Origin of the sequence: Marinisporobacter balticus (assembly GCF_004345705.1) — a bacterium.
Taxonomy (GTDB): domain Bacteria; phylum Bacillota; class Clostridia; order Peptostreptococcales; family Thermotaleaceae; genus Marinisporobacter; species Marinisporobacter balticus.
The window spans coordinates 1-115343 of record NZ_SLWV01000007.1; the positions used below are offsets into that span (position 1 = coordinate 1).

At 32.6% G+C, this 115343-nt stretch carries 98 protein-coding genes and 2 riboswitches (1 of these 100 running past the window's edge); of the genes, 5 read left to right on the forward strand and 93 right to left on the reverse strand.

Annotation, left to right across the window (positions count from 1 at the left end; genetic code table 11):
• Window positions 1–228: 228 nt before the first annotated feature.
• Entirely contained in the window at window positions 229–1632 is a 1404-nt protein-coding gene (locus EV214_RS06885; protein ID WP_132244091.1) for a sodium:solute symporter family protein, read from the reverse strand.
• Window positions 1633–2473: 841 nt separating this feature from the next.
• Between EV214_RS06885 and EV214_RS06890 the strand changes: the two genes are divergently transcribed.
• Window positions 2474–2680, forward strand: a complete 207-nt coding sequence (locus tag EV214_RS06890; RefSeq protein WP_132244093.1) for a hypothetical protein — start codon at window positions 2474–2476, stop codon at window positions 2678–2680.
• Between the two features lie 302 nt (window positions 2681–2982).
• Entirely contained in the window at window positions 2983–4137 is a 1155-nt protein-coding gene (locus EV214_RS06895) for a double-cubane-cluster-containing anaerobic reductase (RefSeq protein WP_132244095.1), read from the forward strand.
• Between the two features lie 16 nt (window positions 4138–4153).
• Here EV214_RS06895 and EV214_RS19355 read toward each other — a convergent pair whose 3' ends face one another.
• Window positions 4154–4282, reverse strand: coding sequence for a hypothetical protein (locus tag EV214_RS19355; protein ID WP_279233109.1), 129 nt, complete (start codon window positions 4280–4282; stop codon window positions 4154–4156).
• Between the two features lie 350 nt (window positions 4283–4632).
• Here EV214_RS19355 and EV214_RS06900 point away from each other — a divergent pair, with 350 nt between their 5' ends.
• Window positions 4633–4806 carry an aspartyl-phosphate phosphatase Spo0E family protein gene (locus tag EV214_RS06900; protein ID WP_132244097.1) on the forward strand — a complete coding sequence of 58 codons (174 nt, stop codon included), beginning with the start codon at window positions 4633–4635 and terminating at the stop codon, window positions 4804–4806.
• Window positions 4807–5165: 359 nt separating this feature from the next.
• Here the strand turns inward: EV214_RS06900 and EV214_RS06905 are convergent, their stop codons facing one another.
• On the reverse strand, window positions 5166–5711 hold the full coding sequence (locus EV214_RS06905; protein WP_132244099.1) for a hypothetical protein: 546 nt from the start codon (window positions 5709–5711) through the stop codon (window positions 5166–5168).
• A gap of 521 nt (window positions 5712–6232) precedes the next feature.
• On the opposite strand from EV214_RS06905, the gene EV214_RS06910 reads away from it, so the two are divergent.
• Window positions 6233–8275 carry a methyl-accepting chemotaxis protein gene (locus EV214_RS06910; RefSeq protein ID WP_132244101.1) on the forward strand — a complete coding sequence of 681 codons (2043 nt, stop codon included), beginning with the start codon at window positions 6233–6235 and terminating at the stop codon, window positions 8273–8275.
• Between the two features lie 180 nt (window positions 8276–8455).
• Here the strand turns inward: EV214_RS06910 and EV214_RS06915 are convergent, their stop codons facing one another.
• The 36 genes from EV214_RS06915 to EV214_RS07090 all read right to left on the reverse strand — a co-directional run bounded on the left by EV214_RS06915 (window position 8456) and on the right by EV214_RS07090 (window position 49563).
• Entirely contained in the window at window positions 8456–9229 is a 774-nt protein-coding gene (locus EV214_RS06915) for a methyl-accepting chemotaxis protein (RefSeq protein WP_207669641.1), read from the reverse strand.
• 196 nt (window positions 9230–9425) lie between these two features.
• Window positions 9426–11168, reverse strand: coding sequence for an ABC transporter ATP-binding protein (locus EV214_RS06920; protein ID WP_132244105.1), 1743 nt, complete (start codon window positions 11166–11168; stop codon window positions 9426–9428).
• A gap of 208 nt (window positions 11169–11376) precedes the next feature.
• A complete protein-coding gene (locus EV214_RS06925) occupies window positions 11377–13092 on the reverse strand; it encodes a methyl-accepting chemotaxis protein (RefSeq protein WP_132244107.1) in 1716 nt (571 codons plus the stop codon).
• Between the two features lie 236 nt (window positions 13093–13328).
• Complete coding sequence (locus tag EV214_RS06930) at window positions 13329–13868, reverse strand: DUF5698 domain-containing protein (protein WP_132244109.1); 540 nt, start codon at window positions 13866–13868, stop codon at window positions 13329–13331.
• 787 nt (window positions 13869–14655) lie between these two features.
• A complete protein-coding gene (locus EV214_RS06935; protein ID WP_132244111.1) occupies window positions 14656–14988 on the reverse strand; it encodes a hypothetical protein in 333 nt (110 codons plus the stop codon).
• A 39-nt stretch (window positions 14989–15027) separates the two neighbouring features.
• On the reverse strand, window positions 15028–15156 hold the full coding sequence (locus EV214_RS19360) for a hypothetical protein (protein WP_279233110.1): 129 nt from the start codon (window positions 15154–15156) through the stop codon (window positions 15028–15030).
• Between the two features lie 357 nt (window positions 15157–15513).
• Window positions 15514–15768, reverse strand: a complete 255-nt coding sequence (locus tag EV214_RS06940; RefSeq protein WP_132244113.1) for a hypothetical protein — start codon at window positions 15766–15768, stop codon at window positions 15514–15516.
• 137 nt (window positions 15769–15905) lie between these two features.
• Complete coding sequence (ybaK, locus tag EV214_RS06945; RefSeq protein WP_132244115.1) at window positions 15906–16382, reverse strand: Cys-tRNA(Pro) deacylase; 477 nt, start codon at window positions 16380–16382, stop codon at window positions 15906–15908.
• Window positions 16383–16465: 83 nt separating this feature from the next.
• Window positions 16466–17080 carry a ribonuclease H1 domain-containing protein gene (locus EV214_RS06950; protein ID WP_132244117.1) on the reverse strand — a complete coding sequence of 205 codons (615 nt, stop codon included), beginning with the start codon at window positions 17078–17080 and terminating at the stop codon, window positions 16466–16468.
• Between the two features lie 205 nt (window positions 17081–17285).
• Window positions 17286–17912, reverse strand: coding sequence for a PHP domain-containing protein (locus EV214_RS06955; protein ID WP_132244119.1), 627 nt, complete (start codon window positions 17910–17912; stop codon window positions 17286–17288).
• Between the two features lie 33 nt (window positions 17913–17945).
• Window positions 17946–18986, reverse strand: a complete 1041-nt coding sequence (locus EV214_RS06960; RefSeq protein ID WP_132244121.1) for an ABC transporter ATP-binding protein — start codon at window positions 18984–18986, stop codon at window positions 17946–17948.
• A complete protein-coding gene (locus tag EV214_RS06965) occupies window positions 18971–20656 on the reverse strand; it encodes an ABC transporter permease (protein ID WP_132244123.1) in 1686 nt (561 codons plus the stop codon). The genes EV214_RS06960 and EV214_RS06965 overlap by 16 nt, the downstream gene beginning before the upstream one ends.
• Before the next feature lie 91 nt (window positions 20657–20747).
• Window positions 20748–21848, reverse strand: coding sequence for an ABC transporter substrate-binding protein (locus EV214_RS06970; RefSeq protein ID WP_132244125.1), 1101 nt, complete (start codon window positions 21846–21848; stop codon window positions 20748–20750).
• A gap of 438 nt (window positions 21849–22286) precedes the next feature.
• Entirely contained in the window at window positions 22287–23096 is an 810-nt protein-coding gene (locus EV214_RS06975) for an ABC transporter ATP-binding protein (RefSeq protein WP_132244127.1), read from the reverse strand.
• A gap of 2 nt (window positions 23097–23098) precedes the next feature.
• Window positions 23099–23884 carry an ABC transporter ATP-binding protein gene (locus EV214_RS06980; protein ID WP_132244129.1) on the reverse strand — a complete coding sequence of 262 codons (786 nt, stop codon included), beginning with the start codon at window positions 23882–23884 and terminating at the stop codon, window positions 23099–23101.
• Window positions 23885–23922: 38 nt separating this feature from the next.
• Window positions 23923–25494 carry an ABC transporter substrate-binding protein gene (locus tag EV214_RS06985; RefSeq protein ID WP_132244131.1) on the reverse strand — a complete coding sequence of 524 codons (1572 nt, stop codon included), beginning with the start codon at window positions 25492–25494 and terminating at the stop codon, window positions 23923–23925.
• A 24-nt stretch (window positions 25495–25518) separates the two neighbouring features.
• Window positions 25519–26337 carry a nickel transporter permease gene (gene nikC, locus EV214_RS06990; protein ID WP_207669642.1) on the reverse strand — a complete coding sequence of 273 codons (819 nt, stop codon included), beginning with the start codon at window positions 26335–26337 and terminating at the stop codon, window positions 25519–25521.
• On the reverse strand, window positions 26327–27277 hold the full coding sequence (gene nikB / locus EV214_RS06995) for a nickel ABC transporter permease (protein ID WP_207669643.1): 951 nt from the start codon (window positions 27275–27277) through the stop codon (window positions 26327–26329). The genes nikC and nikB overlap by 11 nt, the downstream gene beginning before the upstream one ends.
• Before the next feature lie 593 nt (window positions 27278–27870).
• A riboswitch (cobalamin riboswitch) is annotated at window positions 27871–28045 on the reverse strand.
• Between the two features lie 276 nt (window positions 28046–28321).
• On the reverse strand, window positions 28322–29233 hold the full coding sequence (locus tag EV214_RS07005) for a DnaJ C-terminal domain-containing protein (RefSeq protein WP_132244137.1): 912 nt from the start codon (window positions 29231–29233) through the stop codon (window positions 28322–28324).
• A gap of 276 nt (window positions 29234–29509) precedes the next feature.
• Window positions 29510–29974, reverse strand: a complete 465-nt coding sequence (locus EV214_RS07010) for a YhcH/YjgK/YiaL family protein (RefSeq protein ID WP_132244139.1) — start codon at window positions 29972–29974, stop codon at window positions 29510–29512.
• A gap of 19 nt (window positions 29975–29993) precedes the next feature.
• Window positions 29994–30887: a 4-hydroxy-tetrahydrodipicolinate synthase gene (gene dapA, locus EV214_RS07015; protein WP_330571275.1), complete on the reverse strand. Its 894-nt coding sequence runs from the start codon at window positions 30885–30887 to the stop codon at window positions 29994–29996.
• 71 nt (window positions 30888–30958) lie between these two features.
• Window positions 30959–32890, reverse strand: coding sequence for a TRAP transporter permease (locus EV214_RS07020; RefSeq protein WP_132244143.1), 1932 nt, complete (start codon window positions 32888–32890; stop codon window positions 30959–30961).
• Window positions 32891–32996: 106 nt separating this feature from the next.
• A complete protein-coding gene (locus tag EV214_RS07025; RefSeq protein ID WP_243116582.1) occupies window positions 32997–34052 on the reverse strand; it encodes a TAXI family TRAP transporter solute-binding subunit in 1056 nt (351 codons plus the stop codon).
• Between the two features lie 22 nt (window positions 34053–34074).
• Entirely contained in the window at window positions 34075–35109 is a 1035-nt protein-coding gene (pdxA, locus tag EV214_RS07030; RefSeq protein WP_207669644.1) for a 4-hydroxythreonine-4-phosphate dehydrogenase PdxA, read from the reverse strand.
• Between the two features lie 21 nt (window positions 35110–35130).
• On the reverse strand, window positions 35131–36285 hold the full coding sequence (locus EV214_RS07035) for an iron-containing alcohol dehydrogenase (protein WP_132244147.1): 1155 nt from the start codon (window positions 36283–36285) through the stop codon (window positions 35131–35133).
• On the reverse strand, window positions 36286–37554 hold the full coding sequence (locus EV214_RS07040; protein ID WP_132244149.1) for a four-carbon acid sugar kinase family protein: 1269 nt from the start codon (window positions 37552–37554) through the stop codon (window positions 36286–36288).
• Window positions 37555–37954: 400 nt separating this feature from the next.
• Window positions 37955–39853: a sigma 54-interacting transcriptional regulator gene (locus EV214_RS07045; protein WP_132244151.1), complete on the reverse strand. Its 1899-nt coding sequence runs from the start codon at window positions 39851–39853 to the stop codon at window positions 37955–37957.
• Window positions 39854–40402: 549 nt separating this feature from the next.
• Window positions 40403–41143 carry an ABC transporter permease gene (locus EV214_RS07050; RefSeq protein ID WP_165916289.1) on the reverse strand — a complete coding sequence of 247 codons (741 nt, stop codon included), beginning with the start codon at window positions 41141–41143 and terminating at the stop codon, window positions 40403–40405.
• The gene (locus EV214_RS07055; protein ID WP_132244154.1) at window positions 41136–42056 is read right to left on the reverse strand and encodes an ABC transporter ATP-binding protein; all 921 of its coding nucleotides are present in this window, start codon (window positions 42054–42056) and stop codon (window positions 41136–41138) included. Before EV214_RS07055 ends, EV214_RS07050 begins: the two co-directional genes overlap by 8 nt.
• A 52-nt stretch (window positions 42057–42108) precedes the next feature.
• Complete coding sequence (locus tag EV214_RS07060; protein ID WP_132244156.1) at window positions 42109–43050, reverse strand: sensor histidine kinase; 942 nt, start codon at window positions 43048–43050, stop codon at window positions 42109–42111.
• Window positions 43043–43750 carry a response regulator transcription factor gene (locus EV214_RS07065; protein ID WP_132244158.1) on the reverse strand — a complete coding sequence of 236 codons (708 nt, stop codon included), beginning with the start codon at window positions 43748–43750 and terminating at the stop codon, window positions 43043–43045. Before EV214_RS07065 ends, EV214_RS07060 begins: the two co-directional genes overlap by 8 nt.
• A 208-nt stretch (window positions 43751–43958) precedes the next feature.
• Window positions 43959–44816, reverse strand: a complete 858-nt coding sequence (locus EV214_RS07070) for a diguanylate cyclase domain-containing protein (protein WP_132244160.1) — start codon at window positions 44814–44816, stop codon at window positions 43959–43961.
• The gene (locus tag EV214_RS07075) at window positions 44813–45163 is read right to left on the reverse strand and encodes a hypothetical protein (protein WP_132244162.1); all 351 of its coding nucleotides are present in this window, start codon (window positions 45161–45163) and stop codon (window positions 44813–44815) included. Before EV214_RS07075 ends, EV214_RS07070 begins: the two co-directional genes overlap by 4 nt.
• A 516-nt stretch (window positions 45164–45679) precedes the next feature.
• Complete coding sequence (locus EV214_RS07080; protein WP_132244164.1) at window positions 45680–46993, reverse strand: hypothetical protein; 1314 nt, start codon at window positions 46991–46993, stop codon at window positions 45680–45682.
• Window positions 46994–47174: 181 nt separating this feature from the next.
• Window positions 47175–48344 (reverse strand): M20 family metallopeptidase, encoded by a 1170-nt coding sequence (locus EV214_RS07085; RefSeq protein ID WP_132244166.1) that lies wholly within the window; start codon window positions 48342–48344, stop codon window positions 47175–47177.
• Window positions 48345–48378: 34 nt separating this feature from the next.
• Window positions 48379–49563 (reverse strand): hypothetical protein, encoded by a 1185-nt coding sequence (locus EV214_RS07090; protein ID WP_132244168.1) that lies wholly within the window; start codon window positions 49561–49563, stop codon window positions 48379–48381.
• 392 nt (window positions 49564–49955) lie between these two features.
• On the opposite strand from EV214_RS07090, the gene EV214_RS07095 reads away from it, so the two are divergent.
• Entirely contained in the window at window positions 49956–51956 is a 2001-nt protein-coding gene (locus EV214_RS07095; protein WP_207669645.1) for a peptidase G2 autoproteolytic cleavage domain-containing protein, read from the forward strand.
• 87 nt (window positions 51957–52043) lie between these two features.
• On the opposite strand, the gene EV214_RS19365 is transcribed toward EV214_RS07095, so the two are convergent.
• The 54 genes from EV214_RS19365 to chbG form a co-directional block, all read right to left on the reverse strand.
• Window positions 52044–52169 (reverse strand): hypothetical protein, encoded by a 126-nt coding sequence (locus tag EV214_RS19365; RefSeq protein WP_279233111.1) that lies wholly within the window; start codon window positions 52167–52169, stop codon window positions 52044–52046.
• A gap of 422 nt (window positions 52170–52591) precedes the next feature.
• Entirely contained in the window at window positions 52592–53896 is a 1305-nt protein-coding gene (locus EV214_RS07105) for a DUF4179 domain-containing protein (RefSeq protein ID WP_132244173.1), read from the reverse strand.
• Window positions 53893–54411 (reverse strand): sigma-70 family RNA polymerase sigma factor, encoded by a 519-nt coding sequence (locus tag EV214_RS07110; RefSeq protein WP_132244175.1) that lies wholly within the window; start codon window positions 54409–54411, stop codon window positions 53893–53895. The genes EV214_RS07105 and EV214_RS07110 overlap by 4 nt, the downstream gene beginning before the upstream one ends.
• A 361-nt stretch (window positions 54412–54772) precedes the next feature.
• Complete coding sequence (locus tag EV214_RS07115; protein WP_132244177.1) at window positions 54773–55240, reverse strand: chemotaxis protein CheX; 468 nt, start codon at window positions 55238–55240, stop codon at window positions 54773–54775.
• On the reverse strand, window positions 55231–56094 hold the full coding sequence (locus EV214_RS07120) for a response regulator (RefSeq protein ID WP_132244179.1): 864 nt from the start codon (window positions 56092–56094) through the stop codon (window positions 55231–55233). Before EV214_RS07120 ends, EV214_RS07115 begins: the two co-directional genes overlap by 10 nt.
• 352 nt (window positions 56095–56446) lie before the next feature.
• Entirely contained in the window at window positions 56447–56665 is a 219-nt protein-coding gene (locus EV214_RS07125) for a DUF5698 domain-containing protein (protein ID WP_132244181.1), read from the reverse strand.
• The gene (locus EV214_RS07130) at window positions 56637–57734 is read right to left on the reverse strand and encodes an efflux RND transporter periplasmic adaptor subunit (protein WP_132244183.1); all 1098 of its coding nucleotides are present in this window, start codon (window positions 57732–57734) and stop codon (window positions 56637–56639) included. The genes EV214_RS07125 and EV214_RS07130 overlap by 29 nt, the downstream gene beginning before the upstream one ends.
• On the reverse strand, window positions 57688–59169 hold the full coding sequence (locus EV214_RS07135; RefSeq protein WP_132244185.1) for a HAMP domain-containing sensor histidine kinase: 1482 nt from the start codon (window positions 59167–59169) through the stop codon (window positions 57688–57690). Before EV214_RS07135 ends, EV214_RS07130 begins: the two co-directional genes overlap by 47 nt.
• Window positions 59159–59863, reverse strand: a complete 705-nt coding sequence (locus EV214_RS07140) for a response regulator transcription factor (RefSeq protein WP_132244187.1) — start codon at window positions 59861–59863, stop codon at window positions 59159–59161. The genes EV214_RS07135 and EV214_RS07140 overlap by 11 nt, the downstream gene beginning before the upstream one ends.
• A 53-nt stretch (window positions 59864–59916) precedes the next feature.
• A complete protein-coding gene (locus EV214_RS07145) occupies window positions 59917–63234 on the reverse strand; it encodes an efflux RND transporter permease subunit (protein WP_132244189.1) in 3318 nt (1105 codons plus the stop codon).
• Between the two features lie 372 nt (window positions 63235–63606).
• On the reverse strand, window positions 63607–64242 hold the full coding sequence (locus tag EV214_RS07150; RefSeq protein WP_132244191.1) for a hypothetical protein: 636 nt from the start codon (window positions 64240–64242) through the stop codon (window positions 63607–63609).
• Window positions 64242–64469: a helix-turn-helix transcriptional regulator gene (locus tag EV214_RS07155; RefSeq protein WP_132244193.1), complete on the reverse strand. Its 228-nt coding sequence runs from the start codon at window positions 64467–64469 to the stop codon at window positions 64242–64244. Before EV214_RS07155 ends, EV214_RS07150 begins: the two co-directional genes overlap by 1 nt.
• Before the next feature lie 269 nt (window positions 64470–64738).
• Window positions 64739–64894 (reverse strand): hypothetical protein, encoded by a 156-nt coding sequence (locus EV214_RS18705; RefSeq protein ID WP_165916290.1) that lies wholly within the window; start codon window positions 64892–64894, stop codon window positions 64739–64741.
• Between the two features lie 106 nt (window positions 64895–65000).
• Complete coding sequence (locus EV214_RS07160; RefSeq protein WP_132244195.1) at window positions 65001–67310, reverse strand: PAS domain-containing sensor histidine kinase; 2310 nt, start codon at window positions 67308–67310, stop codon at window positions 65001–65003.
• A gap of 297 nt (window positions 67311–67607) precedes the next feature.
• Complete coding sequence (gene nagA / locus EV214_RS07165; RefSeq protein ID WP_132244197.1) at window positions 67608–68777, reverse strand: N-acetylglucosamine-6-phosphate deacetylase; 1170 nt, start codon at window positions 68775–68777, stop codon at window positions 67608–67610.
• A gap of 288 nt (window positions 68778–69065) precedes the next feature.
• Window positions 69066–70460, reverse strand: coding sequence for an N-acetylglucosamine-specific PTS transporter subunit IIBC (nagE, locus tag EV214_RS07170; protein WP_132244199.1), 1395 nt, complete (start codon window positions 70458–70460; stop codon window positions 69066–69068).
• A gap of 341 nt (window positions 70461–70801) precedes the next feature.
• Complete coding sequence (locus EV214_RS07175; protein WP_132244201.1) at window positions 70802–71062, reverse strand: HPr family phosphocarrier protein; 261 nt, start codon at window positions 71060–71062, stop codon at window positions 70802–70804.
• A 264-nt stretch (window positions 71063–71326) separates the two neighbouring features.
• Entirely contained in the window at window positions 71327–72289 is a 963-nt protein-coding gene (locus EV214_RS07180; protein WP_132244203.1) for a threonine ammonia-lyase, read from the reverse strand.
• Between the two features lie 212 nt (window positions 72290–72501).
• Window positions 72502–73986, reverse strand: coding sequence for a DUF4153 domain-containing protein (locus EV214_RS07185; protein ID WP_132244205.1), 1485 nt, complete (start codon window positions 73984–73986; stop codon window positions 72502–72504).
• A gap of 36 nt (window positions 73987–74022) precedes the next feature.
• Entirely contained in the window at window positions 74023–74241 is a 219-nt protein-coding gene (locus EV214_RS07190) for a helix-turn-helix domain-containing protein (protein WP_132244207.1), read from the reverse strand.
• Window positions 74242–74253: 12 nt separating this feature from the next.
• Window positions 74254–74748, reverse strand: a complete 495-nt coding sequence (locus tag EV214_RS07195) for a DUF2975 domain-containing protein (RefSeq protein ID WP_132244209.1) — start codon at window positions 74746–74748, stop codon at window positions 74254–74256.
• A gap of 261 nt (window positions 74749–75009) precedes the next feature.
• Window positions 75010–75720 (reverse strand): GntR family transcriptional regulator, encoded by a 711-nt coding sequence (locus EV214_RS07200; RefSeq protein ID WP_243116583.1) that lies wholly within the window; start codon window positions 75718–75720, stop codon window positions 75010–75012.
• A 261-nt stretch (window positions 75721–75981) separates the two neighbouring features.
• A complete protein-coding gene (locus tag EV214_RS07205; protein WP_243116584.1) occupies window positions 75982–76827 on the reverse strand; it encodes an SDR family oxidoreductase in 846 nt (281 codons plus the stop codon).
• A 2-nt stretch (window positions 76828–76829) separates the two neighbouring features.
• A complete protein-coding gene (gene uxuA, locus EV214_RS07210; protein WP_132244213.1) occupies window positions 76830–77909 on the reverse strand; it encodes a mannonate dehydratase in 1080 nt (359 codons plus the stop codon).
• 16 nt (window positions 77910–77925) lie between these two features.
• Window positions 77926–78945 carry a zinc-binding alcohol dehydrogenase family protein gene (locus tag EV214_RS07215; protein ID WP_132244215.1) on the reverse strand — a complete coding sequence of 340 codons (1020 nt, stop codon included), beginning with the start codon at window positions 78943–78945 and terminating at the stop codon, window positions 77926–77928.
• A gap of 55 nt (window positions 78946–79000) precedes the next feature.
• Complete coding sequence (locus EV214_RS07220) at window positions 79001–80278, reverse strand: TRAP transporter large permease (protein ID WP_132244217.1); 1278 nt, start codon at window positions 80276–80278, stop codon at window positions 79001–79003.
• Between the two features lie 182 nt (window positions 80279–80460).
• A complete protein-coding gene (locus tag EV214_RS07225) occupies window positions 80461–80931 on the reverse strand; it encodes a TRAP transporter small permease (RefSeq protein WP_165916291.1) in 471 nt (156 codons plus the stop codon).
• Between the two features lie 75 nt (window positions 80932–81006).
• Complete coding sequence (locus EV214_RS07230) at window positions 81007–82023, reverse strand: TRAP transporter substrate-binding protein (protein ID WP_207669646.1); 1017 nt, start codon at window positions 82021–82023, stop codon at window positions 81007–81009.
• 665 nt (window positions 82024–82688) lie between these two features.
• Window positions 82689–83645 (reverse strand): lysine exporter LysO family protein, encoded by a 957-nt coding sequence (locus EV214_RS07235; protein WP_132244221.1) that lies wholly within the window; start codon window positions 83643–83645, stop codon window positions 82689–82691.
• An 18-nt stretch (window positions 83646–83663) separates the two neighbouring features.
• Window positions 83664–84914: a hypothetical protein gene (locus EV214_RS07240; protein ID WP_132244223.1), complete on the reverse strand. Its 1251-nt coding sequence runs from the start codon at window positions 84912–84914 to the stop codon at window positions 83664–83666.
• 2 nt (window positions 84915–84916) lie between these two features.
• Window positions 84917–87409, reverse strand: a complete 2493-nt coding sequence (locus EV214_RS07245; RefSeq protein WP_132244225.1) for a DUF2339 domain-containing protein — start codon at window positions 87407–87409, stop codon at window positions 84917–84919.
• 63 nt (window positions 87410–87472) lie between these two features.
• On the reverse strand, window positions 87473–88579 hold the full coding sequence (locus EV214_RS07250) for an AI-2E family transporter (RefSeq protein ID WP_243116585.1): 1107 nt from the start codon (window positions 88577–88579) through the stop codon (window positions 87473–87475).
• Window positions 88580–88795: 216 nt separating this feature from the next.
• On the reverse strand, window positions 88796–89374 hold the full coding sequence (locus tag EV214_RS07255) for a GDYXXLXY domain-containing protein (RefSeq protein ID WP_132244227.1): 579 nt from the start codon (window positions 89372–89374) through the stop codon (window positions 88796–88798).
• Window positions 89358–90440 carry a DUF2157 domain-containing protein gene (locus tag EV214_RS07260; RefSeq protein WP_132244229.1) on the reverse strand — a complete coding sequence of 361 codons (1083 nt, stop codon included), beginning with the start codon at window positions 90438–90440 and terminating at the stop codon, window positions 89358–89360. Before EV214_RS07260 ends, EV214_RS07255 begins: the two co-directional genes overlap by 17 nt.
• Window positions 90421–90909 carry a helix-turn-helix transcriptional regulator gene (locus tag EV214_RS07265; protein WP_132244231.1) on the reverse strand — a complete coding sequence of 163 codons (489 nt, stop codon included), beginning with the start codon at window positions 90907–90909 and terminating at the stop codon, window positions 90421–90423. The genes EV214_RS07260 and EV214_RS07265 overlap by 20 nt, the downstream gene beginning before the upstream one ends.
• Window positions 90910–90958: 49 nt before the next feature.
• Window positions 90959–91126: a hypothetical protein gene (locus EV214_RS07270; protein ID WP_165916292.1), complete on the reverse strand. Its 168-nt coding sequence runs from the start codon at window positions 91124–91126 to the stop codon at window positions 90959–90961.
• Window positions 91127–91223: 97 nt separating this feature from the next.
• Window positions 91224–95834 (reverse strand): cobaltochelatase subunit CobN, encoded by a 4611-nt coding sequence (locus EV214_RS07275; RefSeq protein ID WP_132244235.1) that lies wholly within the window; start codon window positions 95832–95834, stop codon window positions 91224–91226.
• A gap of 13 nt (window positions 95835–95847) precedes the next feature.
• Entirely contained in the window at window positions 95848–96198 is a 351-nt protein-coding gene (locus EV214_RS07280) for a DUF2149 domain-containing protein (RefSeq protein WP_243116586.1), read from the reverse strand.
• A complete protein-coding gene (locus tag EV214_RS07285; protein WP_132244239.1) occupies window positions 96155–96838 on the reverse strand; it encodes a MotA/TolQ/ExbB proton channel family protein in 684 nt (227 codons plus the stop codon). Before EV214_RS07285 ends, EV214_RS07280 begins: the two co-directional genes overlap by 44 nt.
• A 14-nt stretch (window positions 96839–96852) precedes the next feature.
• Entirely contained in the window at window positions 96853–97524 is a 672-nt protein-coding gene (locus tag EV214_RS07290; RefSeq protein WP_132244241.1) for a DUF2162 family putative transporter, read from the reverse strand.
• 119 nt (window positions 97525–97643) lie between these two features.
• Window positions 97644–97822, reverse strand: a riboswitch (cobalamin riboswitch).
• A gap of 101 nt (window positions 97823–97923) precedes the next feature.
• The gene (locus EV214_RS07295) at window positions 97924–98682 is read right to left on the reverse strand and encodes an MBL fold metallo-hydrolase (protein ID WP_132244243.1); all 759 of its coding nucleotides are present in this window, start codon (window positions 98680–98682) and stop codon (window positions 97924–97926) included.
• Window positions 98683–98748: 66 nt separating this feature from the next.
• Complete coding sequence (locus EV214_RS07300; protein WP_132244245.1) at window positions 98749–103002, reverse strand: 2-hydroxyacyl-CoA dehydratase; 4254 nt, start codon at window positions 103000–103002, stop codon at window positions 98749–98751.
• 25 nt (window positions 103003–103027) lie between these two features.
• The gene (locus tag EV214_RS07305; protein ID WP_132244247.1) at window positions 103028–103639 is read right to left on the reverse strand and encodes a TetR/AcrR family transcriptional regulator; all 612 of its coding nucleotides are present in this window, start codon (window positions 103637–103639) and stop codon (window positions 103028–103030) included.
• 400 nt (window positions 103640–104039) lie between these two features.
• Window positions 104040–104999 carry a 6-phosphofructokinase gene (pfkA, locus tag EV214_RS07310; RefSeq protein WP_132244249.1) on the reverse strand — a complete coding sequence of 320 codons (960 nt, stop codon included), beginning with the start codon at window positions 104997–104999 and terminating at the stop codon, window positions 104040–104042.
• 21 nt (window positions 105000–105020) lie between these two features.
• Window positions 105021–105878, reverse strand: a complete 858-nt coding sequence (locus EV214_RS07315) for a class II fructose-1,6-bisphosphate aldolase (protein ID WP_132244251.1) — start codon at window positions 105876–105878, stop codon at window positions 105021–105023.
• Window positions 105879–105943: 65 nt separating this feature from the next.
• Window positions 105944–107272, reverse strand: a complete 1329-nt coding sequence (locus EV214_RS07320; RefSeq protein WP_132244253.1) for a glucose-6-phosphate isomerase — start codon at window positions 107270–107272, stop codon at window positions 105944–105946.
• 10 nt (window positions 107273–107282) lie between these two features.
• Window positions 107283–108989, reverse strand: a complete 1707-nt coding sequence (gene ptsP / locus EV214_RS07325; RefSeq protein ID WP_132244255.1) for a phosphoenolpyruvate--protein phosphotransferase — start codon at window positions 108987–108989, stop codon at window positions 107283–107285.
• A gap of 18 nt (window positions 108990–109007) precedes the next feature.
• Window positions 109008–109268, reverse strand: coding sequence for an HPr family phosphocarrier protein (locus tag EV214_RS07330; protein ID WP_132244257.1), 261 nt, complete (start codon window positions 109266–109268; stop codon window positions 109008–109010).
• Window positions 109269–109445: 177 nt separating this feature from the next.
• Entirely contained in the window at window positions 109446–111461 is a 2016-nt protein-coding gene (ptsG, locus tag EV214_RS07335; protein WP_132244259.1) for a glucose-specific PTS transporter subunit IIBC, read from the reverse strand.
• A gap of 252 nt (window positions 111462–111713) precedes the next feature.
• Window positions 111714–112553: a BglG family transcription antiterminator gene (locus EV214_RS07340; RefSeq protein ID WP_132244261.1), complete on the reverse strand. Its 840-nt coding sequence runs from the start codon at window positions 112551–112553 to the stop codon at window positions 111714–111716.
• Window positions 112554–112752: 199 nt separating this feature from the next.
• On the reverse strand, window positions 112753–113478 hold the full coding sequence (gene nagB, locus EV214_RS07345; protein ID WP_132244263.1) for a glucosamine-6-phosphate deaminase: 726 nt from the start codon (window positions 113476–113478) through the stop codon (window positions 112753–112755).
• A 193-nt stretch (window positions 113479–113671) separates the two neighbouring features.
• Window positions 113672–114988, reverse strand: a complete 1317-nt coding sequence (locus EV214_RS07350; protein WP_132244265.1) for a 6-phospho-beta-glucosidase — start codon at window positions 114986–114988, stop codon at window positions 113672–113674.
• 19 nt (window positions 114989–115007) lie between these two features.
• Window positions 115008–115313: a PTS lactose/cellobiose transporter subunit IIA gene (locus EV214_RS07355; protein ID WP_132244267.1), complete on the reverse strand. Its 306-nt coding sequence runs from the start codon at window positions 115311–115313 to the stop codon at window positions 115008–115010.
• A 27-nt stretch (window positions 115314–115340) separates the two neighbouring features.
• Window positions 115341–115343 carry the 3' portion of a chitin disaccharide deacetylase gene (gene chbG / locus EV214_RS07360; RefSeq protein WP_132244269.1) on the reverse strand. It continues 744 nt past the right edge of the window, so the window shows 3 of its 747 coding nt (coding positions 745–747); its start codon lies off the right edge, out of view — the gene reads right to left on this strand; it ends in the stop codon at window positions 115341–115343.

Consider the following 115343-nt stretch of genomic DNA (forward strand, 5'->3'; position numbering starts at 1 on the left):
GAAATATGCACATTTGTATATCCTCTGTAATGAAGAAGTATCACCTGATATCTGATATGCATACGCTTATTATTAGTCGTTCGTAATAGCTTTTTTAAAACATTAATTTCTACTTGTTCATTATGATTTTCAGTATACATGCACAATCCCTCCCTTTATAGATTATGTTTACATAATATCATCAGAGAGGCGGAATATTTTATTGTAATTTTTCCCAGTGTTAAATCATTAATACGTTATATATAGATCAGGAATCTTTACTGAATCAAAAATAGCAACCAGTAAAAATGTTCCTACACAAACGATCCATTCTAAATAGATAACATGTGAAAATATTCTTATAGAAGGTACAAATGTCCATAAAACCAACACAAATATGCCTACCAATGTGGTATAAAATGCAGAATGCTTCCTGCATACACTCGGTGCAAATATTGTGAATAAGAAGGTTACAGTAAATGCTGTTGTTAGACTTAAGGCAACAAGTAATGTTTTAAGTATTCCTACGATGGTCAGTGCCAATATAAAGGTCATTACACCAAGTACTACTACAGTCATTTTGTTAATACGCATAAATTTTTTATCGTCAATATCTGGATTGATAAAACGCTTATAAATATCTTGTGAAAATAATGTTGCAGTACCTAAAAGTAAATTACATGCTGTTGAAACATCAGCTGCCCAAAGTGCTGCTAAAGTTATACCCGCCATTATCGGATTTAATGACATGATAATCTTAGGAAGTGCCATAGTTGCACTTATATCAGGATAAGTAGCCTTTGCAGCGATCCCCATAAGCGCTGCTAAAAAACCAATAGGAAGCATTAATAATCCCCCTAAAACAAATCCGCGTTTAGCATGTTTCTCATCCTTTGCACCACAAGCGATCTGAACAGTTGCTTGTAATGATAATGTTTGGGTCATCATAACAGCACACCATCCCATTATAACTGCTAACCCTAAACCATTTATAGGATGTAGATATGCAATATCGGATGGTATCTTTAATACAATATTTTCTAAACCGCCTTGTGATGAAATTGTAGCAACGGCAGAAAATATAATCCCTATATAGATTAAAGCTACGTTTAATATATTCGAAAGTCCTGCAGACCACATGCCACCTATAAATGTAATGCCTATAAAAACGACTGCACTCATAATCATTCCGGATTTTAAAGTAAATATATCAGGTAATAAGGATGTAAGTATGGCTCCTCCTGCAACATATTGTAAAGAAGTAATGACCAATAGTATTACGATTTGACTAAGTACACATATGACACGGCCCTTTGTGTCATAAAATTTTTCAAAAAGTTCTGGAACCGTAGAGACATTAAGCTTTCTATATTTTCCTGCTGCAACTAGTCCCATAACCACAGCTCCTGCTCCCCAGGCTACATTATACCACCCAGCAGCTAATCCAACATTATAAGCACTTTCTGCAACACCAATGGTTGATGCACCCCCGATAGCAAGACCCGTAACAGTAACAGCAATTAAAGGCGTAGTAAGCTTTCTACCCGCCAGTATAAAGCCCTCAGATCCACTTGTAGCTAGCTTTCTAGCATAAGCACTTATAGCAAATAAAGCAATTATATAGCATAAAACAATTATCAATGGTATATTCATTTTATTCACCTCTTAAAGTTTTTAGTTTTTTTAATAGGCTGTACACACCTATTTAGAATATTTGGGTAGCATGTCGTAAATAGAGATATCTTAATACTTTTATATATAAAAAAAGACCCATTCTAATGAGTCTCCTTTATAAAAAATAATCATGATCCTTTCAAAAATCATTTTTATGAAGGTTCTATCTGTATTCTAGAAAGACTCTTTAGAGAATTATACATATTATTTTTGTATGCAAAGAAACAAGCGCTAAAAAAGTAAAAGCCCCAGCTAAAGTAATCGTCAAAATAATCTATATGAATTTGGAATTTTTTTGTCATTTGCACGAACATTAAAATCACCTTCGTATTTGAAATTTATAAATTCTGTCAATAAATTAATATTTATGATATAGAAAAAAATAAGTACTGTCAATAAAAAACATGAAATTTTGCAATAAAGGCAATATTTTGTAATTGTTACAAAATTTTAGATTTCCTATGAATTTAATAAAGCAAACCATTTACACATGCTATCATTTGTATGATTGAATTTATTGAGCCTATTAAGGGCAGTGATACATAAGAAATATCCATCTAGAAGTAATACCAAAAGTATCTAACCGAAGCATAAAACTAACACCAATAGTGGCAAATCACTGATAAGTAGCATATCTAGAAAAATAAGCCTTAAAGTTCCCTAAAATTTTATAAATAAATCTTATCATTTTATAGTAAATCACCCTAAGAGTATGATAAACTACAAATAGTAAATATTCTATTGATTACCATTTCTACTCATATAAAATCTCCGTATCATGTAATTACATCTAAAAACATTGAAGATTTTGAGGAGAAAAATGGCTGGTTCAAGTAGCGAATCCATAAAAAAAATCGAGGGTGTATTAAAGAATATTGAAAATTCCGTTACCAACATTGCACAAAAAGTGAATGTAACAAGATCTTCAATAGAAAATCAGGCTTCTGCCCTTGAGGAGATCAATGCTTCAATTGATGAATTAACTTCAGCTGCACAGGTTTTAAAAGAACTTTCAAAAAAATTATAAATGCAAAGCGATATAGTATGGTTACTGTATCGCTTTTTTCAATAACATTAATCAATATACACTCGTTTACAAGTGAATTAAGCTACATCTTTACCATAAAGAAAAGATACATTATAAAGGAATAAATTCAATTTTTTTATAGGCACTTGATTATAGAAAATTTTAATCATTCATCATGTTGCTATAAAATTATTCGATTTGATTGTATTTAAAGCACATGTGATACTTGAATAGCATATGGATTAAATATTTATAAATGATTGATTAAAATTTGAGTTATTTCATAAAAGGGAGGAATTTTAGTGGAAATCAGAAAAGATCTACCAGCAATTTTCGAAGAATTTTCAGAAGCAAGAAGAAATGGGTTTATAGCAGCAAATGATTTTAAGAAACAAAACAAACCTATGATTGGTACATTTTGCACATTTATGCCACAGGAAATTCCGCTTGCAATGGGTGCAGCGACTGTATCTCTTTGTGCTACTTCTGATGAGACAATCAGTGAAGCCGAGAAGGAATTGCCAAGAAATCTTTGTCCTTTAATCAAATCCAGTTATGGCTTTGGAAAAACAGACAAATGTCCATATTTTTACTTTAGTGATATGATAATTGGTGAAACTACCTGTGATGGAAAAAAGAAAATGTTTGAACTGATGGGAGAATTTAAACCCGTTCATATTATGCAGCTTCCAAACAACCCGACTACAAAAGAATCTTTTGCTATGTGGAAAAATGAGATTATCCAGCTTAAGGAAGTTATGGAGGAACAGTTTAACACCAAGATCAATGAAGAAGATATTAGAAAGGCGATTAACCTAAAAAATAGAGAAAGACAAGCACTTAAGGATTTCTATTCCCTTGGTAAATTGAATCCCCCAGCTCTATCAGGTGAAGACATTCTTAAGGTTCTTTACGGTAGTACCTTTAAATTTGATAGAGAAGCGAATATAAATGATATCAATGCATTGACTGAAAAAGTAAAGGCTGAATATGCAGCAGGAAAAAAACTTGAAAGCAAACCTAGAATACTTATAACAGGTTGTCCAATTGGTGGTGTAACAGAAAAGGTCGTTAAAGCTATTGAAGAAAATGGCGCGCAAGTCGTGTTCTTTGAAAACTGTATGGGTGCTAAGGCTATTGAGGATATGGTGGATGAATCTAATCCAGACGTTTATGAGGCTTTAGCAGAAAAATACTTAAAAATTGGATGCTCCTGTATGTCTCCTAATCTAAATAGAGCAAAAATGTTAAACAAAGCGATTGATGCATACCAAGTTGATGCTGTGGTAGATGTGATCCTTCAGGCCTGTCATACCTATGCCATTGAAACAGTAAACATTAAGAAATTTGTAAATGGTGAAAAAGAGCTTCCTTATATAAGCATAGAAACGGATTATTCAACATCCGATATCGGTCAGCTCAACACAAGAATGGCTGCATTTATAGAGATGCTTTAGATTGAAGAACATATATTTAAACATTGCGCACAAAAACAAATAATAAGGGGACAGCAAATCTATCCCCACCAATTTCTATATTCTCTTTCCCATTGATTCTTTCTGCCCTATATGCACGCACTTCTTCATCGTATGTATCAATCATACCTTCCACACTCAACACTCAATATAAAATTTTATTTGCTATGATTAAAGAGGATGATTCTCTCATCCTCTTTTTATTTTTAAAGATATTTAAGTACTACTTTTATGATTCTATTTTAAATTTACCCATTTTTTCTTGCAACGCAAATACCCTATTGTCATCTAAACAACGGTTGATCTGGTCGTACTTATAGACATATTTTTTGATATCGCTTAAATATTTACTTTTATTGATGATTTGCTCCGTATTTTTACATTTTTCTCACTTTTTTTCATTATTATTTTAAATAGTGCAACAGGTTAAATCAATCCTTACAAATCAAAAATATTAGATGAAACGAGGTATACAAAATGGAAAATTATAATAATGAATTACAATTAATAAAAGCACAAATCGAAAACACGAGACGCAAATTAAATGAATTAATTAAACAAAGCGAAGGTAATCTTTTAAATTCAGAAGTAATTGAATTAAGCCAATTACTAGATAAATTTCTATCAAAATATGACCATATTAAAAAATAACAATTAATTATTTAAAAGTAACAAGGTAATACTATAAGCTAAGATCTATTTAACCTGTTGTGCTACTTAAAATTGTTTTCATCATCCGATGCATTGACTCAACTCCTTTTACTTCGGTTTTCGAACATTTCTATTTCGTACTTTTTTTGGATACCCGATTATGCATAATTTGTAAATATCTGTACATTCTAATAAAAAATTTTTAAAAAAGTCAGCCTTGAATAAGGATCCTATTCAAACCTGACGCTTTCATATTTTTTGTAATTTTTTCTAAATTTAGATAAAACGAGGATTTTTTACACAAATTTATATTATTGCTTTTGTTTGCTAGTATAAAATTAGGCATTGGATAAATTTTATTATTTACTCGTGAGTTTAAATGACTCAAAAAATTTATTAATATTTTCTTTATTCTCTTCTTCCTTGTCAGTAGCTATATTTAACTGATACATTCTGTTCCCTACAATATAGATTTTTTGGTGTATTTTAAACATATTTCCATCTTCTTCTCCTTCAAATATTAGATCTTTACCAGGATATTCTCCTAAAGTAATATCCGTGATCTTCTCATTTTTTCCATTGCTATTTGTTATTGCACCATTACACCCACTCATTAATAACTCATTTGTATCTGTTTTTTTTATAAACTCTTCAGGGTAATCATTATACGTACAAATATATGCTATATGCTCTTTCTCCACCATGTATGTATTCATAACTATATCACCAAGTGCTGTTTGAATAGTTTGTGGCGTATTCTCTGGCTTACCTGGAAAATCTACAGTAAACCCTCCATCTTCGCAATTTAATGTTTCAAATGTCTCTTCTACTTTTCCATCACCACAGCCCATCAGTGCGCTACTTAATAGGCATACTAGTACGAACATTGTTATTATTTTTTTCATAAAATAAACCTCCCATTTTTTATAATCATTTTATAGATACCCTACCTTTTGCCTAACATCCTAAACAAACATGATCTATTCAAAAAGGATATTTCCATATTTTATCACATATGAATAATATCACCTGTGACTTAAGTTCTAAAAACTTTCGTCACAGGCATCATTATTTTTGCCACAAATATCCCTATGAAACATGAATGCTTTATTTCTTTATCTCATACGAAAGGCCTTCCATTTGAAATAATCTGTAATTATATAAATTCATACAAATTCATACAAATTTATACAATAATTAACAACCTCAGCCAATTATATACATATATATATAATTTTTCAACATAAAAAGTGTAAAATAATCTAAAAGTACCAATTTCATCTACTCTTAATTTTTCCAATACAAAACCCCTTAAGAAAAAGTCTGTATCAATTTCCTCATTATTAGATATTTAATTTTCATAATTCTACAAAACATGGTATAATTTTCGTACAAAATATATTTACTATTACTGGAGGATCCCTTTATGAAACAAACAAAAAAAAAAGCAACAAAAATGTCTATGCGCTTTAAATTAGTTACGTTACCTTTAATACTCCTTTTCATTGCTATTTTAGGTATCGGTAGCATCTCATCCTATTCTACGAGGAAAAGTTTAATCCATCAAATGAAAAATGACGGATTAGAAATCGTTTCTCAAATTGCAAAGCAAATCGAACAAAATAATACTTCTTTACAAGTAATCACCGAAAAAATTGATTCTGATATAAAGCAAGTTGGACAATTTGTACGATCTAATCAAAATCAATTAAGTCCTGCACTTTTAAAACAGTTTTCAAAAGATTTAGAAATCGATGAGATCAATGTATTTGATAAAAACGGAGAGATTTTGTATTCAAATCTTGATGAAAATGTAGGTTTTATCGCTCCTAAAGATCACGTTTTGTTTACTTTTTTAAATAATCAAAAGGACTTTTTATCAGAAGAGAGCAGAAAAAGCACCGTATCAGAAAATTATTATAAATATGGTTATGTAAAAAATTTAAATGGTGGTGCTATTCAAATTGGTGTACTTGCGAATAAGTTGCAAGCATTGACTGAAAAATTCGATTATCAAACATTGGTCGAAAATTTAGTGCAAAATAAAAATATTGTTTATGCACTTTTTATCGATAAAAACTTAAAAGCAGTTGCCCATAGTAATAAAAATCGCATAGGCATAGATCTTACTGATACGGGTAGCAAAACAGCTGCAGTAGATGGCAAACCTTATTCTTCGGAGTTTTTCTATGAGGGAGAAAAGGTCAATGTATATGATATATTATATCCTGTTGTAATAAACGGAAAACATGTTGGGGCTATTAATGTAGGATTGTCCATGAAAGACGTATATGCTTCTGTTAAACAAAATATTCTCCTCGTCAGCGCTGTGGGTATTTTATTCTTCATTCTAATTGGAAGCGTATTATTTCTTATGTCTAACAACATCGTAAAGCTGTTAAATTCATTGAAAATACATTTGAATTTCATTGCAGATGGTGATTTTACAAAAGATATTTCTAAAAAAGAGCTTAATCGAAAAGATGAACTCGGCGAGATGGCGAACGCTTTAGTATGTATGGAGAATTCTGTTAAAAAAATCATCCAAAACATCACTGAAAAATCTACACAAACCACAACAAATTCTGATTCTTTAGCATCTATATCTGAAGAAATGTCAGCATCTTCGCAGGAACTCGCTATGACCATGTCTCAAGTAGCGGATGGCGCAACGAATCAATCACAAGATTTAAAGGATAGTGTCGATTCACTTTCTGAATTGAAAAACAATATTGAAAATATAGATCTAGAACTTCAAAATGTAAAAAAAGAAACAGAAAATGCAGCAAATAAAGCGACTATCGGTGAACAAGAGATGAATACGCTTGTAAAATCTATAGATGAAATGAAACAAGCCTTTGAACTTGTTGTTGGAAAGGTTAAAACACTGACGCATTCAATCCATGAAATAAGTGGTATCACCGAAATCATTTGCACAATATCCGAGCAAACAAATCTACTAGCACTCAATGCAGCCATTGAAGCAGCAAGAGCTGGGGAACATGGTAAAGGTTTTTCAGTAGTCGCTGAAGAAGTACGAAAATTAGCAGAAGAATCCAAACAATTTACAGAAAAAATCATAAACTTGGTATCTTCCATCACAAAAGATACGAATGAAATGATTTATACTTCAAAAAATGCTACACAATCTGTTGAAGAACAAACTACATCTCTTGAAAAAACATTAAAAGCATTCAAAGATATATTAGTATCTGTAGAAAACATTGTCCCTTTTATGGACAAAACGCATCATGCTATGCATAAGATCATACAATCAAAAGATACACTTATGGAAAAAGTATCCAAAGTAAGTAGCCTTACTGAAGAAAATTCAGCAGGAATACAACAAGTATCCGCATCTTCACAAGAATTAAGCGCATCTTCAGAAGAAGTGGCGAGCACTGCTCAAACTTTAAATGAAATTGCGATGCATTTAATGCACACCATTGAATGTTTTAAGATATCATAACTGCCATTCCCTTCCTTTTGACTTCTGCTGGTGCCCATTCACAATAACTACACTTATAACAATGATTTGGTTACGAAAAAAGTAAAGTCAACTAGAAGCCTAGTTGACTTATTACTGCTTAATTTTTTCCATACACGCTTCTAAGTACACTATTTTTTAGGCAATCCTATATCCTTGTCTTTATATTTTAAATCTATCTATTTCTACCTTTAATTTTTCTGCACTTTTCTTTGTTTTAGTAACTATTGTTCTTACTTCATTTGCTTTATCATTTGTATCACAGATTCTATTTGCGATATCCGTAGTACCTTCTGCGCCTTCGTTCGCTGCTAAAGCTACACCCTCAATGGCTGCAAGCACATTTTCTAATGATGCTAAAAGTTCTTCTGATGTTGCACTAAATTCAGTTACAAGTTCATCAACAAATAAAGAAACATCTCCTGAAAAAACACCTCTCTTCGTACCATCATAATGATCAATTTGAACAACAGCACCCACTACCATTTCTTTTGTAACTTTATCTAAAAAGGGTTTTGAAAAATTTATTTTATCCTTATTCATTCCCTCTTGATACCAAGGCCGCTGCCTTGGGTCATAGTCATCTGGAGGAATCCAACCTGCCCCATCAATCATTTGTCCATCCACAGTCCCTATATACAAATCTGAAACATTGTCGAATTTATTCACCATATGCTTCAAATAATCAAGCTCAGCATCTGGTGCTAATGCTGATTTTTCTACAGCTTCTTTCACACTATCAATCATTTCTAAATGCATCGTTAACCATCCATCAATTTTATTAGCATAAGCTTGTGAGGTTTGAATCAATATCTCATTTGCATTCTTTACAATAATATTTTTAGCAAAATAATAAGAAAAAATAGAAATTGATCCAATAGCTAGAATTACCATAGGAATAATAACTGCCATCATTTTAGATTTAAGGCTTTTCATAAAAATCATCCTCTCTGCAAAATTTCATTTGTTATGCAATTGATTTAGATAGCTGTATTTTTTTGTATTATTTTGTAACTTTTTGTATATTCTATGTGTAATACATATTATACCATATATTTTTAATATTTCCTATTAGGCAACCACTGAAATAAAAATAAATTTTAGTGCTTTTGAGCAAGATAGTAGCTTTCTATTACGTATACTTTTCATCAAACTGCATATTATAAAGATTCGCATAAATACCATTTTTCTCTATAAGCTGATGATGGGTTCCTTTTTCTTGGATCCCTTCATCTGTAAGGACAATGATTTCATCTGCATTTTTAATCGTGCTTAGTCTATGGGCAATCACTAAAGTGGTTCTATTCTTTGATAGTTCTTCTAAAGATTTTTGTATAAACCTTTCACTTTCATTATCAAGCGCCGATGTTGCTTCATCTAAAATAAGAATGGGCGGATTTTTTAGAAATACACGTGCAATCGAAAGTCGTTGCTTTTGTCCTCCTGATAATTTCACACCCCTTTCTCCAACGTAAGTATCATAACCCTGTTCAAGTGTCATGATAAAATCATGAATATTTGCTTTTTTCGCCGATTCAATGATTTCTTTATCAGATCCCTCAGGCTTTCCATAAGCGATATTTTCTTTTATAGTGCCTGAAAATATATAAACATCTTGCTGCACGATGCCTATATTGTTTCTTAAAGTTTTCAGTTTTATATTTCTTATATCCATCCCATCTATGGTGATTGCGCCATCATTGATTTCATAAAACCTAGGGATAAGGCTACAAAGTGTCGTTTTTCCGCCACCGGAAGGACCTACAAGCGCGACGGTTTTTCCAACCAAAATTTTTATATTGATATGCTTTAAAATATTATGCTTCTCATTATAACGAAAAGATACATTATCTAATAAAATATTTCCCTTAGGATTTATAAAATCTTGCGCATCTTCTTTGTCTTCTATATCTGGTTTAGTTTGGATGATTTCTAAAAATCTTTCAAAACCAGTAATGCCTCTTTGAAATTGTTCTGTGAAGTTAATGAGTTTTTCTAATGGTTTTAAGAAGATATTGATATATAAAATATAAACAATAAGATCAGAGGTTTGTAAAGTTCCTTTGGTTATAAATATTCCCGCTGAAAGAATTACACAAAGATATAACAATCCTTGAAAAAAATTATTGCCACTAAAAAATCTACCCATGATAAAATAACTATTTTCTTTTGTTTCTAAAAATGCCACATTTCCATTACTAAATTTAAAATTTTCTAGATCCTCATTGGCAAAGGATTTTACTACTCTTATTCCTGCGAGCGTATCTTGTATTTGGGCATTTACATTTGCGATCTTTTCTCTATTTTTTCTGAATACTTTTCTCATTCTTTTATTATAAAAGTACGAAAAATACAACATAACAAAAGTGAAAAACAAAAGAATCAAACTAATCTTTGTATGAATCGTCAATAGTATCACGAACGCTCCTGTTATTTTTATGATTGAAATAAATAGATCTTCCGGTCCGTGGTGGGCGAGCTCTGATATATCAAATAAATCTGTAATAATTCTTGACATAAGTTTTCCTGTGTTGTGTTCATCATAATAAGAAAAAGATAACTTTTGTAGATGATCAAAAATATCACGTCTCATATCCGCTTCCATTCTAGCCCCCATAATATGTCCCCACGAAGTAATGAAATACTGACAAAAATACCGAATGATATATAAAATAAACAATCCAATACCTATATAAGTTACAGTCTGAATAATTTTTTCTGAATCTTTCAGTATATATACATCATTGATCAGGTATCTCACCGCTAGTGGAAACACAAGGTCTATGCCCGATAATATCAATGCACAAAATAGATCTGCAAAAAATAAGTCTTTATATGGCTTATAGTAACTGATAAATTTTTTAATCTGTTCCATATCCTTCTCCTTCACATTCTCATATTTCTTATAATATAGCTTAGTTCTACGTCATCGTCAATAGTCTTTCTATGGTCTGATCTTCCTTATATGGCTATATATTTCTTGATATCATAAAAAACTACTTCTTGCATTATACTCAAAGTAGTTTTTATGTTTTTCCCAACGCATGACAAATATTCTATTCCCTATTTTTTTCAATGCTATCCTACATTTTAAATTTAGCAATCAATCCTTGTAGTTGTTGAGATAACTCGGATAATCCTTCACTCGCATTTGCAATCTCATCCATAGAAGCGGTTTGTTCTTCCATCGAAGCGCTCGCTTCTTGTGTTCCTGCTGCATTTTCTTGTGCTACTGCTGAAACCATTTCCATCGTATCTAGTACTTCTTCTTTCTTTTGTTGCATCTCTATTCCAGCCTCAGTGATTGTTTCTACAGCTTTTCTCGAACCTTTGAGTGCTTCTGTCATTTCTTTAAACTTGCTTTCTGTAAGATTCATCTTCTCCATCTGTTCTTTGATGATTAATCCAACCTCTTGCATAATTTCAACTGCCTTTTCTGAGTCTTGTTGTAAAGATTTGATCATATCATCAATAATCTTCGTTGAATCTGTAGATTGTTCTGCAAGTTTTCTAATTTCTTCTGCTACCACTGCAAATCCTTTTCCATGTTCTCCTGCTCTTGCTGCTTCAATCGCTGCATTGAGTGCAAGTAAATTTGTTTGTTCTGCAATAGATGCGATTAAATTACTCGCTTCGCTGATTTTCTCTGAACTTTCATTCGTCTTTTTAATGCTCTCATATACATCCCCTGTTGCATTGCTACTTTCTTTTGTTTTAATAGATAAGGCTTCAAGGATCTCTAACCCTTGTTGGATTAATGCATTTACCTTATTCGACGCTTTTTTTAAAGCACTTATATGTTCTTTATCTTCTTCTATAATATTTCCAAGCATCGTTAATTTTTCTGATCCTTCCATTGTACTCTGTGCCTGATCTGTAGCTCCTTTAGCCATTTCTTCTATTGTTTTTGCAACTTCTTGTGCTGCTGTTGCAGATTGTTGCGCTGTAGCTGTTAATTCCTCGGATGAAGCCGCAACTTGCTCTGAGGTACTGCCTATTTTTTGTAACACTTCCCTTAGATTTTCTTCAATCTTTTGTATAGCTCTTGCTAAATCACCCGTTTCATCTTTTCTATCCATAAAAACACTTGGTACATCTTTTGTAATATCATAGTTTGCCACTCCCATAATATGATTGATTCCTAAAACAATCGGTAAACTAATCGCTTTTGATATGAATAATGTAGCGATTATAGAAAGTAATAACGCGATTACAAATAAGCCTACAAAAAATTTCATTGTATTCCCATAGTCAACATCATTTTGATTCTTTAATGCTTCAGCTTCTTTCATATTATAATCCGCTAAATCTACTAAGTTTTGTTGAAAATCCTTTGCAACTTTTTCAATTTTATCATAAGCTTGATGTGCTTCTTCTCCATTTCCCTTCATAGCAATCGCTATAACCACTTCTCTACCCGCTTTATACTTTTCAAGATTAGCTTCTAACGTTTGAATCATATCGGTTTCAAATTGATCTAGATCAGTCGATTTAAATATTTTGAAATTTTTACCAAAATCATCTGCCCGATTATTGATATCTTCTACTCTAGATTTTTGTTCTTGCGGTTCATCTATATGTAGTATAATGCTGTAAAGATCTGCTTCAATCGCTCTTTGATGGGCCATGTTCTCATTAAGTAGTTTAATAGCAATCAGACTATCCTTATACATCGTCGTCATATCTTGATTTGCTTTTGTAATATTCTTATACCCAGCACCACCCATTAAAACAATAAACACCATCAATAGCATTGATAACATACCTATTTTCGTTCTGATTTTAAAATGACTAAACATTTTTCGCCTCCGTTTTTCAAGTTTTTTATTCTTATCTTACCATATTTTTAAATATTGTATATAATATTATTGTTGATTTTATTTATTTAAAATCTATCTATTCAATATATACCCATAGTACAAAAAACAAAACATCTGTAAAACTGAATTTCGGACTAAAACTTCATAGAAATGATCACATAAAAAGGGGATCGTCTTGAAGAAATAGATCCTTCAAGACAATCTCCCTCGCTAGTTTAAACAGTTTTTATTCTGGTAGTGGTAATTTTTCCCTCTACTTTGTTGAGGTTTTTGATTTTTAATGTGGGATGCTCCACACCACATCCATCCATAATGTCTTCTAGTATTTTGAATTCTTTTCTCTTAATTACCACTTCCACTTTGTATCTTCTGTCTCCGTTATTCCCTCTCGCTAGATAATTATTCACTGTATAGCCTGCTTCTCTAAGTTTTTCTGCAATTTCGATCATCTTATTTTTATCATTTAAAAATACATCGACCTCTAAAATACCGAGTGCCAAACGTTCTTCAATCTTTCCCCCAATAAAAACGCCCATCGTCTTTCCTAATGCATAAGCAATGGTAAAATGTAGTCCCTTTTCACTATTCATTTTGGCAACGACAGTTGCAAAAATCATAGCATCTACAAATACTAACATATAAACAGGATTCATAATTTTTTTAGATATCAATATGGTTTTTAAGGTTGCTAAAATATTAGTAAAGGCCGTTATTAAAAACAGACCTACCAGCGTAAATATTATACTTTGTATCATTTAAACATCTCCTTTAATTTTCTTTTTTGTTCATGTGTTATTTATCTTAAAACGCGATCTCATGCATCGTATCCTTAGCGTCATGTACCTGTTATTTGTTTATTTGGCATCTATTGCAAAACAAAAAAACTAACATCGTTGCTACAGGTTAGTAAATCATCCTTTATTTAAGTATCTTTCATCATTACAGTTTCGTTACTTTCCATAAAATATGTACATCTATTGCGCATGCGCGAATAAAACATATGCTAGAAAAGATCTGTATTTTAAAATAATGCAATGATTCATTTAAATACTTTTTATAGGGAATTTAAGCATAGAGTAAATCTACTTTTATTCAATCAAATATTTCTGCGGATTTGTGCGATAAAAGAAGAAAGATATCTAAGTTCTTGTGATTCTTAGATATTGGATGAAAAGCATCTTTATAATAATTTCGAAAATAACGATAAGATTATTGTAAAAAATTATTTGGTTATACGCTACTCCTATTCATCTAAATAACAAACTAACTTTTTTATTATATCATATGTAGTAAATATTTACAAATTTTATTGTATCATTCTTTAATATCTTTTATTTTGGAGATAAAAAAAGAATCAAATATCTCATCCTCCTTTCTTTCCTTTGTATTCTCCAATATCTTATACTTGTTCATAATTTTATCTACAGATATCTATAGACCCACTCTCTATTATAAATAAAGAAGCTTATATATTTTCTTCAATAATCGTCTTTTTAAAATACTATTCACGCTTAAGCATGACACTCATGATTACGTATTTCGTTAATATCTTCCTAATATGTTTTTCATGACTTGATCGAACGGAAGACTTCCTATTTGATCCATAATTTGTTCTAATTGTGTCTTCGCTTTTGGCCTTTTGAGTGATCCCACTAGAAGAATATTCACTTCTTGGCTTTTATCTATTGTAATAGAATCTACTTCTAATACGCCTCCTAGCAGTCCTAATATGATTAGTATTTGACCTGGCGTTAAATTAGCATTACCGCACTTTTTATTTCCACATGTTCTGTTTATATTTGCATATTCTTCTTTTACGCCAAGCTGTTCCATTACTGTTTTTAAAAGTAGATCCATTGGGTCTTTAGAAGCCACTCACCCCTCCTCCTTTTTTCATATTATTACATGCACGCTTTACGCTGGAATAATCTCTGGTTCAGCTGATATCTCACCAGTACCTGCACATCCTGTTACAAAAAGAATAAATAACATAGAAACGATTACTAGCAACAGATCATGTTTTACATTTTGGGGAAGGCTCAATCAAATTCCTCCTTTTTTATATCACAGGGATAACATATCCTCTGTTCGCTTTTATACTAGTCGTTGAATTAATATGCATTATAATCTTAAATTTTATAAACTTTGGAGAATAGTTAATCTTAAAAGGAATTTTAGATTCCTTTTATCTGATGATTATTTCATTAAATTTCTCTGTCCCTATAAAACCATTACTTGAAATATCTATAAAACTATCTGAATACAGAATAGATTTTAAATCCTTATTCAAAATATGCAAGAGGACTCCCTCTTACCACTTTTTTTAATATAGTATGATCCGTCTCGTATTACTGTTAATATATGAGGTAGAAAATCCAGAAAAATAAAAGGAATACTTGATTATCTTTTCAATTTACGTTCAAGCAACTCTATCTGTTTTTTTATCAACGCAACTTCTTCACACATTTGGGCATTATTATTCTGTGACTGTTGCAGTTGTTCCTGTGCAGCAATTGTTAAAATTGCCTGCCCAACCGCTTCAACAAAGTTACCTAAAGAGTTTTGTTCATCTGAGTCTAAATTTTGTGCTAGCAGTGCACCAACTAAATATGCTAATAGCGTAAATTGTTCTGGCGGCAGATTAAAAAATGACATTGTTTCTCCTCCTGCTTTATTCCTCTTTCTATTTTATTATACGCAAATAATTTGACCCTTGTGTCAAAAGATATGGACTGTAATTCAAACATAAAAGGGTCAGGTTTGAATAAGTGAATCATTCAAACCTAACCCTTTTAACAAATTACATCTCCAAATTCTCCTTCAACTGCTTCAATCAATTGATCTACCCCCATCTCAATCTGCATACCTATTTTCCCACCACTTACAATAATATCTTCTATCTCACAAGCAGTTTCATCTATAAAGGTTTTATACTGCTTTTTCATTCCTATTGGAGAACATCCGCCTCTAATGTATCCTGTGTACTTTAAAATATCCTTCATCGGTATCATCTCAATTTTCTTTTCGCCAGCCACCTTTGCAGCCTTTTTTAAATCTAATTCCTCTGATACAGGTATTACAAATACATAGATATTACTGTTTCCTTGTGTTACCAATGTTTTATAGACAAGTTTAGGATCTTTTGAAATTTTTTTTGCAACAGAAATACCATCAATTTTTCCATCCCGTTTATCATAAGTAATCATATTATAATTTATTTTTTTCTGTTCTAAAATCCGCATCGGATTTGTCTTTTTTACTTTAGCCATATTCCCAACTCCCTTATCAAGCATTACTATAATTCGTGTAGCGAATTGTACCTTTGACTTGTTATTTAAAAAAAATGGCCCATTTACTGTTTATATAAAGCATCTTTTGCTAATTGGTCTACTTCTTCATTATATTGATCTCCACTATGGGCTTTTACTTTTATAAATACGACCTCTAAATTTTGTGCAATTCCATCGTAATATTTCTTATAATCTTTTGTCCCTTCTTTACGTGCTTGCCAAGCAGAAGTTGCCCATTTTTCAATTCCTTCATAATCATAATATAGATAAAGGGTTTTTGCATTTTTACTAATTGCATATGCCATAGCCAGTCTAGCGCCTTTGATTTCTCCTGCTACATTTCTCATCTCTAAAAGTTTCAAATCCTTTTCTCTTCCTGAAAAAACATGTTTTTCCCCTTGAAAAAAAGTAATGCCCCCATAACTACAACTTTTCATTTGATCTTCATAGCTTCCATCCACGTACGCTATCATTTCGTCATCATTTAAATTCTCTATGGTTTTTGCTTCCTTTTCTTTTACTGCATTTTCCATATACCTTTGAGCATCTTCTAATTCTTTAAAGCTTTTGTATTCTGCTCCTGAATATCCCTGTATTTGCTTTTGACACGCTTCCCATGTATTAAATAGCCCTCTGTTTCTTCCTTTTCGAACTGCATAAACTTTGTTTTTTGCCATATACTTTTCACCTCAACTATTTTATTGAATAATCGTTTATTATAACATGCTATCTTTTTATTTTATAGTTTCTGCTATATTTTTTGAAGTGACTTTTTTGAAAATCCTATTTCAAATGATTTTGAGGACTCAATAGCTTCATTCTCACATTATTATACTGTAGCCACGCACGACAATATTTATGTCCTTTATACTTATAAATCTATCATCTTATTTGCCTAAATGCTTTTCTTTTATAATCATAGTATACAGGCATCATTCTTCTACTTTTCATAGCATCTATTAAGTCTTTTTCATTTTGAATACATTCAAAAAATTTTGTTGCATACATACCAATATTATTTAATTGATGTGCATCACTTGCTCCTACACATGGAATATTTCGTTTATTTGCAAGGGTATCTGCTTTTAGGTTATTCTCATAAGAAGTATTTCCATTGAAACTTTCTATAGCTGAGAGATTCTTTAAATTACTGATATGATCTCCTAGACCTCTACCATTATTTCTAAAAGGGTGGGCACTTATTGTTACCCCTCCTTTTAAGTTGACTAAATCAATTAACTGCTGGGCATGCATTTTATTTTCTGGTACCTTATTCATCCCAAAACAGAGGATATCTCCTTCATAAGTCAAGATCTCCATACCAACAATAACGATTATTCCATACTTTTTTTCGAATTCTTTAGCAAATCTATGTGCTTCATTACTGTCATGATCTGTAATACATATTCCATCTAAGCCTATATCTTTCGCATATTTTATTCCCTCTTCCATATCGATGTGACTACAAGATGAATACTGTCGTGTATGAAAATGCAAATCTATAATCATAAAACCCACTCTTTCTCATTAATAATTCATGTACTAATTATATAGCACATGTACTGATTTTTCATCAAAATCTAAATGGACGCAATCTCCAATATTCAATATTCTATTTCTTCTACGATTTAACACATCTACGATTATTTCATAGGTTTCAACTTTCACCTTATATCTATAGATGCTTCCTAAATTTTCGTGACCTATCACTTTTGCTTGGATCCCTTCATTTGTTAATTTTATTTCCTCTGGTCTTAATAGAGCTATAATATTTTTTATTTCTTCATCAAGTTTATCTATTTTAACTATTTTCCCAAATAGTTTAGCTATTTTTTCATTGTTTTCATCTTTTAGTACAGGGATCTCTATCAGATTTGCATGCCCTATAAAACTGGCTACAAATGTATTTGCTGGTTTATAATATAGTTCATCTGGTTTTACAATTTGTTGAATTTCACCTTTATTCATCACTACAATTCTATCCGCTATAGCCAGTGCTTCTTTCTGATCATGTGTTACATATATACTTGTTATACCTATGTCCTTCTGAATTTTTCTTATTTCTTGCCGCATGCTTACCCGTAATTTTTCATCCAAATTACTTAATGGTTCATCAAACAACAAAATATTTGGCTCCACAACGAGTGCCCTTGCAAGAGCTACCCGTTGCTTTTGTCCACCACTTAATTCTTGGATATCCCTTTTTTCAAGACCACTTAACGCAACACGTTCAAGTAGAGATCTAACACGTTTTTCAATTTCACTTTTTGATCGTTTTCTTACCTTTAATCCATAAGCAATATTTTGCTCTACATTTAAATATGGAAATAGTGCATAATTTTGAAAAACCATGGCTGCATTTCTCTGCTGTGATGACCATGTAGTAACATCTTTTCCGTCAAAGAAAATTTTTCCACTATCCAATGGAACCAATCCTGCAATAATACGTAGTAAAGTTGTTTTTCCACATCCAGAAGGCCCTAATAATGCAACCAATTCCCCTTGTTTCACTTCTAAAGATATATTCTTAACAGCAGCTACATCTCCATACTTCTTTATTATATTTTTTAATACGATTTCCAAACCCCTCTACCCTCTTTCATTTTATGCCATAATGAACCTCCATAAAAAAGCACATAGAAAAAACCTAACATTATCAAACATAATAAGGATAACAATAACGCCATTGCAGAGGCTTCTCCCATAGCACTGCTCGTTATTATTTGAAATATCTGCTGTACCGCTACTTTATTTTTTGGCAATAGTAAAAATATGATTGCCCCTAATGTAGTCATTGTAGTCGAAAAATTCTTAAAAAACGAAGCAAAGAATGCATCTTTTAGCAAAGGCATTATTACGGTAAAAAATGTTTTTGTCTCACTTGCGCCTAAGTTATATGCTGCTTTTTCTAAATCTGAATTCACATGTTTCAGTAATGCCGATCCTGCGCGTAGCCCTACATTCATATATCTAGCAATACATATAATATAGATAATGATTTCAGTTCCCAACAACACAAGTGGTTTTATATCTTTTAAGATCCACCTACCCATCCCAAGTACAGGATACTTAAAAGTAACCAAATAGCTAATTCCAAATAGTATTCCAGGAACAGCTGCTGGTAAAACTGCCATAAAGTCAACAAATGCTGCCATAGGTACTCTCTTATTGTGCAAAATATACGCGAGTACTACACCTATAAAAGATGATATAAATGCAACATAAGTAGCTAATTTGACACTATTTATAAAAGACGAAAAATCTCTTTTTAATATTGATTGGAAATGACTCAATGTAAACGTGTAATCATATCCCCATTGCTTTGTAAAAGCACCGATTATTATAAATGTGTATTTTAACAATACCAATCCAATAAAAAGAGAAGTAAAGAATATTAATAAATATTTTGCATAGGGTTTTATTTCTTTATATTCAATATCTTTCGCGCCTACTTCATCTGTAAAATACGTTCGTTTCTGAATATAATATCGCTGTAATACAAATGCAAATATACATGGAATTAATAAGAAAACCCCCGATATGGACGCCCCTTGCATATTATACATCCCTGTGATTTGAATATACATATCAGATGCTAATGTCTGAAAATCCCCTCCAATAATGAGTGGCGTACCAAAATCAGCCATGGATGCCAAAAACACTAATAGTGCTGTACTTGATATTTCAGGAATCATCATAGGTAATGTGACTGTAAAAAACACTTTTTTCTCTTGCGCCCCTAAATTTCGCGCCGCTTCTTCTAACGAAATATCCATTTTCTCTATAACACTTGAAATAAGTATATTTGCCAATGCGCCTAATCCTAAAACTTGTATAAATACAACACCTTTCCATCCATAGGGACTTATGTCTAAACCAAAGAATTGATGACTAATCAGACCACGTCTCCCAAATAGCATAATAAATGCAATACTTCCTACAAATGGTGGATGAATTAATGGCAATAATGAAAATATTCTCAGCATATTACGTCCTCTAAATTTTAGGCGTCTTAAAGTAAATGCTATGGTCATGCCACAACTTGTCGCAATGAATGTCACTACAAAAGAAATCACTAAGCTATTTTTTAAATAATATAATGCTCTTTCAATATATTTGTATATAATTTCTATCTTGCATCCTAAATTCATTCCATATACTATAACACTTATTACTGGAATAAATGCAAAATATACTATGAAAAATACCAATAAACAATATAATAATATAATAACCCCATTGTTCTTTTTCACTTTTATTCTCTCCTTAGCCAATATAACTAAAAGCTGGTGAATATACTTCACCAGCTTGATCAATATTATATCAATATATTAGGTATACGCCTTACTTCGCTACATGCTTTTCCCACTCAGCTAATATTTCCTCACGTTTTTGTGCATTGGCTTGGAAATCTGTCATAAATAGCTTAATATCACTTATATCTACGATTCCTTTAGGAACCTCTACATCTGTACGGGCAACAGCGGCATTACGTACTTTTGCTAAAGTTTCCATTCCTCTTTTTGAAAGAATCCAATCAACAAATACTTTCGATGCTTCTAAATTATTTGTTCCTTTTACAATTGCTACTGGTTGAGGCCACCAACCCGTTCCATCCTTTGGATAAATCAATTGAATATGCGCATTATTTTTCTCAAGCTCTCTATCTCCATTACTAGCATTAATACCAACAATCGCTTCTCCATTTACTACCATACGTGCAGGATCACTTCCCCTTGCCGTAAAAAATGGAACTTGCTCAATTAGTTTTTCGAGATATTTCCATCCCTCTTCATTTCCTTTTGTTTGTAAAATAGCACTGACAACATTGTATGCTGTTCCAGAAGATGCTGGATTTGGCATAGATACTTCACCTTTAAGTTCTTCTTGTAAAAGATCTTCCCATGTTTCAGGCATTTTTAAACCTTTTTCTTCAATTAATTGTTTATTTACAACCCAATTCACTAAGGTTAATGATGTTCCATGCCAATAACCATTTTTATCCTTCATAATTTCCTCTAAAGCATTGGCTTCTGGTGCCTGATACGCTACTAACAAGTCACTTTGAGCTGCATTAATAAATGTATCTGCACCTCCAGTAAACCAAATATCCGCAATATTCACGCCTGAATCTTTTTCATTTTTTAACCTTTGTAAAATTTCTCCATTTTTCATTGTTAAATTCTCAACTTTAATTCCTGTATCTTCTTGGAATTGATCTAAAACCAACCGAATCGTGTCCGTTACGCCATACATATTTAGCGTAACATCCTTCATCTTCTGCACATCATAATGACTTGAAGACCATCCCAAATCATTCTCTATCGTTTTATTTTGAACCATTTCTTCAGAATCTGTATTCGTTGAATTCACTTCTTGTTTTTTACATCCACTAAAAGAAAAAATCATTAATACTGCTATGAGTCCTGCAATAATTTTTTTCATATTCAAATCCCCTTTTTTTACAACTTATCTGATTTTATTTTATATTACGTAGTCCTTCGTGTCAATACATGAAGGTATTCTACAAAAATGTTCAAATATTGACATGCTAATCTATAGATAAATTCTATTTGACAAATCTCACACCATTTTTTTCAATATTTCTATCTTCGCGCTCCCTATGTGCACTCTTCTTTAATCTCTATGGATAGGGCTAGTTCTACTAAGCGATCGTATATGAGGTCGATCCCATCACAGGCCTTTTATAGCAAGTATCCCTTTAGATAAATCTATAAACATAGAACTCGCCCTTACTTGGAGAAAAGATAAATTCCTACCCAGGGTTTCACAAACATTTATAGAACGATTTTTTCAAAAATTTTAGTACGCTATTTTTTTTAAAAAATTACTTATTGAAGTTTGGTTTATTATTCTAAATAATCAGCCAATTCTCTGATTTCCTATATTTTCAAAGTTCTTCACTGAAAACACTGAACTTAAAAGTATTTTTGTATATGGATGTTTTGCTTCCTCTACAATATTTTGTCCTTCTATCATTTCAACGATTTCTCCTTGATACATAACATATATTCTGTCACATATACTTTCTGCCAATGCCAAGTCATGGGTTATAAATACGTTTGAAAAATCCGTTTTTTCCTTTAACGCTAGTAAGAGATTAATGATTTGCTTTTGTATAGAAACATCAAGAGCAGAAGTACACTCATCACATATAATAATATCCGGCTTAATCCCAATCGCTCTAGCAATTACAACTCTCTGTAGCTGACCCCCACTTAATTCATTTGGATATTTTTTTATATAATCTTTATCAAGCCCTACCATATCAAGTAGTTCTTGCGCATATTCATATGCCTTTTTTTTATTCATCAATTTAAAATTAACAAATGGTTCAATCAAATACCCACCGATTGTCATTCTTGGACTAAATGTATCTAAAGGACTCTGAAATATCATTTGCACATTTTTATAATGCGCTTTAAGCGCATCTCCTTGTAACTTTACTATATCTTTCCCTTTAAAAATGATTCTACCTTGAGATACCTCTGTTAAATGCGCGATGATTCTTGCAAGTGTACTCTTCCCACAACCACTTTCTCCAACAATTCCTATACATTCCCCTTTTGCTAAAGTGATACTTACATCCTCTACAGCCTTGAAAATATCACCATCATTATCTCTAAAATGTTTATTCACATCTTTTAACTCAAGAATTGTATTTTGTTTCATCGTTAAAATCCTTTCAGTTCTGGTATGGCAGCCAATAATTGCTTCGTGTATTCCATTTTAGGCTGTGTGATTACTTCTTTTTTAGTATCATTCTCTACTATTTCGCCCTGATTCATTACAATGATTCTATCTGACATATATGCAGCAACCCCTATATTATGTGTTACGATAATAATACTCGTATCAAAATTATTTCTAAGCGATATAAGTTCATTAACAATTTGTGCTTGCGTTTTTACATCAAGAGCACTCGTTGGTTCATCCGCTAGGATCAATTTTGGTTTCATCGCAAGCGCCATAGCAATCGCAACTCTTTGTTTCATCCCACCACTTAATTGAAATGGATAAGCGTTCATGATCCTATCACTATCATCTAGATGCATTTTTTCAAGTATTGCTTTTGCTTGTATGATTGCCTCAGCTTTAGAAATATCTCTATGATTTCTAATGCTTTCAACAAATTGTTTCCCTATTTTTATGATTGGATTAAGATATGCGCCTGGGTTTTGAAAAATCATAGCAATTTCATTGTTACGAAGCTTTCTCCACGCTTCTTTATTGTATTTTCTGATATTTTTATCCTCGAATATAATATCACCAGAAACCACTTCGGAGCTAGGCGCAAGGAGATTGATAATAGTTCTTATTAGCGTCGTCTTTCCACTCCCACTTTCTCCCACAATACCAATAATCTCTTTATATCCTACATCCATATTAATATTTTTAATAACATCTCCCTCACCGTCATATCTAACGGTGAGAGATTTAATTTCAAGTAGTTTACACATTATTTTTCAAACTCCATTCTGATTATAAAATCATATAACTACTTTATTTTTACTCTATCATCTATATAATAGATTTCTGATATAAATCTATAGATTCCATCTACATTCTTTCTTGTCACGACTGTACCTTCTTGATAATATAAAAATAATGTAGCTACATCTTTCATCAAAATATCTGCACCTTTAACACCAAGTTGATCTCTACGCTGTTTATCAAGCGAACTATCTAAATCATCACAAACACGATCAATCTCTAGATTACTGTATTTACCATAATTCCCCGTACTCCCTGTTTTATAGCTAGATTCTATAAAATACTGTGGATCTGCTGTTGGTGCAGAAGTCCATCTCTCCCACAACAAATCAAAATCACCGTTTTTTGCCATGTTCGCATAATTTTCAACTTGTACAATTTCTAATCCTAACCCGATTTCCTTATATTGAGATTGCATCGCTATTCCTATATTATTCGCATCCTTACCATGATTCGTTCTAGAAACATATTTAAGTACAATATTTTTTCCATCTATTTCTCTAATGCCATCTTCATCCGTATCAATAAATCCTGCTTGATCTAATAACTGATTTGCTTTATCAGGATCATATGAGTAATAATCATTCCCTTTGTATCCAAAAGGAAGCATATCATTAAAAGGACCTTTAGCAGGTATACCGTTAACAATCTGCGTTGCATAGGTTTCTTTATCTATCCCATAGCAAAGCGCTTTTCTAAATTCTAAATTCTTCATATATGGCTTATCCATATTGATTCTTAATAAAAACACACGTAGATTTGGTCCCTTTTGTACAACAAATTCATCATTGCCCTCAAATAAAGTTAAATCCTTTGCACCTATTTGCGCAGCAAAATCAATCTCACCAGATTGCAATGCCATCGTACGAGCAGAAGCATCTTGTATGTATTTTACATTAACAACATCTACGCCTATATCCCCACTCCAATGCTCTTTATGTTTTTCAAGTTTCATTCCTAAATCAGGATTAAACGCTACCACTTTAAATGCCCCAGTAGTAATCGGTTTAAACTTGAAATTCTCATCATCAGCTACAGATGTATCTACGATTATAAATACAGTATCCGCTAAATTGTTAATCAATGTCGCATAAGGCTTTGTCGTCTTAATCGTCAACTTTTGACCTTCTGCTATAATAGATTCTACAGGAAACTTTACATCATCTCTATCAGATATTTCTAAAGCTCTCTCTATTGATGCCTTACAGGCGGCAGCATCTACAATATTTCCATTGTGAAACTTTACACCTTCTCTTATATTAAAAACTGTAGTCGTTTCATCTATTTGCTCATAGGACTCTGCAATCACAGGCTTAAATTTTAAATTTTCATCAAGCTGTACAAGATTTTCTCCTATCCCACAACGCGTCAACGCCCAACCATTCCAACCTTCTGTAGGTTCAAGATTACTATCAAGCCAAAATATAGACATATTTAGCACTTTAGGATCTGCTTTTGTTTCTTCCGTTTGTTCTTCAGTCTCTTTAACATTTGAAGATTCTTCCTTTTTTTGTCCGCATCCAACAACTAAAAAACATAATAATATTACCATTACCATCGCTATAGTTTTTTTCATTTTTACGCTCCTTTTGTAATATATTTATACATGTTTTGGATCAAGCAAATCTCTTACTGTATCCCCTAGTATATTAAATATTGATACTACAATAAATATTGCTACTCCTGGATATATTAATAACCAAGGGGCAGTTTGCATATAGGATCTACCTTCATTTAACATATTTCCCCATTCAGGTGTTGGAGACTGTACCCCTAACCCTAAAAATGACAAACCAGCAAGTGCTAACATCATCCCCCCAATATCCAAGGCTAATTGAACGATCAGCGGAGATATGATATTAGGAAGAATATAGTGCGTAATCAGCTTTAGTTTTCCTGCACCTACCATTACTGCTGCATCTACATATTCTCTGTTTTTAATTCCCATTACCAAAACCCTTGTTAATCTAGCATACTTTGTCCACCAAATCACAGATAATGCTAATATCGTATTTCTCATCCCTGGACCTAAAATCCCAACGATCGCAATAGCAAATACGATATCTGGAAAAGAAAGTACCGTATCTGCTATTCTCATTATGGTCGTATCTATTATTCCACCAGCCATACCTGCAACGATCCCAATAATTAATCCAAAGATAAATATAAGACTCAAAAGTAAAAATGTCATTCCAAGAGATACTTTCGCGCCATATAATATCCTTGAATATACACATCTTCCTACTTGATCCGTACCAAATAGATACTTTTCACTCGGTTTTTCAAGAATATGGACAAAGTCTGTTTGGAGTGGATCATTCGGCGCAAATACAGGTGCAATAATCGCAAATACAATAGATAAAATAGCAATGGATAATATGATTATAAAAAAAACTTTTATTCTTTTTCTACTTCTCATCCATATCACCACCTATTATACTGACCCTAGGATCAAGTGTTTGAATCGTTATATCCACAATAAAATTAATGCTAACATATATTAATGTCATAAAAATAACGTAAGATTGTAGCAATGGATAATCCCTGTATGTTATAGCAGTTAATGCCATAGAGCCAAGGCCTGGCCATGAAAAAATATTTTCTACTATAACCGTTCCTCCTAAAAGAACTGCTACAGATAATCCTAAAAGAGTCACGATTCCCATAAGTGCATTCGGCAAAATATGTTTGATAATGATTTTACTTTCTCTGATTCCTCTCGCTCTAGCACCTACTACATAATCTTGAGAATACTGTTCTAATATCGCTGCTCTTATCTGTCTTATATATCTTCCTATAAGTGGTATAGACAAAGTCAGTGCAGGTAAAATAACACTTTCTATCGCGTTAGGATCTGTTATCTTAAACCAATGGCATTTCACTACAAAAAGATAAATCAATATAAGCCCTAACCAAAAGGTTGGAATAGATATCCCTACAAAAGAAATCCCTCTGATCATAATATCTACTACCGTATTCTTTTTAATGGATGATAAAATCCCTAAGCTAAGTGAAAAAACAATTAAAAATAGTAATGAAACAAGTGCTAACCTTACAGTCATATATAATCTTTGCGCTAAAATATCTGCTACAGGCCCTCTCGTAGAATATGAATACCCGAAATCCCCAGACAACAAATTTTTAAGCCAATTTCCATACTGTACGATAAACGGATCATTCAGACCCATCTCTTCTCTAGTTTGTTCCAATAGTTCTTCGGTTGGAACGATATCATGAGATGTAAGTATCATTTCAGCTGGATCACTCGGACTAATATAGGTAAGACCAAAGGTTAAAAATGATGCTAAAATCATAACAATCATCAACTGTAGCATTCTTCTAAACAAATAATTTTTCATAATATATCCACCACTCAATCATTATTAGAAACAAATAATTTATTAAATAAATCTTTTCTATATAACCAAAGGATCATACTTCTACCAAAACTAAATATTATAAAAGCAAACCATAGACCATGGTTTTTGAACTTGGGTATTGCAATAAAGTATGCAGCTAAAAATACTATTAGTGATATAATCATTGAATTTTTAATAGGTAGCGTGTATGTCGCTCCTGTAAAAATCCCGTAATATACAAGTCCAATACCAATAACAAAAGGAAATACTACAAGCCAAATGATATACTGATTAGATAGCTCTATAATATTTTCTAAATTTGTAAAAATAGAAACAAGATTTCCCAACAAAAACACTAGAAGCATTCGTGAGATGATACCTATTCCTAAAATAAAACCATACAGCTAGGAAATTAGTGTAGCATATGCTACGCCTTCTACTGCTCCTAATTAGCACGGCTATTCTTTGAATCTTAAAAATCAAAAAAGCAAAGGCACGCTTCTACTGAAGCATGCCTTTGCTTTTTTGATATTTCATTCTATATCATATTGTAATAGAAATCAAAAAAGCCTACAACCATCCCTCCGAAGTCGTTTCTTAATCCATTTAAGGCAGGTTTCCTGGCTCACACTCATCCTACTTTTCACCTTCCCATCATCAAAGACAGTGGTATACGAATTTCGTCATGCTTACAGTAGCGGGGGCTGCAAAGGTCTTACACCTTTTTCCCTATTATCTCACTAGAGCACCTTAAATATCTTCTTAATTCAATTGTATTATTCATAAATACACATTTACATCCATAATACTATCAATCATTTCTTTATTTGTCAATATTTTTATGAAATGAAACTTTAAAGTATCAAGCTTGATTCTAATTTACAGGAAAATATATCAATAATTTTCCTGTATCGTATATATGGACAAGCCAGGTGCACTTTTTATCACAATAATTATTGATGAACCCTAAAAATAAAAAAAGTCGCCTAACACATAATCAACCTTTTTTATGATACTCCATACTGAAAGTACCTGAGATCTATTTTATTCATGTACTTCCATCAATTTTTTATATAAATCCATTTCTGCACTACTAAGTACAGTTGGATTCATTATACGCATACGAATATATAAATCTCCTACGTTTCCTTTCATATCCTTGTATCCCTTTTTTGCAATTTTTATTTTTCCATCTGTTTGGATTCCTGCTGGAATTTTTACTTTGATTTTACCTGTTAAGGTTTGAATAATCTTCTCTGTTCCAAAAGCAGCCTCCCACGGCATAAGATCTATATTTTGATTTAAGTGAATGTCCTCTATTATAAATATGTCATGGGGTTTGAATTTTACTTTTAGGTATAAGTCTCCGCCCATTTTCCCTTGTCCTGAAAGCTTTATTTTCTTTCCTTCTTCAATGCCAGATGGAATTTTTACAGATATTTTCTTCATATCATTTGCCGTTTTTAAAGATACTTTCTTTTGGATTCCCTCAAAACCTTCCTCAATTGTAATATGAATCTCTGTTTCTACATCTTGACCTCTTTGCGTTGACCCACATCCACCGCATCCACTTTGTTTTTTCCCAAAGCCTCCACCAAAGAGATCTCCCATATCAAAACCACCGTTTCCAAAGATTGAATTAAAAAAATCGCTATAATCACCATTCCCACTGGTACGATAACCTCCTCCTCCAAATCCAAATTGAGAAGGATCAAAATCTGCACCATTCGAGAAATCAGCACGACTGCCAAACTGATCATATTTTTTTCTCTTTTTTTCATCTCCTAATACTTCATAAGCCTCATTAATGGATTTAAATTTTTCTTCTGCATCCTTATTATTGGGGTTTGCATCAGGATGATATTTTTTAGCAAGCTTTCGATACGCCTTCTTTATTTCAGATTGATTCTCACTTTTATTTACACCTAAAATTTCATAATAGTCCTTATATTTCATAGTATTTCCTCCTCTAATTTCTATATCTCTTTCATCCTATATATAATACTATTTTTATCATATATATAAATAAAAATTTTAAATTTAATATTTAACCTGTTTATCTATAATATATAGTAAAAATCAATCCTTGAAAATATTTTTTTCTGCTGCAAATAAAGCAGCTACTTCTATGTAATTATAAGTATAAATATATTAAAATACAACCCATCTTTTACAATAGGTTGTATTTCTTATACACGTAGTACTCTTGATTTTAAATTTAAATTTTCTAAATTAATCTTCCATCTTTACTTTTACCAATAATTTACGCACCTCTTGTATTTTATTATGCACCTTACAGCACGCTTTATGTGCATCATTAGGATAAAATATTGCAGCCATACCAGGTTTCATATGAATAGAAACAGCTCCTAATTGATCCTTAAAATTTAATTTGTCATTTTTAGGATTATAATCACCTTCTCGTTCCATCTCATGTGCTTCATTGCAAAAAATAATTTCTTCTCCTTTAATAAGATATTGAATATCTATATAGTTATGATGGATTTCATATTTGCTTTCATCATGCTCCCTTGTAAAATAAGTACTCATCACAACAAAAATATCATCCCCTACAACAGGGTGTTTCCCATCGACCATAGATGTCATGTCAATTTCTTCTAGATATTCAATAGCAAGTTTCATATTGTTACTCATCGCTTTATAAGGAACTAAATTTTTCAAATCTCCGATAATCATTCTTAAAATCCCACCTTATTTATTTTGCATATTGTGCATAATACTCTTTAATCGTATCTATAATTGCAATATCTGTTTCCTTAGAAATAATACCAAAAGGTTTTCTACAAGGGCCTACAGGCTGTCCGATTAAGTTTGCTGCTCTCTTTACGATAGAGTTTGGATTTCCGAATTTAAAGCAATCTCTAATAGGACGAATAGCATCTTGTGCTTCCTTCGCTTTTTCAAAGTTACCTTCAGACCAGTATTTATAAATACTTACCATGATTTCTGGCAATATGTTTGCAACTGCAGTAATCCCACCCTTACCCCCTGCCATCAATGTCCATAAAATTAACGAATCATTCCCAGATAATACAGAAAACGTATCCTTCTCTGTATTTTCAATATATCTTAAAATATTATCAAAATTTCCACCGCTATCTTTAATCCCAGCAATATTTTTATAATTTTTTGCCAGTTTTGATACAGTTTTGTAGTCTAGGTTATTTCCAGTTCTTGCAGGCATATTATATAGTACAATTGGAAGATCTACAGAATCTGCTAATGATGCATAGTGTTCATAAATTTCGTCTTGATTAATTGCCGCAAAGTATGGAGAAATAACAGAAAGTGCATCTATCCCTATTTCTTTTGCTTTTTGTGAAAGTTCAATAGTATCTTTTGTTCCTACACATCCTGTGCCTGCATATACAGGTACACGCCCCTTTGTTTCCTCCACAAATAGTTCCATTACACGAATTTTTTCTTCCTTGCTTAATATATACGCTTCCCCATTTGTTCCGAGACAAAAAACTCCATTTGCACCTTTATTAATCTGTCTGTTTACTTGATTTCTTAACTCCACCTCATTAATAGATCCATCCTCAAACATGGGTGTGGCTATTGCAGGAATAATTCCACCTATATTCATAGTATTCACTCCTTCAATTATATAATATTTTTTTGCATCTCTTGTCTTTTCATTTCTATACAATGTTCTGTCTAAACCACGATTTTTTGATTGTCTTTACGAGACTTCATAAACAACATAAATGCAACTACTGCACCAATACTCATTCCTATAACAGAAGTAACGCTTTCTGGAACAATGATTAGAATTGCTATAGCAAATAACAATGCTCTTTCCCAAATCTGGTCAATCGCAACAAACATATATCCTGCAACGCCTCCAGCAAGGAAAAATATTCCAATAGTCATAATAATTGTTGTTGTCACTGTTTGCGTTGCTGTACCCATCAGCAAAATTTCAGGTTGAAATACAAATATATAGGGTGTAATGAATGAAACAAACGCATAGGTAAAAGCAAGCCATCCCGTTTTCCACGAGTTTGCCCCTGCGATCCCTGCGGCTGTAAAGGAAGCCAGACATACAGGCGGTGTAATCTGTGCAATAACCCCAAAGTAAAAAATAAACATATTTGCAGGTAATGCGGGAATTCCAAGTGCAATAATAGTAGGACAAAATAAAATGTTTGAAATCAAATATGCTGCCACAGTAGGTAGCGCCATACCAAGAAGCATACATCCAAGCATTGCAATTCCTAATGCAATAACAATGTTAGAACCACCAATAATTGTAATAATCTTTGTTAATTTATTTGCAACACCAGAACGTACAACGATACCAATCATGATTCCACAAGCTGAAGTTGGAATTGCAATTTGACCCGCTTGCCTAATACCATCTAATAATGCCTCCATAAAACGCCTACCATTCATACGGGTTTCAACAGAGAACATGCTCACAACAATGGCCAATGTTGTACCAAATAATGCAGAACGTGTTAGGGAAAATCCTTTGAAAATCATCCCCACAACTACAAAGATGGGTACTAATTGATATAATCTAGGAAGGATTGGTGCAGAAGTATATTTCACCTGCTCCTTCCCTCTATTCTCTAGCTTGCTCTTTTTCGCTAAAAAATGTACGAGTAAGAATATAGATCCATAATACGCAAGTGCTGGAATTATGGCAGCAGTAGCAATTTTTGCATAGCTAACACCAATCATTTCTGCCATGATAAAGGCCCCAACACCCATAATCGGTGGCATAATTTGTCCACCAGTAGAAGCAATGGCTTCTATCGCACCTGCCTGTTCACGCGTATATCCTGCTTTTTTCATAAGAGGTATGGTCATAACACCTGTAGTAGTTACGTTGGCAACTGCACTACCACTAATCATACCCATCAAGCCACTAGAAACTACAGAAGCCTTTGCAGGACCTCCTGCAGTCTTATCACTTAATTTCATACCAAGGTCAATCAACACCTGTCCTCCACCACATTTAGAAAAAAATGCCCCAAAAAGTAGAAAGTAGAAAAGTGAGTTAACAGATGTAATTAGAGGTGTGCCCATAATACCATCTGTAGATAATGTAAGCATTTCTGCGAATTGTTTCCAGTTCATCCCACTATAACGTAGTGGTCCTGTTAATTTTTGACCAAGGAACGCATATACAATAAATATAGAAATAAAGATAAACAAATTCATACCAATCGTCCTACGTACTGCTTCCATAATAATAACCAACATCCAAACAGAGCAAAGCAGATCGATCGAAAGCATTGGATCTACCATCATAACTCTGTATTGCAGACGCTCTAGGTTTGTAATAAAATAAATAGCTGTTACAGCTGTACCTGCTAGAAGAAATAGATCATAAAGCCACGTCCATTTTTTACCTGTTATTTGTGCCATAGGTTTATATAGGAATGTAATGGATAGTGCGAGACATAAATGCACTGGTGTTGAAACGATGGATGGTAAAGGCTTATACATACCAATATAGAGTTGAAAAAGTAAAAATGACACAGATAGGACTGTAATCGCACTAAGACGCGTTTTGGAGATCTTAGGGTTTATCTCTTTCGGCTCTTGAACCTCTTCGTTTTTCTCTTCTATTTTACTCATTTAAGCACCTCCTATCTTTATTATATAATAGAGACCTCTAAAAAGCTTTTCACATCAAAGGTCTCTATTAAAATTTAAATCCTCAATTAATTTATATCTATATTTTTCACTTCATATATCCCATTTCTTTGAAATATTTTTCTGCACCTGGGTGAAGCGGTACATTCCCAACCTTTTCAGGCTTCCAGCATGTTTCTGGATCGAAAGGCTCAATAGATGCATATTGAGAAACTAGATAGTCTCTACTTTCACACATTCCCTTCGCAAGTGCATATGCTACATCATCAGGCATGTCTTTAGAAACAAAGATACAATCTGGTGTACCTGCATTGACAATCTCTTCTGTTTGACCTTTCCAAGAATTTGCAGCAATTGTGATTCTCTCAAAGCCTTGTGTAGCGAACCAATCAAGTGTTTCGTCGCTCCATTGAGTAAAGTGTACATCGCAAGTCATAGTAATTTCAGCCATTGTAGAAGATTGTACAGAAGTATGGTCAAGCATCATGTCTAGCTTACCATCTCTTACTAAAGCAGATAGGTCACCACCTCCGCCATGAATAACGTCTCCACCCCAGGACTTGATATCATCATACGTAACACCTAAGTGATTTAGTAACATTTCAACAACTTTTTCATCCATAGAACCTTTTGGACTACATCCAATTCTAATAGGCAGTTTCTTTTCAATAACTTCTTCAATCGTATCAACCCCATACTTATCGATAAAATCTTTCGTAATAAAGTTAACTGCAGATACAGAAGTTAAGCTACCCACTAAAGCTCTATATTCTTGTGTTGGCTCTTTACCCAATGTACCTTCTTCATATGCCCACTTTGCAGGAGCACCATTGATAAAAGAAATATCTGCTAACCCATCTTTGAATAGATAAGGCGCACCCATACCACCTGGAGAGGTTGGTTGCACATCAACAAAAGATCCTTCTGGAAGAAAATCTACCCACAGTGTACCTAATCCAGCTGAAATCGTATAGTTAGATGTACCTACAGAATGCGTTGAGAATAATAAATCTACACCTTTTTGTGAATCCTTTGAAACTTCTGTACTAGAAGTAACATTTTCACTACTACAAGCTGTTGTAAAAACCATTAACAGTACTAACATTACAAGTACGATTGGTTTTGTTGCTTTAAATTTTCCCATAAAAATCCTCCTCATAAATTAATTATTTTTTATTTATTGCCAACTGAACACCATATTCAATGGCATTTAATAAACTTATTTCATTTGCATGTCCTTGCCCTGCATATTCAAAAGCAGTTCCATGATCTACAGAGCTTCTAATGATAGGTAGACCTAAAGTAACATTTATCCCACTTATTGACGCCCACTTTTTAGCTTTCTTATCATATACAAAACCTACAACCTTTAAGGGAATATGTCCTTGATCATGATACATAGCAACTACAATATCATACCATCCCCCCTGTGCTTTAGAAAAAATCGTATCTGGTGGAACAGGTCCATCTACATTGAGCCCTTCTTCTTGAGCCATTTTAATAGCAGGCTCAATTTCATTCTTCTCCTCTGTTCCGAAAATACCGTTTTCCCCTGAATGTGGATTTAATCCAGCTACACCTACCTTTGGATTTTCAATACCAAGACTTTTGCAAGCATCATGCGCAAGCTTAATCACATCATATACTCTTTGTTTTTTCACCCTATCACAAGCTTCTCTCAAAGATACATGGGTAGATACATGCACAACCCTCAAATCATCATGGGCAAGCATCATTGAATAATTACTTGTACCTGTTAACGCTGCATAAATTTCAGTATGTCCAGAATAATGGTGTCCTGCAAGGTTGATCGCTTCTTTGTTTAATGCATTCGTAACAGTCACATCAATTTTTTTCTCCATAGCAAGCTCGATTACCGTTTTGACACATTGAAAAGCTGCCTCTCCTGCCATAACTGATACCTTCCCATATTCATGTTTACTCATATCCACTAAATCAAGGTGATAAACATCAATTACGCCATATTGGAATTTTGCTTCTTTAACATCTGCAATCTTATGCAGTGTAATATCCTTTGCCCTTACTACTCTAATTGCATCCTCCATCATATTTATATCACCAACGACAATTGGATTGCATATTTCATATATATTTTTATTTTCCAGTGCTTTTATAGTCAGCTCAGGACCACAACCAGCAGGATCTCCCATTGTTATTCCTAAAACCGGTTTTTTCTTCACTTTCATGACCTCCTAGTATTTTTACATTACTTTTCTATAGATTTCTCTAATATCCTCAAGGCTTAATTCTTTCATGTTATTAACTAATAATCTTTGTTGCTCACTCCCTGCTTGCACAAGAAAATCAATATCCTCTCCCTTAACGCCAAACTGTTCTAATCTTGTAGGTATTTTCGTATATTTTACAATATCTGCAATCTGCTCAATAATGTATTGCGCCTTTTGATCTATTGTTTTCCCTGTTATTTCAGGATTAACTACATCACAAATCATGGCTAATTTATCTGCACAAGCATCCTTGTTAAATGCCATTACATGAGAAAATAATATGGCATTCGAAACACCATGTGCAATGTGATATTTTCCTCCTAAAGGATATGAAAGTGCATGTACTGCTGTTGTTCCTGATCCTGTAATTGCTACACCCCCATAAAATGCACCTAGTAACATATCTCCCTTTGCTTTTAAGTTATCCTCATCTTTATAAGCTTCTTTGATGCTTCCAAATATTAGTTTTGCTGATGCTAAAGCATATGTATCACTAAAAGGCGTGGCTTTTTTAGATGTGAAGCATTCCACAGCATGTGCTAAAGCATCTACACCTGTTGCTGCAACAATTTTTTTAGGTAACTTTGCAAGCAACGTAGCATCGAGTATTACATAATCTGGAATAAGCATATCATTGACAATACCTTTTTTAGAACTTTCTTCTGGTATTGCGACGATCGCATTACAAGTTGCCTCTGATCCAGTTCCACAAGTGGTTGGAATCATTACAGATTTTATTTTTTTCTTTGCTAAAGAAGGTTCCTTTACCAAATCAAATACCGTGTACTCAGCGCCCATTAATACGGTTGCCAGCTTTGCAACATCCATTACACTGCCGCCTCCGATTGCAATAACTAAATCACCCTTTACATCCATCGTTTTTTTTATCACATTGTCTACATCATATACAGATGGTTCAGGCTTTAAATTATCAAAAATCTCATAATCCACACCACAGTCTGTAAGCTTTTGTGTAGCCATATCACAAATTCCTGCTTCTCTTACACCCTTATCTGTAAAAACAATAACTTTTTTAGCATTTTCCTTCGTAATAACTTCCTTTAGTTTATCAATAGATCCCTCACCACCAAATATACAAGCAGGTATCTTAATTTGATAATTTTCCATTTATACCACTCCTAACTTGCTTTCTTTATAATTTATATTCTGCAGATATTCAATAATTTCAATCAATGCATCCCCTTCACCAAAGCCTCCCGACTTGGTTACAATAAGTGTATCATCCACCTGTTCGCTAACCATTTTACCAACAGGAATCCCTGGCATAATTTCATCTAACAGCTCAATTCCATACGTATCCAATATTCTACATATCTGAAGAGAAGTATCCCCCCCGGTGGAAACGATTGCATGTACGCAAGTTTTATCACACACGATCTTTGTGAGGTTGGCAAGTGTTTCTACAATGCATAATGCCTGTGCATATTCTTCATTGCTATTTTTTAATACCAATGAATAATCATCAAACAAACTGTCTACTGCTACCATAACTAGATTTTGTCCTTTTTCAATCTCATTTTCTATCTGCTTTATGCACTGTTTAATGACTGTCTGTTCTTCTCCTTTAATAATTTTTTTCGTATCTGCTTTAATAATAGGTACCTGCCATATTTCTGATGCACGCTTTACCTGTAGGGCTGTTTCTGGCGTACGTGATCCTACAACCACTAGCGTAATTCCCTTTTCTTTTTCCTTTAAATTTTTGTACCTTCTCTTTTTTTCTTCCGCAAGATCCATACTCAATTGCTTCGCTAGTCCTGCAGATCCACACAATACTTTTTTCTCATGGATTAGCTTAGATGTATCCTTTACTATTTTTAAATCTCCATCCGTATCCGCATCTAGTACAAATACCTCTATACCCTCGCGTTGCTTTAATGCAATATATTCCTTTAAACTTTTTGCTCCATTTCGTATGGTTTGTAGATAAACGCCCTGCACCTTACGTTTCATCCCTTTTCGAAAAACATCAACTACATTAATCTTTGTTTTTCCTACTGCTAACACACCATTCACAACATGTCGCCCATTTTCAGGAAAACTCGGTGCAACCAACGCAAGGTGACAATCCATTGCATCCATTACTGCATCTAATTCTGAGTCAGGATTTCCTCTCAAAACAGAATCTATTTTCTTATAGATATACCCATTGCCACTGTCACACACTTTCTTTGTTATTCTATATACTCTTTCATATGCCTGTTGCGTACTTAATGGTCTTGTATCTGCATTAATAGAGATAATGTCATAATCTTTGTAAAAATTATTTTCTTTGTTATCATCGTGTAAAACTTTTAAAATAGCAGAAAACCCAAATTTTTTATATTGTACTGCCGTATCATTTGCACCTGTTAAATCATCTGCAATAATAATCATTTAAAACAACTCCGTTTCTCTTTCCATAAAATTGTATCTTACAATACTTCCTCACCTCTTATGCAAAATAGAATATGGCTATCATACATAGGTCATATTTATTACTTATAATCAATTTTATAAATACGTAAATGTATTTACGTCCTAATATAAAAGCAATTTTTATGCCAACCAATCTATGATTTTTAGAAAACATATTTTTCCTTAGTATTGAAATATATTTATCATAGATCAACGACTTAAAACTCTAATCTTTAGAATTTTTAATCTATTCATATTTAAATCGTACATACCCTATCACGCGGAACACTTCTTTAAAAATTCACAAATGGTTGCATATAGCAACATTTTTACGTTGTAAAACGCAACTTCGTTGTAATATGCAACCACTTATTTCTTCTCACTTTTTCATTTTTCTCCATAAGGTGGTTCTATCTATTTTTAAAATCTCACAGGTTTTTGACGTAGATTTTTGATTCATGTTATATATACAAGAGATATACCGCTTCTCTATATCCTTTAAACTTGGTAGATCTTGCGCTATTTCTCCTAGCATACAATCCTGTGGTACTATCTGCTCTTGCTTTTTTATTTTATAATTTACATTATTTTCTAAATCATATTTCTTGATCATCGTATCCTCACAGATTATTACTGCACGTTCTATCATTCCTTGTAATTCTCGAATATTTCCTTCATAATCATAAATCATAAGATAGTCCATAGCACTCTTAGTAAATCCATCTATTTTCTTAGAATACTTATTACAGTACCGCTTTAAAAAATGGAGAACCATTACATCAATATCATCTTTTCTCTGACTTAAGGGTGGTATATAAAAAGATAGTGTGTTAATTCTATAAAGTAGGTCTCGTCGAAAGGTTCCCTGCTTCACCATTTCCTTTAGATTTCGATTGGTAGCACACACAATACGTACATCTAGCGGAATTACCTTATTATCTCCTAGTCGCATAATTTCACGTTCTTGTATTACACGAAGCAAACGCCCCTGTACATCTATTGGCAGTTCACTTATTTCATCTAAAAATATAATTCCTTTGTGGGCAAGCTCAAATACACCTGCTTTACCTTTCTTCTTGCTCCCAGTAAATGCCCCCTCAACATAACCAAAAAGTTCACTTTCAATAATAGAACGAGGTAAAGCAGCACAGTTTATAGCAACAAAAGGTCCTGTTCTTCTTCTACTTTCATTGTGTATACTTTGGGCAAAAAGTTCCTTACCTACCCCTGAACTTCCTTCAATTAATACACTCGAATCATATCTACTAAATTTTTTTGCTACAGTAATACAATGCTCCATTTCATTACTTTTGTGAATAATAGAAGAAAAAGTATGTTTTGCCACAAAACCCTTTTCTACCATCTTAATCCTTACCTCTTTTTCTAAGTTTTGAAGTTTCGTTATATCCTGAAATACAGTCACAGAACCTTTGTTTTCATCATTTACCATAATAGGAATGTTACTTATAGTCACCTGCGTATCCCCTAGCTTTCGCACCTCATCAATAAGCGTTTTACTCTGTAATATTTCTTCTAAAACACTTCCTATTTGGGTAAATTCCTGAATTTTTCGTCCAATAGCATATTCTTTAAGAATTCCTAAAATCTCCTGTGCTACAGAATTAAATAATAAAATCCTGTTTTTCTCATCTGTGGCAATTACCCCATCATGAACATAGTCAATAAGTGCCATATAGCGCTTTGATCTTTCTATTTCATACTTAGATACCATCAAAATACGGTTTGCTTCTTCTATTGCACTACGAATGGCATCTTGTCCACTTTCTAGCATATAACAAGTATATCCTAGCTCTTTGCAGATATTATTCACTACTGCATCTCCTATAAATACATGAACCCCCTCTGCCACACACCCTTTAATTTTTTGCGCTACACTCTCTCCACGCTCAATATCTACCTTCTTTACCTTTTTTACAATCTCTTTGATCAAATCATACCCATAGATAATATTATTATGGCCTATAATCGCTAACGGTTCATTCTGCCCTACTATATGTTTGATATTTGCAATTACATCATAAGCACTCGTTTGGATTTCCACTACTGGCACATTCAAAACATCTTTAATAAGTGTAAAGGTTCCTCCTCTAGAAATGACTACCTTGGCGCCACAATCTACCGCCTTATATGCAGCTCTTACCCCTTCTTGCAAATCACCTCTTACAACCTCTATATTTTTGTAATCATGTTGTGAAATAAGATCCACTGATAATTGATACATCTTTTCATAAGGTGCAATCAACACAACTTCCTTCATATATTCCCTCCATATGCTAAATTTAAATAAACTTATATACTCATTTTACTATTTTTTATCCTATATATTATTTACTTCCCTATGGGGTTAATGATAGTTTTTATGTTTCATTCACTCTATATTTCTATGAATTTTTCCATAATTCCTCTTTTCATGTTATTATTCGCTAATGTTATTTTTGTATATTCTATTTAACTTATCTATAAATACCACACAAAAAAGAGCCCCGCTTGAATAAATAAATTACTCAAACCTGACTCTTTAAAATATCTTATATTTTGTATTAAATACTTCTTTTACTTGCATATACAGGCTTTAATGCCTTAAAACCATCTATTTTTTCAATGCATTCTTAAAATGCATCATATCTTGCAATTTTCTCTTGCCAGTACATAATACAATATCCTTCACATAATTTCAATACAAAAATTCGCTTAAAATCCTTGCTATTTCTTATTTCTAAGATTGAAGAAGTAATATTTTTCAGCCTTTTCTTTTTTCTACTAATCCTTAAAAGAAAAGCCAACTAATCTATAGTCGACTTTGCGTTTATGCATGTACATCTGATTTTTTTAAGTATCCGATCAAGGCAACGAGTGAAATCATAAAGGTAGCCCCTAAAATGATCCAAGCCTTTACTGTAATCATCTTAGGATCATGTGCATTTGCTCTAAAAACATAATCCGTTGGAATACACCATGGAAATACATCTATATATTTTGAATTACATACTATAACATTTGTTATAACTGCACTTATTCCTAATACAATAGGCGGAATCACATTTTTACCGATTACTCCTAAAACTGCACTTACAGGGGATAATACAAAAAACATGCTACCTATCCATAATTGCTTTTTGATTTCTTCCATCAATAGATGGAAATTGAGGGACTCTTGAATTACAAACATGCCTCCAGCCAACATAAAACCAAAATTTATTGCTAATGTTGCAAAAATTATGATTAATATAACCATTAATTTTGCAAATACAAATTTCGATTTATCTACTGGATAGGTATATAAAGTATTGACCATATTTTCTGTGTATTCTCTTGAAAATACATATCCTGAAATGAGTGAAAATAAAGCAACTGCCATAATCAAACTCATAAATAAAATATTGTTTTCAAAAGCCAATTCCCAATTCCAATGTACTCCAGAAGTCTTTGAATTACCCATAATAATCAGTAATATTAATACACTTGGAAGTATTCCTCCAATCGGTAATAACCACAGAATCTTCGCTCTTTTTAACTTCAAAATTTCTGTATAGAGTACATTAAGCAATTCCCTCACCCCCAGTAGCCTTTATGAAATAATCTTCTAAGGTATCTTTCATTAAAATAATCTCTCCCACATCCACATGGTTTTCTACAAGCAAGCGATTGATCTTTGGACTATCAGAAAGCTTTTCATAAACTTGTAAGATATTTTTTTCACTGACCCTATAATCAAAAATACACAATTTTTCTTCTAGTAACATGGCTGCTTTTTTATCATCGCTTACCTTTATTTTTATGTAATGTCTATTTTTATTTTGAAGGGTTTCAAAGTCAATCTCCTCTACTAATTTCCCCTTATGGATAATGCCAATGGTGGTTGCCATCTGCTGTATTTCGCTTAAATTATGACTAGATATCAAAACAGTAATATTCTTTTTACTAGATAAATCTAATATAAGTTCTCTCATTTCTTTAATTCCAACAGGATCTAGCCCATTCGTAGGCTCATCCAAAACTAATATTTCAGGGTGATGAAGCAGTGCTCTAGCAACACCAAGACGCTGCTTCATGCCCAATGAAAATTCTTTTACCAATTTATTTTTTGTATCCTTCATGCCGGACATTTCTAAAGCTTCATCTATACATTTTTTCCCTTGTATCCCGATCAACCTTCTATGAATCTCTAGATTCTCCTTGGCTGTTAAATTCGGATAAAAACCTGGGAATTCTATAATAGATCCGATTCTTTCTAGATATTGATTTTTTTTTGAAGATATATTTTCTCCAAACATTTCAATACTTCCCTGTGTTGGTTTTATAAGTCCCATAATCATCCTTATTGTTGTTGTTTTTCCTGCCCCATTTTCTCCTAAAAATCCATAAATTTCTCCTTTTTTAATATGGATATTTAAGTTATCTACCGCATTTTTATCTTTATATTTTTTTGTTAAGTTTACAGTTTCTAATACATATTCCATCAATATCCCTTCCCTTCTGATAATAGAATACAATAAAAAACTTACATAGATTTTACTTAAATCTTACAAGTTTCTTAAATAAAGGAATCGTCAATGAAAATTCCGTTTTTTCATAAGGAATGCTCTCAACAAAAATGTCTCCACCATGCTTTTTTATAAGTTCTCTTACAATGGTTAAGCCTATACCACTTCCTTGAAGCTGATGATTTCTTGAATCTTCTAGGGTATATAATCGCTCAAATATATGCGGAATCTCTTTATTTGGAATGCCTTTTCCATGATCCCAAACAGATATACGCGCAAATTCCTTTTCTTTTTTTACCCCAATGCCTATTTCCCCTCCATCTTTTCCATATTTCAATGCGTTTGATAAAAGATTATTAAGAATTCTATGGATGCTCTTTTCATCTCCGAGTACATATAGCTTTTCATCTGGTACATGAATGACTGGTGTTATATTGATTTTTGTGAAATCTTCATAAAAGGTGAGGATACTCATTCTTGCTGCCTCACAAATATCTACTTTCTTAAAATTTAGCACAGCATCATTGGCCTCGATTTTAGATAATACAAAAAAATCTTCTAAAAGTACATGGAGAAGCTTTCCTTTTGCATAAACCACATCCATATATTTTTCTTTTTCTTCTTCTGTTATAGTAAGATCATTTTTCATCGCTTCTATATATCCTAATAGAGACGTCAAGGGTGTTCTTAAATCGTGTGAAATATTAGAAACCATTTTTTTTCTCGATTCTTCTGTTTTTTTATACTTCACAAGTATTTCTTGAAATTTATCGACCAATTCATTGATGTTTTCACATAATTTCTTCAGCTGTTTATGATTCGTATAGAGCCGCACTCTTTGATTTACATTTCCATTTTCTATTTGCATAAGTACTCCATTTATCTTTTTTATTTGTTTATTTTGACCTTTCATCATCCATAAAAGAAATATACACATGATTAAGAGTAAGAGCGTCATTGTTTTAAACATGCTTTATTTCCCCGAGCTTATAGCCTATTCCCCAAACAGTCGTAATCATTTTAGGCTTTGAAGGATCTTTTTCAATTTTCTTTCTAAGGCGTCTGATATGTACCATCAATGTATTTTCATCATGCATATATTCTTCTTCCCATACATATTTAAATATCTGTTCTTTTGTAAATACACGATTTGGATTTTTCAAAAAAAGCTTCAAGATTTCGAATTCTTTTTTTGTAAGTGAAATGTTTTCCTCATTCTTTACAACATAATAATTATTCAAATCCAAAAAAATATCCCCATAGGTTATATTTTCTTCTTTCAATGTTTCATTTTTATGAAAATGAAAGCTTCTTCTAATGGTTGCATCTACTCTTGCTAAAAGCTCTGCTGTGGAAAAAGGCTTTGTCATATAATCATCTGCCCCCATCCGAAGTCCGATGATTTTATCAATTTCTTCATCTTTTGCTGATAATATAATAATGGGTACGATACTTTCTCCTCTGATTCTTCTCATGACTTCTATCCCATCTATTTTAGGAATCATAATATCAAGTAAAATCATATGATACGCTCTTTCTTTATATTTTAATAAAGCTTCTTCTCCATCAAAGGCTGTATATACTATATATCCTGATTTTTTCAATGTACTTGCAATAAGATGATTGATGGCTTGGTCATCTTCAACAACCAAAATATTTATCGATTTCATAATACATTTCCCTCCTATACCGAGTCCTTAAAAATCATTGCATCATTATCCCATGTATTTCTAAATACAAAAAAATATAAACTTCCTCTTCTTTCATTTTATCAAATTAGAGAAAGTTTAGAAAATAATATTCTATTCTTTTTTAAACCATAAGCAATAGCCTTCAATTTAAAGTATATTACATTATTTAGATAAAAAATTCTACGCCTTAAGCACTTTCATCGATCTCTGTTTCATGCACTATACTAAGTTTACATTTACTCTTTTTCGCCTTCGTAGATGCTAAACTTGCGATATTGATTAGCTGAGAAACAGCCGCATATGGATTTGTTATTCTATTGTCATACTTTCTACCTTTAACAATCCCTGCTGAAATAGTAATATCAATTTCATCTTGAAACTTGTGTATTGCTACTGCGTTCATTATTTCTTTTACCATTGCTTTAGCTTGCTCAATCGTATAGGGTGTCACAATCATGAATTCATCCCCACCAAATCTACACAAATAGGTATCTGTATGTTTATACATATTGAGTAACATGCCAATATCCTTTAAAATATTATCTCCACAAATATGCCCATATGCTTTATCAACATGTCCGAAATTATCCACATCCATAAATATAATCGCTATTTCACTTCTATTTTTAATAAATTTTGCAGCATGATAATATACATAATCACTTTTATAAAGGCCTGTAAGCAAATCTATATGTTTCCCTAGTTCAATATCTAAAAGAGACGTTGTAATAAACCCAACTACTTTTTTATTCTCCTCCACTAAAAGAATTTCCATATTTTTTTCCAATAATTCTTTTGCTTTCCATATGGGGGTATCTACATTTATTTTTGTAAAATTTTGTATCATAGCGTCTGCTGCAATTCTATTAGGATGTGCTTCAATTAATTCTTTTGTTGTAATTACACCAAGAATTTCTCTGTGCTCCATTACAAAAAAATGGCTAATTCCTTTTTCTAGTGCACTATTCTTTATATTTCTAATCCCATCAATGGCATTCACAATCATAAAATCTTGATTCATAATATTTAAAACTTTTCTAATCATATTTCTATAGATTTGCTAACGTGAATTGTAATATTAATCTGGGCTTTGATAATCGTAGCTTCGTTAGCAATCCGTCCTCCTTCTTCCATGATTAATTCAATAAGCTTATCTTTGGGTAAAATATTTAATAGCCCTTTCCTAATTACAATGGCTTCAATAACAGCATCCTCAATCTTAACAATTTCATATTGATCTGGTGATAATATGTCTACCATTCTTCTTGCAGCTTCTGGCCCTATCGGTGCTCTTTTGCCAACTATCAATACATCCTGCATAGGAGGCATCTCAAATTCAGATAAACGTATCGTTATATCCGCTTTTTTTGTGCTTTCATTGTATGTTGCCATTCATATCCACCTTTCAGGTTATTTAACAATATTTTTATAAAAGCTGAGGTTTTTAAAGCACATAAAATCTATCGAAAAGTATAATATCTATTTTATTATTTGTAGAAGTACAACACACTCCGCATTCTCATAAGAAATGAATTCTCTGTTAACTGTATATTATATTGTATGTAAACACAAAAAATAATTATTCCTGTAAGTAAAATCAAAAACTATATAGTAAAATTTTCCTGTCTTTAATCATATCAGATTCTTATATAAAATCCTACTATTTAATGAGGATTTTTGAGATTTTTTCAAATAAAATAGGGTAAATAATCGATTGATTACTTACCGCATATAGGTTGATCGATAATTTTACCATATTTTTCTATACAGGCTTCTATATGGATTGTATCGTATTTTGTAATAATTTATAAAATAAAAAAAGCATGATCTATTTTGACTATAAAGATAAAAACTCCACGAGGGTTTCGTTGACTTCTTATCAGTTTCTTATTTGCTTTCAAAATTTTTCTATTTCAAATAATCATGTCGAATCTCTCGTCCATAATAACTAAGTGCCCCTGTATCTGCATCAAATACACTTTCATATAGGGTATTTTTATATTTTAAATGAAAGACGTATTGTGTTTTGCCTTCTATATTTCGAATCAGTAGATCATCTATGATTTTTGCTTCCTTGTCTATTTTTGATAAAATGGCTTCTTTCTTGATCACGGGCATAGTGATTGGTTCATGGTAAGGATACACCCTTTCAAATCCTGTGATTAATCCAGAAGATTGTATTTCTAGTTGCATTTTTTTTATTTCATCATATACCCCTTCGTTTTTTTCTATATAGGCGTAGGTAATCTCTTGGATCTTTTGTTGTTCATCATAGCTTATTTTTTTATCATAATTAAACCCTTGATCACTAAATTGAGTCATGATCTTCTCTGCCATATTGTCTAGTTCTTTTTCTGTATATTTTTTGCTATTCGGAGAGGTGCCATAGCTGCTGGCATATATGTCTATTTTCTTGGTTTTTTTATCATAGGTCAATCTGTACTCTGTATTTCCATTCATAAGATCTTTAGCAATATCTTTTGGATCATATTCTTTCAAATCCGTCTCAAATACATATTGATCTGCATTTTTTCCATCTTCTTTATTGTATTTTAAAGTTTTATTTTCTACTAATTTTGAAAAGATTTCTTGGCAATAGGCTTGAACATTTTCTAAACTTTCCGCTGTAAGCTCTCCTTTATAATCTTTTAATCCTCTGTATTTAGAGGTGTTTAGTAAATCCTCAGCTTCTTTTGAGTAATCATTATATATTTTAATAATTTTCTTCTCTAATTTTCTCATTTTATCAAAATCCAAACGCTCTGGCATATCCCCTACCACATTTCTATATTCTTTTAAGATTTCGTCATTGTATGCATATAATGTTTGTATATATTTTCTCTCAGATGGGCTAATCTTGTTATCAGATACAATATTTTCAATCACATGATTTACGTCTAAATACAGATCATCAATATAAGCAGGACACCACTTACCTTTTCCTAAATCTGCTGCATCATTGTTTGATCTCCAAAATTCTAACATTATCCTTCTATTGACAACCTTTTTTTCAGGATCAAAATCCTCCACCCCTAAAGTCAATAACTGTGATAAATGATCGTTTAATGATTCTATTTCCATCCCAAAATCCTCAAAATCATCATACATTCGATTTTTGTATGCATCATAAGTATTGTAATATTCACCAAAATAATGACCAACCACCGTAACAACAATATATAGTAAAATGATATAAAGTTTTTGTTTCGTTATTTTTATCATAATTCTCCTCTAGATTGTATTTTGACTTTTAAAAGATTTCTATTATTTTATCACTTTGATCTAATTTTTTATAAAATGTATTTATATAAACTTCGATATTTATTACATATTTCCTCCACTTTTACAAAAAATAAAAAAATCCTCCAAATTTCAGAGGATTGTGTTATTCTTAGCATAAATTTTACTTTTTTCCATTTAAAAAGTCAAATGCAAATTGTGCATACAAAGCTGCTGCTACCTCAAGTGCATCTTCATCAATATCAAATTTCGGATGATGGTGGGGGTAATTTTCAAGCTTATCTTCATTTTTGGTTCCAACAAAAGCAAAAACCCCTGGCGCTTTTTGTGTATAATATGGAAAATCTTCTCCACCTGTAGTCTTTTCATATATACCGATTGCATCTTTCCCACATATTTTTTCTACAGATCTTTGTGCAATAAAAGACATGTTAGGATCATTGATTGTAGGAATCACTACTTGTTTGTAACTAAAATCTACTTCTGCTCTGTAGCTTTTAGCCGTATTTTCTGCTACACGTTTTATTCTTTCTTCAAATGAGTTGTTTACTTCTGTATCAAAACAGCGTGTGGTTCCTTCCAAATATGCTTCTCCTGCAATCACATTGAATCTAGTGCCTGAATGAAATATTCCAACGCTGATTACAGCAGGGTGTAGCGGACTGATTTCTCTACTTACGATAGATTGTATATTCATAACCATTGCTGAACCTACGACTACTGCATCTACCCCTTGATTTGGCATAGATCCATGACCACCCTTGCCTCGGATGTTTATTTTAAATATTCCAGCAGATGCCATTCGTGGACCTGCCTCTACAGAAATTTTTCCAACATCCATATCATTCCATAGATGAATGCCAAGTATTCCATCTACAGTTTCCATGACGCCTTCTTCTATCATTTTTCTAGCACCCATTGCTATTTCTTCACCCGGTTGAAAAATCAATTTAACATTACCACGTAGTTCGTCTTTCATATCGTTTAATATTTGGGCTGCTGTAAGTAATGATGAAGTATGCCCATCATGACCACAAGCATGCATCATCCCATCTACTTTTGATTTGTAATCTTTTGTGGTTGCTTCTGTTAATTCTAAAGCATCCATATCAGCTCTTAGTGCTACAGTTTTGCCACTCATTTCACCTCTAATGATCCCAACGACACCTGTTTCCGCTACCTTTTTACATTCGATACCCATTTTTTCAAGTTCTTCTATCACGCGGTTTGATGTTCTAAATTCTTTCATGCTCGGCTCAGGATACATATGAAATTCTCTTCTTAAATCTACATTATATTGTTTATATTTTTGGGCTAATGCTTTAATATTCATGCTTTCACCTTCCTTTAATTAATGATGTGTATGATTATAATAGTTTGCTAAATATTCCCGCGATGATCACCGAAACAATGGTAACGGTTGTAAATCCTCCAACAAGCATTTTAGGAAGCATTTCATCCATCAAAAATTCTTTTTCTTCATCCGTTTTTGCAAGCACTTTTGATGCTTCCTCCGTAAGTATATAGTTTGGAGGGAATCCATAAAGTGCAGTAAGCGCTATTGCAAAAGACATTTCCTTCGTATATCCGAGTTTTTTCCCAAGAATCATAGAAAGGATTCCCATGCCTATCACACCTAAAATGATGATTCCTGCAAGTGGAATAGCTATTTTAGCAAGCATAGATGGTGTGGCTTTAGCAAGACCTGCAAATATAAATGCCATAAGCCCTGTCATTAAGAATCCAAATGAATTTGCAAGATTAAGCGGCTTTTGCTCAACAAAACCTAGTTCTTGTGCAATCACACCAAAGAATAGACACATCACAAATGGTGAAATATCCATGATAGGTTTGATTAGATTTGCAAATTGTACAGCAAGTAGTGAAGTGATTGCAAGTTTTGTAAGAATCACATATGTGGTTATATATTTTTCTGGAAGTGGTGGTATAAGTTTTTTTCTATTATTTACGTCACCACTCGTTTCATTCTGTTTGACATGTTTTAATACACCACTTCTAAACCCAGAGAGAAGTCTATTTCCTTCTTTCTTTAGCATTAAGGCTGTAAGCGGATAACCAACAAATCCTTGCATTACATAGGTGACGATTGCAAGCACTGCTAAATTTTCTCTTCCAATAGATGTAGCTGCCTCAGACATGATGATCGCAGCTACGATACCTCCTGTTAGTGGAGGGGTAGCTATTACAACTGTTTCCCAACCCCAAATTGCCTTACCGATTGTGAGTGTAAGCGCACAAATCCCTACAATCCCGATGAGTGCAATGGCAATAGTTTTCCATTGACGCAATAATTCTCGAACGGTCAACAACGTACCCATATGGGTTATTAATAAGTACATGGATAAGTAGATGATTGATTTTTCAAACCCTGCAAGTGCTACGATATCTTGTGGAAAAAAAGTCCAAAACCCAAATAAAAATAATAGTGCAGCAACAAACACAGAGGGAATAAATGCTTTTGTTTTAGTAGAAATAATATCTCCAATAGATAAAACGACTAAAACAATTGAAAACGCCATCAATAAAGACATTATAAAACCTCCTTTTAAGATATTTATAGTATTGTTACATACTCTATTCATATTCTGATTCATTGAATATAGAACTTTTTTCCTATTTGCATGCGATATACTTAAATTTCTTGCCATAAAAAAAAGCCTCTCTAGAGTTCATGCTACCTCTAAAAGCGCTTTTCTATTTAAAAACACGCCTTCTAATGAGGAATATATACACGCTAACCCCTACCAAGGAGTATGATAATTTTTATTTTTTCCCAAAACTATTATCAATACCAAACTATAAATATTCGTTTTCTGCAAAACTTCAAGAAATTATCACAAACTTTAGGACAATGCATATTATATAGCGAACATACAGATAGAAAAGTTGGACAAATTTATATAAATTAAAGGGGTGAATTCAATTGTCAAATGGATGCAATAGGCAAGCACCTGGATATTGCTCTGATGCTGAAGGCAACGGTACGAAAGCTATGGGTGGATGTACCCATGCAGAAGGTTTAAATACAACAGCAAATGGACAGATTTCTCATACAGAAGGTGTATTGACACAAGCAGATGGCGTTTTTTCTCATGCAGAAGGACTTCAGACAAAAGCTTGTCGTGATGCTTCCCATGCAGAAGGAATACAAACCACTGCATCTGGAGCTATCGCCCATGCAGAAGGTCTAAATACGATTGCTAGTGGAGATATTTCTCATGCTCAAGGCGAAAATACTCAAGCACAAGGAACTAATTCTCATGCAGAAGGAAATCAAACAACAGCTAGTGGAGACACTTCTCACGCTGAAGGTGAAGAAACAATAGCAAGCGGAAAAACATCTCATGCTGAAGGTCTTGGTACATCAGCGAGCGGAGAATATTCTCATTCAGAAGGTTTTGGTACAACAGCAAGTAATTTTAGTTGTCATTCTGAAGGTAGAAACACAACAGCAAGTGGAGAGTATTCTCATACTGAAGGTAGTGAAACAACAGCAAGTGGCAATATTTCTCATGCTGAAGGTAATTTAACAGAAGCAAGTGAAGAATCTTCACATGCGGAAGGTCAATTTACAAAAGCAGTAGGGCCTATTTCTCATGCTGAAGGAAATCAAACAACTGCAAATGGATATGCATCCCATGCTGAAGGCAGTGAAACAACAGCAAACTGTGATTATTCCCATGCGGAAGGTTATTTCACTATAGCAGGTGGCGTAGCATGGGTGCAGGCTGCTCATGCAGAAGGTATAGAAACAAAAGCAAACGGAAATGGTGCTCATGCTGAAGGTAGTAACACTGTAGCAGATGGAAATTACTCTCATGCTGAAGGTTTTAATACATTAGCAGGAAACACTGCTCATGCAGAAGGACACGTATCAATAGCAAGTGGTGAATATTCTCATGCAGAAGGATACGCCACAGAAGCAAGTGGATCTGCTTCCCATTCCGAAGGTGTTGATACAAAAGCTAGTGGAGATTGGTCCCATACTGAAGGCAATGGCTCAATAGCAACTAAAGATTATGCTCATGCTGAAGGCAGATTAGGAAAAGCAACTGGAGATTATTCTCATGCTGAAGGTAATGACACAGAAGCAAGTGGACTTTCTTCTCATTCTGAAGGTTCTGAAACACTAGCAAGTGGAAGTAGTTCTCACGCTGAAGGTTCTAGAACAACAGCTAGTGGTCACCAGTCACATGCAGAAGGTTTTTCCACAACAGCTAGTGGGAATTATTCTCATTCTGAAGGTTTTCGCACAAGTACAGACGTGTTTAGCCATTCCCACATTATGGGGTATAATGGCACTGCTAATGAATCTTATTCTTGGCATTTGGCTAATGATGGTTTAAAAGCAAAAATTTCAGGAATTACAGGTGTAGGCTGTTTTACTGGTGGAACTTCTACAGGTCCATGTGACTATGCTGAAATGTTTGAAACAGCAGATGGAAAACCAATTGATGTTGGGTACTTTGTAACTCTTAATGAAAATAAAATCGCAATAGCTACCTCAAAAGATAATTATATTCTAGGTGTTACCAGTGTCACGCCAGGTGTTTTAGGTGGAAGTGCAGATTTTGACTGGGATCAAAAACATTTGAGAGATGAATGGGGACGGATTCAATATGAGGAGGTTGTCATTCCAGCTGTGAAAGATCAAGATGGTAATGTTATTATTCCAGAGAGAACTGAATCTCAAGCCATCATAAATCCTGAGTGGGATCCTAATCAGGAATATATTCCAAGGTGTCAAAGACCCGAATGGGTTGCAGTAGGTTTATTAGGGCAATTACGTGTACGTGACGATGGAACCTGTAAAGTAAATGGCTACTGTATACCTAACGATGAGGGAATTGCAACAAAATCTGATAAAGGATACCGTATATTAAAGCGTACAGGTCCTAATCAAGTATTGATATTATTCCGTTAGTTATCTAAAACCTCCTAAACGAATCTAGGAGGTTTTGCCTGTAATATAATCCACTCCCCTTTTTTAAATCCTTTTCCATGATCAACATTACTGACTTCTACATAATTTAGTATTTGATTGGTCTTGGCATCTGGCAAATGGTCTCGCTGTCAGACCAACTTTAAATGCAGCTATCATCGATAATCTTGGGAATCTCTGGCTTGATAGTACCATCTTTTTCCCTGCTACAGACTATGCAGAAATGTTTGAAACAGTTGATGGTCACCCTATTGATGTTGGTTAACTTCGTTACCTTTAATAAATATAGCAAAAAATATATTTCACGTTTAAGAAGCCCTGAATGGGTTGCTGTTGATCTACTTGGAAAAATCCTTATTAAAGATCATGGAACATGTAATCCTGGTGGCTATTGTAAAACTAACAAGGATGGCGTATGCAAAGACTCTTATCCTAGAAAATGCACAAAAGAAATAAGCATACACCCTCCCCCCTAAAAAAGTAGCTCTTATTGCCAATTCCCATGGTTTCGATTGCAACCGTTCCATAAATGATTACAAATTTTAATGTACATATTCCTGCTAGGTGTCTAAATAACATTTCAAAGCCACTTTGAAAATATATAAAAGCCTAAAATCTTAATCTATAGATATATTGATGATTTTATTATAGATTTTGTCATATTTTATTCTTTTAATATGCAACGTCAAATCCTTTCCATCTCCCTTAAAGCGAAGGGTTCGCATATGATGAACCCTTCCATCTTTCTTTTTTTGATATGTATCTTTCGTAGTATCTTCTAATGCTATGGTTTTACCATCTATCTCTAAATTCACCAAAGACAAGCGTACACTTTCTTCAGTAGTAAGGGTAACATAAGTCTCTCCACTCGATGCATCTACTTGATTGATGGTTATATTTTGACCAAGGATTTTAAAATTTTGATTACTTCCATCATTTTTAAGCTTTATGACTTCATCTACATCATGATCTGCCCCAAAGCTTATGAGATGAACTTCTAGCTTATTCAAATCTTTTGGGAGTGCATCAAATTTTTCATCAAATTTCATGCCATTTATGTTTGTACGCATTCCGCCACCTTGGTAGACAATTTCTTTTCCATTGGCAAACAATTTTATATCTAATGTTTCTGGTCTAAAACGTTCCCCAAGGATTTGATCTTTGGCTAATTCTACTATATTTTGGATGGTTCCTTTGATTACTGTAGTCGTCGGTGTAGCCAAAATAGATTCAAAGCGTATTTCTGTTTCATCTACTTTAACCTTTTTGTTAAGGACTTTTTTCAATGTATGTCCCATTGCCTTATTTCGATCTAATATGAAAGTGATCTCTCCATGCTCACTTTGTTTTCCTTTGATTAGCATAAACGACCATTTTAATCTTTTTTCAAAGAAGTAAGGACTCTCAAAAGCCACTATCCATTTCATCTCCGTTTTTTCATCATTCATTTCTCCTTGTCCACTACCCATATGGTATTGTCCTACCATTCCTTCCATCGTAGTGCCACTAATGTCTACTTGATCCACATTGCCCGTTGGATCTTTCACAGTATAAAAAACAAGAAGCTGATTGTCATCTAGCATGATCCCATCTAATGTAAGTTTTACATTATTTTTAAATGTATAGCTTTTTTCAATCACTTGCCCTTTTTCTAATGTATTCAATTTTTTCAAAGTACTATTCATAATTTTTTCATATCCAATGTATTTTTTACTATAAAATGCCAAAGTATCCCCGTGATACCCAGTTAATACTCCAAAAATCAGTAAAGCTACCAACTTTCCTTTCCACTTGCTTCTTCCACCACTAGAAGATGTTCTACTTTTTAATGCACTACGCAATCTCATTTCCAATTCATCGGGTACTTGTAAATTCTCTATTTCTGCTTTCTTTTCACTGAATCTATTTTCAATGTTTCTCATATCCCTTCACCTCCGATTCTTTCTTTTAACTTTTTAAGTCCAATAGATATACGAGATTTTACGGTTCCAATAGGCACTTTTAATAGCTTTGCGATTGTTTTGTAGTCTAAATCTAAAAAATATCGAAGTTTAATGACCTCTTGATGCTTTTGATGCAATTGCGCTAAATATTCCTCAAGGACCAATGCTTCATCCTTTTGCTGAAACGTATCCTCATAAAATATTTCTTTTGTACGCTCTAATAAGATAATTTTCTTGTTTTTTCGCAAGCTATTTTTACAGCAATTGACCAAAATAGTCTTACTCCAGCTATAGAATGATTCTTCTTTTTTTAATTTATGAATACACTCATATAGGATCACAATCATATCTTCCATTGCATCTAATGCATCTTCACTGTTTTTCATATATATATATCCAAGCTTATAATAGTCTTGCTTCTTTGCCATAATCAGCTGAACAAGTGCCTCTTTGTCTCCTTGTTTTGCTTCTTTTACAAGCATTTTCGTATCCACATCCCCACCACCCTTTCCTATATAAGAGTATTATATCTTTTAAAAAGTTCATTTTAAAAATATTTTTTTTGCTCACTTTGCTACGATTTCTGTGCAAAAAAATAAGAGGTACCTCCTACCCCTTAAAAACATTCCATTTACAATAAGCTATTTGGTTTGATCATCAATTTTTACAACTTTTTTTAATGTATCATTACCAATTAAAATCACTTGATTGAGTACACTATTTCAAAAATTTTTTAGCACAAAAAATAAAAAGCCAACTAGAAACTAGTTGACTTATATCGCTTAAATTTTTTATACAACAGTCTAAAATGAAAGACTGTTTCAAAGTTACTATAAATTAGAGCTTTACTCTATATTATTCATAGTTATTAAAAGCAATATTCACCTCTATAGGAATCCCATCAGCCAATATTTCAATACATATGACTTTCTGTACATTCACTTGTACATTAAAATCTTTCCCATACATTAATGTAGGTGTTGAGATGTTTGTATTTATCTCCATATTTGAAAAATTGATACTCGCATTTGCAGTAAGCATATTCGATAGTTCAGAAAGCGCACTCTGTGCCATATCATCTAATGTTTCAACAGACATACCCATCATCATTTTCGAAGCAATTGTTTTTGCATTCTCTATGGTCATACCATAGAGAACATTTCCTTTAACATCACCTATTATTCCTAAATTAATCATCACGCCATCACTCTTAATATTTTTATCTTTTAAAGACATCTTTCCTTTTTTTATATCATTAAATCCAATCTGCGGCATTACAACAAGAAACGCCTCAATAAATGGATTGATTAATTTTACATCCATTCTTCTTCATCTCTTTCAAATCCTACATTTAAATACATTTCTCCAAAAGAAGTCTCCCCCAAAACAGAAGTTGTTCTTAGCATGGATTTAGATATCTTCAAAGATTCTCCATGAAATATTGTAGGAGGTGCTACACGTAGACCAAAAATTTTATTCTTTCTATTTAATATAGAACAAGCATTTCCACCAATAATATTTGTAAATTCACCAAGCATCGCTAAACATTCATCCATATTTTTTACTTCTCTTTTTAAAGCTGCCTCCGCTAATTTTTTAGCCGTTTCATGTGATAAATCAAGAATCATCCTGCCAGAACATTTCCCAATGATCCCTATGACTATGGAAATCCCTCTAGAATTTTCTGTATCATTTGATTGACCCATTTCACCATATGTAGGAATCGTCTTTGTGATTCGATTCAGGTTATTAGAAAAACTTTCTTTAAATACATCAAAATAGATTTCCTGTAGCTCTAGAAGCAAATCATCACCAGCCATTGCACGATTGATTACCGTTGCAATCTCATCTGGATCTACGGGTTTTTGCACATATCCTGCTACTTTATTGACTTTTGCTTTTTTAACAATTTCATCATCCTTCATAGAGCTTACAACAACAACTTTTATATTCGCATCGATTTTATGAATGGCTCTTGTACATTCTAAACCATCTGTTCCAGGAATCGTCATATCCATCGTCACCAAATCTGGCTTTGTTTCTTTTACCACCTTGATAGTTTCTTCTAATGAACTTGCTTGTCCAACCACTTCAAATTCTTTTTCCGCTAATATATCTCTCAGTATGCTTATAGAAAAAGGAGAATCATCTACAATCACAATTTTTACATTTTTCATCATGCCACCTCCAAATTAGATTATTTAAATTTTTATTTTCTTTAAAACAAAAACTGCTCCACAATACAAGATATACACTAAAGTCTATATATCCTCTATTGTAGAGCAGTTAAGGCTCATATAATATAAAATTATAGTCTTTATCTGCTTGCTACTAGTATGTTGTTAAATAATTTGACTTTAGAAACTATTTTTATCTTTCTTCCAAAGCTTGTTCAAATTATCGTGATTTAATTGTAAAATATTTGCGTATAAATGTCAAATTTTTTTGTAGAATTATGTGAATTTTTTATTCTAATATATTTTATGCCTCATTAATCTTATGCAAAACCTTTTTCTCTCAATATCTGAATCATTTCATCATTTTTTTTATTAAGTTTACAATTAAAGAGGTATATCTAATCGCCAATTTTTGTTCAATATCTCCACCTACTGAACTACCTAGTCCAAATCCTGCTGCATAAACAAACATGGACAATGTACTTTTTTCACCACTAAACACCAATGGTAACCCAAACACATAAATGAAACATTCTAAAAAACTATTCCTTTTCTTCCACCAAACTTCCATCCTCTAAATCTTCATTGCCAACCATAATGATCTGCTCCCCTTTTTCAACCCCTTCTAATATTTCATTATATGCATCACTTGAAAAACCTATCTTCACATATTTTTTAACAGCTTTTTTATCTTCCTTTACGAAAACATAGTATCTATCTTGTTCTTTTATAACTGATTTTTTAGGCACTGCCAAACCATCTTTATGCTTATCTAGTATAATTTCTACATTTGCAAACATGCCCGATTTCAAATTTCCTTTTTCGTTTTTAATCAATATCTTTACTGGGTAGGTTTTTGTTTCACTACTTGGTTCTGGTCCGATATTTGTTATTTTTCCCTTAAAGGAATTCGAAAACATATCTACATTTACACTACACACTTGCCCATTTTTTATAAAAGGCATATCTTTTTCCGAAACCCCTACTTCTACATATATTTGATCTATATTTACAAGCTTAAATAATTCAATGCCACTGGATACGGTTTGACCTATCAAAACTTTTTTATTGCTTATAATTCCTGATATAGGTGCTTTGATAAGCGTATCGTCTAGATTTTTTTTTGCCAATGCTACATCATTTTCTTTTATTACTAATTCTTCTTTTTGTTTTTCATAGTTTTTTTCTATTGTATCAAATTCTGATTTAGATTCTACATTGTTCTCATAAAGTGATTTTGTTCTTTCATAGTCTTTTGTTAAATTCTTAAATTCTATACTCCCTATCGAAAGGTCTTTCTTTTTATTTTCATATGTTAATAAATAGGTCGTATCTTCTAATTTACAAAGAGACTCCCCTTGGCTTACCTTCCTTCCCAAATCTGTATAAATTTGATTAACTTTTCCATTTACTTCTGCTGTAACGATTGCTTCTTCCTTTGGTTTTAAATTTCCAGGTAATAATAATGTATTTGTAAAATCCATACTTATAACAGGTTCTGTTTTTACATAGATCACCTCTTCTTTTTGTATGGATACATCTTTTCCATCTGCTTCTTTTGTCTCACTTTTGCCACAACCTACAAATAAAAAACTATTGATTAGAAGTATTCCTACTAGTATGCATAATCGCTTCTTCAAATTTTTCGCTCCTTTCTATTTCTTTTTTAAGATGAATCGTAAACACAGTGATTGCTTCTTCATTTGAGGAGAGGGTAATGGTTCCTTTATGCCGCTCTATAATCTTTTTCGTTATAGATAGCCCTAGTCCTGATCCATCCTGCGTACTCCTACTTCTATCCCCTCGTACAAAGGAATCAAAAATAACATTTCTTAGTTCTTCTCTTATGCCAACCCCATCATCTGAAATAATCAATTTCACATACTCATCTTCATCATAACAATGAATATATAGATTCGTTTTGGGTGGATTGTATTTTAGGGCATTAGATAATATATTGGTCACAGCTCTTGTCATTTGTTTTTTATCAAAATGAATTCGGATCGGTTTATGACTGATATCTATATTTAAATTGAAATTCTTCTTTTCAATTTCCGGATAAAATTCACCAACTATTTGTCTTAACCACTCTGCAAAGTCATCGGCTATATAGTTAAATTCAAAATTTTCATCCTCTAGCTTTGCATACTTAAAAAAATCATCAATGAGGTTCGATACGTGAAAAGCCTTATTGTAGATATACTTCAAATATTTTTTTACATCTTTTTTCGTTTTTGCTTCGCCATCATAAATCAATTTAGAAAACCCATAGATGGATGTGATAGGCGTTTTTAAATCATGAGATATATCTACGATAATGCGCTGTTTACTTTTTTCCAATTTCCTTTTTTCGATTTCTACCTTCTCAAGCTTACTGGCCATTTTATTAAAAGCATCTCTGATTTCTCCAAATTCCCTTTGGGCATGAAAATTTAATCGGGTACTATAATTTTGCTTTTCCATCTCTCTGATACCTTTTGTAAGATGTATCAAGGGTACTCTTATATATTTTCCTGTAAATCTACTATATAGCGTAAGGCTGATCAATAGAAAAAAGAAAAAAAAGATTAACAAAGTTCCATAGATCACATTCCCTATACTATTCCATTTTTCAGTATTCAACAATTCTGGCGTAACTGCAAAATGAAACTTATTTATTGGCCATTTAAATACATATAAATAAGGCTCTCCACCCGGTCCATCTACTGGAGAAATATTATACCAGTATGGATATTTTTTACGATCCGCGTGTATTGCAGCTTGATCATATAAAAATCGCTCATCATACTGATATATCTGGTCTAGCTTTTTCCCCTTCACATAGATAACCTTTTTATTTTCATCTAAAATTTCAATCCAACAATCCATCATTTCGATATATCTTGTATCCATTTCTTCAAAGGGAATCTTATAAATATCCTTCAATTCCTTATTATTCTCTATATTTCTATAGATTACTTTCTCTAAAATAAAATCTGTAACATAAACTGTTAGAATAAACGTCACAACGATAATTAAAAACATAATCATATAGTTTTTAAATAAAAAGCTATTGATGCTTTTTTTATCCTTCATTTTGGATATTCCCCTCAAATCGATAGCCAAGACCTCTTATTGTTTTCAAATAATCAGGCTTTTTTGAATCGTGCTCTATCTTCTCTCTTAATTTGCTGATATAAACCATGATGATGTTGTCATCCCCAATGAAATTTTGTTCCCATATGGATTCATAGAGTTGCTTTTTCGTAAACACTCTATTGGAATTTTTCATTAAAAATTGAAGGAGCTTGTATTCCATAGCCGTAAGATCAAGTATCTCTCCTTTCTTATATACTTGGGTGTTTTTTTCTTCCAGGCACAAATCGCCAATATGAATTTTTTCCATAACCCCTTCATCTTTGTTATAGTGATAAATTCTTCTGATTAAAGATTTTAAACGTGCAACCACTTCTAGGGGATTAAATGGCTTTGTCATATAATCATCCGCCCCTAGACCTAATCCATAGATTTTATCTATATCTTCATCTTTAGCAGATAAGAATATAACCGGAATATTTGATTTCCTTCTAATTTTTTTTATGAGTTCAATCCCATTCATTTTAGGCATCATAATATCTAATATCATAGCGTCTACCCTATTTTTCTCCAATAAGGAAAGGGCCTTTTCTCCATCATAAGCTTCTAATACATAAAAGTCGTGGTTTTCTAAATAAACCTTTAATAATTCTACGATTTCAGCTTCATCATCTACGATCAATATGTTTTTCATAGAACCCCCCCTCATGAATCTTAACCAGTTTCATCTGTTCATACGCATTTTCTTTAATGATCTTGCGCATTATTTAAACAGTTTATCTTTTTCTTATCCTTAAAATAAATCTTTATGTTCTCTACAAAAGAATATAATACAGGAACAATCACCAGTGTCAAAACTGTTGCAAAGCTTAGCCCAAATATGATCGCATAGCCCATCGGTGCATAAAAATCATTTTTAAGTGTAAGTGGAAGAATCCCCCCTACAGTAGTTATGGTCGTTGACATAACAGGTATAAACCGTGTCATTGCGGTTTCTTTTATTGCTTCATTCATCTCATATCCATTTTTCCTTAGATAATTGATGTAGTCAACCAATACAATCGCATCATTTACTGCAATTCCTACTAAAGATACCATCCCGATTAAGGATGTTAATCCTAAATAACTTCCAACTAGTGTAAGTCCTATGAATACGCCAATGACAGCCATTGGCACTGAAAATAATATCACAAATGGTTGCGACAATGAGTTAAATTGTATAGAGAGGACAAGATATACTAAAATCATAGCTATAAACATATTTTTCCCCATGTTTATAAAGTAATCATTAACCTCTTCTTGTTCTCGATCAAATCCTGTGGAATACCCCTTTGGCATAGGGTACTTTTCAATCATTTTCATGAATTTCTCTTGTATCACCATCTTCTCTTCTTGATTTTTTACATTTGCGCCAACCTTTGCGTATCTTTTTTCACTGTGATGAAATATTGCAGCACAGCCTTCTTCCTCTTTTGCAGTGGCTACATAGGAAAATGGGATGGGTTGATTATTTCTACCATAAAAATAGAGATTATTTAAATCCTCTTTATGGATTAATTTTTCTTCCGTTGTACGGATCATCACATCAATCTCATCTTGGTTGATTTTAAATGTTGTTGCCTTTAGTCCATGTACTGCATTTCTTATCCCCATAGAAATGCTTCGATGATCGAGTCCTACAGCAGCTGCCTTTTCTTTATTGATGATGATCTGCATTTCATTCAGACCATTTTCAAAATTATTCCCTGCGTCAAAGGTTCCATCTATCCCCTTTAATTGGTCCGTTAAGTCAATCGCTATTTTCTTTAATGTATCAAAGTTCTTTCCATAGATCATAACTTCTATATCTTTATTTCCAAAATCAATTCCTTCTTTCATTTCTCCTATAGTGATATCTGCGCCGGCAATATCTTTTATACGTTTTCTACAATCTTCTGCGATTTCCATGCTACTTCTTTTTCTTTGATCCTTTTCTACCAATTTCACTTCAATTCTTGCCTTTTCAGGGCTCATAATCCGCGTTGTAAAGTTCTTCATTTCAGGATAATCAAATAGTATTTTTTCAACTTGGGCTGCCATATCCGATGTAGTTTTTATTTCTGAACCTACTGGAGTTTTAATGTTTACATTAAATTCTTCTGCATCCGTAGCGCCAAAAGGTGTAATCTTTAATATTCCTGATACCGGAAGCATCACACTTCCTGCTAATAGTAGCAGAACAATGCCTAATACCGCGAATTTTTTCTTTTTACTGATGATAATATTATATAATATATTTCCATATGTTTTTATAAATGGATTGTCTAGTGGATTTCCCTTACCCTTTATTAGCTTATAGGAAATAGCACCTGTAAAGACAATCGCAAAGCTCCAAGCAAGTATATTTGTATTGATGATGCCTTCATGCTTATCCTTGAATGCAAGCATAGAAAGAACAAATACACAAAATACAGATATTCCTTTTATGATGATATCTACCACATGTTTATTTTTTCTATCCTTTTTTAGATGACTTTTTAAGAATATCGCACTTAATGCTGGTGTTACCGTAATTGCAATAAAAAATGATGAAGATAATGCTGCTATAACAGTTATAGGAATCCATTTAAGCCAATAACCATAGAGTCCTTTCGTTATTGCCATAGGCAAAAATGCCGCAAGGGTTGTAAGGGTTGCTGATAGTATTGCAGGTGCTACTTGATTTGTAGCAGCCTTTGCTGCATCCTTAGGATTTACACCCTTCATTTTAAGCCGATCTATATTCTCCATAACAACAATCCCATTATCAACAAGCATACCTACAGCTAAAATCATAGAGAAAAGAATCATCGTATTGATGGAAGCCCCCATATTTTTAAGAATCACTGTAGATGCTAAAAGAGCGAGTGGAATTACCACAGATACGACTAATGACTCTGATAGTCCGATAAATATATACAAAACAATAATCACTAAACACAAACCTGATTTAGCATTGTCAAAAACATCTCCAAGATTGGTTTCTATCATTTCTGCTAAATCCATCGTGATATGGGTTTCCATCTCTTTTGGATAAATACTGCCTTTTCCATTTTTCAGTATATCCCTTACTTCTTCACCTATTTTTATAGCATCTGATCCTTCTTTTCGTTTTACTATAATAGTTACTGATTTTTTTATATCCGTTTTATCTGTTCCTACACCTACAGACATTCTTGCATCAGACTCTATTTCTTTGTAACCATCTACCACTACCCCTATATCTCTTATATAGAGAGGTCCCCCTCCATTATAAGAAACCACCACTTCTTCCATATCTTCTACTGTTTTAAATTTTCCGATCGTCCTTACATTATATTTTTTATTATCTAGATAGATATTTCCTCCTGGTATAGTTGTATTGCTCGTTTTTAGCGCATTTCCTATCTGCTCTAAAGTCATGTTGTATACTACGAGTTTATGAGGGTCTATGATTACCTTGATCTCTCTCTCTAGTCCTCCATACACTTCTACATCAGATACACCCTGAATTTTTTCGATTGCATCCTTTATGCTATCTGCAGAATTTTTAAGCGCGATCAGATCATCTATTCCTGTTAGATTGAGTATCAATACGTATTTGTTTCCTGTTTCCATCTCACTGATATAAGGGTCATCTGCATCATCTGGAAGGGACGTTTTAGCTTCTGATACCTTATCCTTCACTTCATTCTTAACTTTTTCCATATCTGTACTCACATCAAAGCTTATATCAATACTTGAATACCCTAATGCGGATGTTGATTTTAAGCTTTTTATACCTTCCATCTCACTGATTTTGCTTTCTAATTCATCTGTAACTAATGTTTCTATTTCCTCTGGGGATGCCCCTGTATAAGTTGTCGTTACATTTATATAAGGGAGTCTGATTTCTGGATTGATTTCCTTTGCCATTTGAGAAAAAGAAACCCATCCTACATAAACAATCAAAATGATTAAAAGAATCATAATTCTTGGTCGATCTACAAACAAACATGCCCATTTACCAAGGACATTTTTCTCATCATGAAGTTCTGGTATATACCCATGTTCCTTTTGGTCTTTCATGCTTTCTCTCCTTTCTTATTATATATATCATGCTTTTGATGCTTCTACTTTTGTGAAAACCTCACTACGATTGTAGCTATTTATTTCACCAACGAAATTAAAAATAAAAACCATTCATTATCAGGATAATTTTACCACATTTCAATCATAAATATAGGCTATTATACTTTTTTAATGTTATATTAAGAAAAAAATCACCATGCTAACATAGTTTTTAGCGTATCCTTCCTATATTATTTTTTTCTCCCTATGTATTATTTTTTTTTATTTGGCAATACTTTTTATATAAAGAACCGGATGATTTGAACTGTGATATTTTAGTCCCCCTTTAATATCCACCATAATCATCCTGTTCTTTTATATTGTCCAAATCTATCCTATTCCTTTGTTATAAATACGATAAATAACATATATAATAAATACGATTATACAGATCCCATAGATTCTATAGATCTTATTAAAAGTTTTGTCTATTTCTTTTTCTCTTTTTTTATAATCTTCTCTACTCAAGTTTTTTCTGATATCAGGAAGCAATGGGGTTGTGATGCCAAGTAACATTACGTTTATAAACAAAAATAGCTCATCATACCTGATAAACCCTAAAGCATTATCGAAAAAATCAAATTTAAAAATGATACTGATTGTTGATAATCCACCCATTGCTGTTAAAACCCACATGAAGCTCTGAAGTATTTTTTTGTTTTTTATATATATAGAAAAACATACTCCCTTTAGTCCTATAAAATAACAAAGCAAAGTCAAACCACCTAAGCTTTCTATACTCAAAAAAATTGCTGTAAGCGAAATATTTTCATTTCCTATTACGGACATATAGAGACTATACCCCATCAAAGATATGATCGTTATGAAAACAGCATTTTTTAATGCCCGATTAAAAACCTGTTGTTCTAACTCATCTTTATGACCGAATAAACTCAAAAAAAATACAGCACTTACAAGACTTGCATTTAAAGCATGTATAGATAATAATAACTTTTCACTATCCATTATTCTTCAACCTCCTCTAACATTTCAAAGACTTCATCTACGCTTTCTCCAAAATATTTTGCTATCGAAAAAGCAAGCTTTAAAGAAGGATTAAACGTACCCCTCTCAATTTCCAAAATTGTCCCCCTGTTTACCCCTAAATCTATCGCCAAGTCTTCTTGGGTTAAATTTCTTTCGGCTCTAAGTACTTTTATTTTTGTATGAAATAACTTTTTCCTTTTTACCATAGAACCCCTCCTATGCAATATATAGTATCAATATTGTTGTGTATAGTCAACAAAAAGTTTTATATATGTAACAATTCATTCTTTTCACTGAAACGAAAAAGCTGTCTAAAAGATTTTTTAATGCTTTTAGACAGCTTCTTTAATTTATTCATTTATTAAAGTGGGCATTTAGAATCAGATATGCTTTTAAATACGCTTCAGAAAAACCTAAATAAGTTCTTAACATTTCCCAAAATAAAAACAAGGCTAATCCTAGCCTTGTTTTTATTTTAAGCAGATGCATTTTTAGGTTTATATACCGTTTTTTCTCTATTAAACTTATATTGAATATACTTAGGACAATATTTTACATCCCCACTTAAAATAAATTGCTTACAATCTTTTTCACAGGTGCTACACTTATACGCTATTTTTAGATTTTCCACAGCCTATTCCTCCTTTGTATTCTCCATCTATTGTTTTTGACATTTTATCATAATCCCTGTGAAAAATATGTAAAACTGCCATGTAAAAAAGTGACGAATCCTATATTTAAAAATATATATCTGAAAACTCGATGAATACTTTTTCAACCTTTTCTGAGTGCATGGTGTTACAATCGCATATATTATTAGGGGCTTTTATCCTTTTATTTGGAAGCTTTATAATAAACTCCGTCCCCTCTTTGTATGTGCTGTTTACCCCTATACTTCCTCCATGCATTTCAACTAAATTTTTCACAAGAGATAATCCAATGCCACTGCCTTCATGTTCTCTTATGAAAGACTTATTAACCTGCCTAAATCTTTCAAATATAATTTTTAAATGCTCTTCTTTGATACCAATCCCTGAATCCTTTACAGAAACCATTACACTCGCTTCTGTATTTTTTATGCAAACAGCTATTTTATCCCCTTCTTTTGTGAATTTTATAGCATTAGATAATAAATTGAGTATCATTCGTTCGATTTTATCTGGATCACATGCAATGATTTTTTTATCCATATCAGCATGAAATGTAAGCTTTAAATTTTTAACCGCTATAAATGGATCCACAGAATCTGTTATATCTTTTACAATTTTTACAATATCGCAGTTTCTAAGATTTAGTTGTAAAAATCCTGAATCAATCCTTGTAATATCAATCAAGTTATTTACAAGCCTTATGAGCCGATAACAGTTTTGCTTTATACTTTTATTCATCTTTGTAATTTTCTCACAATCTTTTGAACCATTCATATCCTTTAAGTATGTGTCCGTTAGTTGTATGGCCCCTAATATAACATTAATGGGTGTTCTAAACTCATGGGAAATATTCGCAAAAAATTCAGTTCTTAGCTTTTCATATGCCTTCGCCGCATTAAGAAGCTTCCTATTTTCTTTCTCTTTCTTTTTTATTTCTCTGATTTTTGTTCTTTCACTGATATCTCGCGTACAGCATAATATTTTTTCTACAATTCCATCTTTCATAATGGGTACACAATTGCTTTCTATTTGAAATGTATTCCCACGAATGTTTTTTGCAATAAACTGAATACCTACGATTGCTTCCCCTTTTAATAATTTAAATTCAGCTTTCCTTAATATATCAACACTCTCATCCGCTACAAAATCTGTAATCTTTACATGTCCTATGTCTTTTTTATCAATCAAAAATTTTCTTATAAAAGCTGGATTTGCATCCATGATCACATGATTTTTCATATCTACAATATAAATAAAATCAGGACATATATTAAAAAAATTCCGATACCGTATTTCGCTATCTTTTAGATTCTCTTGGGCTATTTTCCTTTTTGATACATCTCGAATGATGATGATGATTTCCTCTGTTGCTAGCGGAATGACTCTACTTTCATAATATTTGATTTGTCCGTTTCTCTTAATAGAAAGTTCTTTTTCAACCAAAGCATTGATATTTAGAGCTTCATTGATTGTTTTATAAGTAAATAATTTTATATCTTTAGGAACCGCATTGATAATGGTCTTCCCTATATATTCTTTAGGATTAATGTTAAAATCTAAATGCCTACTAGATTTACAATCTAATATATTCCATTTTGCATCTATACGAAAATAAAGGTCTGGTAGTACTTCAAATATTTTATCAAGTTCATTTATCTTTTTTCTTAATTTTTCTTCTATATTTTTCCCGTGGATCACATCAACCCCAAAAGCCCAACTACACCAACTATCAATAGAAAATTCTTTAGAAATATTGAACCCAGATATAGTTTTTATGCTACCATCCTTACATGCTATATCATACTCTACATCTCTAAAATTGTAATTCCCGACGCTTATTTCCTTCATGATTTTCTGTTTATATTCTTCATTTTGATATAGTTTTTCCCATATTTTACGATTATTTTTCATCACTTCTTGATCATATCCTATAACGCGTTCACATTCTTTGTTCCATAATATAATATTTCCTTTTTCATCAATAGCATCCATCACAATGGGCATATTTTTAAAAGCAGAATATAATCGTTCATTTTTTTCTTTCATCTCTATCTCTGTTTTTTTATAAGCTGTGATATCATTTAAAATCACAACAATACTTTTAAGCTGTGCATTTTCATCCAATATCTTCTTACATTGGACTTTGAAATATTGGAAATGATTATTTGTTTCTAATTTTTTTTCAAAAACAGCCCGTTGCTTCATATTTTGCTTAAAAAGGTTTAAATCATCGATCAACCATCCTTTTATTCCCTCATGGATACAATCAGATTTTATATGACTCAGATTGTATATTTCCTCATTGCATTTTATGATTTCCATATTCTTGTCAAAAATAATAATCGGTATCGGTAGGTGGTTACAAAAAGATTCTACATCCGTACACATATCAAACATACAAGCTATTATCTCCTTTCATTTTTTACAATTACAAACATATATGTCTGTATTCTTCCATTTGTCACCATTTTCCTTCCAAAATAGAAAAAAATGTATAATAATGATTTAATCATTATTATACATCTTCATAAAATTTCTAATACATTTTTTTCTCTCACTATATACCATTCTTTTTTAATATTCCAAAGACTACCCCGTCTACTTTCATTGTTTCAAATTCCCTATGTAAATAACAAAAATCTATACCTATTTGCTATCATATTTGCAGCTTTTTTACTCATTTGTTCATAATTATCAACACAAATAATCCTCATCCATATTCACCTCGTATGCAATATTTCCATCTATTATCGTGCTTAAAATGTTTATATCTTGGTCAAAAATAACCAAATCTGATTTCTTCCCTTTTTCTATACTGCCTAACTGATCATCGATCCCTATGGCTCTTGCTTGGTTTAAGCTTGCCATATTTATGATTTCATTTAATTTGTAAGTTGTATTGTCCCTTATATTTCTTATTGCTTCATTTAATTTAAGTATACTTCCTGCTAAAGTTCCATTCTCAAGCCTTGCTGAATGCGCATCTACAATTACATTTTGTCCTCCTAATGAATATTTACCACATTTCATACATCCTGCCATCATAGAATCTGTTATTAAAATAATTCGTTCCTTTTTATTGATATCTATAAACGCTTGAAAAAATCCTTTATGTACATGAATCGTATCTGCTATCAATTCACAATATACATCTCTTGAAAATACTGCACCTATAACGCCTGGATTTCTATGATGAAGTCCTGTCATCCCATTAAATGTATGGGTTACATAAGTAACCCCTTTGTCTATCGCTTTTAATGCCTCTTCAAAAGTAGCACCCGTATGTCCCATAGAAAGCCTTATGTTTTTGTGCTTTTTTGTATTCTCTATGAATCCATACCGTTGATCTTCTTCTGGTGCAAAGGTAATTATTTTCAATAGTTCTAAATAGGGTTTAATAAAGTTATAATCAGGTTTCATAATATATTTTTCATTTTGAGCCCCTTTATATTTTTTACTTATAAATGGCCCTTCCAAATGAACGCCTTGCACTTTTGCACCGTCTAATTTCTTATGCATACAATCCTTTATGTTTTTTAAAGATTTTGTAATAGCTTCAATAGGCATGGTCATTGTAGTAGGCAAAAAAGATGTAACACCTGTTTTTGCGATAGATTTTGAAATATTGTTGATTGCTTCAAAGGTAGCATCCATTGTGTCAAATCCAGCTGATCCATGAATGTGTAAATCGATAAAGCCAGGGGATACATAGTGGTTTTTCGCATCTATTACTTCTTTCACACCCGCTACATATTGTAATGCATCTTTTTTTATGATGCCGATTATTTTTTTATCATACAAAAGTACACAATCATTTAAAATATCATCTTTTACAATTATTTTTCCATTTATAAGTGCCTTCAAAAAAATCACCTTCCAAAACAGCTTATTACATTTTTATACAAATTTAAAATCCATTCAGCAACCCTAAGCATCAGGGATTTAGCTCAATATTCTACAACCCGTAAATTAATTTTTACTCCCACTTATATCAGTATCTATAGATAAACAATTTTGATACTAAAAATAGAATATGCTTAATCAATTTGCTTAAATAAAATAGTAGTTTATTGGTATTAATCACTTAGTATATCCATTATAAGCGGGAGTCTTATAAAATGGTAAACAATATTGAAAGAAAATCAAAATTGTTTATTTCACAAAATTACGTGATGTACTTAAAATCTTCTTCATTTTAGTAGATAAAATCTCTACCTTTGTTCCTATAATTACTTGCATACTTTTATCATTTATTTTTAATACCCCTGCTGCGCCAATATGCTTTAGTCTCTTTTCATCAACAATGGATGTATCTTTTAATATAAGTCTTAGTCTTGTAATACAAGAATCTAGTTCTACTATATTGTCCAATCCTCCTAAAGCAGCTAAATAATCCTTAGCCAACGTATCTAAGTCATCTACCTTGCTAAGATCTACTGTATTTTCGTCTATATCTTCTCTCCCTGGGGTTTTTATATCAAATTTTTTGATTGCGAATACAAATATCAAGTAGTATACAATAAAAAATGCTACTCCGATAGGTATTAAAAGCAATCCTTTTGTTGCCAAACCCATATTCACCACATAATCAATAAATCCTGCTGAGAAACCAAATCCATGATGAATGCCTAAAACATTTGTTACTGCTAATGCTGCACCTGTTAACACTGCATGGATAGCATATAACCCTGGCGCTAAAAACATAAACATAAATTCAATGGGCTCTGTAATCCCTGTTAAAAATGCTGTAAAAGCAACAGATAATAAAGCGCCTCCTACTGCCTTTTTGTTTTCTTTTTTCGCTGTCGTATACATTGCTAGTGCTGCTGCTGGAAGGCCGAACATCATTACAGGGAAAAATCCAGTCATAAATACACCAGCAGTTGGATCTCCTACAAAGAATCTTCCTAGATCTCCTGTCGCTCCATTAAATTCTCCAAATACAAACCAAACAACACTATTAAGTATATGATGAAGTCCTGTAGGAATTAATAGTCTATTTACTGTACCAAATACAAAATATCCAGGAGCGCCTGCTGCTATAATCCAATTTGCTACAGCATCTATTGCCCCTTGAACTGGTGGCCATACAAATCCATATGCAACACCTATAAGAATAGATGCAAAAGAAGTTATGATTGGAACAAACCGTTTCCCACCAAAGAATCCTAAAAAGTCTGGCAGTTTAATATCATGATACTTATTGTATAGATTCCCTGCTACGATTCCTGCAATCATTCCTACTAAAACACCCATCTTTTTCACTTCTATTGCTTCGTTGAAAGTGGGTGCAACAGCCGTTGCCGTAAAATATCCTATAGCACCTGCAAGACCAGCTGACCCATGATTATCCTTTGCAATCCCTATGGCCACACCTATAGCAAATAATATTGGCAGGTTTCCAAATACAGCATCTCCTGCCGCTGTGATAAAAGGTATGTTAAACAATACCCCAAGTCTTAAAAGTATTGCTACTACAGGCATTACTGCAATCGGTAGCATTAAAGATTTCCCTAATTTTTGTAGCTTTCCAAAAGCATTGCTCATTATAATTCCTCCTTTTTTCAAAATAAATTTATTTGTATAAAAAAAGACACAAACCTATATACAAATAAAATCCTTGCTCATTTGTATATAGGTTTATGCCTGATTTTCAGTAACACACCTAAATTCTCATTCAGTTATTATATTTATAATATCATATAAAGAAAATGTTTGTCAATCTATAACGTATATTTTTTTTGAATATTGCTTATTTTCATAAAATTTCATCTTTTTTCCTTAAAAACCTACAGGTACCCTTTAAAAAATAAAAGCATAACCCATTGGCTATACTTTCAATAAAATTTTTTCTCCTATTATCTATTGATCCTCTCTTAATCAAACTTTTACTCACCAAATTTTGAATTTACCAAATCAACTAAAGCTTCTACTGCTTCTTGTTCATCTGGTCCATTTGCAATAATTTTTATTTCAGCATCTTTTTTTATACCTACGCTTAATACATTCATGATAGACTTTGCATTTACTTTTTTTGTATCTTCCTCAATCACTATATCAGATACAAATTCAGATGCTTTTTTTACAAAAGCTGCTGCTGGTCTCGCATGTAATCCTGCATCATTTAATATTTTAACTGATTTTTCCATATTCTTATCCCCCTTAAATTTTTCACTTTTATTTTTATATTTAAAATAAAAAGACATTGCATCATAGTTCGTTAAAAACATATACAATCATGTATACGTTTTTATCAAAACCATTAGCTAATGCCTAATCTAATCAGTGACACGCTATTAAATTCAAATGATCCTCATTTTTTATACTTTGTTAAAATTTTACTCCAGTGTTCTATATATGTCAATAAAAACATTTCAAAAAATATGGACTGAGTCAGTATACTCATCTATTTTTTAATAATATTGATCTATTAAACTTTTTAATTGTTCATCCCCAATATTTCCACCAGTAATCACTAAAGCTACTTTTTTTCCTTTAAAACGTTCTCTATTTTCTTTATATGCAGCATATACAGTAGCACTAGAGGGTTCACACACTATTTTTTCATGTTTCAGTATCTCTACTGTAGCTTTTCCTATGGCTTCTTCTGCGACAATGATTACATCATCAATGCACTTGTCTGCCATTTCATAAGGGACTTTAGCAATCCCACCAATTAAAGCATCACATATACTTTCTGATGCTTCGAAATATTCGTAGCAAACCTTATCTTCTAAAGATTTTTTCATCGCTGGACTCGCTTTTGTTTGCACACCAATCACTTCTATATTTGGATTGATATGTTTGGCATAAACACCAATCCCTGTGATTAATCCTCCCCCGCCAATAGGTACTAGGATCACATTAATCTCTGGATTTTGTTTCAATATTTCTAAAGCAACTGTTCCTGCTCCAGCAATGCAAATCGGATCTTCACAAGGATTTACTTCAATAAGCCCTCGTTCGTTTATTTTTTGTTCCCCTATATGATGGGCCTCATCGTAATTTTTCCCAACCTTATTTACTTTTGCGCCAAAGCAACGTATTTTTTCAACTTTCGAAAAAGGTGTTGTCTCTGGAACAAAAATTTCTGTTTGCTCAATACCTAGCTTTGAAGCTGTATACGCTAAAGATGCCCCATGATTTCCAGAAGAAATTGCTGTTACCCCTCTTTTAATATCTTCTTCTGTTAAGCTTGTCGCTTTACTCATGGCTCCACGAATTTTATAACTCTTTACAACAGGTTGTTGGTTATCAAGTTTTAGGAAAACTTCTGAATCTTTGTCACTTAATCGAAAACTTTTTTCTAGGGCTGTTGTAGAAATATGTTCTTTAATTCTTTCGTATGCCAATGTAACATCCTTATATTTAAGCATATCAAATGCCTCCTCTATATTATGAATAATCATTCTTTTCTTTTGTATTATTATAACAAATCTTTTAGCATAAATGTTCTAATACGCAATAACTTGTTGAGAAAAATACAAGCATCTCCCACACTTAAACTTGAATTTTTCACCTAGATTCTACTGGAATATTATAAAAATCATATTTAAACACAAGATATGATAGATAAAACACATACGAATCATTGATATCTTTTCAAAATATTTCCTTTATAGTAATTGTATTCATACCAATGATCATAGGAATCCTTAATACTTTTTATCTTTCTCTTCATATATTGAATGGTTTTTATTTGGATTTTTGTCTCTTTACTATCTACTAATTTTGCAACCTCATCAAATGCATCAAAAGACAAGCTTTCAAGATAATCCATATCGATCTTTTGATCCATTTTATATCTCTCAATATTGTTTTTAGCAATGATTTTATCTACATTCATAAAGTTCAGTCCTATATAAACAACCATTGTTGCAATGATGATTAACTTTAGTACAGGCACTTTCTTCATCCATATACCAACTAATACAATGATCAGTAGTATGGCAAGTAACAACATAAATACCTGTACAAATAATCTAAGGCGGGTATATCCAAACATTTTTTCGTACATATTCATTTTATAATTTGCTGAAAATAACATATTAAAGGTAAACCCAATTAATAAGCTATAGGAAACATTGGCGATTTTATTTACTTTTAAATTATCACGCTTACAAAATTTCATACTTGTTGAGAGGATAATAAAGTTAATGATTGTGACAAAAACAAGTTCAAAAAATCCTTTTCGTGCATAAACTGCATGGGAAAATCCCATGGGAAGCTGTGCCCCTTCTGCATACAAATAGGAAAACTGAATAACCGTAAATAGTAAATACACAATATTGATAGTAAAAATGATTGTAATTAATGTAATTGGCTCCCACTCAATTCTTTTTATGTTAATAGCTTCTCTATCTACCTTATTTTCATACTGGAAACTCCATAAAAATCCAAACATGTATAGGGTGATCGGAATGACAATGATGCAATCCCCTAGAAAATTAAATAAATCTAATTTCCCAAACAAATTTCCTAGATCTTCAACATAGTACTGAAATACCCTATCTGCCGATGCAAGCAATCCTATAATCACAAGGAGTAATGGTAAGGATAATAGTAATCCCCTTAATATATTTTTCTGTGTACCATTCATTTTAGACTTTTTCCGTGAGCGGATGATTTCCTTTGTGAAATCAAATAACTTAGGGATTGTAGCAAATGATTCAGGAAGAATCCGCTCTACAATCCTTGCTAATAAATCGAGTTTTATTTCTTTGATCTCTTCATATCTAATGATTAAGATATAGCTCACAATCAATAAAGGAATAAGCATGCTATTGATTGTTCTTAAAACTTCGTTGTTATATATTGCATAAGTACTAGACAATAGTACAATCGGTACTAAAAAGATATAACTAATGCTTTTATTTAAATCGATTTTTCTATGCAAAATCCATATTGCTCCTAAAATAACCACGCCATGATAGATTACTGCTGAAACCCCAATATCATCCTCCGTAAAGAAATAGTTTACCAAAAGTCCTATGATAAAAGCTGCCCCTATAGCCTTTAACTTTTCAGCGATTGGTTTGTTTTCATCTATTAACATTCTTTCTGATTTTTCCATAATATCCCTCCTACCCAATAATTGATCCTCATTATCTTAAAACTTTACTTCATCTCCCACATATTCCAACAAATCCCCTGGCTGACAATCTAGTTCCTTACAGATGGCTTCAAGCGTAGTAAATCTTATGGCCTTTGCTTTGTTATTTTTTAATATAGATAAATTTGCATTGGTAATACCTACTCGCTCTGCAAGATCTGTTAGGGAGATTTTTCGCTTTGCCATCATCACATCTAAGTTTACAATAATTGCCATAATAACCCCCCCCTAAATCGTAAAATCATTTTCTTCTTTTACTGCAACCGCTTGCTCAAATACTTTTGATAAAATCAAAATAAAGCATCCTGCAAAGAAAAAGATAAAAAACTCCATATCCGTATGAACTCCTTTCATATCAATGGTTATGAGATTAAATGCTACATACTTTGGATTGATAAAGAAATTGATTAAATAGCAAAAGGTAATAATAAAACATGCTATAGCTATATTTCTTAGTCTTATTGCATTTTCTATTATAAATGGATTTACATGGATTAAAGAATCCACAATTTTTCTCAAATGGTAAATGATTAAGATTAAAGAAAACGTACCGATTAAAAATAAAGTATAGATACTCATTTTTCTAATCATACTGATGTTTAAATCATTTGAAGACAATACATTTTTAGATAGATATAAAAACATCCCGACCCCAATGATCAATAAAATATTTAACATGATTCTTAATAAACTTGTTAAAGAACCCTTTCCATAGTATTTCATATACAAGCCTCCTCTTTGTTTTTTATTCCTTTATAATAATCTTCTTTATCTATTTTTAAGCGCGGCAGCGTCTATAATTTGGAAATATTTTTTTCTTCAATTCCACTATTATATTACCATGCATTTAAATGTTTTTCAATATATTTTTATTGAAAAACGATAATATTTTATTAAAAAAGAATAAAAAAAATCCATAGTTTCTTCCAACATGGATTTTTAGCATAATTATTTTATAGATTTGCTACCTTAAAAATTAACTTTTTATCGTTTAAAATAATCTGGGCATTTTTCTTGAAGCATAATCTTATCAAATACAGCTCTTGTCAAATGCGTTTTCATCATTTCGGCAGCTTCATCACCATTTTTACCCTTTATGGCTTTTAGTATTAATGTATGATCTTGATAGGTAGTTTCCCACGTATCAATAGATGTGCTCACTAAATTTAACGTTCTAAATCTACGAAATTGTGCACCTATACGCTGTATACTTTCCCATACGCGACTTTTATTGGTTCCTTTAAATAAAGTTTCATGAAATTCATCATCATATTTCATCATCTGTGTATAATTTTTTTCCTTAATACAAAAGCTTTGCATATTTAAATTTGACTCTAAATCAAATAACAGCGCTTGTGGAAATTCTTTTGCAGCCAGTTTTGCTACGGCACTTTCTAATGTTTCTCTCATAAATCTTGATTCTTCCACCAAATCTAAATCGATCAAAGAAACATAGGTCCCCTTTTGCGGATAGGTTTCAATCAAATCTTCTTGTGAAAGCTGTATAAATGCTTCTCTAACAGGTGTTCTACTCACATTTAATAAATCCGCAATTTCCTTTTCTGATATGCTACATCCTGGTTTTAAATTTAAATTAATAATATTATCACTTAAAATATTGTAAACATATACTCTCGTCGATTCACCTATATTTCTAGCCTTTATATTTAAATCCATTTCATCACCCTCGTTCATAAAAGTCCTTCTTCGTTTCGCAGAGCATTTTCATCTACCCCTTTTATAAAATCATAATCTGTACACCTAATAGTAGTTAGTAGTATACTACTATAATTAGAATATCATTACTATTTTATTTGTTTTTTATGCTATTGTCAAATATATGCTGATTCTAAAAAGTATTATACTGTCATTAATTACAAATAAAAATACAGGATTATAGTCTTACTATTAGACTATATATCCTGTATCTATGATTTGAAAAATTCTTATCTTTTCCTATACACCAGAATATGCCATAAATCCACCATCAACAGGAATAACTGTTCCTGTAACAAATCCAGAAGCTTTCTCATCACTAAGCCATAGAAGGGTTCCTAATAAGTCACTTGGTTCTCCAAATTTTCTCATAGGTGTTTGGCTAATGATTTTTTTAGAACGCTCTGTATAAGAACCATCTTCGTTTATTAATAATTTGTGATTTTGTTGTGTTAAGAAAAATCCTGGTGCAATGGCGTTCACACGAATTCCAACGCCAGCCATATGTACAGCTAACCATTGTGTAAAGTTACTAATCGCAGCTTTTGCACCACTATATGCAGGTACCTTAGTCATTGGACAAGGTGCACTCATAGAAGACATATTAATAATGGTTGATCCTTTTTTATTTACCATTTTTCTAGAAAAAACTTGTGTAGGAATTAATGTTCCCATAAAGTTTAAGCTAAATACAAAATCAAATCCCTTTGGATCTAAATCAAAGAAAGTAGTAATACTATCATCTTTTTTCTCTAAGTCTACTAATTCTAAAGTTTCTTTTGTCGTTGTACCCTTTGGATGATTTCCACCTGCCCCATTGATTAAAATATTGCAATCGCCAAGCTGCTTCGCTACTTCTTTTTCTGCTTCTATAACACTTTCTTTATTTAATACGTCACAAGCAACCCCTATTGCGATGCCACCATTTTCTCTTATTTCACTGGCAACTGCTTCTGCTGCTTCTATGCGTAGATCAAGAACAGCAACCTTTGCCCCTTGCTTTGCAAGTTCCTTTGCAAATGCACTACATAAAACGCCGCCACCACCTGTTACAACAGCAACTTTCCCTTTTATATTTTCGTTCATGATTATTTCTCCCCTTTCATTCTTCCGATTGCTTCCCATAATCCATTTAAATAAGTAGTCCCTAATGCTCTATCATATAATCCATAGCCAGGTCTTGCACTTTCTCCCCAAATCATTCTTCCGTGATCGGGTCTTGCATATCCTTTAAAGTCTATATCATGATACGCTTTCATAATTTCAAACATATCTAGTGACCCATCGCTTGTTAAGTGAGAAGCTTCATCAAAGTTTCTTCCCTCATGAATCTTAATATTTCTGATATGTGCAAAATGAATCCTTCCTTTTTTTCCAAAATAGCGAACCATTTCTGGAATGTCATTCTCAGGATTTGCCCCTAAGCATCCGCTACATAATGTTAATCCATTATATGGACTATCTACTAGATTAATAATTCTTTCTAAGTTATCCTTGCAAGTTGTAATTCTTGGTAACCCAAAGATAGACCATGGTGGGTCATCTGGATGGATTGCCATTTTTATGTCGCATTCCTCTGCTACTGGGATAATTTCATTCAAGAAATATCCTAGATTTTCAAATAATTTTTCTTCATCTACACCTTTATATTGTTCAAATAAGCTTTTTAATTCCTTTAGTCTTTCAGCTTCCCAACCAGGTAGTTCAAACCCATTTGAGTTATTTTCCATTTCTTCTGCCATTTTGTTCGGATCAATGTTTTGTACCTTCTCATCCTCATAAGATAAAACATTTGATCCATCTGGTAACTCCTTTGCTAAATCGGACCTTGTCCAGTCAAATACAGGCATAAAATTGTAGCATACTACTTTTATGCCAAACTTAGCTAAATTCCTTAAAGTCTCTTTGTAATTCTCTATATACTTATCTCTCGTAGGGAGTCCAAGCTTAATGTCTTCATGGACATTGACACTTTCAATGACCTCAAGTTCTAGTCCACTGCGTGCTACTTCTTCTTTTAATGCTTTTATTTTCTGGGTAGGCCAAACTTCTCCAACGGGTACATCAAATAAAGAACCCACAATCCCTGTCATGGCAGGTATTTGTCTTATTTGATTGAGTGTAATGCTATCCTTATCTGAACCATACCATCTAAATGTCATTTTCATTTTATTCACTTCCTGTCTAGTCAAATTTTAAGATGATCTTTTGATTTTCTATATTTTGATCTTCTATTAGTAAAATAGCATCTTTAATCTCTGTAAAATGAAATACATGTGAAATCATATCCTTTGCAACAATTTCTTTGTTATTAAACCAATTGACTACTTGAGGAAATTTATGGTTATGTAGTCTTGACCCTCTTATGTCTAACTCTTTTGCAGTAATGCCTAATTGAGCGATTTCAGATGGTTCTTTGCTAAAACCAATTACAATGATTCTTCCTGCTGGTGTTGTTAAATTCACTGCATCTTCAAATGATTTTTTATTGCAAACTGCATCGATCACCACATTTACCCCTTGATTATTTGTTTCTTTCATGATTACGTCATTTGCATTCTCGCGGCTTACATCAATCACGCGATCTGCCCCTAATGCTTTTACTTTCTCAAGTCTTGATCCTACTAAATCAGAGATCATACATTTTGCGCCTATTTTTTTCGCAACTTGCAGGATACATTGTCCTACAGGTCCTGCTCCCATAATAAATACAGTGTCCTCTTTTTTAATTTCTCCACGAGAACATACTTGGGCACCAATTGTAAATGGTTCGATCATTACGGCTTCTTCAAATGGTAAATCCTTTGAAAGGATATGCAGTGCATCTTCTGGCACCAAACTAAATTCTCTATATCCTCCATCTTCATGTACTCCTCTAACCTTTAGTGAAGCACAAACATTTGATCTTCCTGCTTTACATGCATAGCACGCTCCACAACTAACCACTGGATCTATGATTACATGATCTCCGACCTTTACCTTAGATACATCTGTTCCTACTTCCTCTACAATACCCACCGCTTCATGTCCAATGATTCTTGGATAGGTAGCTACAGGTGAAGTCCCATGATAAATGTGTATATCTGAACCACATATACCCGTTGCTTTAATTTTTACCAATACTTCTTTACTATTTTTAATCTCTGGTTTTTCCACATCACATATCTCAATATTGTATGGTGAAACCACTTTGATTGCTTTCATTATCATTCACCCCTTCGTTTAAGTATATTACCATACTAGTTTATTTAAAAAAATTTTATTTCCCATATAATAAATTGGGTAAAAATAAACTGATTTGTGGAACAAATGTAACAAGCACAAGAACCACAAGACTTACCGCTAAGAAAGGTAATATGGCTTTTGCTATCTTTCCTAACGAAATTTTTCCAATACTTGATGCCACAAACAAACATACCCCAACAGGCGGTGTTGTAAGTCCAATGACTAAATTTAACACGGCAATAATTGCAAACTGTATTGGATCAACCCCAACAGCTGTAACTACTTTTAACAATACTGGAAATAAAATTAATAATGCAGATATGGTTTCCATAAACGTTCCTACAAATAATAGCAGTAAGTTTACTAAAATCAATATGACATATTTATTATTGGATATCCCTAACATTAAATCTGCAACCATTTGAGGAATTTGTTCACTTGCCATAATCCAAGCAAAAAGGGAAGCAAATCCAACTAAAATCATAATAGATGCCGTTGTTACCATTGATTCTACAATGATTTTCGGTAGGTCTCTTATCTTTAATTCTTTATATATAAACAATCCTACAACTAATGCATATACAACCGCTACTGCTGATGCTTCTGTAGGTGTAAAGATTCCCCCTAAAATTCCTACTAATATAACGATCGTCATCAAAATTGCCCAAAAAGCACCATAAAATGTTTTTCCGATTTCTTTTACGCTTTTTCGTGCTCCCTTTGGATGTTTTCTTTTTCTAGATATATAATAAGAAACAATCATAAGTCCTATTCCTAGTAAAAATCCTGGTATCGCACCTGCAACGAATAGTTTACTAACAGATATTCCTGTTAAAGTTCCTGCAATAATCATTGGTAAACTTGGTGGAATAATGGGTCCGATCGTAGAGGATGAAGCTGTAACAGCTGCTGAAAAATCCACTTCATAACCTTCTTTTTCCATTGCTGGAATCATGATTGCTCCAATGGATGCTGTATCTGCTAAGGCTGTTCCTGATATTCCTGCAAATATCATGGATGCTCCAATATTTGCAAGGCCTAAACCACCTCTTATATGCCCTACTAATGCATTTGAAAAATCTATAATTCTTTCCGTAATGCCACCTCTATTCATAAGGTTTCCAGCCAATACGAACCCTGGAATACAAAGGAGTACAAAGGAATCTATTCCTGTATACATCTTTTGGGGTATGATAATTAAGGGTATATCTGCTGAAAGAACATATATAAAAGAAGATAATCCTAAAGAAAAAGCTACTGGTATACCTAGAAAAAGTAACACCAAAAAGCTAAAGAATAACACTAATACCATATTTTATTCATCTCCTCTCTATACTATAGATCCATCCATTTTAAATTTAATCTTACAATTGTTCATCACTTACACATAGAAACTTGAGATATCATTTTTTCTTAATGCACTACGATTCAATTCGTATGGATCTACATAAAATCAAATCACTTCATATTCTATAAAACTTTCATATTGGGTTGTTATTTTTTTAAATCAACGGCTCCTTCGATAATCTTTTTCAACCCATATAGTCCTATAAATAAAGGTGCTATAAACATAGCAGAAAATGGTATTGCCATAGGGACGCCCATACTTGGAGAGCTTTGAATACTACCCAGCTTTACAAAATCAACAGCATAATATGCAACCATACATATAAATGCACAGATCACCGCGTCTACAACCACTTCTAAAATTTTCGCTACTTTTCTAGGTAAAATACTGATTAGCGTATCTACTTTTACAAATTCTCCTTTTTTCATAGCAATGGGCGCTGCAAAAGCCACAGAACATATAAACAAAATTCTAGATAATTCTTCTGTCCATGATGGTGCTTTTGGAAGTGCAAATCTAGCAAACACCTGCAATAATACAACCAGTATCATCGCTGTCACACTTAAAAATGTTAACCCTTCAAAGAAATGATCAATAGATTTAAAAAACTTTTTCAATGGCATTTTCCCCTCACTCATTTATAGAATTTTCAAATCATCTAGAGATTTCCCTAGATGATTTAGTATGATGATCTATTTTACTTCTTTAATTTTTTGGTACATTTCATATTGTTCTTCTGTTAAAGCATCTTTAAGCGAAGCTTCTACTTTTGTTCTAAATGCATCTTGATCTACATCTACAAAATTCATGCCTCTTTCTTGTAATGTTGTTGCTAATGCTTCTTCTTGTTCTAAGAATAATTCATGCTCATATGCTTGTGCTTCTTTTGCTGCTTCCATCACAACTACTTGTAAATCTTCTGGTAGTGATTCCCATTGTTTTTCACCCATTAAAACATAGATCCAGCTTCTTACGTGCGCTGTTTTGTTTACATATTTTTGTACTTCATAGAATCCTGCACTATTGATTAATGCTAATGGATTTTCTTGTCCTTCTACAGTTCCTTGTTGTAATCCTGTAAATACTTCAGAAAATGCCATTGGTGTTGGCTTTGCACCTAGTGCTTCCCAAGCTTTAACGAATACTGGAACATTTGGAACTCTTACAATCATTCCATTTAACTCATCTGGTGTTGTAATGGGTCTATTTGATGTTAAATATCTTGGACCTCTTTCATACCAGAATAATGGTCTTAATCCCGCTTTATCAATAATTTCTTTTTCTATTTCTTGTCCAATTTCTCCATTTACAATATTTTGTAATGTTTCTGAATCTTTAATCGCATATGGAATTGCCATAGCCCCTACTTTTGGTGCCCAGTTTTGTAGCGTTTCACCAGAAATAACCATATCTGCTGTTCCTGCTTGAACACCTGTAATATTATCCATTTCATTTCCTAATTGCTCATTTGGATAAACTTTTACTTCGATTCTTCCATTTGATTTTTCTTTTACTAATTCAGCAAATTTTACAGCACCTTTATGCCAAGTATTTTCTTCATCAGCTGCATGTCCTAATTTGAAAACAAATTTCTTTTCTTCTTTTTGTTCAGCTACTTCTTCCTTCTTTGCCCCACATCCTGCTAAAATACCTAGTGATAATGCCATTACTAAACCTAAAGCTAACACCTTCATCAATCTTTTTTTCATTTCTTATTCCTCCCAACTTATTTTGGTTTTCCTAAAAAATTTCACAACCTTTTCATGCATTTGAAAACCTTTTCTCTAGCATTATAAATATGTAATTATTTCTAAAAGTTTTCATACATGTACCATACATAGAAAAATTCCTAACGGATTCAACTTGTATACTAGTATATTAACATAGTTCTTTCTTTTGTTCAACCTTTTTTTATTTTTATAAAATGTAATAAATACTATTCAAAATGTGATAGTTATTTCTATAATTGTATTTCTAAGATTCTCTATATTGATGAATTTTCTAGAAAAATGTTAATACGTGAAATATCATTATGTTATAATTGACATACACAAATACTTATTTTTTATTTAGTGGAACTTTTATTTTTCTTAATACTTCTTTATACAGCAGGAGGAATGATACTATGCAAATCAAGAAAGATATAAAAGACGTAATAATTACAGTATCTATACTCGCTTTGGTTATATATTTTGTGAAAATTCATATACTCCCTCTAAGACCTACAGTAATCATTTTCTCGACTAGTTTTATACTACATCTGTTTGTGTATATACTAAAGAAAACGAAAAAAAAAATAGACTTCCCAAAGAACTGAGAAGCTATCTATAACAAATACAAAACCATACAATTATCACAAAGTACTTTACCCCTTCTATAAAAATATTCTGTATAAAAAAGGCAGAATGAACGGTACTGCAAAGGTTAAAATAGTTCCAGTAATAAGTGCAACCAGCCCTAATTCAGCACCTACAAATTTTGTTACTGGTGCCAGCATCGTGTCCATATTTCCAGCAGCTCCGCCAGCAATTGGACTCCCTTTGCTAATTTGAATCAGTAAAGGAATCATTAACACAGTAAAAAATTCTCTCATAACATTTACAATAAAACCATATGTACCTGCTTCAATCCCATATACACTTGTCATAAATGCCCCAGTTATACTATAGTAGCTCATTCCACTGACAGATGTAACAGAAATAGCATAAGGTATTTCCAAAAGCATTCCTCCAATGACTCCCGCTAAAACACTCCCTAGAAAAATAGCAATAGCAAGAAAGATGATTTTCCAACCCAACATTTTTACATATCGAAATACGTTCTTATTCATTCCTAAGCTTATTCCAACACCAATGTAGAGTGCAATTAGCAAAAATGTCAAAGCAATGGATAAACCGTCAGAACTGGTTTTCGGCAAAATAAAAAATCCTACTACAATCCCCAGCATGATACTACCCGGCATAATCCAAACTAAATGAGATGTTTTTTGATTTTCTTGTTCCGAAAGATCCACTTCATTCCTTATATTCAATTGATCTGAAAATAATTTATTTTGCATTTTTTCAAGTGGCAAAATTGTCTTTTCCACCAGAAAAACAAAAAGTATACTACAGGTTATCGCTAGCAATGCTAATACCGCACAATTAAATCCTACCATACCCAGTTTTGCCATAACCTGCGGATTAATGCCAATCGAAGCACCGATCACCAACATCAGCAGTACCAATGTGACAGTTATAGCCTGATCCACTAGTACCAAGAAATAGGCTGATAATTTTTGAATGCCTATAATAAACCCAATCGCTAAACAAATAAAAGGAAGCCAAGTCAAAAAAATCTCCTCCTTATTTTACTCTACATCCTTAAATCCAGATTTTTTTATAATCAATAAAATCATGCCTATAGAGATCATAATGATCATTATATTTAACATCCACTTATAATTTATTTTTTTTTGTTCATCCGTAGCCTTATTTTGTTGTTGATATAATGTAGATAGTTTACAAATTTCTTGCTCTTCTTTTTCTATATAGTTTTTATAGCTTTCTATATCATAATCAGGTCTTGTTGCTAATTTGTTATTAAATAAAATTTTATATTTCCCTTTTGTTCCTTTAAAAACAACTTTATCTGTATAATAACGAATGGCTATATCTTCTATATTTATAGGCTTATTGTCTTGATTATGAATTTGTATTTTCAGGGTATCTAGTATGTTCGTTGGTTCATCTATATGGATATTATTTTCTTCAATATGAAAGTTTTTAAGGCTTATTTGATAAATCTCCCCATTACCAAACATTCTAAATTCTCCATCCTTATCCCTATAAGAAATTGTATAGTCTCTTTTATAATCATCTTCGCTATTTATTTTTATATTGTTTATTTTTAGCCGATCTTTATTCTCTATAAGGATCGTTGTATTTCTTCCTTCTAACGCCTCCTTAAAGTCTACATTTTCTTCCTTTTGATAGCTCTCATAGATAACTTTTTTCTGATCAAATACTAAATTTAATGCTTTTATATTTGTGTTTTCTATATCATTTAAAAACACGATTCTATAATAATCATACTTATAACTTTCATCTAGACTAATATTTAATTTTTCTGCTGTATCTGTTCTATATAGATAGTCATTTTTTATGAAATCCCACTTTTTATCATCATGTCCCCCATACACCGTTACATTTTTCATGAAACGTGCTTGATTGATATCAAAGGTCAATTGATTTCCTAATAGATCCTCATGTTCTTTTAGTGGGATGATTTTAAAATCTGTATATTGGTTGTTTTCCTTGATAAAGGATAATATTTCATTTGACTGATACTTTATCTTTATTTCTTCCTTTTGGGATAAATATTCATTATATATATAGTAAGGTATAAATTCGTTCTTTTCGTTGCTGATCCGAATATCGCCTAAATCGTTTTTAGCATGCCTATAAATTTCTTTGTCTAAGAAAAATGTCTTGTATTCACTTTTATCATTGGCATCTATTTCCTTATAATATCTCCATCCTTCAACATCTGTTTGCGCAAAAGATACGCTATGCAAAAATAAGGAAATGATCATTGTAAAGAATATCCCATATTTTTTCATATTTATTCCACTCCATTTCCGTCTATATTGGCTTTCAGCTTATGATAGATATACGATATGCCGATTAATACGAGTCCAAAGCAAAAGTATGCGATGATTTTCCCTCCCGTATTTAAAAATGCCAAATCAAATATAAATAGTTTTCCAGTGGATAAGATAGACAATCCTAATCCAAGTCTTCTTAGATTTGCAAATCGCCTCTTAAAACCATAGAAGATATAAACAAATGACATGATGATAAATAATATACTTATAATCAAGTTTATATTGTTTAGGTCAAATTGATTTAAAAGAAATATTGTGCTAACCCCTAAAAAGTAGATAGCCATCACTACAGGGTAAAGCTCTATGCTTAATGCTTTTTCTTTTATAATTTTTAGTGTGATATCCTTTACGCTAAAGAGTACCATTAGATTGTAAAATACTAAAATGGTAATTTGTATGTTTGTATCATTTGAAATAACATACGCTGCGCCTCCATAGTTTAGAATCATCATGAAACCCATGAAATCCACGAGAATATAAAAGAGCATAGATATCTTTGTTACAACATGATCTTGTATGATCTTTATTCTCCCAATCCCATAAGCAAATACAGCTGTGATAAGTGCAATACTGATTAATAAGTAAAAATCATCTCTTCTATTTATATGATCATCAAAATAAATAACCACCATTCTTATGGTATAAATCCAGCTACTGAATATCGTAAAATATTTATAATATGTAAGCATTTTCCCTTTTTTTGTATATTTAAATAATGGATTTTCATATAAATCCTTTGCATATAAAGAAAATACATAGATGATCCCTACTGTAATACAAGAGTATTTTAATATAAAATAATCCGTATAGCTATAATCCATAAAATCTATCATGACAAAGGTTAACGTACAAAGGCCTAGTATAATCCATCCTCCAAGCTCCATTTTTTGAGCTTTGATTTTTACCCCATAATAAATGATGCCGATAGCTTCTATCAACCAACCGAGTGCTGCCCACTCAACGCCAAATTGAAAAGGAATCATCAAAATACTAAAGGTCATTGCGGTTATATAAAACAATCCTTGGGTATGCTGTTCTTGGGATGCACTTTTTTTAATAAATTGACCGAGCCCCAAGTATATAATAGCATATGTAAGTGCTAATAAGCCTTCGTACTGCTCATATCCATACTTTTCAAACAATCCATATACAAGTAAACAATTAATCACCGTATTGAGCGTTAATAATACAATATCTACAATTCTCAAGTGTATTTTTTCACGAATCGGATAAATAAGCGTAATCGCCATATACATAATAAATGTTAATATCGCATATAGGATGCTTATTATTTCATTATTTGATTTGGTGATTAAATAAATAAGGCAAGGTATATTGAGTAAAAAGCTTAAATAATTGATATAGATCCATCTTCTGTCTATTGAAAGGGTTAATAAAAGTCCATTTAAAACAATGAGATATCCCATAGCCATATACACAGCCGTATCTGATAATCCTTCAAAAAACACATAGCTAAAAAACGGAAGATACCCGCCTATAAGAGATATAGCACATATGGTCATAGACTTATATCTTTGGGATAGTACAATGGCTACACCCGTTATGATAATGGATACAATGATACTTGTTGACATGTTTAATATATTTAGCATAAAGTAGCTACTAAACACAGAAAGGTATAGTACACCGATTCCTCCACCCGTAAGGCCTATCGCAAATAGATTTTTATCTTTTCTATTAAACCACTCACCAGCACCTAAAAATACGCTCCCTAATAAAAAGCCTGCCATCCCCTTCATATAGTCATTAAACCATGTTGAATAGGTATATTTCATCCCCGTAGCAACCCCGAGTAAGACTAAAATGACCCCCACCTTGTTCATCCAACTAAGCCCAATCTTTACTTCTATATCATTGTACTTTTTCTTTTTTTGTATCACTCCATCACTCACATCTTGTGCCTTGAGTGTATCATATTCTTTCTTTATTTCTTCCATGATATTTTCTTTTTGAAGCGCGAGCTGTTCCTTTCTTATTTTTATTTTTTCAGTGAGGTTCGACTGCAGATGGTCTATGCTTCTTAAAATTTCATTTTTCTCCTCACCTAGCTCTTTTTTTGCAATGGTTCTCATTTGATCTATTTTATTTTTAGCCGTTTTTTCCAACAACTTTAACTTGTTTATATGCTTATTGTTTTCATCTTGAAAGTATAATTCGATTTTCTTTTTAGATCCATTTAAAATGGCATTCTTTTCATGGATCAACTGTTCCTTTAAAGAAATTTTCAAAGTCCTATTTTCTTCTATTACTTTCCTTTGTTTTATTTTAATGGTTTCTATTTCCTTTTTAGAATGTTCTATTTCTTTTTTCAGTGAAATATTTTCATTGATTGCATCATCCATATTCAACTCTGTTATCATCTCTTCATACTGCTTTACAATCTCCTTTTGATTTTTCAAAAGGCTATTTATTTTATCCTTCGTCTCCATCTATTCAACTCCTCTATGCCATTTTATCATAAAGCTACAAGTTTATGGTAAATCAATAAATTTTTAAGTATTTTGTCTCATGTTTGCATCCTGTTTTTCAATAAAATAATCCACATAAATCTTTATTACTGCCATTATGGGAATGCCTAAAATCATTCCAGTAATCCCTAAAAATCCACCCCCCATAGTCACTGATAATATTGCTAAGAAAGGATTCATTCCAACTTTTCCCCCAGTAAGTTTTGGATCTAGATACCATCCGTCAAATTGCTGAAGTAAAATCAAAAATACTAAGATCCAAATAGCATTTATGGGGCTGTAAAACAAATTAATAACAAACACAACCGTCATTCCTATAAAAGGTCCAAAATAAGGGATCATATTTGTAATACCTACGATCATCGATAGTAATAATTTATATTTTGAGTGAAGCATAGAAATTCCTATAAAAGCCATTACAGCAATGATTGTTGAATCTAAAGCCTTCGCACCTATATAAATCCCAATCATCCGATGCAGCGTTTTACCAAAGTTTAAAAACCGATCTCCATTTTTTTTCTTTAATAAGATATAAACAATCTTTTTTCCAAATTCAATAAATTTCTCTTTATCATGCAATACATATATAGATATGATAAAACTAAATAATATACTTAAGAATGAAGTAGTCAATGCGATTGTCCCTGTTAGTATTGTATCAAAAGATGTCATGAATAGATTGCTTAATTTAGGTATGTAAGATTTCATATCATTTTGTAAACCATTTGATAAATCTACATTTGTAAATATTTTATTCTTTACTACCGTTTGATTTATCCATTTCTGTGCTGTTTTAGAAAAATCAGGCATACTTTTAAAAAGTTCTACTATGTTACTCGTTATTCTTGGTAATACAAAACTTGTAAAAATAACTAAGATTCCAATGATCCCTATATATGTAATCAGTATACTACGTCCTCTTTTCAACTTAAATCTTCCTTCTAAGAATACTACGATCGGGTTTAAAATATAAGCAACGATAAAGGATAAAACAAATGGATATAGCATACCCATAAACTTATTTATTTTGGGTAAAAAAAACTCAAAATGGTCAATGAATTTTATTCCTATATATGAAATAATTACAGCAATGATCATATTAAAATAGTGAATCTTTTTATTTAACTTCAAATTTTCTTCCTCCTTTTATTCCCTCATAGAAATAATATCCCCATAGGAATATAGATGTAATTCCTCCAATAACATAGGCTCCAATCAAACCTTTAAAAATTTTTTTAGAATGATCTGTAAGCCTACAAAATATATAATCCATTGATTTTTTTCAATAGTCATTTGAATAATTTCATCCTCTTTGAATAGTTGAATAGAACCTGAGTATTTCAGGTTCTATTCAACTATTTCCTTTAACAAGGAGTATCCCTTATATACTTTTACCTTCACAAAAACTTCTCCATTTCTTGCCTTCTTTTCTAGTTCATCTCCTGTATTTTCAGATACAAAATATTTATCTAGTGTATAGTCTACATTGATTCCTCGTACATTGCTATTTTTATATTCTTTATTCTCATCCCAAAGAGCATACTTATATTTAGCTACAAGAAATATCCCTTCTTTTGGTTTTATTAAAGTTACGCCATCTACTTCATGAAATTTTCTATTTTTCTTTAAACGTACATATAATTTCTTTCCCTCTAAATTTTTAAAAATATTGTATTCCTCTTGATCCTTTAACTTTAATATTTCATTATCTAATTGCTCTAAAGAAATGTCATTGATTTCATAATGAAGCTGTACATAATCTCCTCTAAATAAATCTCTTGGATCAAAGGGTTTGGTTTTAATGAGTATTTCTTCTCCTTGCAAGTCCGTCATCATAGGTTGTATGGTCATGGCAAATAATATGAAAAATAGTATTAAAAATGATACTAAATATTTAAATCCTCTTTTCTTAATTAGTTTTTTCATCTAAAATTCCTCCACGATTTTTTCTAATTCTTTCAAAATAATGACCAAAACCTAAAAGAATCAATCCCCCAAATATAAAAAACATTGATTTAGGCATAAAATCATATAGCGTATCAAAATAATATCTCAAAATCAAAGCACAAGTAAAGAACAGTGGTGTTAAAAGACTTTTTCTCACTAAGTTCAATAAATAAATAAGTAGCAATACACCAAAGGCAATAGATACAGTATTCCCATTCTCAATAAATGGTAAATCCTCCCAAATATGTTTTGAAGTTAATATAAGACCACTTATTCCAAATACAATCATCCCTTGAAGTTTGAATATATCTATATTTAATTTATGATTCATAATATACATGCCAAATCCTATTAGAAAAAAGCTCATTCCAATATAGATAGGATCTACATGCATATAGTTTAGGAAATATAATATAAAATTTAATGCGACTAGATTATTACAGAAGGTTATCCCCTTAGAAAAATCAAAATATTTATTTCCAATATAGAAAATAAAAATAAAGATCAAGGAATAAGTAATTATATTTTCATCAAAACTTCCGTTAATATATACTACGGATAATACATGAGCAAAAACAAATAATATTTTTTCTCTTAATATAAGACTCATGGCCAATACCCCTATTGCCCATAACAGGAACGCCCCTGTAAATTCTCCACCATAATGAAAGATCTGACCCATTAAAAAAATTCCTGCCCCATAAATGAGAGCACTTAAGTACAATAATGCTTTTGATGTCTTTGGATAGGTCTTCTCTAGTTTAAAAGATGTAAATATAGATATTCCTAATGATCCTAAAATACTCATTACCTTTAAAATTTTTCCCATATAGTCCCAATTACTTGCCACAAAGCTTAAAATTCCAAGTCCTATTAATAACGACCCTATGGTTACCAAAACTCTTATGAAATTCAACCCTGACCCTTCTTCATAAAAGGTCATGATATCATCTAATTGATTTTGCGTGATGAGCCCTCGATCTCTTTGATGATTTAATTCTGTTACTAGGAATTTATAATGGGATTTATTCAATATCTTCTTCATTTTTTTTACCTCCTTCTAAAAGTAATTTGAATTTATCTAATATATAGTTTTTATCAAAAGAACTATACCATCGTCTATTGTTTCCATCAATGATTCGATAATGCGAACTAATACTATTCTTTTGAATTTTAAATTTCCATTGGGTATCTATATCCTTCCACCATACCATTCCTCCACCTGTTCGGTTTTTAGGTACAGCTATATTTTCAAATACTAAAGTTTCTACCAATTCTATAGGGTCTTCTCCTAAGGTCATCTTGATTATTTCACTTTCCCGAAATAGCCCACATATTGCCATCACTAAGGTCCAAGAAGCAAGAGCCCTTTCTTTTTCTATTTGGATCAATGTCTTTTTAGAAATCCCTAAAATTTCTGCCATCTTATCTTGTGAAAAATTATATTCATTCCTAAGAAGTCTTAATTTTTTAGAAACAATATCTATTAATTCTTCTCGTGCTAAATCATTCATACCCTCACCCCAATCACACATACAGTTTTATTTTTTATTTGGTGTAATTTTACACTAAACATATGGTTTTTGCAACAATTATTCTAAGTATATATGATCTATCCTCCAAAACACTTATACCATGTACGCTACCATTGTCCAATTTCACACTGTTTTCACCATTTAAATCCATTTTATATAACTCCATAGCTTCTGTCTCAATATTTCCAATCAACACCTTATTTTCTCCTGCTATATCCATTCTCTTTAAAAAAGGGACATAAGGACAGTAAACCTATCCCTATATCCCTTCATTATCTGCCCCTGTTTATTTTTTAATATTTTTTTCTTCTCATATATCCTCTTATTACTAATCCTACAAATCCTAAACCTATGCCAATAGCTGGTAAGGCTACACCATTATTCCCACCCTTTTTAGGTTCTTTTTTCTCTATTTCATAAGCTTTTACAGCAGTTTCTTGTGCCTCTTCTTGATTTTCTTCCTTTACTGCTTCTTTTTTGTTTCCCACACTACTTTGTCCTGTTGCTTTTTCAATTTTTTGATTTGCCCCTACAACAGTTGTATTGACTGATTGATCTATATTTTCTTTTGCTACTCCTTTTTGTACAGGGGTCGCTTCTTGTTTTACTGGTTCTGTAGTGGATAAAGGACTTTGTTGTTTTTGTATTTCTTCTTTTATATTCTCTTTGGGTACATCTTTTACTTCTTCTTTTACTTGAGAAATATCTTCTATTTTTATCTCTTTTTTTACTTCCTCTTGTTTTTGTTTATCTTTACTAGATGATGATGAAGAGCTTGGGACTTGCTGGTCTTTAGAAGTATCTATATCAATATCTTTATTTGTAGCATCTTTAAATATACTTTCAAATTTTTTCATTGTATCCTGATCAAGGGTAGAAAAGCTTGCTGCAAGTTCATTTACCTTTACATTTCCACAAGTATGGTGGCAACATACTACGCCATATTCTACTGCATTTTTTATATAAACATCAGCAATCTTTTTCATCGTTTCTTCATCCGCTTTCCACATATCTCTTCTTGCAGCTTCCATTTGCCATCCAATGATAGATTGAATCATATAAGGATCTAATTGCGCTCTTATTTTTTCATCTAATATAATGGTATCCGCTACATTTTTCCATTGATAATCATCAATCGCATCCAAAGTTGCATCCATCAAAAACATATTTCCTATATGTTTTGCTATTTCCGCACTTCCTGCATAGCCTTCCTTTAACATTCCTTCTAGCCATTTTGGATTTAAAATCCTTGTTCTTAATTCTGTCGCAATAAATTCAGATAAACTTTGAATTTTAGGATCTCCTGCTTGCCTTGTATTGATAATAAAAGTTTTTATATCTTTTCCTGATGCAGCTTTTGCAGCAAGTCTAAGTCCTCCCAAATATTGCGCAACATCATCATTATCCATCGTTCCCCATAAAGAGTCTCTTATTTGCGTAACCACATCTACATTTTTAAGCACTTCTTTAAATACATCCTTTGCTTCTTTCCCATAAATACCTTTTCCATAAATATAAGACATTCGGTTCATATAAGTATCTACAAGATCCTCTTGTGTTTCCCAAGCACTTGTTGTTTCTGCTAAAGTAGACACGCCTGTCCCATAGGTTCCTGGTGCATCTCCAAATATTCTAGCTCCTGCTAATGCATCTGCTTCTTCTTCACTTACTCCTTTTTCTTTTAATTGATCAAATATTTGATCATAATGTTTTTTAATATGGTTTTGATCATGGCTTTCATCTAATTTTGCTACCTGTCTAAAAGCTTCATCTAAAACCTCTGCTGTATTTGAAAAAGTATCTCTAAATAGTCCTGATATACTTACGACTGCATCTACACGAGGTCTTCCTAATTCTTCTATCGGTGTTATTTTTACAGCACTCACATTTCCTTTTGTATTCCATACAGGCTCTGTTCCTATGAGTCTTAAAATCATTCCAACACTTTCTCCATTTGTTCTCATCGTTTCAATTGCCCATAATACAACCCCTACTGAATCAGGGTATTTCCCTGTTTCTTGTTTATATCTTTCCAAAAGATCATCTGCAGCTTTTTTACCTGTTTCCCACGCAGCTTTATCAGGAATTTGTCTAGGATCAAATGTTGCAAAGTTTCTTCCAGTAGGCATCGCATCAGGTACTCTTATAGGATCTCTTGATGGACCTGGCTCAATATATTCTCCATTTAATGCACAGATTAAATTTAAGATTTCTTGACTTGCCATTCCTAGATTTCTTTCTATATTTTCTCGATCACTTTCACGACTTTTATCATATGCAATAATAGAATCTACCATTTGGTCAAACAAATCTCCTTTAGGTGATATCCCTAGCGTATGTAATCCATAAGGCATTAATTCTGTTGCAAGTTCTTCAAGATATTCATGAAGTTCTTCTGCTGATTCATAAAAGTTTGTTTCAAGACTTAAATTGATTTCTTGATCAATATGATTTGCTTTTACCATTCCAACAATTTGTTTTTGAAGTTCTAAAGCTCTTTTTTCATTGTTCTTTTTCATTTCATCTAAGTAACTTACTACAAGGTTTTGCAACTCAACCAAATCTCCATAAAGTTCTGGCTGAATCATTGGAGGCGTTAAATGATCAATAATCACTGCATATCCTCTTCTTTTTGCTTGCGTTCCTTCTCCTGGATTGTTCATAATATAAGGGTTAATATTGACCATATTTCCAATCAATTGATCTGGCCAATCTTTTTCTCCCATCCCTACACTTTTTCCAGGCAGCCACTCTAATGTCCCATGCGTTCCTAAATGAATCACTGCATCTGCTTTAAATTCATTTTGAAGCCAAAAATAAAAGGCGATATATTGATGCGGTGGTGGAACTGTTCCTGAATGGGCAATCTTACTTGGATCATCTCCCCATCCTCTCATTGGCTGTGGTCCTACAAATACATTTCCCATTTTCATTCCTGGGATGATCATTTTTCCATCTACAACCATTACATTCCCAGGAGCTGGTCCCCATTCTTTTTCTACTGCATCTTTTAAGCTTTGAGGAAGCTTTTCATACCATTTTATATATTCACCTACAGGAATGGTTAAAACATCTTCTTGTAAAAGCTTTTCCATTTCTCCTGGTGCCCAACTCCCCACATTTCTTCCTTGTCTTTGAATCATCTCTTCCAAACTTTTTGCATCGGTATTTCCATCTATTGTATATCCTTCTTGTTTTAATGCTTCTAATATATTTTCTGCACTTTCTATTACATTTAAGTAAGATGCTTTGATGCCATCTTTTCCGCCATCATGATTGTAGTAAACGAGCGCTATTTTTTTCTCTTCATTTTCTTTATTTCTTAAATTTGCCCAAGAAAGCACGCGTCCACTAAGCCTTTTTATATTATAATCAATAGGGGCTTTTTTAAGGATCGCCGCTCCTGTTATTGGGTCTTTCCCTACTTCCTTTGTTCCTCCCATAAATATCGGTTCAATTCTTCCCTCTAATTCAGGTAATACAACTTGCCAGTATAGTTCTTTGGATATACCAGCAGGATTATTTTCCCAATCATCTAAATCACTACTATATACAGGTGTAATGATCGGGATATTTAAGGTTTTGAAAAGTTCTACTGCTTTTTCTACTTTTTCAAGTTCCGCACTACTAAAATTAAATCCCAATCCTGCTATATACACATCTATATTGCATTGATTATTCTCTATATAAAATTCTTTTATTAATTCTTCTCTTTTACTATCTGTAAAAGATAATATGACATTTGCATTATTTTCTTCTAATTCTTTTAAAAGTGCTTTATACATTTCTATATCATCATTTTTAAAGGCACTATTATAGGTGCTGATTCCAATCCATGGTTCATTTTCCTTTTGATGATTACTTATTTTATACCAAGCCTTGTAGGCTTTTAAATTTTGAAATGCCCCTGGCATAGTAGGTTCTTTTAGGATACTTTGTTTTATTTTTTCAACGCGTACAGTATCCTCAGTGCCCTTTAATTGATGCATAATCAAGTTGTATAGATCATCTGCTGTCACACTTTTTTGGCTTTTTAATGCATGGTAAGCTGCATCTATAGTCCTTGCTGTTTTTGATAAATCACCATTTTCATAAACTGCGTCTGTTACAGTCTTTAAAAAATCATCTGAATTCTCAAAAGATGCAAGTAGATCTTCCCAATCTTTTTCATAAACTGCATCTACTACATTTTCTTTTACTAATTCTTGTAAAAGATTTAAATTTTCTTCATAAACAGCTCCATATACCGTTTGACAAACTGTATGATGTACATCATTTGTAATTAGCCCAATATTCGATGGATCATTTTGAAAAGCTTCTTGCATCGTTCGATAGAAATTGTCTGCATCCAAAGAAATTTTTTCTGCATCTGGATGATAAATAAATCGATCTGGCATCGTAACTGTTTTTATAGATTCATTTACTTCCATTCCTCCTATCTTTGCTAAATAAAGTAGGAGTCTTTTCATATTCTCTACGCCACCATTTACGAAGTAGGATTTTAATTCCTCGTCCTTACTATAATCTAGATTAGGATATTCACTGCTAAAATCACTACTTCTTGTAATATACATAGGAGAAGAGGTCCCGACATCTTTTATAACAGGTCCTAAAACATCAATTCCTTGTGAACCAATCATTTCCAGCAATGCAATATTTGCATCCTTTAAGTCTTCTCTTACTTCTGATCCATCTGCATTGGTTGTGCTGATTATTTTTAAATCTAGCGGATATTCATCCTTAAGCTCTCCATAAGCTTGGGCTATTGAAGCAATATAACTATCACTTCCCAGAATTAAAACTACTTTTGTAGCCCCTTGTGCACACGCAAAAGGTGTACTCATGCCTAAAATCATCGTAAATAAAATCATAAAGCTTATAAAAGATTTATAAGATCTTTTCATTTTTTTCCCACCTTTATTTATTTTTTTTCACATCTCCTTCAATCAAAATGAGTTTTCCTGTTTTAGGATCTTGAAATACCGTACCCATTTCACTAAACCCTTCTCCTGATCCATCTTGAAAATCAGGAATCTCTTTTAATTCTTTTCCTTTATCCACCTCCATAATCTGCTGAAGTCTTTGTTGCATTCTTTGTCTTTCCTCTGGTGTCTTTTGCTTAAAAATAACACTTTGAAGATTCCAAGAAAGAACCAATGCAACCATCAGTCCACAGCAAAATACCATCATTACATCCATCAAATTTGCCATTCCTGATAAAGGGTCAGTTTCCTGTTCTTCTAACATTCTTCTTTTCCTGTTCCTCAACAACTTCTTCCCCTCCATCAATGAGTTCTAATAACACTTCCATACGGTTTAAATCTTTTTGGTACCAGCCTCTTCTTATTTTAGATATAACAGATGCAAAAGCGCCCACAGCAACGCCTACCACTGTCGTATCAAACGCAATAATCATTGATTCAGAAAGACCTGCTACATCTCCTTGTCCAAGCTGCCCAAGTCCTGGCCCTAATGGGATTAATGTACCCATAAGCCCTAATACAGGCCCTATCTTTGTAATTAAATCTGTTTTGTTTAATATGTTTTTGATTCTTACTTCTTCTTGATCTAAAATATCTATAGCCAAAGCCTTTCTTGAATACTTGTCTATATTTGCTTTTTCAATATAATCAAAAATAATTTCTTTTTGTCTTTTAGATAATCCACTTTTTTCTACGACTTGACAAAGATTGTTTTTTTTCCAAACATCATCTTGTACCTGACAAAACACTTCCACTAACTCTGTTTTTTTGTTTTCTTTTCTTTTTTGCCTCTCCCCAATAAAATGTCCAAGCTCCAAAAAAATAAATATAACCATCAATAATAGTCCCACAATTACTGGGATTAAAAAGCTTTGTGCGATCGCATGTAAAATCGTCGTTAAAGCTTCCGAACATGGAATGTTCAATTTTATGTCCTCCTTTAATTTTGTATTTTATAATGAATAAACCCCATACTGATTACCCCTAATAGTCCTGAAAAAACGATTCCTAAAATTTTCAATGAATCTACTTTTATGGGTGAAAAACACATTTTCGCGGCATTTACATAATTAGGAATGAATAATCCTAGAAGTAAAGTAAGAATTCCTAAAAAAAGTAATATGCCATTAAAAATATTCATCGGATTTACCTTAAAGCGATAAATCACCCACTTCATTCCAGTAGCAATCAAAAAAATAAATACAAAAAATAAAATAGCTACACCTATTTCCAGTAGCTGATCATTTCTTTTTAACTGCACTTTTGTAAGCATTACACTAATCGCCATCGCTAAGAGGCAAAACGGACAAGGTAAATAAGCAAGGATTTTATGCTTAATCTGTCCGCTTTCACCTGCGTCAACATGTAATCCTAAATAAATCAAAAATACAGATAAAAGCATAGATCCTATAAATGTATATTGATCAATAAAACCAGCAATTATTTTTGTATAATGCGTAAGAAAAACACTTCCCGCATACAAAATACAAGCAAAACTAAAACTGATCAGCGCCATATTTTTTCTACTCGCACAAGATGTCCCTAAAATGATTCCTGTTTTGATGCTTAGTATAAAAAGAGCAAATAACATGTTCAAAAACACAATCCACATTCTTCGTCACCTCCATTCTTTTCATTAAAAAAACCTCTCAAATAGAGAGGTTTCATACAAAATATGGGCTTTTTTCAAAAAGCTTATTTCTATACACCTCCCTATGACCCGTAGCGATTATGTGTTCGTGTTTATAAGCAGGTCTTCTGGCTTAAGGATCATCATCTTTACTACCTTCCCAGTTTCCCAGTGGTTATTCGTAAAGACTTCCCTATTACAGCGGCGGCACCGCACAGGATTTTCACCTGTTTCCCTTTTCACCTATACTTCTATAGGCACTTATTAACAAATATTTACTTTTCAGGATATATTTTAGGATAAAATTAGTTCTTATGATGTATATTAGCATATATACACTTTTGTTACAATATATATTTTATCAATATTTTCATTAACGGTTCAACATATACCTATTTGTCTTAAATACTCTATATTTTTCAAATGTTTCTTCAACACGTCTTTGTCATCAAACGCTATTTTTTCATTTGTCATCAATTTAGAAATATACGCTATATTTTTTCTTATTACTTCTTTATCGTTAAGATCTCCATGACTTTGTACGATAATATCTGCCCCAATTTTACTATATTGTTCTAATGTATCCTTATATTTTTTTAATTCATTCCAACATATACAACTTGGAATAGGGTTGTCTATGTTATCTCCAACAAAGAGCGTATTACTTATATAATCGTAACACGATGCTGAATCTTCTGTATGTCCCGGACTATAAAAAAATTCTAGCCCTTCCTCCTCAAACGTGATCTTTTTTTCAAAAGTAATATTTGGTAAAACTATATGTATATTTTCCTTTGCGAATCGTTCAGCATTTTCAATTAATTCATCTTGCGCATTTTTTTCTATTAAGTCTTTACATTTTTCATGCGCTATAATCATGCAGTTATCAAACGCACTGTTCCCCCAAATGTGATCCCAATGACTATGGGAGTTAAATATAATATATTTCTTTTTTCCAAAATTCGATTCAAGATATTGCTTAACCTTTTTCATAAAATACGGTCCTAAATACGTATCACAAATAAAGAAATACTGATTTCCTTTGATTGCATATACGTTGGTTACACAATCGTATCTAGAATTTTCAAGTTCAAAAAATGTGAAAAGTATGCCTCTTTTTCCAACGTGCTTAATCTCCATAATCTCATTCCTTTCTTCATAACATCACAAAGCGACCTCTTATGAGATCTCTTTGTGTAGACTAATTTATTCTGTAAAAGCCAAAGCGTCCTCTTTATTTATATTTTCAAATGCCACTGAAAGCATTAGTTTGATCCGATTGATTTGATTCACTTCACTCGCCCCTGGGTCATAGTCTATCGGTACAATATTTGCTTTTGGATAGCTTCTTCTTAATTCTTTGATCATGCCCTTTCCTGTAATGTGATTCGGCAGACATGCAAAGGGTTGTAGGCAAAGAACATTTTGTGTACCGCTTTCAATGAGTTCAATCATCTCAGCTGTCAAAAACCATCCTTCTCCCGTTTGATTACATAAGGATAAATGTTTTTTTGCACTTTTTGCAAGTGTATCGATCCTTTTTGGTGGTTCAAATCGCTTGCTTTGTTCTAATGCTACTTTCAACTCTTTTCTATAAAATTCTATCCCCCGTATCGTCATATCCCCTAAAAACATACTGATAAAGCTTCCTGATAATTGTTCATACTTTATTTTATGATCAAAAGAACAATAAAGTAGAAAATCGATTAAATCAGGTACAACGACTTCAGCGCCCTCTGATTCTAAGAAATCCACTACATTGTTATTGGCAGTTGGATGAAATTTCACAAGTATTTCTCCAACTACACCAATCTTTGGTTTGACTAAATTTTCATATAAGGGTAAATAGTCAAAATCTTCAACAATTCTTTTGATATTTTCTTTAAAACATCTTCTTCCACCTGACATTAAAGTTTTTTTGCATTTTACGACCCAATCTTCATAAAGCTTGTTTGCTGATCCTTTTATTTTTTCATAAGGTCTTACTTTTAATAATACCCGCATTAAAAGATCTCCATATACAATACCCATCATTAAATGATTGATTATAGGGGGTGTTACCTTAAATCCAGGATTTTTCTCAAGTCCTGATGCATTGAGTGAAATAACAGGTACATGATTCATCCCTGCATCCTTTAGTGCCTTTCTGATAAATGCAACATAGTTAGTCGCTCTACATCCTCCACCTGTTTGTGAAATCATTACAGAAGTATTATTCAAATCATATTTTCCTGATTTTAAAGCCTCCATAATTTGTCCAATTGTAATAATGGCTGGATAACAGGCATCATTATTTACATAGGTTAGTCCTTCATCAATCGCTAAATTGTTTACTGTTTCTAGTATTTCAATATGATACCCTGCCTTTTTAAATCCAATGTCTAAAAATTGAAAATGAATTGGTGACATCTGTGGGACTAAAATTGTATGCTTTTTTTTCATATCTTTTGTAAATAATATTTTTTGACCGTTTTCATATATTTTTTTAGGCTCAAAATTTCGCTTATCTCTTTCCTGTATAGCTGCAATCAACGAACGTATTCGAATTCTTACTGCCCCAAGATTATTAATTTCATCAATCTTTAAAACCGTATAGATTTTCCCATACCCCTCTAAAATCTCTTGAATTTGATCAGTGGTAATAGCATCAAGTCCACATCCAAAAGAATTGAGTTGGACAATTTCTAAATGCTTCTTTTTTGCAACAAAAGTTGTAGCTGCATACAGTCTTGAGTGATATACCCATTGATCTACCACACGAAGTGGTCTTTCAGGTTTTTCTAAGTGGCAAATGGCATCTTCTGAGAGCACTGCAAATCCTAAAGATTGAATCATCTTAGGAATCCCATGATGAATCTCTGGATCTATATGGTAGGGTCTACCTGCTAATACAATGCCTTTTAAATTATTTTCTTCTAAATATTTAAGGGTTTCTTCTCCTTGTTTCCGTACATCATTTTTGTACTGATCAAGCTCTTTATATGCCAATTTTAATGCATCTACAATCTCTCTCTTTGGAATATCTTCTGATGCTAAGCTTTCAATTAACCGCCTCTCCATCCGCTTTGGATGATCCATTGGTAAAAATGGCTTTAAAAAAACAATATCATTTTCTTTTAAAGTATCTACATTCGCATAGATGGTTTCAGCATAAGAAGTAACCACTGGACAATTGTAATGATCTCCCGCTTCTTTATCTTCTTTTTTATTGTATGGAATACATGGGTAGAATATCTTTTTTACCCCTCTATGAATTAAATCCATTACATGTCCATGTACAAGTTTTGCTGGATAACATACAGATTCTGATGGTATCGTTTCCATACCTAATTCATAAATATTTTTCGATGAACGACCTGATAATACGATCCGATATCCCAACTGGTTAAAAAATGTAAACCAAAATGGATAATCTTCATACATATTTAAAACTCTTGGTATACCTATAATGCCCCTTTTTGCCAGTTCTTTAGGTAAAGGTTTATAGTGAAATATCCGATTATATTTATATTCATAGAGATCAGGCATAAGATTTTGTTCTTTCTCAATGCCAGCACCTCTTTCACATCGATTGCCAGAAATATATTCTCTTCCATCAGAAAAATGATTGATTGTGATCATACAATGATTCCCGCAAAAGCCACAACGTTTCATAGAATTTTCTGTTTTAAATATATTCATTTCATCCTCTTTTAGAAGATTACTCTTTTTTCCTTCTTCTGATCGTTCTCTTGCAATCAATGCTACACCAAATGCCCCCATGATTCCTGCAATATCTGGTCGAACCACTTCTTTCCCTATAATTTTCTCTAAAGATCTCAGTACTGCATCATTATAGAAGGTACCCCCTTGTACAACAATTTTTTCTCCTAAATCCTTTGGGTTTCTAAGTCTTATTACTTTATATAAAGCATTTTTTATAACAGAAACAGATATTCCAGCTGATATGTCGGAAACCTCTCCACCTTCCTTTTGTGCCTGCTTTACTCTTGAATTCATAAATACAGTACAACGTGTTCCAAGATCTACTGGATTTTTTGATCTTATTGCTTCTTGTGCAAAATCTTTTACATCTATATTCAGTGAATTTGCAAAGGTTTCGATAAATGAGCCACACCCTGAAGAACATGCTTCATTTAACATAATAGAGTCAATGGAGCCATTATGAATCTTAAGACTCTTCATATCCTGTCCACCAATATCAAGTACAAAATCTACACCTGGAAGGAAGAAGTCTGCAGCCTTATAATGGGCAACTGTTTCTATTTCTCCTATATCAATTTTAAGCGCTGCTTTTATTAAATGCTCTCCGTACCCTGTAACACCAGCATTTATGATTTCTATATTTTTATTCATCTTTTGATACATTTCTTTACATGCATAGATTGTAGATGTTAAGGGTTTACCCATATTGCTTCCATAATAAGAATAAAGTAATCCTCCGTCTTTATCTATCAAAGCAATCTTCGTTGTAGTAGATCCTGCATCAATGCCTAAGAAAGCTTTACCCGAATAATTTTCGATCTCTACTTTCCTCACTTTATGTAATGCATGTCTTTCTTTGAATGCTTTATATTCCTCATCATTTAAAAATAACGGCGCAATCTTTTTATTCTCTTCATTGTTTTTCATATAAAGATTTGGTACTCTTTCATGCAAACCCTCAAATGGCTGTGGATTTTCCCCCATAGAGGATAGCGCTGCCCCTATGGCTACAAAGTATTGAGAATCATCTGGAAATATAACTTTTTTCTCCTCAATCTTTAATGTATCTATAAAACGAGCTCTAAGCTCTGATAAAAAATGTAGCGGTCCACCTAAAAATGCAATATTTCCTTTAATAGCTCTTCCCTGCGCTAGTCCACTAATAGTCTGATTTACAACAGCCTGAAGGACAGATGCAGCAATGTCCTCTTTTGCAGCGCCTTCATTTAATAGAGGCTGAATATCTGTCTTTGCAAAAACACCACACCGTGATGCAATAGGATAAATGGTTTTGTGCTTTCCCGCCAACTGATTAAGTCCAGAAGCATCTGTTCTAAGTAGTGCTGCCATTTGATCGATAAATGCACCTGTCCCCCCAGCACAAGTGCCATTCATTCTTTGTTCAATGGATTCTCCTAAATAAGTAATCTTTGCATCTTCTCCTCCAAGTTCTATGGCTACATCTGTAGATGGGATTAAATTCTTTATGGTATGGGTACAAGCAATTACTTCTTGAATAAATGGGATCTCAAGCTTATTTGCAATATTTAGTCCTCCTGAGCCTGTGATCATTGCTGTTACAAAATTCCCTTGTAAGATAGATTTTGCATCTTCAAATATGCTTATAACTGTATTTTTTATATCTGAAAAATGTCTTACATATCTTTTGTAAAGAACATCTGCTCCTTTATCTAAAACAACTATCTTCACTGTGGTCGACCCAATATCAAGTCCCACATTGAGAACCCTTTTCATTCTCATAGTCCCCCTATTTCTCCTATTAATTTGTCTTTATTTTTTCCCAAAAAAAATCAATATGTTCTTGTATTAGATTATGCCGAAAGGTTATATTTTCATTACTTGAATTTCTAAGAAGATGCTCTAAGTTAAAAAAAATCAAAGGTCCTAAAAATTCATTCGCAAGGATTTGTGGATCTTTTTCTTTGATGATACCCGCTTTCATCATTTGTAAAAAAATTTCTTTCAACATCACTTTCCCATTTTCAAAAACATCTTCTTTGATCAGTTTTTTTGCTCTAGAATCTCGAAACATTTCCATCATAATGACTCTTAGGAATCTTGCCCGATTTTCATCATTTGCATAAATCATGATTCGGTCGGCAATTAAATATAATACGTCCTTCGGATTTTTTTGCATCATTTCAATGTCTACTTCTCTAAAAAACTCATTACGCACCGAATCAACTTCAATCAAAAATATAATTCTTAAGATATCATACTTTGAAGCAAAATGATTGTAGATGACACTTTCACGAAATCCTGCTTCTCTACATATTTGCCGTACAGATGTGGCGCTAAATCCATTTTTCGAAAACAACCTTAAAGCTGTTTCTAATATTTTCTTCTTTGTAATATTTCCATCTTCTATCATTTTTTTTCGATCTCACGCTCCCTTCCTGTTCACATTAAATATACCCGATTTATATATTAACTCTTTATTTTTCTGTATAACCTTTCCTATTTCTATCGTTTCTTAATTTAAATAGTTTTTGCATTGTTTCATCGCTTACATATAAGCAATGTGCGCACACTTAAACATATTAAAAATAATTTAACTCTCTTCCCAATATCAGAAGGTTATTTTTTTTATGCCTAAGAAAAATCAACTTACACGCTACTTATAAAACAAAATAACGAGCGTTATTATATATAATAACGCTCGTTATTTTGTTTGTCAATAGTTATAATTTTTTCTCTATAAATAAAACATTTTCCGACATAATTTGTTTAATATCCTTGCAACAAACCTATAGCTATGCTTACATTTATTTTTATATAGAAAGGATTTTGGTTAATGCATACATATCTTTATCAAATTTTTTCTCTACTGCCAGTGCTTCATGAATATCCATGTCCATTAATTGATTATGCTTCATACCGATCACGCTACTTGATTGACCCTTCATTAATAGTTCCACTGCATATGCACCCATTTTACTTGCAAGAATACGATCAAATGCTGAAGGATTTCCACCTCTTTGGATATGCCCAAGAACGGTTACCTTTGTTTCAATTCCTGTTACATCTTCTATTTCTTTCCCTAGTTCAAAAGCATTTCCTACCCCTTCTGATAGCATGATAATACTATGCAGCTTTCCTCTACTTCTTCCTTGAATTAGTTTTTTACACACTTCATCAATTTCAAAGCTTTCTTCTGGTACAATGATACTCTCAGCCCCTCCTGCAAGGCCTGCGTATAATGCAATATCTCCACAATGTCTTCCCATCACTTCTACAATACTTGCTCTTCCATGGGATGTTGATGTATCCCTTATTTTACTAATGGCATCCAGGACTGTATTTACTGTTGTATCAAAACCAATCGTATAGTCTGTATAAGCTAAATCATTATCAATCGTTCCTGGGATACCAATGGTTTTAATCCCTGCTTCACTTAGCATGCCTGCTCCTGCAAAAGAGCCATCTCCACCAATAACAACGAGTCCTTCTATTCCGAACACTTTTAACACATTTAAAGCTTTTTTTCTTCCTTCTTCTGTCCTGAATTCTTCAGATCTTGCGGTTTTTAGCATGGTTCCACCTCTGTGAATAATATCTGCAACAGAAGATAGATCCATCTCTTTTATATCTCCATTGATCAGTCCATTATATCCCCTTTGGATACCCATTATTTTTATATTATTATAAATTCCTGATCGAACGACTGCTCTTATTGCTGCATTCATTCCTGGAGCATCTCCGCCACTTGTTAAAACACCTATTGCTTTCAATGTCGTATCCCCCTAAAGAAATTATTTCCACGCTTTATCACTTGATCCAAACATGTTCATTTTCTCTGCAATAACTTCCTTCATCGCTTTTCTTGCTGGTCCTACAATTTTTCTTGGATCATAAGTATCTGGGTTGCTCGCAATAAATTCTTTCACTGCTTTATGGAATACCATTCGAATATCTGTATCTATATTGATTTTATTGATCCCAAGACTTACTGCTTTTTTTATGCTTTCCTCTGGCACACCAGAGGATCCATGCAGCACGATTGGCATGTTTAATCTTTCTTTTATTATTTTAATTCTATCAAAATCAAGTTTTGGCTCTCCCTTATATGGTCCATGCGCTGTTCCTACAGCGATGGCTAAAGAATCTATCCCCGTCTCCGCTACAAATTTTTCTGCTTCATCTGGATCTGTATAGGTTGCATCTTTTTCATCTACAGATATATCATCTTCTGTCCCACCAATTTTCCCAAGCTCTGCTTCAACAGATACCCCAACCGCATGGGCCATTTCTACAATTTGTTTTGTTTTACGAATATTTTCTTCTAACTCATAGTGAGATCCATCAATCATGACAGAAGTAAATCCATTCCTTATACATAGCATGATTTGTTTAAAATCTGTCCCATGATCTAAATGAATCGCCACAGGAACCGAAGCCTTTTCCGCTGCAACTTTTGCCATTTGTGCTATGTATTCTACTCCTGCATATTGAAGACCTCCTTGACTTGCTTGGATAATAACAGGAGATTTTGTTTCCTCTGCGGCTTCAATAATTGCTTGCACCTGCTCCATATTATTTACATTAAATGCCCCTACCGCATATTCATTTTCATGCGCATGATGCAGTATCGCTTTACCTGTTACTAGCATATTTTGATCCTCCTCGTATTTCTTCTTTTGATTTTTTACATTTACTTAAAATCATTATTTTTTCACTATATTCTTTTCATTAATGTTTCTCTTAATCCCTCATATCCGGGCTTTCCAAGCAACGCAAACATGTTCTTCTTATAGCTTTCTACCCCTGGCTGATCAAAAGGGTTGACCCCTAATAAATAGCCACTGATCCCACATGCCTTTTGGAAGAAATAAATAAGCTGTCCAAAGTAGTATTCATCCATCTTCGGGATACTTATGATAAGATTCGGTACCCCTCCATCTATATGGGCAAGGCGTATTCCCTCAAACGCTTTTTTATTTACAAAGTCCATTGTTTTTCCGGTTAGATAATTCAATCCATCCAAATCTTCTGCTTCTTCTTTTATTTCCATATCCAGCTTTGAACAATCTATATTTAAAACAGTTTCAAATAAATCACGTCGTCCATCTTGTAAATATTGTCCCATAGAATGAAGGTCTGAAGAAAAATCTACTGCTGCTGGGAAAATACCTTTCCCATCCTTTCCTTCACTTTCTCCATAGAGCTGTTTCCACCATTCGGCTATATAATGAAGGGCGGGTTCATAGTTTGCTAAAACCTCTATTATTTTTCCTTTTCTATAAAGTATATTTCTTACAGCAGCATATTGATAACAAAGATTTTTATCCAGATCTTCTTCCATATACAATTCTTTTGCTTCTTTTGCTCCATCCATTATTTTATCTATATCAAGTCCTGCCACTGCGATAGGAAGTAGTCCTACTGGTGTAAATATAGAAAACCTTCCACCCACATCATCAGGAATCGCAAATGTTTCATATCCTTCCTTTTCTGCTAATGTCTTTAAAGCGCCTTTCTCTTGATCTGTTGTCGCATAAATTCTTTCTTTTGCCTTTTCTTTCCCGTATTTTTCTTCCATATAAGATTTGAATACTCTAAAGGCAATAGCAGGTTCCGTTGTGGTGCCAGATTTAGATATAACATTTATACTAATATCTTTTCCCTCAATGACTTCCATTAAGTGTTTTAAATAAGTACCACTAATATTGTTTCCAGCAAAATAAATTTGAGGTCCATCTGAACATAGATTATAAAAAGAATGAGTAAGCGCCTCAATAGCTGCTCTAGAGCCTAAGTATGAACCCCCTATGCCTATTACAATAAAAACTTCTGAATCTTTTTTTATTTCTTGTGCCACTCTTTTGATCTTTTCAAATTCTTTATGATCATAAGTAACAGGATAGTCTACCCAACCTAAGAAGTCATTTCCTGCGCCCGTTTTTTCATGAAGCACTTCATGGGCTTTTCTTGTAGGTTCTTTTAAATATTGTATTTCATACTTTTTTATCCCTGCATTGGAATAATCAAAATAAATATTTTCCATAAATACGCCCCTATTTTTCTAAATTTTTCATATAATCTTCTATTTGTTCTGCCGTATCCATACTTAATACAGCTTCTGCAGTTTTTTTCATATCTTCATATTTACATGCTCGAATTAAATTTCTTGCGGGTAATATTGCAGAAGGACTCATACTAAATTCATCTAATCCCATTCCAAGTAATATTGGAATCATGCTTGGATCTCCTGCCATTTCCCCGCACATACCAACCCAAATGTTTTCCTTGTGCCCATTATCAATAACCATTTTAATGAGTCTCAAAACCCCTGGATGAAACGGATTATAAAGATGATGGATTTTTTCATTCATTCTGTCTACTGCACATGTATATTGTATCAAATCATTCGTTCCAATACTAAAGAAATTTACATGTTTTGCTAAAATATCACTGATGATTGCAGCAGACGGCACCTCAATCATCATTCCTACTTCAATTTTATCTGCATACGCAATTCCTTCTTTATCTAAATCAGCCTTTACTTCATTTAATACTTGTTTCACCTCTAAAAGTTCTTCTAAACTTGAGATCATAGGAAACATTATTTTAAGGTTTCCATGTACACTGGCTCTTAAAAGTGCTCTCAATTGTGTTTCAAAAATCTTTTTTTCGTTTAGACAAAGTCTAATCGCTCTATATCCTAAGAAAGGATTCATTTCTTCATCAATTTTCAAATAAGGAAGCTTCTTATCTCCACCTATATCTAAGGTTCTTATGACTACTGGCTTTGGATTTAAGCTTTCTAGTACTTCTTTATAAGCATCAAATTGCTCTTCTTCAGTAGGAAAAGTCTCTTTGTTCATATAGATAAACTCTGTTCTATATAAACCTACCCCTTCTGCATCATTTTTCTTAAGTCCTAAAAGATCTTTTGGCGTTCCGATATTTCCTACAAGTTCAACTTCTCTGCCATCTATTGTTTTGCTTACTTTTCCCTTTACATGTCCTAAAGCTTTCCTTTCTTTTTCATAAGCTATTTTTAGAGATTGATACTTTTCAATCTCTTCATGACTCGGATTGATTACAACCTCTCCCGTTTTTCCGTTGAATGCAATAAAATCGGATGAATTTATCCTTTCAGTAATATCTTTTAATCCCACAATTGCTGGGATTTCAAGGCTTCTAGCCATAATGGCTGTATGGGATGTATTTCCGCCAATATTTGTTAAAAATCCAAGTACTTTTTCCTTATCCATGGTAGCCGTATCAGAAGGCGTTAAATCATTTGTAATAAGTATAACGTCTTCCTCAAGAATTGATAAATCAACAATCTTTTCTCCTCGTATATTTCTAAGGACACGATCTGATACATCCTTAATATCTGCCGCTCTTTCTCGCATATATGCATTTTCCATCGCTTCAAAAATCTCAATAAATTGATCCGTAATTTGTTTAAATGCGTAATCTGCATTTAATTTTTCTGCTTCAATTTTATTAATCGTGCCATCCATTAGTTCTGGATCCTCTAAGATCATTAGATGTGCTTCAAAAATAGCCGCTTTATCCATTCCTAACTCTTTTGAAGCTTTGTCTCTAACCTTTCCTAGCTGATCTTTTGAAATCTTAACTGCCTCTAAAAATTTATTTTTCTCTTTTTCTGTCTCTTCAATCCTTTTTTTTTCTATCCCCAATGGGTCATTTTTTATGATTAATACTTTTCCTAATGCGATGCCTTCAGAAGCCCCTTTGCCAAATAACATATTTTAGAAACCTCCCTTCTATTCACTAAATTTTGAATGGATTAAACCAACTAAAGCTTCAACGGCTTCTACTTCATCTTCTCCATTTGCAATGATTTTTATTTCATCATCTTTTTTTAGTCCAAGGCTTAATAGATTCATGATAGATTTTGCATTTACATTTTTTCCATTAAATTCAATATTTATAGCAGATGTGAATCCAGTCGCCATCTTTACAAAAATACTTGCTGGTCTTGCATGTAATCCTGACGTATTCATTATTTTTGTTGTTTTTTCCATTTTTGTATGCCTCCTCGTATTTAGTTCATTTAGTGATACTTGCTCTATTTTTATAAAACTTTTATTTAACCGTACTTTCTCGTATAATAAAAAGTACGTGACCCTAAATTAAATGTTCAGTGAATAAATCTATATATTTACAACAATGATCTGTTTTTTCCTGTCGTCTTGAAATTTTTATTGGATATGAATGATATCCTTTTGTCCACATACTACCTTTGTTCCTACCTTAAAAGAAACTTTTTCATTTTCAGATAAATTTATAAAGATAATAGGTGTAATCATAGAAGGTACTTGATCTTTTATTTGTTTTAAGTTTACGCGAAGTATTGGTTGTCCCATCTTCACTGTTTCACCTTGTACTACTAATGATTCAAAACCTTTTCCTTTAAGATTTACTGTATCAATGCCAACGTGAATTAATATTTCACGGCCATTTTCTGCGACAATTCCTATTGCATGTTTTGTTGGGAATACAGTTTCAATGATACCATCTACTGGAGATACCACTTCTCCATCTGTAGGCTCGATTGCAAATCCATCACCCATCATTTTTTGTGAGAATACTTGATCTGGTACATCTTCTAACGCTAAAATTTTTCCATTTAATGGTGAAACCAATGCGTCTTTCTTTGTCATTCTATCTTTTATTATTTCTATATTTTCCTCTTTTTTCGTTGGTTTGCTTGACGCTTTACCAGCCATTGTATCTTTTATTTGTGATTTTAGTTGGTCTGATTTTGGACCGAATATCGCCTGAATATTGTTTCCAACTTCTAAAACCCCTGCTGCCCCTAAGCTTTTAAGACGTGCTTTATCTACTTTCTTGCTATCATTTACACTTACACGAAGACGTGTAATACATGCATCTAAGTTTTTGATATTTTCAGATCCACCCATCGCTTCTAGTACATTTACAGCTAAATCTCCTGCTTCAACAGTTGCTTCATCATCAGCTTCACGTCCTGGTGTTTTAATATCCCATTTTCTAATTACAAATCTAAAACCAAAATAGTAAATCACAAAGAATATGAGCCCTACTGGAATGACTAAATACCAAGCAGTTCTATTTGGTAATATACCGAATAATAGGTAATCAATTACACCCCCTGAGAAAGTCATACCTATTTTAACATTTAATATATGCATCGTCATAAATGATAAACCTGCAAACAATGCATGTACGCCAAATAATAAAGGCGCTACGAATAAAAATGTAAATTCAATGGGCTCTGTAATCCCTGTTAAGAAAGATGTAAGGGCGGCTGATGCCATAATTCCTGCGACAATCTTTTTCTTCTCAGGTCTTGCTTCATGAACCATTGCTAGTGCTGCTCCTGGCAGACCAAACATCATGAATGGGAATTTCCCTGTCATAAATGTGCCTGCTGTAAAAGGTACCCCATCTATTAATTGTTTAAAGAATATTGCTTGATCTCCACGTACTAATTCCCCAGCTTTTGTCGTATATTCTCCAAATTCAAACCAAAACGGTGAATAGAAAATATGATGCAATCCAAATGGAATTAACCAACGCTCAATTACACCGAATATAAATGCAGATAATGTTTTATTTGTATCCACCATTAAATGAGATAATGTATTTAATCCACCTTGGATTGGCGGCCAAATAACAATCATTGCAAGTCCTAATAATATGGCTGATACTGCTGTAATAATAGGTACGAACCGTTTTCCTGCAAAGAATCCTAAATAGGGTGGTAATTCAATATTGTAATATTTTTTATAAAGACTCGCTGCCATAGTCCCTACAACCACACCACCAAATACACCTGTTTGTAATGTTGGAATTCCTAAAATTTCTGTGAAAGCTCTCGTATTTTCTGCTAACTCAGGTTTAATAACTGGAATAATTACACCCATTGTAACGTTCATAATTAAATATCCAATGGTTGCAGCAATCCCTGCTACACCTTCTCCACCTGCAAGTCCTACTGCTACACCGATTGCAAATAACAATGGAAGGTTTCCAAATACAACGCCACCTGTTTGCTGCATAAGGCTCGCGATTAATTGACATGTATCACTTCCTAGCGATGGTATTTTTTCTAATAAAAATGGATTTTGTAATGTAGCACCTAATGCCAATATGATTCCTGCAGCAGGTAATAATGCAACAGGTAACATTAATGCTTTCCCTACTTGTTGTAAAACACCAAATGCTTTTTTCACAGACTCTGCTCCCTTTCTTCTTTAGTATTTTCTGTTTACTATGATTTTACGCAAAAAAGACATGAACAAAAGAATAATCGAGTAGATTGTTAAATCTATCTCGTCAAAATCTTTTACTCATGCCTGATCAAGTCAGTTACACGTAAAATCATATTTACTTTATTGTACGGATCACTCAATATATTTTTATGATAGCATAAAACGTTTTCACAAGCAACATTTTTTATTTTTTCTATATTTTTTGAGACACCATCATTCATTTTTTTGACTATTCATTCTATGTAAATGTAGTGCCATATATCCCACTTCACTTTCTGGAATGCTTACTTTTAGTGACTGTTCCATGATCTTTGATATATCATAAGCAGCTTTAAATTCAATTATAAGGTCTTCTTTTAATTTGGGCAATAATATATTTTCAATAGATTGATGATGCATCACACGATTTATCACACCTCTTAAATGCATAATAAATCGGTTGCAATCAAAAGAATTTTTATCTAATTTTATATGAAACTTCATTTCTACATATGTTAAAATTTTATTAAGCATTTTTGAATTTTCTAAAGCTTTTGTTTTGTTTTCATTACCTCTTCCACCATAGATATGCAACGCTAGAAACCCAACTTCTGCTTCTGGAATATAGATTTTCAAATTTTCCTTCAATATTTTTATCGCCTTTTGGGCTAAGTCAAATTCTACTGGATATAAAAGTTTTGTTTCCAATAAAAAAGGATTAATGATTTCGATGCCTTCTTTCAACCTATTTATCGCAAAATTAATGTGATCAATAAATCCAACATGTACATTGGGATTTAATACTTCTCCCAAATCATTTTTAATCATTTCCATAATTTCTTTAACCAATTCAATAATTTTAGGATCTACGTCTATAAAAAATTTTTCATATTCATTTTCTTTCAATCCATTTAAGGATATAAACTTTTCTTCAATGCCTTGAGGATTTTCTAAGGAATAACCCTTTTTTTTACCAAATCCGATTCCTTTTCCAACAAATATATAGTTTTGATTTTCCTTTTCTACAAGTACTACATTATTACTTAATATTTTTTGTATAACATACTTTCCCACAATGAGCCTCCATTACAAAGTCATCTTACTTGCATGAAAATTCTATTTTATTCTAGCCTATTGTATGCCATTTTTAACACCGTGTCAACGGATATCCGTCGACTAAATTCTTTGAAGGCCTCCCTTTTATTCAGCAAGATTATTATCTTCTCTCTTTTTTTTATCAATATTTAAAATTATACAATCTATTTTTTAAATATTAAATCATTAATGCTGCCTTTTCTTCTATAATAATGGTTACATCTGGATGTAATTGAAGTACTGAAGCAGGAACTTCAGGTGTAATTTTCCCCTTAATTGTACAATAAATAGCTTCAGCTTTTTCCATACCATTCGCTAGCAATAAAATCTTTCTCGCATGCATAATCGTTTTAATTCCCATGCTAATTGCTTGCTTCGGTACAACTTCATATGATTCAAAAAATCTAGAGTTTGCCTCAATTGTATCATGATCCAGCTCAACAATATGGGTTCTTGCCTCAAATTTAATATCTGGCTCATTGAATCCAACATGACCATTACGCCCTATACCTAAAACTTGTAAGTCTATACCCCCGCAAGCTTCTATTTTTTTTTCGTATCGATCACATTCTTCAATGATATCTTTACGCATCCCATTAGGTATGTTTATATTTCTTTCTTTTATATTCACATGTTTAAATAGATTTTCATTCATATAATAATGATAGCTTTGAGGATTTGCACTGTTTAATTCATAATATTCATCTAGATTAAATGTTTTTATATCATTAAAATCCAAATCACCATTTTTATATAGCTGCACTAATGCCCTATACATCCCAACTGGGGTTGATCCTGTTGCTAATCCTATCACACTATTCGGTTTTAATATTATTTGACTTGCTAAAATATTTGATGCCTTTTTACTAAGTTCTTCATAATCTTTGACTCTTATTAGTTTCATTTTTTTCACCCAATCTATATACATATTTAAATTGTAATACCATGAATAACATATCCTAAGTTCAGTTTTGTATTGAAAAATTACATATATCTTTGCACTCTACCCTTCTTTATACGATCTCCATATGGTCTTTGATTGATTAAAACAGGCTAGATGCATACAACATCAGCCCGTTTTAGTAAAGTTCAATTTTTTAGTCATTGGAAAACTGTGGAAGATATACCTGGTTCGCTTCTAGCATTTCATCTAGAATCTGCTTTGCAACAATATCTGATGGAACCAATGGATTTATAGTCATTGCAAGCAATGCCTTATGATAATCTCCTGTAACTGCCGCTTCAACTGTTGTACGTTCAAAAGATTTTATCTGCTGCACTAACCCTCTTACTGAAACTGGAAGATCTCCTACAGCAAGTGGTCTTGGTCCTTCCTTCGTTATAACGCAACTAACTTCTACAGCAGAGTCATTATCTATGCTTGCTATAGCTCCATTATTTCTTGTGTTTACTGGCTGTATATCACATTTGTCATTGTATATAGAACTAACAAGGTTACATGCAGCATCGCTGTAGTAAGCTCCACCTCTATTTTCAAGCTGTGGTGGCTTTATAACAAGGTTTTCATCCTTATAGATTTCAAATAATTTATGCTCAATCCCCTTTACAACCTCTGCCCGAACGCCTTCTTTTTGTGAATTTTCCAAAGCTTCTTCAAACATTTTTCTAGTCTGATAATAATATCTATGATAAGGACATGGAACAACACCAAGTGCTCTTATAAAATCCTTTTCCCAGGCTATACTTGTTATATTTTTTACATCGATGATTGGGTCATCATTTGCCATCATGTCAATTATTTTATCTGTAATCCTATCTCCATCAAGATATACATTAAGTCCAAACACCATATGATTAAGACCTGCAAAATCAACACGAACTCTGCTGCTATCCGTATCTAGCATTTTAGCAATTCCATTTTGTATGCCAATAGGAACATTACATAAGCCAACAACCCTCTTGATATTTCCATAACGTAATACTGCTTCTGTTACTATTCCTGCTGGATTTGTGAAATTTACTAACCATGCATTAGGGCAAAGTTCAGCCATATCTTTTGTTATGTCAAGTATAACTGGTATTGTACGCAATGCTTTAAACATGCCTCCTGGTCCGTTTGTTTCCTGACCAATAATATCGTACTTTAGAGGTATTCTTTCATCCTTCGCCCTTGCATCAAGCATTCCTACTCTTATTTGTGTAATAACAAAATCAGCATCTTTAAGGGCTTCTCTCCTATCAAGTGTACAGTAAACATCTATAGGTACTCCTGCCTTTTTAACCATTCGTTTTGCTAGGTTTCCTACTATATTAAGCTTTTCTTCTCCCTCTTTAATGTCTACAAGCCATAGTTCCCTAACAGGAAGCTCTTCGTATCTTTTTATAGCGCCTTCAACAAGTTCTGGTGTATAACTAGAACCCCCTCCAATTGTAACAATCTTTAATCCCTTCATTCATTTCCCCCCTTGTCATTTATAGTATTTTACTGTACATATCTACCATTTCACTGGCTAAATCCTTTACAGTCAGTCCATTCATTAAATGATCTTGGGCATGCACCATAAGCAAGGTTACTTCAGTCTTTTGTCCACATGCTTCGTTTTGAATCAAGTTTGTTTGAATATTATGGGCTAAACTTATTTCATTTGAACTATCCTCAAGCGCTTTTTTAGCCTTATCTACTTCACCCTTCTTTGCATAGGATATAGCCTCCATAGCATAACTTCTTGCATTTCCGCTATGAATAATTATATTAAGTACTATTTCGTTATAATCCATTTATTAAGCATCCTTTCATAAAAACAGCTA

Bases quoted from the DNA above. Each gene is read 5' to 3' on its own strand.
- EV214_RS06885 (WP_132244091.1), bottom strand. From the start codon at position 1,632: ATGAATATACCATTGATAATTGTTTTATGCTATATAATTGCTTTATTT.
- EV214_RS06890 (WP_132244093.1), top strand. From the start codon at position 2,474: ATGGCTGGTTCAAGTAGCGAATCCATAAAAAAAATCGAGGGTGTATTA.
- EV214_RS19355 (WP_279233109.1), bottom strand. From the start codon at position 4,282: ATGATTGATACATACGATGAAGAAGTGCGTGCATATAGGGCAGAAAGA.
- EV214_RS06900 (WP_132244097.1), top strand. From the start codon at position 4,633: ATGGAAAATTATAATAATGAATTACAATTAATAAAAGCACAAATCGAA.
- EV214_RS06905 (WP_132244099.1), bottom strand. From the start codon at position 5,711: ATGAAAAAAATAATAACAATGTTCGTACTAGTATGCCTATTAAGTAGC.
- EV214_RS06910 (WP_132244101.1), top strand. From the start codon at position 6,233: ATGAAACAAACAAAAAAAAAAGCAACAAAAATGTCTATGCGCTTTAAA.
- EV214_RS06915 (WP_207669641.1), bottom strand. From the start codon at position 9,229: ATGAAAAGCCTTAAATCTAAAATGATGGCAGTTATTATTCCTATGGTA.
- EV214_RS06920 (WP_132244105.1), bottom strand. From the start codon at position 11,168: ATGGAACAGATTAAAAAATTTATCAGTTACTATAAGCCATATAAAGAC.
- EV214_RS06925 (WP_132244107.1), bottom strand. From the start codon at position 13,092: ATGTTTAGTCATTTTAAAATCAGAACGAAAATAGGTATGTTATCAATG.
- EV214_RS06930 (WP_132244109.1), bottom strand. From the start codon at position 13,868: ATGATACAAAGTATAATATTTACGCTGGTAGGTCTGTTTTTAATAACG.
- EV214_RS06940 (WP_132244113.1), bottom strand. From the start codon at position 15,768: ATGTCATTTTTTAATCTGCCGCCAGAACAATTTACGCTATTAGCATAT.
- ybaK (WP_132244115.1), bottom strand. From the start codon at position 16,382: ATGGCTAAAGTAAAAAAGACAAATCCGATGCGGATTTTAGAACAGAAA.
- EV214_RS06950 (WP_132244117.1), bottom strand. From the start codon at position 17,080: ATGGCAAAAAACAAAGTTTATGCAGTTCGAAAAGGAAGAAACAGAGGG.
- EV214_RS06955 (WP_132244119.1), bottom strand. From the start codon at position 17,912: ATGATTATAGATTTGCATTTTCATACACGACAGTATTCATCTTGTAGT.
- EV214_RS06970 (WP_132244125.1), bottom strand. From the start codon at position 21,848: ATGAAAAAAATTATTGCAGGACTCATAGCAGTATTAATGATTTTTTCT.
- EV214_RS06975 (WP_132244127.1), bottom strand. From the start codon at position 23,096: ATGAAACAAAATACAATTCTTGAGTTAAAAGATGTGAATAAACATTTT.
- EV214_RS06980 (WP_132244129.1), bottom strand. From the start codon at position 23,884: ATGTGTAAACTACTTGAAATTAAATCTCTCACCGTTAGATATGACGGT.
- EV214_RS06985 (WP_132244131.1), bottom strand. From the start codon at position 25,494: ATGAAAAAAACTATAGCGATGGTAATGGTAATATTATTATGTTTTTTA.
- nikC (WP_207669642.1), bottom strand. From the start codon at position 26,337: ATGAGAAGTAGAAAAAGAATAAAAGTTTTTTTTATAATCATATTATCC.
- nikB (WP_207669643.1), bottom strand. From the start codon at position 27,277: ATGAAAAATTATTTGTTTAGAAGAATGCTACAGTTGATGATTGTTATG.
- EV214_RS07005 (WP_132244137.1), bottom strand. From the start codon at position 29,233: ATGAAATATAAGGACTATTATGAAATTTTAGGTGTAAATAAAAGTGAG.
- EV214_RS07010 (WP_132244139.1), bottom strand. From the start codon at position 29,974: ATGATTATCGGAGATTTGAAAAATTTAGTTCCTTATAAAGCGATGAGT.
- dapA (WP_330571275.1), bottom strand. From the start codon at position 30,887: ATGAATATAGGTGGAATTATTCCTGCAATAGCCACACCCATGTTTGAG.
- EV214_RS07020 (WP_132244143.1), bottom strand. From the start codon at position 32,890: ATGAGTAAAATAGAAGAGAAAAACGAAGAGGTTCAAGAGCCGAAAGAG.
- EV214_RS07025 (WP_243116582.1), bottom strand. From the start codon at position 34,052: ATGGGAAAATTTAAAGCAACAAAACCAATCGTACTTGTAATGTTAGTA.
- EV214_RS07035 (WP_132244147.1), bottom strand. From the start codon at position 36,285: ATGGAAAATTATCAAATTAAGATACCTGCTTGTATATTTGGTGGTGAG.
- EV214_RS07040 (WP_132244149.1), bottom strand. From the start codon at position 37,554: ATGATTATTATTGCAGATGATTTAACAGGTGCAAATGATACGGCAGTA.
- EV214_RS07045 (WP_132244151.1), bottom strand. From the start codon at position 39,853: ATGAAGGAAGTTGTGTTGATTGCACCTTATGAAAAGATGTATCAATTA.
- EV214_RS07055 (WP_132244154.1), bottom strand. From the start codon at position 42,056: ATGGAATATGTATTAGAAACTGTAAACTTAACAAAAAAATATAAAGAT.
- EV214_RS07060 (WP_132244156.1), bottom strand. From the start codon at position 43,050: ATGTTTAAAACAATGACGCTCTTACTCTTAATCATGTGTATATTTCTT.
- EV214_RS07065 (WP_132244158.1), bottom strand. From the start codon at position 43,750: ATGAAATCGATAAATATTTTGGTTGTTGAAGATGACCAAGCCATCAAT.
- EV214_RS07070 (WP_132244160.1), bottom strand. From the start codon at position 44,816: ATGATTAGAAAAGTTTTAAATATTATGAATCAAGATTTTATGATTGTG.
- EV214_RS07075 (WP_132244162.1), bottom strand. From the start codon at position 45,163: ATGGCAACATACAATGAAAGCACAAAAAAAGCGGATATAACGATACGT.
- EV214_RS07080 (WP_132244164.1), bottom strand. From the start codon at position 46,993: ATGATAAAAATAACGAAACAAAAACTTTATATCATTTTACTATATATT.
- EV214_RS07085 (WP_132244166.1), bottom strand. From the start codon at position 48,344: ATGAATATTAAAGCATTAGCCCAAAAATATAAACAATATAATGTAGAT.
- EV214_RS07090 (WP_132244168.1), bottom strand. From the start codon at position 49,563: ATGTCTTTATTGATGGCGTTTTCAATTGTTTTAGTCGTTTTATCTATT.
- EV214_RS19365 (WP_279233111.1), bottom strand. From the start codon at position 52,169: ATGGTACTATCAAGCCAGAGATTCCCAAGATTATCGATGATAGCTGCA.
- EV214_RS07105 (WP_132244173.1), bottom strand. From the start codon at position 53,896: ATGAGAAACATTGAAAATAGATTCAGTGAAAAGAAAGCAGAAATAGAG.
- EV214_RS07115 (WP_132244177.1), bottom strand. From the start codon at position 55,240: ATGGATGTAAAATTAATCAATCCATTTATTGAGGCGTTTCTTGTTGTA.
- EV214_RS07120 (WP_132244179.1), bottom strand. From the start codon at position 56,094: ATGAAAAATGTAAAAATTGTGATTGTAGATGATTCTCCTTTTTCTATA.
- EV214_RS07125 (WP_132244181.1), bottom strand. From the start codon at position 56,665: ATGGAAGTTTGGTGGAAGAAAAGGAATAGTTTTTTAGAATGTTTCATT.
- EV214_RS07135 (WP_132244185.1), bottom strand. From the start codon at position 59,169: ATGAAGGATAAAAAAAGCATCAATAGCTTTTTATTTAAAAACTATATG.
- EV214_RS07140 (WP_132244187.1), bottom strand. From the start codon at position 59,863: ATGAAAAACATATTGATCGTAGATGATGAAGCTGAAATCGTAGAATTA.
- EV214_RS07145 (WP_132244189.1), bottom strand. From the start codon at position 63,234: ATGAAAGACCAAAAGGAACATGGGTATATACCAGAACTTCATGATGAG.
- EV214_RS07150 (WP_132244191.1), bottom strand. From the start codon at position 64,242: ATGGATAGTGAAAAGTTATTATTATCTATACATGCTTTAAATGCAAGT.
- EV214_RS07155 (WP_132244193.1), bottom strand. From the start codon at position 64,469: ATGGTAAAAAGGAAAAAGTTATTTCATACAAAAATAAAAGTACTTAGA.
- EV214_RS07160 (WP_132244195.1), bottom strand. From the start codon at position 67,310: ATGTTTGATATGTGTACGGATGTAGAATCTTTTTGTAACCACCTACCG.
- nagE (WP_132244199.1), bottom strand. From the start codon at position 70,460: ATGAGCAATGCTTTTGGAAAGCTACAAAAATTAGGGAAATCTTTAATG.
- EV214_RS07175 (WP_132244201.1), bottom strand. From the start codon at position 71,062: ATGGAAAAATCAGTTAAAATATTAAATGATGCAGGATTACATGCGAGA.
- EV214_RS07180 (WP_132244203.1), bottom strand. From the start codon at position 72,289: ATGCTTAAATATAAGGATGTTACATTGGCATACGAAAGAATTAAAGAA.
- EV214_RS07185 (WP_132244205.1), bottom strand. From the start codon at position 73,986: ATGGAAAAATCAGAAAGAATGTTAATAGATGAAAACAAACCAATCGCT.
- EV214_RS07190 (WP_132244207.1), bottom strand. From the start codon at position 74,241: ATGGCAATTATTGTAAACTTAGATGTGATGATGGCAAAGCGAAAAATC.
- EV214_RS07195 (WP_132244209.1), bottom strand. From the start codon at position 74,748: ATGAAATACTATGGAAAGGGTTCTTTAACAAGTTTATTAAGAATCATG.
- EV214_RS07200 (WP_243116583.1), bottom strand. From the start codon at position 75,720: ATGAACGAGGGTGATGAAATGGATTTAAATATAAAGGCTAGAAATATA.
- EV214_RS07205 (WP_243116584.1), bottom strand. From the start codon at position 76,827: ATGAACGAAAATATAAAAGGGAAAGTTGCTGTTGTAACAGGTGGTGGC.
- uxuA (WP_132244213.1), bottom strand. From the start codon at position 77,909: ATGAAAATGACATTTAGATGGTATGGTTCAGATAAGGATAGCATTACA.
- EV214_RS07215 (WP_132244215.1), bottom strand. From the start codon at position 78,945: ATGAAAGCAATCAAAGTGGTTTCACCATACAATATTGAGATATGTGAT.
- EV214_RS07220 (WP_132244217.1), bottom strand. From the start codon at position 80,278: ATGGTATTAGTGTTATTCTTTAGCTTTTTGGTGTTACTTTTTCTAGGT.
- EV214_RS07230 (WP_207669646.1), bottom strand. From the start codon at position 82,023: ATGAAAAAAAGATTGATGAAGGTGTTAGCTTTAGGTTTAGTAATGGCA.
- EV214_RS07240 (WP_132244223.1), bottom strand. From the start codon at position 84,914: ATGAAAAAATATGGGATATTCTTTACAATGATCATTTCCTTATTTTTG.
- EV214_RS07245 (WP_132244225.1), bottom strand. From the start codon at position 87,409: ATGGAGACGAAGGATAAAATAAATAGCCTTTTGAAAAATCAAAAGGAG.
- EV214_RS07255 (WP_132244227.1), bottom strand. From the start codon at position 89,374: ATGAAAAAACTAATTAAGAAAAGAGGATTTAAATATTTAGTATCATTT.
- EV214_RS07260 (WP_132244229.1), bottom strand. From the start codon at position 90,440: ATGAAGAAGATATTGAATAAATCCCATTATAAATTCCTAGTAACAGAA.
- EV214_RS07265 (WP_132244231.1), bottom strand. From the start codon at position 90,909: ATGAATGATTTAGCACGAGAAGAATTAATAGATATTGTTTCTAAAAAA.
- EV214_RS07275 (WP_132244235.1), bottom strand. From the start codon at position 95,834: ATGAAAAGATCTTATAAATCTTTTATAAGCTTTATGATTTTATTTACG.
- EV214_RS07290 (WP_132244241.1), bottom strand. From the start codon at position 97,524: ATGTGGATTGTGTTTTTGAACATGTTATTTGCTCTTTTTATACTAAGC.
- EV214_RS07295 (WP_132244243.1), bottom strand. From the start codon at position 98,682: ATGGAGATTAAGCACGTTGGAAAAAGAGGCATACTTTTCACATTTTTT.
- EV214_RS07300 (WP_132244245.1), bottom strand. From the start codon at position 103,002: ATGAAAAGGGTTCTCAATGTGGGACTTGATATTGGGTCGACCACAGTG.
- EV214_RS07305 (WP_132244247.1), bottom strand. From the start codon at position 103,639: ATGATAGAAGATGGAAATATTACAAAGAAGAAAATATTAGAAACAGCT.
- EV214_RS07315 (WP_132244251.1), bottom strand. From the start codon at position 105,878: ATGCTAGTAACAGGTAAAGCGATACTGCATCATGCGCATGAAAATGAA.
- EV214_RS07320 (WP_132244253.1), bottom strand. From the start codon at position 107,272: ATGGAAAATATTTATTTTGATTATTCCAATGCAGGGATAAAAAAGTAT.
- ptsP (WP_132244255.1), bottom strand. From the start codon at position 108,989: ATGTTATTTGGCAAAGGGGCTTCTGAAGGCATCGCATTAGGAAAAGTA.
- EV214_RS07330 (WP_132244257.1), bottom strand. From the start codon at position 109,268: ATGGAAAAAACAACAAAAATAATGAATACGTCAGGATTACATGCAAGA.
- nagB (WP_132244263.1), bottom strand. From the start codon at position 113,478: ATGAAACTAATAAGAGTCAAAGATTATGAAGAACTTAGTAAAAAGGCA.
- EV214_RS07350 (WP_132244265.1), bottom strand. From the start codon at position 114,988: ATGAAGGGATTAAAGATTGTTACAATTGGAGGGGGTTCTAGTTATACA.
- EV214_RS07355 (WP_132244267.1), bottom strand. From the start codon at position 115,313: ATGGATTATAACGAAATAGTACTTAATATAATTATTCATAGCGGAAAT.